Origin of the sequence: Leptospira venezuelensis, assembly GCF_002150035.1 — a bacterium.
Taxonomy (GTDB): Bacteria; Spirochaetota; Leptospiria; order Leptospirales; family Leptospiraceae; genus Leptospira_B; species Leptospira_B venezuelensis.
This window is the reverse complement of the sequence record NZ_NETS01000010.1, coordinates 1-115,343: the sequence shown is the minus strand read 5'-3', so window position 1 is coordinate 115,343 and position 115,343 is coordinate 1. Positions and strand designations below refer to the sequence as shown.

General features: G+C 38.5%; 100 protein-coding genes, 2 tRNA genes and 1 riboswitch (1 of these 103 running past the window's edge). Of the genes, 60 read left to right on the top strand and 42 right to left on the bottom strand.

The features are described 5' to 3' along the window. A protein-coding gene (locus B1C82_RS20810; RefSeq protein WP_411550313.1) for a transposase crosses the window boundary here: on the bottom strand, nt 1-608 show its 5' portion. 730 nt of this gene lie to the left of the window's left edge; 608 of the gene's 1,338 nt are visible here — the first part of the coding sequence; the start codon lies at nt 606-608; the stop codon falls past the left edge of the window. Between the two features lie 90 nt (nt 609-698). Between B1C82_RS20810 and B1C82_RS07660 the strand changes: the two genes are divergently transcribed. The 4 genes from B1C82_RS07660 to B1C82_RS07645 all read left to right on the top strand — a co-directional run bounded on the left by B1C82_RS07660 (nt 699) and on the right by B1C82_RS07645 (nt 5,092). Beyond that, nucleotides 699-1,262 (top strand): hypothetical protein, encoded by a 564-nt coding sequence (locus B1C82_RS07660; RefSeq protein ID WP_086447028.1) that lies wholly within the window; start codon nt 699-701, stop codon nt 1,260-1,262. Further along, the gene (locus B1C82_RS07655) at nt 1,210-2,109 is read left to right on the top strand and encodes a hypothetical protein (RefSeq protein ID WP_158666936.1); all 900 of its coding nucleotides are present in this window, start codon (nt 1,210-1,212) and stop codon (nt 2,107-2,109) included. The genes B1C82_RS07660 and B1C82_RS07655 overlap by 53 nt, the downstream gene beginning before the upstream one ends. 441 nt (nt 2,110-2,550) lie before the next feature. Then, nucleotides 2,551-4,134 (top strand): hypothetical protein, encoded by a 1,584-nt coding sequence (locus B1C82_RS07650; protein WP_086447026.1) that lies wholly within the window; start codon nt 2,551-2,553, stop codon nt 4,132-4,134. A 352-nt stretch (nt 4,135-4,486) separates the two neighbouring features. Beyond that, a complete protein-coding gene (locus B1C82_RS07645; protein ID WP_086447025.1) occupies nt 4,487-5,092 on the top strand; it encodes a hypothetical protein in 606 nt (201 codons plus the stop codon). Nucleotides 5,093-5,129: 37 nt separating this feature from the next. Here the strand turns inward: B1C82_RS07645 and B1C82_RS07640 are convergent, their stop codons facing one another. The 5 genes from B1C82_RS07640 to B1C82_RS07620 form a co-directional block, all read right to left on the bottom strand. Next, complete coding sequence (locus B1C82_RS07640; protein WP_086447024.1) at nt 5,130-5,756, bottom strand: hypothetical protein; 627 nt, start codon at nt 5,754-5,756, stop codon at nt 5,130-5,132. Between the two features lies 1 nt (nt 5,757). Then, entirely contained in the window at nt 5,758-6,381 is a 624-nt protein-coding gene (locus B1C82_RS07635; RefSeq protein ID WP_086447023.1) for a tetratricopeptide repeat protein, read from the bottom strand. Beyond that, on the bottom strand, nt 6,378-7,793 hold the full coding sequence (locus tag B1C82_RS07630) for a Kelch repeat-containing protein (RefSeq protein WP_086447022.1): 1,416 nt from the start codon (nt 7,791-7,793) through the stop codon (nt 6,378-6,380). Before B1C82_RS07630 ends, B1C82_RS07635 begins: the two co-directional genes overlap by 4 nt. After that, the gene (locus tag B1C82_RS20945; RefSeq protein WP_411550312.1) at nt 7,790-8,740 is read right to left on the bottom strand and encodes an LA_3334 family protein; all 951 of its coding nucleotides are present in this window, start codon (nt 8,738-8,740) and stop codon (nt 7,790-7,792) included. Before B1C82_RS20945 ends, B1C82_RS07630 begins: the two co-directional genes overlap by 4 nt. 114 nt (nt 8,741-8,854) lie before the next feature. Next, entirely contained in the window at nt 8,855-9,823 is a 969-nt protein-coding gene (locus tag B1C82_RS07620) for a hypothetical protein (protein ID WP_157894113.1), read from the bottom strand. Between the two features lie 74 nt (nt 9,824-9,897). Between B1C82_RS07620 and B1C82_RS07615 the strand changes: the two genes are divergently transcribed. The 9 genes from B1C82_RS07615 to B1C82_RS07575 all read left to right on the top strand — a co-directional run bounded on the left by B1C82_RS07615 (nt 9,898) and on the right by B1C82_RS07575 (nt 20,909). After that, nucleotides 9,898-10,341, top strand: a complete 444-nt coding sequence (locus B1C82_RS07615; protein WP_086447019.1) for a hypothetical protein — start codon at nt 9,898-9,900, stop codon at nt 10,339-10,341. A 19-nt stretch (nt 10,342-10,360) separates the two neighbouring features. Continuing rightward, nucleotides 10,361-16,471: an RHS repeat-associated core domain-containing protein gene (locus B1C82_RS20565; RefSeq protein ID WP_086447018.1), complete on the top strand. Its 6,111-nt coding sequence runs from the start codon at nt 10,361-10,363 to the stop codon at nt 16,469-16,471. 97 nt (nt 16,472-16,568) lie between these two features. Further along, nucleotides 16,569-17,087, top strand: a complete 519-nt coding sequence (locus tag B1C82_RS07605) for a hypothetical protein (RefSeq protein ID WP_157894112.1) — start codon at nt 16,569-16,571, stop codon at nt 17,085-17,087. Between the two features lie 152 nt (nt 17,088-17,239). Further along, nucleotides 17,240-17,824 carry a hypothetical protein gene (locus B1C82_RS07600; RefSeq protein WP_086447016.1) on the top strand — a complete coding sequence of 195 codons (585 nt, stop codon included), beginning with the start codon at nt 17,240-17,242 and terminating at the stop codon, nt 17,822-17,824. Nucleotides 17,825-17,878: 54 nt separating this feature from the next. Beyond that, entirely contained in the window at nt 17,879-18,493 is a 615-nt protein-coding gene (locus B1C82_RS07595; protein ID WP_086447015.1) for a hypothetical protein, read from the top strand. A 58-nt stretch (nt 18,494-18,551) separates the two neighbouring features. Beyond that, complete coding sequence (locus B1C82_RS07590) at nt 18,552-19,139, top strand: hypothetical protein (RefSeq protein WP_086447014.1); 588 nt, start codon at nt 18,552-18,554, stop codon at nt 19,137-19,139. A 288-nt stretch (nt 19,140-19,427) separates the two neighbouring features. Continuing rightward, nucleotides 19,428-19,874 carry a hypothetical protein gene (locus tag B1C82_RS07585; RefSeq protein WP_086447013.1) on the top strand — a complete coding sequence of 149 codons (447 nt, stop codon included), beginning with the start codon at nt 19,428-19,430 and terminating at the stop codon, nt 19,872-19,874. After that, complete coding sequence (locus B1C82_RS07580) at nt 19,875-20,435, top strand: hypothetical protein (protein WP_086447012.1); 561 nt, start codon at nt 19,875-19,877, stop codon at nt 20,433-20,435. Nucleotides 20,436-20,459: 24 nt separating this feature from the next. Then, the gene (locus tag B1C82_RS07575; RefSeq protein WP_086447011.1) at nt 20,460-20,909 is read left to right on the top strand and encodes a hypothetical protein; all 450 of its coding nucleotides are present in this window, start codon (nt 20,460-20,462) and stop codon (nt 20,907-20,909) included. Here the strand turns inward: B1C82_RS07575 and B1C82_RS07570 are convergent. The 5 genes from B1C82_RS07570 to B1C82_RS07550 form a co-directional block, all read right to left on the bottom strand. Further along, nucleotides 20,906-21,271 (bottom strand): hypothetical protein, encoded by a 366-nt coding sequence (locus B1C82_RS07570; protein WP_086447010.1) that lies wholly within the window; start codon nt 21,269-21,271, stop codon nt 20,906-20,908. The genes B1C82_RS07575 and B1C82_RS07570 overlap by 4 nt on opposite strands. Continuing rightward, nucleotides 21,261-21,887: a hypothetical protein gene (locus tag B1C82_RS07565; RefSeq protein WP_086447009.1), complete on the bottom strand. Its 627-nt coding sequence runs from the start codon at nt 21,885-21,887 to the stop codon at nt 21,261-21,263. The genes B1C82_RS07570 and B1C82_RS07565 overlap by 11 nt, the downstream gene beginning before the upstream one ends. A gap of 38 nt (nt 21,888-21,925) precedes the next feature. Beyond that, entirely contained in the window at nt 21,926-22,210 is a 285-nt protein-coding gene (locus B1C82_RS07560) for an HNH endonuclease (RefSeq protein WP_086447008.1), read from the bottom strand. Continuing rightward, the gene (locus tag B1C82_RS07555) at nt 22,200-23,603 is read right to left on the bottom strand and encodes a transposase (RefSeq protein WP_234008237.1); all 1,404 of its coding nucleotides are present in this window, start codon (nt 23,601-23,603) and stop codon (nt 22,200-22,202) included. The genes B1C82_RS07560 and B1C82_RS07555 overlap by 11 nt, the downstream gene beginning before the upstream one ends. Before the next feature lie 416 nt (nt 23,604-24,019). Beyond that, nucleotides 24,020-25,207 (bottom strand): SBBP repeat-containing protein, encoded by a 1,188-nt coding sequence (locus tag B1C82_RS07550; RefSeq protein WP_086447006.1) that lies wholly within the window; start codon nt 25,205-25,207, stop codon nt 24,020-24,022. 813 nt (nt 25,208-26,020) lie between these two features. Between B1C82_RS07550 and B1C82_RS07545 the strand changes: the two genes are divergently transcribed. The 4 genes from B1C82_RS07545 to B1C82_RS07530 all read left to right on the top strand — a co-directional run bounded on the left by B1C82_RS07545 (nt 26,021) and on the right by B1C82_RS07530 (nt 29,225). Continuing rightward, entirely contained in the window at nt 26,021-26,668 is a 648-nt protein-coding gene (locus tag B1C82_RS07545) for a TetR/AcrR family transcriptional regulator (RefSeq protein ID WP_086447005.1), read from the top strand. A gap of 329 nt (nt 26,669-26,997) precedes the next feature. Then, entirely contained in the window at nt 26,998-27,432 is a 435-nt protein-coding gene (locus B1C82_RS07540) for a hypothetical protein (protein WP_086447004.1), read from the top strand. Nucleotides 27,433-27,444: 12 nt separating this feature from the next. Beyond that, a complete protein-coding gene (locus tag B1C82_RS07535; protein WP_086447003.1) occupies nt 27,445-28,242 on the top strand; it encodes an SDR family NAD(P)-dependent oxidoreductase in 798 nt (265 codons plus the stop codon). Nucleotides 28,243-28,295: 53 nt separating this feature from the next. Beyond that, a complete protein-coding gene (locus B1C82_RS07530) occupies nt 28,296-29,225 on the top strand; it encodes an alpha/beta fold hydrolase (protein WP_086447002.1) in 930 nt (309 codons plus the stop codon). Between the two features lie 22 nt (nt 29,226-29,247). Here the strand turns inward: B1C82_RS07530 and B1C82_RS07525 are convergent, their stop codons facing one another. Beyond that, entirely contained in the window at nt 29,248-30,327 is a 1,080-nt protein-coding gene (locus tag B1C82_RS07525) for an MBL fold metallo-hydrolase (RefSeq protein WP_234008235.1), read from the bottom strand. Between the two features lie 540 nt (nt 30,328-30,867). On the opposite strand from B1C82_RS07525, the gene B1C82_RS20560 reads away from it, so the two are divergent. The 8 genes from B1C82_RS20560 to B1C82_RS07485 all read left to right on the top strand — a co-directional run bounded on the left by B1C82_RS20560 (nt 30,868) and on the right by B1C82_RS07485 (nt 35,861). Beyond that, nucleotides 30,868-31,125, top strand: coding sequence for a hypothetical protein (locus B1C82_RS20560; RefSeq protein WP_157894110.1), 258 nt, complete (start codon nt 30,868-30,870; stop codon nt 31,123-31,125). Nucleotides 31,126-31,199: 74 nt separating this feature from the next. Then, nucleotides 31,200-31,775 carry a hypothetical protein gene (locus B1C82_RS07515; protein WP_157894109.1) on the top strand — a complete coding sequence of 192 codons (576 nt, stop codon included), beginning with the start codon at nt 31,200-31,202 and terminating at the stop codon, nt 31,773-31,775. Between the two features lie 180 nt (nt 31,776-31,955). Beyond that, nucleotides 31,956-32,579 carry a hypothetical protein gene (locus B1C82_RS07510; protein WP_086446999.1) on the top strand — a complete coding sequence of 208 codons (624 nt, stop codon included), beginning with the start codon at nt 31,956-31,958 and terminating at the stop codon, nt 32,577-32,579. Beyond that, complete coding sequence (locus tag B1C82_RS07505; RefSeq protein WP_086446998.1) at nt 32,579-33,028, top strand: hypothetical protein; 450 nt, start codon at nt 32,579-32,581, stop codon at nt 33,026-33,028. Before B1C82_RS07510 ends, B1C82_RS07505 begins: the two co-directional genes overlap by 1 nt. Nucleotides 33,029-33,047: 19 nt before the next feature. Beyond that, nucleotides 33,048-33,827 (top strand): hypothetical protein, encoded by a 780-nt coding sequence (locus B1C82_RS07500; RefSeq protein ID WP_157894108.1) that lies wholly within the window; start codon nt 33,048-33,050, stop codon nt 33,825-33,827. A gap of 36 nt (nt 33,828-33,863) precedes the next feature. Beyond that, nucleotides 33,864-34,511: a hypothetical protein gene (locus tag B1C82_RS07495; protein ID WP_157894107.1), complete on the top strand. Its 648-nt coding sequence runs from the start codon at nt 33,864-33,866 to the stop codon at nt 34,509-34,511. A 98-nt stretch (nt 34,512-34,609) separates the two neighbouring features. Then, entirely contained in the window at nt 34,610-35,287 is a 678-nt protein-coding gene (locus tag B1C82_RS07490; RefSeq protein WP_086446995.1) for a hypothetical protein, read from the top strand. Nucleotides 35,288-35,492: 205 nt separating this feature from the next. Further along, entirely contained in the window at nt 35,493-35,861 is a 369-nt protein-coding gene (locus B1C82_RS07485; RefSeq protein WP_167373750.1) for an eRF1 domain 2, read from the top strand. 156 nt (nt 35,862-36,017) lie between these two features. Here the strand turns inward: B1C82_RS07485 and B1C82_RS07480 are convergent, their stop codons facing one another. Further along, a complete protein-coding gene (locus tag B1C82_RS07480; protein ID WP_199775738.1) occupies nt 36,018-36,440 on the bottom strand; it encodes a MamS/MamX family magnetosome protein in 423 nt (140 codons plus the stop codon). 321 nt (nt 36,441-36,761) lie between these two features. On the opposite strand from B1C82_RS07480, the gene B1C82_RS07475 reads away from it, so the two are divergent. The 4 genes from B1C82_RS07475 to B1C82_RS07460 all read left to right on the top strand — a co-directional run bounded on the left by B1C82_RS07475 (nt 36,762) and on the right by B1C82_RS07460 (nt 40,042). Further along, nucleotides 36,762-37,772 carry an SH3 domain-containing protein gene (locus B1C82_RS07475; RefSeq protein ID WP_157894106.1) on the top strand — a complete coding sequence of 337 codons (1,011 nt, stop codon included), beginning with the start codon at nt 36,762-36,764 and terminating at the stop codon, nt 37,770-37,772. A gap of 120 nt (nt 37,773-37,892) precedes the next feature. After that, complete coding sequence (locus B1C82_RS20940; protein WP_086446993.1) at nt 37,893-38,066, top strand: MerR family DNA-binding transcriptional regulator; 174 nt, start codon at nt 37,893-37,895, stop codon at nt 38,064-38,066. Then, on the top strand, nt 38,036-38,968 hold the full coding sequence (locus B1C82_RS07465; RefSeq protein WP_086446992.1) for a DMT family transporter: 933 nt from the start codon (nt 38,036-38,038) through the stop codon (nt 38,966-38,968). Before B1C82_RS20940 ends, B1C82_RS07465 begins: the two co-directional genes overlap by 31 nt. Before the next feature lie 252 nt (nt 38,969-39,220). Beyond that, nucleotides 39,221-40,042 (top strand): hypothetical protein, encoded by an 822-nt coding sequence (locus tag B1C82_RS07460; RefSeq protein WP_086446991.1) that lies wholly within the window; start codon nt 39,221-39,223, stop codon nt 40,040-40,042. 145 nt (nt 40,043-40,187) lie between these two features. Here the strand turns inward: B1C82_RS07460 and B1C82_RS07455 are convergent, their stop codons facing one another. After that, nucleotides 40,188-41,414, bottom strand: coding sequence for a DUF1577 domain-containing protein (locus B1C82_RS07455; protein WP_234008234.1), 1,227 nt, complete (start codon nt 41,412-41,414; stop codon nt 40,188-40,190). A gap of 376 nt (nt 41,415-41,790) precedes the next feature. Here B1C82_RS07455 and B1C82_RS07450 point away from each other — a divergent pair, with 376 nt between their 5' ends. Genes B1C82_RS07450 through B1C82_RS07420 form a run of 7 tightly spaced genes read left to right on the top strand, consistent with a single transcriptional unit; the run spans nt 41,791 to nt 49,998 of the window. Next, complete coding sequence (locus B1C82_RS07450) at nt 41,791-43,074, top strand: response regulator (protein ID WP_086446989.1); 1,284 nt, start codon at nt 41,791-41,793, stop codon at nt 43,072-43,074. Between the two features lie 12 nt (nt 43,075-43,086). Continuing rightward, a complete protein-coding gene (locus tag B1C82_RS07445) occupies nt 43,087-45,624 on the top strand; it encodes a chemotaxis protein CheW (protein ID WP_086446988.1) in 2,538 nt (845 codons plus the stop codon). Between the two features lie 3 nt (nt 45,625-45,627). After that, nucleotides 45,628-46,071: a chemotaxis protein CheW gene (locus B1C82_RS07440; protein ID WP_086446987.1), complete on the top strand. Its 444-nt coding sequence runs from the start codon at nt 45,628-45,630 to the stop codon at nt 46,069-46,071. 10 nt (nt 46,072-46,081) lie between these two features. Then, nucleotides 46,082-47,692, top strand: a complete 1,611-nt coding sequence (locus B1C82_RS07435; RefSeq protein ID WP_086446986.1) for a methyl-accepting chemotaxis protein — start codon at nt 46,082-46,084, stop codon at nt 47,690-47,692. A gap of 3 nt (nt 47,693-47,695) precedes the next feature. Beyond that, entirely contained in the window at nt 47,696-48,790 is a 1,095-nt protein-coding gene (locus tag B1C82_RS07430; protein WP_086446985.1) for a protein-glutamate methylesterase/protein-glutamine glutaminase, read from the top strand. Next, a complete protein-coding gene (locus tag B1C82_RS07425; protein WP_086446984.1) occupies nt 48,790-49,632 on the top strand; it encodes a CheR family methyltransferase in 843 nt (280 codons plus the stop codon). The genes B1C82_RS07430 and B1C82_RS07425 overlap by 1 nt, the downstream gene beginning before the upstream one ends. Nucleotides 49,633-49,635: 3 nt before the next feature. Further along, nucleotides 49,636-49,998, top strand: coding sequence for a response regulator (locus B1C82_RS07420; protein WP_086446983.1), 363 nt, complete (start codon nt 49,636-49,638; stop codon nt 49,996-49,998). Nucleotides 49,999-50,103: 105 nt separating this feature from the next. On the opposite strand, the gene B1C82_RS07415 is transcribed toward B1C82_RS07420, so the two are convergent. After that, nucleotides 50,104-50,943, bottom strand: a complete 840-nt coding sequence (locus tag B1C82_RS07415; RefSeq protein WP_086446982.1) for an SDR family NAD(P)-dependent oxidoreductase — start codon at nt 50,941-50,943, stop codon at nt 50,104-50,106. A 24-nt stretch (nt 50,944-50,967) separates the two neighbouring features. Next, nucleotides 50,968-52,419 carry a flavin-containing monooxygenase gene (locus B1C82_RS07410; RefSeq protein ID WP_086446981.1) on the bottom strand — a complete coding sequence of 484 codons (1,452 nt, stop codon included), beginning with the start codon at nt 52,417-52,419 and terminating at the stop codon, nt 50,968-50,970. Between the two features lie 230 nt (nt 52,420-52,649). Between B1C82_RS07410 and B1C82_RS07405 the strand changes: the two genes are divergently transcribed. Beyond that, nucleotides 52,650-52,970, top strand: coding sequence for a DUF1330 domain-containing protein (locus tag B1C82_RS07405; RefSeq protein WP_086446980.1), 321 nt, complete (start codon nt 52,650-52,652; stop codon nt 52,968-52,970). Between the two features lie 133 nt (nt 52,971-53,103). Beyond that, entirely contained in the window at nt 53,104-53,643 is a 540-nt protein-coding gene (locus B1C82_RS07400; protein ID WP_086446979.1) for a hypothetical protein, read from the top strand. Nucleotides 53,644-53,678: 35 nt separating this feature from the next. Here B1C82_RS07400 and B1C82_RS07395 read toward each other — a convergent pair whose 3' ends face one another. Then, complete coding sequence (locus B1C82_RS07395; RefSeq protein WP_086446978.1) at nt 53,679-54,767, bottom strand: helix-turn-helix transcriptional regulator; 1,089 nt, start codon at nt 54,765-54,767, stop codon at nt 53,679-53,681. 141 nt (nt 54,768-54,908) lie between these two features. Between B1C82_RS07395 and B1C82_RS07390 the strand changes: the two genes are divergently transcribed. Together B1C82_RS07390 and B1C82_RS07385 are read left to right on the top strand one after the other, a co-directional pair. Further along, on the top strand, nt 54,909-55,292 hold the full coding sequence (locus tag B1C82_RS07390; RefSeq protein WP_086446977.1) for a TfoX/Sxy family protein: 384 nt from the start codon (nt 54,909-54,911) through the stop codon (nt 55,290-55,292). 111 nt (nt 55,293-55,403) lie between these two features. Further along, entirely contained in the window at nt 55,404-56,099 is a 696-nt protein-coding gene (locus tag B1C82_RS07385; protein WP_086446976.1) for a FecR family protein, read from the top strand. Here B1C82_RS07385 and B1C82_RS07380 read toward each other — a convergent pair whose 3' ends face one another. Next, entirely contained in the window at nt 56,100-56,948 is an 849-nt protein-coding gene (locus tag B1C82_RS07380) for a tetratricopeptide repeat protein (protein WP_086446975.1), read from the bottom strand. 113 nt (nt 56,949-57,061) lie between these two features. Here B1C82_RS07380 and B1C82_RS07375 point away from each other — a divergent pair, with 113 nt between their 5' ends. After that, nucleotides 57,062-57,241 carry a hypothetical protein gene (locus tag B1C82_RS07375; protein ID WP_024864064.1) on the top strand — a complete coding sequence of 60 codons (180 nt, stop codon included), beginning with the start codon at nt 57,062-57,064 and terminating at the stop codon, nt 57,239-57,241. A 70-nt stretch (nt 57,242-57,311) separates the two neighbouring features. Here the strand turns inward: B1C82_RS07375 and B1C82_RS07370 are convergent, their stop codons facing one another. The 7 genes from B1C82_RS07370 to B1C82_RS07340 form a co-directional block, all read right to left on the bottom strand. Next, nucleotides 57,312-58,136: a crotonase/enoyl-CoA hydratase family protein gene (locus B1C82_RS07370; RefSeq protein ID WP_086446973.1), complete on the bottom strand. Its 825-nt coding sequence runs from the start codon at nt 58,134-58,136 to the stop codon at nt 57,312-57,314. Between the two features lie 43 nt (nt 58,137-58,179). Beyond that, nucleotides 58,180-59,556, bottom strand: coding sequence for a histidine kinase dimerization/phosphoacceptor domain -containing protein (locus B1C82_RS07365; protein ID WP_086446972.1), 1,377 nt, complete (start codon nt 59,554-59,556; stop codon nt 58,180-58,182). Between the two features lie 306 nt (nt 59,557-59,862). Continuing rightward, nucleotides 59,863-60,948, bottom strand: coding sequence for an alpha/beta hydrolase (locus B1C82_RS07360; protein ID WP_086446971.1), 1,086 nt, complete (start codon nt 60,946-60,948; stop codon nt 59,863-59,865). 9 nt (nt 60,949-60,957) lie between these two features. Continuing rightward, nucleotides 60,958-62,079 (bottom strand): peptidoglycan DD-metalloendopeptidase family protein, encoded by a 1,122-nt coding sequence (locus tag B1C82_RS07355; RefSeq protein ID WP_086446970.1) that lies wholly within the window; start codon nt 62,077-62,079, stop codon nt 60,958-60,960. Between the two features lie 92 nt (nt 62,080-62,171). After that, the gene (locus tag B1C82_RS07350) at nt 62,172-62,582 is read right to left on the bottom strand and encodes a bactofilin family protein (RefSeq protein WP_086446969.1); all 411 of its coding nucleotides are present in this window, start codon (nt 62,580-62,582) and stop codon (nt 62,172-62,174) included. Between the two features lie 460 nt (nt 62,583-63,042). Continuing rightward, nucleotides 63,043-65,517, bottom strand: a complete 2,475-nt coding sequence (locus tag B1C82_RS07345; RefSeq protein ID WP_086446968.1) for a penicillin-binding protein 1A — start codon at nt 65,515-65,517, stop codon at nt 63,043-63,045. Nucleotides 65,518-65,536: 19 nt separating this feature from the next. Continuing rightward, nucleotides 65,537-66,604: a zinc dependent phospholipase C family protein gene (locus B1C82_RS07340; protein ID WP_086446967.1), complete on the bottom strand. Its 1,068-nt coding sequence runs from the start codon at nt 66,602-66,604 to the stop codon at nt 65,537-65,539. A gap of 77 nt (nt 66,605-66,681) precedes the next feature. On the opposite strand from B1C82_RS07340, the gene B1C82_RS07335 reads away from it, so the two are divergent. From B1C82_RS07335 to B1C82_RS07325, 3 genes are all read left to right on the top strand, one after another. Then, nucleotides 66,682-67,953 (top strand): diaminopimelate decarboxylase, encoded by a 1,272-nt coding sequence (locus B1C82_RS07335; RefSeq protein ID WP_086446966.1) that lies wholly within the window; start codon nt 66,682-66,684, stop codon nt 67,951-67,953. Beyond that, nucleotides 67,928-68,638, top strand: a complete 711-nt coding sequence (locus B1C82_RS07330; protein ID WP_086446965.1) for an IspD/TarI family cytidylyltransferase — start codon at nt 67,928-67,930, stop codon at nt 68,636-68,638. Before B1C82_RS07335 ends, B1C82_RS07330 begins: the two co-directional genes overlap by 26 nt. Nucleotides 68,639-68,745: 107 nt before the next feature. Further along, a complete protein-coding gene (locus B1C82_RS07325) occupies nt 68,746-69,546 on the top strand; it encodes an SDR family NAD(P)-dependent oxidoreductase (RefSeq protein WP_086446964.1) in 801 nt (266 codons plus the stop codon). Nucleotides 69,547-69,580: 34 nt separating this feature from the next. Here B1C82_RS07325 and B1C82_RS07320 read toward each other — a convergent pair whose 3' ends face one another. From B1C82_RS07320 to coaE, 8 genes are all read right to left on the bottom strand, one after another. Then, nucleotides 69,581-69,997, bottom strand: a complete 417-nt coding sequence (locus B1C82_RS07320) for a winged helix-turn-helix transcriptional regulator (protein WP_086446963.1) — start codon at nt 69,995-69,997, stop codon at nt 69,581-69,583. A gap of 181 nt (nt 69,998-70,178) precedes the next feature. Next, a tRNA-Leu gene (locus B1C82_RS07315) sits at nt 70,179-70,260 on the bottom strand. An 80-nt stretch (nt 70,261-70,340) separates the two neighbouring features. Then, entirely contained in the window at nt 70,341-71,912 is a 1,572-nt protein-coding gene (locus B1C82_RS07310) for a methyl-accepting chemotaxis protein (protein WP_086446962.1), read from the bottom strand. Nucleotides 71,913-72,058: 146 nt separating this feature from the next. Then, on the bottom strand, nt 72,059-72,877 hold the full coding sequence (locus tag B1C82_RS07305) for a CPBP family intramembrane glutamic endopeptidase (protein WP_086446961.1): 819 nt from the start codon (nt 72,875-72,877) through the stop codon (nt 72,059-72,061). Between the two features lie 25 nt (nt 72,878-72,902). Beyond that, nucleotides 72,903-73,592, bottom strand: a complete 690-nt coding sequence (locus tag B1C82_RS07300) for a hypothetical protein (protein WP_086446960.1) — start codon at nt 73,590-73,592, stop codon at nt 72,903-72,905. Nucleotides 73,593-73,688: 96 nt separating this feature from the next. Beyond that, complete coding sequence (locus tag B1C82_RS07295) at nt 73,689-74,339, bottom strand: FFLEELY motif protein (RefSeq protein ID WP_086448515.1); 651 nt, start codon at nt 74,337-74,339, stop codon at nt 73,689-73,691. 88 nt (nt 74,340-74,427) lie between these two features. Beyond that, the gene (locus B1C82_RS07290; protein ID WP_086446959.1) at nt 74,428-75,093 is read right to left on the bottom strand and encodes an SPOR domain-containing protein; all 666 of its coding nucleotides are present in this window, start codon (nt 75,091-75,093) and stop codon (nt 74,428-74,430) included. Next, on the bottom strand, nt 75,090-75,716 hold the full coding sequence (gene coaE, locus B1C82_RS07285; RefSeq protein ID WP_086446958.1) for a dephospho-CoA kinase: 627 nt from the start codon (nt 75,714-75,716) through the stop codon (nt 75,090-75,092). The genes B1C82_RS07290 and coaE overlap by 4 nt, the downstream gene beginning before the upstream one ends. Nucleotides 75,717-76,332: 616 nt before the next feature. Between coaE and B1C82_RS07280 the strand changes: the two genes are divergently transcribed. From B1C82_RS07280 to B1C82_RS07260, 4 genes are all read left to right on the top strand, one after another. Further along, nucleotides 76,333-80,685, top strand: coding sequence for an LIC12048 family lipoprotein (locus B1C82_RS07280; RefSeq protein WP_086446957.1), 4,353 nt, complete (start codon nt 76,333-76,335; stop codon nt 80,683-80,685). A gap of 10 nt (nt 80,686-80,695) precedes the next feature. Then, on the top strand, nt 80,696-85,138 hold the full coding sequence (locus B1C82_RS07275) for an LIC12048 family lipoprotein (RefSeq protein WP_086446956.1): 4,443 nt from the start codon (nt 80,696-80,698) through the stop codon (nt 85,136-85,138). Nucleotides 85,139-85,229: 91 nt separating this feature from the next. Beyond that, complete coding sequence (locus B1C82_RS07270) at nt 85,230-92,810, top strand: SpvB/TcaC N-terminal domain-containing protein (RefSeq protein WP_086448514.1); 7,581 nt, start codon at nt 85,230-85,232, stop codon at nt 92,808-92,810. Nucleotides 92,811-93,251: 441 nt separating this feature from the next. Next, nucleotides 93,252-93,491, top strand: coding sequence for a hypothetical protein (locus tag B1C82_RS07260; protein WP_086446954.1), 240 nt, complete (start codon nt 93,252-93,254; stop codon nt 93,489-93,491). A gap of 8 nt (nt 93,492-93,499) precedes the next feature. Here B1C82_RS07260 and B1C82_RS07255 read toward each other — a convergent pair. Beyond that, nucleotides 93,500-93,572: transfer RNA gene (locus B1C82_RS07255), tRNA-Phe, on the bottom strand. Between the two features lie 39 nt (nt 93,573-93,611). Between B1C82_RS07255 and B1C82_RS07250 the strand changes: the two genes are divergently transcribed. Beyond that, nucleotides 93,612-94,316: a protein-L-isoaspartate O-methyltransferase family protein gene (locus B1C82_RS07250; RefSeq protein WP_086446953.1), complete on the top strand. Its 705-nt coding sequence runs from the start codon at nt 93,612-93,614 to the stop codon at nt 94,314-94,316. Between the two features lies 1 nt (nt 94,317). On the opposite strand, the gene B1C82_RS07245 is transcribed toward B1C82_RS07250, so the two are convergent. Both B1C82_RS07245 and B1C82_RS07240 read right to left on the bottom strand, forming a co-directional pair. Beyond that, complete coding sequence (locus B1C82_RS07245) at nt 94,318-95,211, bottom strand: porin OmpL1 (RefSeq protein ID WP_086446952.1); 894 nt, start codon at nt 95,209-95,211, stop codon at nt 94,318-94,320. A gap of 266 nt (nt 95,212-95,477) precedes the next feature. Next, on the bottom strand, nt 95,478-96,380 hold the full coding sequence (locus tag B1C82_RS07240) for a porin OmpL1 (protein ID WP_086446951.1): 903 nt from the start codon (nt 96,378-96,380) through the stop codon (nt 95,478-95,480). Nucleotides 96,381-96,648: 268 nt separating this feature from the next. Beyond that, nucleotides 96,649-96,741: riboswitch (TPP riboswitch) on the top strand. Between the two features lie 115 nt (nt 96,742-96,856). On the opposite strand from B1C82_RS07240, the gene thiC reads away from it, so the two are divergent. The 3 genes from thiC to B1C82_RS07225 all read left to right on the top strand — a co-directional run bounded on the left by thiC (nt 96,857) and on the right by B1C82_RS07225 (nt 100,557). Further along, complete coding sequence (thiC, locus tag B1C82_RS07235; RefSeq protein ID WP_086446950.1) at nt 96,857-98,446, top strand: phosphomethylpyrimidine synthase ThiC; 1,590 nt, start codon at nt 96,857-96,859, stop codon at nt 98,444-98,446. Nucleotides 98,447-98,497: 51 nt separating this feature from the next. Further along, nucleotides 98,498-99,232, top strand: a complete 735-nt coding sequence (locus tag B1C82_RS07230) for a hypothetical protein (protein ID WP_086446949.1) — start codon at nt 98,498-98,500, stop codon at nt 99,230-99,232. 407 nt (nt 99,233-99,639) lie between these two features. Then, the gene (locus tag B1C82_RS07225) at nt 99,640-100,557 is read left to right on the top strand and encodes a class 1 isoprenoid biosynthesis enzyme (RefSeq protein WP_199775737.1); all 918 of its coding nucleotides are present in this window, start codon (nt 99,640-99,642) and stop codon (nt 100,555-100,557) included. Between the two features lie 32 nt (nt 100,558-100,589). Here B1C82_RS07225 and B1C82_RS07220 read toward each other — a convergent pair whose 3' ends face one another. The 3 genes from B1C82_RS07220 to B1C82_RS07210 all read right to left on the bottom strand — a co-directional run bounded on the left by B1C82_RS07220 (nt 100,590) and on the right by B1C82_RS07210 (nt 104,856). Next, nucleotides 100,590-102,677: a PP2C family protein-serine/threonine phosphatase gene (locus B1C82_RS07220; protein ID WP_086446947.1), complete on the bottom strand. Its 2,088-nt coding sequence runs from the start codon at nt 102,675-102,677 to the stop codon at nt 100,590-100,592. A 63-nt stretch (nt 102,678-102,740) separates the two neighbouring features. Next, nucleotides 102,741-103,631, bottom strand: coding sequence for a formylglycine-generating enzyme family protein (locus B1C82_RS07215; RefSeq protein WP_086446946.1), 891 nt, complete (start codon nt 103,629-103,631; stop codon nt 102,741-102,743). A 64-nt stretch (nt 103,632-103,695) separates the two neighbouring features. Continuing rightward, on the bottom strand, nt 103,696-104,856 hold the full coding sequence (locus B1C82_RS07210) for a hypothetical protein (protein ID WP_086446945.1): 1,161 nt from the start codon (nt 104,854-104,856) through the stop codon (nt 103,696-103,698). Nucleotides 104,857-105,067: 211 nt separating this feature from the next. Here B1C82_RS07210 and B1C82_RS07205 point away from each other — a divergent pair, with 211 nt between their 5' ends. The 4 genes from B1C82_RS07205 to B1C82_RS07190 all read left to right on the top strand — a co-directional run bounded on the left by B1C82_RS07205 (nt 105,068) and on the right by B1C82_RS07190 (nt 108,605). Continuing rightward, the gene (locus B1C82_RS07205; protein WP_086446944.1) at nt 105,068-105,517 is read left to right on the top strand and encodes a DUF2147 domain-containing protein; all 450 of its coding nucleotides are present in this window, start codon (nt 105,068-105,070) and stop codon (nt 105,515-105,517) included. A gap of 59 nt (nt 105,518-105,576) precedes the next feature. Continuing rightward, nucleotides 105,577-106,026 (top strand): DUF2147 domain-containing protein, encoded by a 450-nt coding sequence (locus B1C82_RS07200; RefSeq protein ID WP_086446943.1) that lies wholly within the window; start codon nt 105,577-105,579, stop codon nt 106,024-106,026. A 140-nt stretch (nt 106,027-106,166) separates the two neighbouring features. After that, a complete protein-coding gene (locus tag B1C82_RS07195; protein ID WP_086446942.1) occupies nt 106,167-107,681 on the top strand; it encodes a M14 family zinc carboxypeptidase in 1,515 nt (504 codons plus the stop codon). Further along, entirely contained in the window at nt 107,682-108,605 is a 924-nt protein-coding gene (locus tag B1C82_RS07190) for a DMT family transporter (RefSeq protein ID WP_086446941.1), read from the top strand. A 3-nt stretch (nt 108,606-108,608) separates the two neighbouring features. Here the strand turns inward: B1C82_RS07190 and B1C82_RS07185 are convergent, their stop codons facing one another. Beyond that, nucleotides 108,609-109,508 carry a hypothetical protein gene (locus B1C82_RS07185; protein WP_234008232.1) on the bottom strand — a complete coding sequence of 300 codons (900 nt, stop codon included), beginning with the start codon at nt 109,506-109,508 and terminating at the stop codon, nt 108,609-108,611. A 94-nt stretch (nt 109,509-109,602) separates the two neighbouring features. Here B1C82_RS07185 and B1C82_RS07180 point away from each other — a divergent pair, with 94 nt between their 5' ends. Beyond that, nucleotides 109,603-110,724, top strand: a complete 1,122-nt coding sequence (locus B1C82_RS07180) for a hypothetical protein (protein ID WP_086446939.1) — start codon at nt 109,603-109,605, stop codon at nt 110,722-110,724. Between the two features lie 96 nt (nt 110,725-110,820). Then, on the top strand, nt 110,821-112,395 hold the full coding sequence (locus tag B1C82_RS07175; RefSeq protein ID WP_086446938.1) for a methyl-accepting chemotaxis protein: 1,575 nt from the start codon (nt 110,821-110,823) through the stop codon (nt 112,393-112,395). A gap of 91 nt (nt 112,396-112,486) precedes the next feature. Here B1C82_RS07175 and B1C82_RS07170 read toward each other — a convergent pair whose 3' ends face one another. After that, the gene (locus tag B1C82_RS07170) at nt 112,487-112,927 is read right to left on the bottom strand and encodes a carboxymuconolactone decarboxylase family protein (RefSeq protein ID WP_086446937.1); all 441 of its coding nucleotides are present in this window, start codon (nt 112,925-112,927) and stop codon (nt 112,487-112,489) included. 477 nt (nt 112,928-113,404) lie between these two features. Between B1C82_RS07170 and B1C82_RS07165 the strand changes: the two genes are divergently transcribed. Further along, the gene (locus tag B1C82_RS07165; protein ID WP_086446936.1) at nt 113,405-114,076 is read left to right on the top strand and encodes a hypothetical protein; all 672 of its coding nucleotides are present in this window, start codon (nt 113,405-113,407) and stop codon (nt 114,074-114,076) included. An 85-nt stretch (nt 114,077-114,161) separates the two neighbouring features. Continuing rightward, on the top strand, nt 114,162-114,872 hold the full coding sequence (locus B1C82_RS07160; protein ID WP_086446935.1) for a DNA-3-methyladenine glycosylase I: 711 nt from the start codon (nt 114,162-114,164) through the stop codon (nt 114,870-114,872). A 232-nt stretch (nt 114,873-115,104) separates the two neighbouring features. Here B1C82_RS07160 and B1C82_RS20730 read toward each other — a convergent pair. Continuing rightward, a partial coding sequence (locus B1C82_RS20730) for a hypothetical protein (protein ID WP_205871447.1) occupies nt 115,105-115,343 on the bottom strand: 239 nt, incomplete at its 5' end.

Sequence of the window (115,343 nt, the reverse complement as noted above, 5' to 3'; positions counted from 1 at the left end):
TTGAAGTTATCTTCTAAAGCATTGAACGTGAGTTGCTTATACTTTGGGTTTTGATCAGAGGCGAATAGTTGAAATCTTCTCTTGAGTAAGCTTGCTGCATTATATCCTATTCTCAATTTCTTACTTAGTTCTGTTGCTGTTACTACCTTTGGGTATTGGATTAATGATTCATAAAGGACGAATCCGAACATCCATATTGGTAGTTTGAAATGATGAAGGGGAGTGTAACTTAGTCTTGATGTTAGATATCTACATTGTGGGCATCTAATTAAGTCGGGCCGAGTTGATATCTCTTTGTCTAAGATTCTACTATTACACTCAGGAGTAGGACACTTCTTTGGGTAGAAGTCATTGAGGATTTTCTTAGTTATGTTTGTGAAGTAGGGTGTGTTGATTGCTGGGTTGTAATGTTTGGGTAAGGTTGATTTAAATGGGAAAGTTGTTATATTCTTATTTTTTGATACAGTGGGCGCGGTTCGGATTTGAGGGAAAGGAGGTCCTCGGTTTGGATTACGAGTATTAAATATTCCGAATTCGTTCCAAGGTCGAGTAGGAGTGAAGGATTGTTTAGGGTGGTCGATTTTGGTGTATTTTAAAGCAGTTTGCATGGTTTACGTTTTTGTTATTTTTAAGGAACTAAAACGTTAGACAGGATTAAAAGAAAAGTAAAAAATAGAATATAGCTAAGGAAAAGTTCTATGGATCTAACAAACGAATATTACCAAATAGAGACAGAAACCAGGGATTTAAAATTTTGGAAAAGAAGAGATGGTCTTTCTGAAGAAACAAAAAATATAATAAAAAATGCAAATTTAATGATTGTCCCTTGGGATTTTAAACGCGAATTAGCACAGTCCTCCTTTCCAGTAAAAACTGAAGAGATTTTTCAATTTTTTAAACAGAATGCAGAAGGCAATGTAGAGGTTGATATTAGCGAAAATGAATCAGACTATAGAGAATTGGCCCTTCATGGAGATATTGTCTGGCTAGGTACTTTCGTTGTTAGTAGCATTATAGTTCCAGTTTTTGTGAATATATTAAATAAATATTTAGAAAAAAGGATAATTAATAATACAAATCCTATAATTCAAATAAATGTTATTATTGATCCCGAGGGAAAAGCGGATCAGTTACCGAAGAAGTTTTCCTATAAAAAACCCTATATAGAATTAGAAAATTACAGAAAAGACTTAGTTTTATATTCGAAATATGGAAGCTTGGAGAAGAAGGCAGAGAAAGGCGGTTTCAATGAAATTGTCTGATATAGAAGAATTTTTGAAAACAGTTTCTTCAGGTTTATTTGAAAAATTAAAGGATAAAAAACATCTATTAGAACAATACTTAATTAAAGAGAAAAAAGCCGCTATCGAGTTGGGAAATGAGGAGCAATCGAATTATGTTTGGTGTATTGAAAGAGTCTTAGAAATATACAATACCTATTTAGAAGCTTTTCAGTTATTAAAAGAGGAAAAATTCTATGATGCATGGGTTTTGCTTGAGCAATTAGAATTAGAAATAGATTTTCTTACACCGCATTTTGGTTCTAAAATGACAGAATATAAAATTGAAAAAATATCAAGAATAGTAAAGCAATATCAATCCCTTTATCCATATAAAATATTTTTTAGTCCTGAAATATTGGAAATTCAGAAAAGATGTAATATTTGTAATGGGATTGTTTCTATTAGGACCCCATGTGGTCATGAAGTTGGCCAATTATATAATGGAGAAATGTGTATTAGAATAATTGAAGATGCAAAGATGCTTGGAATTTCCGTTGTTGAAGAACCTGTTCAGAAATATTCAGTTCCATTTTTAGTTGATCCGGACACAAATCAAAGAGTTGATCAGTATGACTATTCACTGGTAAAATGGGTAGTTGAGAGGTTACAATTTCCGTTCGACAATTGGCAAACTAAGTGGTCCAAAATAAGACATCCGCACACATTTTTCAAAGATAGAAAGTCTGGAGATGCTTGTCCATGCGGGTCTAAAAAGTCTTACTATTTATGCTGTCTTAGAAAGAAAGGTGTTTTGAGACCACATTGCGACTTCTTTTTCGAAAATCCCGATCCAGATAAACCGTTAAGCCTTGAATTTCATTATTGAGTAAGTGGAAAAAATAACGGAATAGATACGAAAGTTTCTTTTTTTTCTATAGAATCATCGATAATATTACTTCATAAAATCAAACAGCTTACTTGATCTAATTTTATTAAAATTCGTAGAAATCAGAAACTTTAATTCCAAGCCGAAAGGTTACTCAAATCAAAGTGTGGACGGCTGCATTGGAATTTCCTATATGCTCGTAGAGGTAAACATATAAATACCGTCTTCCAGGCCTTTATCTATTCGGATTTCTTTGAATCGCTTTCCTAATTTCTTTCGAAAATTCTTGGTACGCCATTCGAAATTTAACGGATTATTAATAATCTGAATCAATTTAACAGCATTATAATATATCGAAACATTTTAAAATGAATAATAAATTAATCCTCACTATATCTTATTGAGTTGCTTCAGTTTTAGGTTAGACAATACTCTTTTGAAATGAAAGAACAAGAATTTATTACGAGCATATATTTCAAATTTCTTCGCTCAATTGGGGTTAAAATAGAAAAGGAAAAATTAGATATAGTTAGAAATGTTATTCAGCCACAATCTGATATTCCATTATGCTTAACCGGAATTTGCTACGAAATAGCATTAGTTGAGCCAGGGAAATATTATAATCGAAACGTTGCTGATGAAATAAATACGAAATTTAAAACAATATATGATGCAGATAGCGATTTGTTTTTGAAAGGTATGGCGCCCTCCTTTTCGTATTTTTATAATGCTTTAAAGTCATATGATTACGTTTTAGAATTATATAATGAATTTACCGAATCTGCATTTGATAACTATTTTAAAACAAACGTTTATAGAATACCATCGTTTCTAAGAATTTCTGAAGATGTTTTGATGAATCTTTACAGATTTGTTAGAGAGATTTATCAGCAATACACCGTAAAGAATTATTCTTCTCAAGATACTCTAGGACAAATTATATCTGTTTTGGAGAGTATCGGGTATTCTGAATTTACTAACGTTGATACAGATTTTCGTAATGCTTTAAGTCACGGGAAAGCGTTTAATCATGGAAATAGTGTATCTTATAAATATAAGAAAGACGGTCAAGAATATCCGGAAAGTATAAATATATGGGACTTTGACCGAAAAATTAATGAATTACTTGATATTGCTTCTGCAGGAATCGTTGGTATTTTCCGATTCTTGTCTTCTCACGTTGAGTTACTTACAAATCTTTTATCAATTACTGATTACGAAGTTAAAGACATTCTCATTAAAATACAATTTAGAAGCTCAGACTTTAGGATTATGGATATTCAAAGGATCGGAGGTGATAAACAAATAAATGCTCTTTGTACTATAAAATCAAAAGATAGAACTAGTCTTCTTATCTCCATATATTATACTGCAATTATCCTATATTTAAATTACCCAGATTTTCATTCCTATTTTGTTTCTTATGATCATCCAAGGAGCCTCGGAGGATACATTCGATTTAAAAAAGACGAAATTTTAAAATTTGTCGAAGATGAACTTTCTGGAAATGTACCACAATTGACAAGTCAACATGAGATAAATGTATATGATCTAAAGGCGGAAGTTAAAAGTGAAAGAGAATACAAATATTTTCAATTTCCTAAAGTCGAAGGAATCGGTTGGTATTTGAAATACATCGAAGATATCAGTATTGAATCGCACAAAAGAATTAAGTCAATACTCATTGTCCGCGAAGGAAATTTCGAGAAAGGAATGGTAAGGTCAATTATTGTCGAGTGTATTGAAAAATTGAAACGAATATATACACCGGAGAATCCTAAGTTTGTTTGTCCCCACGGTGACACGGAAACAGATGCTATATTTATACATACTTTCAAAGAGTCACAAGTTAGAGAAACTTATAGTCTTTTTAATACAAATCCAAACTTCCTATGTATTGCTAATTATTATCGAAATGAATCTGTTTCGCGCTTGGTACATGGCGGAATTATGGAAAGTCTTTGGAAGGAGTATTCTCGGGAATTTATTGACTCAATAGAATTGGGTTGGAATTCTAATTTTTAATTGATAGAAGAATATTATCCTTTTGGAAACTCACTAAATATTGTTAAGAGGAAAAGCGATTCAGAAGCATTGAACTTACTGTCCGTATTTTTTCATGATTGATAAAGAATGATTATTTACTTAGACCAAAATAAATGGATAGATTTGGCGAGGGTTATGGTTGGTAACCCTAAAGGAAGTGAATTCCGGGAAGTTTATGAGAAAATAGAAGGAAAGGTTAAATCTGGAGATTGGAAATTTCCATTATCGAGTATTCATTATATGGAAATATTAGCAAATATTCAAGTTAGTTATTGTCTGGTCTGACAAACTTTTGATATATTTAATATTAATGATTATAGATTTAGAAAAAATGAAATCTTTCGGTATTTCCCTTTTAATTTTATTCGTGTTTGGATGTTCTTCGAATCAAATTGTATATCATGGCCAAAAGATTTTAGAAAAAGAAAATCTAGGGTTAATATCATTTAAGTTTGAGAATACCGGGAACATTCCTATCGATTACGTAGAACTTTCTCGAGTATGCCTTTCTCAGAAAAAGTACTTCCTAGAATTTGGTACGAATGTTTGTGAAACTTTGCAGTCAGACGGAACCGTTGCTATCGAAAAAGGTGAGTCGATTGAGCTTAAAGTTCCAGAGGGAGTCTATTCTGGGGTACTTTCTAGTTATGGTTCAAATTTTCCTCATTCTTTTCGGTTGGATGCTACTTTTACTAAGGACCAAGCTGCAAAAGATATAGCTAAGAGGTGCCTAGTTAAAACAGATCTTATCGAGAAATACAATTGCGAGAATATCTTAATAAAACGCGGAAAGAAAACTGAAATTAAGATTATTCTTACAAATGAAGTCGAAGAGCAGATGGGCGTAAGTATCTTTCTTGCTATTATTTCGTTCGGTAATTTATTATTGCCTCCAAGTGTGGTTAGAACAAGATTAGAGATATCTAATCCGATTTGAAAAATATTTTCACGTGAAACATTTAGGGCACTATCCACTATAGTATTTCTTTAATGATTAGATTTCGATTGTATCCCCAAAATCCAAATAAAGGTATTGGCAAGCCGAACTTAAACGTAGTATAGACGGGAAGAATAAGAATAGCAGAAGATATAAAAAATGAGAATTCATCTTTCTCTAAGTCTTCTACTAAGAACTTAAAAGAATTTCCTGAGAGCACCAGGTCCCGACAGATTAATTTCGAAAATTCTTTTTGTATACAAGGCCCATCGAATTTTCCTCCGGCTTCCTTATGTAATACTGAATCAAAGAGTATGGAGGCTTGTCCTTCGACAGCGTATTGGAAGAAACGATTTTCTCTGGATATTACGATAATTTCTCCACTGTAGGTTCCATTTTCGAGTTCTATGTTTGCTAATTGTTTTCGAAGAGTATCGTAATGATGAAAATCGATAATTCCGTTTACATGCTTTTCAATAACAGAACCGGTTTTATCAAATTTCTTTAATTTTACTCTGCCAGTATAATGACCGCTAGTGATTATAGCTTCGATGTTGATCGTCGAGGTGGATGAACTCGAATTATTAGGGTCAGTTTTTATTGATCCGTATCTGGTAATACAATTTACTATTAAAAATATGAGAAATAGGACAGAGTATCTCATTCTATCGCTTTCTAAAGAGTAAAACCGATAAAAGTAAATTAGTAAAAAGTGAAATTCCCAATAAGGCTAATGTCCATTTTTGAGGAACATTTAAGATCTCCACCCTCTCATCAGCTACAACAGTATTTTGTTCTAACTCGGTGATCCTAAATTTTAGCTTGTCTTTAAGTTGATTTGTTAATTCTAATATTTCTGGATCAGCTAAAACTATTAAGGTATTTTTAGTTTGTGATTCCAAAGATAACTTGCCTACTTTCGGTTGCGCTTCTACTTTAATTTGATCTACTAACTTTTTTCCTTTTAATTCCTCATAACGAGAGCGCAAAAGAGGATGACTAGGCCAAGCTTCAAATGCTTTTGAAAAATATGGGAAGGCACTTTTGTATTGCTTTTTCTGATAGAGATTCTCTCCAATTCCAATCCATATTTCGGTTTGAAAAAGACCTAAGGTTACATCAGTAGGATTATTTTCTAACAAGGGCTTTAGGATTTCTCCGGCTTCTTGGTATTTTCCGAAATTAATTAAGCTTCGTATTTGCGATTGAACACTGTCGTCTTCGGAAGAAAGTCCAGATACCATTAAAAGGGAAATACACAACAAAGCAGTTTTGAATGTGATTTTCATCTTAAGATGACCGCCTTATGACCGTAGCGTGCTCTCGGCATTTTTTGAGCAGAGAGAGTCCAAGGACCCGCAGTTGGATTTGATAATCCTATTGAGTAAACAAAATCGGTTGGAACATTAATTGTTGAAGCTCCACCAAAAACGTAAGCCTGATTTATATCGTAAGATATTTCCATCGCAGGAAAATACAAAGCCTGTAAAAGCGATGGTCCAGTCGCATAGGCATTGGTTGTAGTGGATATCGCATAAACTTCATAGTTTGATACAGGTGAAACGCTTGTAACAGGTTGAAAGAAATTCGAACCGCTTGATCCTCCAGCTATCAAAACATATTTTGAAGCTCCAGGACTCGGATCTCCTGTTTGTGGACGATAACAAGCTATAGCTGCTCCATGTCTTGCGGTAATCAAGGATGATTCAGTTATAGCAGAGGTTGCATTTAGAGAAGGAATATAACTATCTGATGTCGCTGATGCAGAACCATCATTGTACTGTCTACCTCCAGTGAAATAGAAGGTTCCATCAAATACACAACTAGACATATCTATCTTCGGGAATATAGATGTTTGGGAAGTAAAAGGACTCGCCCAAGTTCCAGTCAGACCTATTTCGGGGTAAAAGCGATATACTGTGTTCAGAAGAGTACCGGAAGTGGTATTTAAAGAAGTACTTCCAGCGATAGCATATATTTCATCTCCAGAACTTCCACCTATAGCCCCATGCAAAGTTGCAGGCATTGGAGAAAACGAGGTCCAAGTTTTAGTAAATGGATCAAAGGCTTCTACCTCATCTGTTACAGTCCAACTTCCCCCCGAAGCTCTCTTGGCTCCTCCCATCACAAAGATTTTTCCTTTATGATAGATAGTAAGAGCAAAACTTCTAGGAGTAGGAACGGAAGTGAAAGCTGGATACCATTTAGATTCTACGGGATCAAATAAATCTACTTCAGCTATTGGATATCCATTACCATCCACACCGCCTACCAAATAAATTCCTCTGGAAACTATTGGTTGGTCGCTTACCCAAGTAGTAAACGGAATACGAGTCGGATTCGAATCGGATATTTTACCACATCCAAAAACTAAAGTATAATTAGAATCCGGAGTTAAATCTTGGATAGGAAGATAATGTGCTTTTGCCTGCGATAAACTTATACTGATTTGAGAATTGGAAGAACCTACTGCATATGCGTATGCATCTGATTCGGCAGAACATTTTAAATTCACTGCTATTTTAGTAGAGCCTGGTTGAATCCAAAAAGAATCAACCTTAAGATCGTTATTATCTTCTCCCCATGCGAATGGAGAATCACAACCAATTATAGTAATGAATGAGATAAAAAGATATAACGGAATACCTTTAGGGAAAATTGAACTACTTAGACTAAAATTTTTAATAGATAATAATCTCATAGTCTTGCTCCAAAAGAAAATTCTAACCCCGCAGTACAAAATGGCGAGGAAGCATCAGCGAAGCATAAAACTTTCCCCCCAACTCTAAGAAAGCTGGTCTCCCATCTCCATCCTTGATAACCGATTTCTAAATGAGCACCAGGAACTACCCCAGCTTGAGTTTCTCCTCCTGATTTAGTTTGAACAGCAGCAGGTCCAATCCCGAAGGATAAATAAAAGTTTCTTTCTTCTGAAAAACCAAATCCTCTAAACAAATAAATTTCCGGCATCAAAACGGAGTATCTTGTATTTGTTCCACCGGAAGAACCGAGAGCATCAACTCTAATACCGAGTTGATTACGTTCTCCTAATTTAAAGTAAGCTGGTTCGATAAATAAAGAACCTGACAACCATAGTGGAGCGGAATTTGCGATAGATCCTAATCCCCCATAGGTAGAAAGGGACCCTCCCCATTTTGTTTCAGGTTGAGCTAATTTCTCACTTAAAAATTCTAAGGGAAGTTTTGCATCTTGGTCCTGAGGAATTTTTGTATTTTTGATTCGAGACTTATCTATATCTAAGTAACCTAAATCTGTTTTAACGGTATAAGATGATTCCTTTTCCTCTGCCAAAACTCCCCGAATTGATGTGCTATCTTTTAAGATAAAATGCGAAGTCCGATAAGAGGAATGAGGTCCTTTTCTGCTAGCATCTAATTTCAATACTTCGGATCTAGGTATAACATAGACTCGATTTTTCCAGGAAACGGTGACAGCTCGTTCGTCTTCGGAAATTAGATCTAGAATAAACCCATCTCCGTTTGAAAGGAGTAAATCAGCCGCAAGAATTGGAGATGATAGGCTTAATATAATACTAAATAATAGAAGCCGCCAATAGATTGACCGTGTAATTAAGTTACGCTCAATGCTTCTAATTGTTTTATAACTACTAATTATCTTATTTATCATGTTGGTGTCTTAATTGAAAATACACCTGCACAACTTTTCCTGTTTATCTTATCAGGTTGGAGAAATTTTAATTTGAGCATGGTTGATTACTATTATTTGTTTATTTCTTTTAATTTATGGGATTCCGATTGAATCAATTTGGATCCAATGAGTCTCTTCTAACGTACAATCGTCTTTTAAAAAGATGCTACGATCGGGAATTTCCGCTGAAGTTCCGCATGTAGCCGCTTGTTTAATTGCTTCACCTTTAGCGACTGCATACAAACTACCTTTGGTTCGTATCGCATTTATGCAGGTATCGACTGAGTCTTTTGTATAAGATTTTCCAGTATCAATTGATATGAGAGAATCAAAGATAGCTTGCGTGAGGTAAGTGTTTTCAGTTGTTACGGTATTTCCGGAACCTGAGCCACTAGAGGTCCCATAAATTTGATCTACGGTAATAGTAAAATTGTAAGTCTGACTTGCAGTTCCTTCACATTTTAGATACATATAATGTAATGGGCTGCCTGGACCAATGATAACTGAAGCTCCAGCACCTTGGGGAAATAAATCTCCAGGATCAGAAGTATGTGTAGCCGTAGAATTATTACTTTGATCATCCCCATTTGCATATAAATAGCAGCTTGCAGTTGATGAGGCATTAAATGTAGCCGTAATGCCCTTTCGGATTGTTGCGCTTGGAAACGAGAAAATATCCACATCGCTACCGCTAGAAATCTGTCCTGTCAAAGAAAAAAGATATCCAACTCCACCGCTTAGATTGATCGCGGATGCTCCAGCAAAAGTTTCGTTAGGTTCAGGGTCGTTTGCAGAGCCTGAACTTGATCCGCCTCCACCACCACAAGTTCCAGATGCTGAAGAATTTGAGAGAACGAGAATATTAGAAAGACTGACAGAACTGGAAATCGCAGAATCAATTTGTCTTTTTGCTTCTGATCCTTTAACAGATCCTACATTTGGGATATTTAGATATTGGCATTGGAAAAGAGACAGAAGCAAGAAACTAATAACGCGGAATCCGCTTTCCACTAACGTATTTTCCAACCCGAGTTTAGCAGGTTTAATTTTTTCAATTGACACTAATTTAAAGTCAAACCTGAGTTATGTGTGTCAATGGAAAACCTCCGGAATCCATTGATTTTTTGGAGTAAAATGTGAAAAAACCTAGTATTTGGAAGTTAAACTCTATTTCTAATCCATTTCCTTTTTCGTTCTTTTTTAGAAGACTGGGCCATATTGTAATTTTTATACTTATTTTTTCACAGATTTCCTTTGAGCCTTTAAGCTGGATACAATCGATTTTTTCCTCTTCCGATCCCATCTCTCAATCATTCCCAGTCATTCAAGTTGATTCCTCTGGGAAAGGAAACGCGAGCATCACTGTTGAATTACCTCCGGGTGCTGGCGGAATTGTTCCAAATCTTTCTATAGATCATACTACAGATGCAAGTAGAGGAATTGTAGGAGAATCTTGGGATTTATCTGGATGGGATTGGATTCAGAGAAGCCCTGGAGACAAAATCACTTTTTACTTCTTCAGATTCTTTTCAGAGTTCCCTTGGGGGAAATTTAGTATCAACAGGAAGTGGATCATATAGGACATATAACGAATCTTTTATGTTGTATACTTCCACTGGAGACTGTTCTGCTTCTTGTATTTGGACAGCAGTTGATCAAAGCGGATTGAAATACACATTCGGAGGAAACGCAAGTTCCATTCTCCTGACTGGAACCACTCCGAGGTTTTGGGCTTTGAGCAAAGTTGAAGACCCTTGGGGGAATTCCTATGAGATCCAATATCAAACAACAAATGGAGTATTATATCCTTGGAAATACTCTTATGGAAATCGAGAAATAGAATTTATTTATACATCACGTTCCGGTAGCTTGGGATCAGTATTTTCTTCTGGAGACCAAGAAACCTGGAATCAAGTGATCAGAAAGATAGAAATCCGAACTAACGGAAATCTAATTCGAGAATACCGTTTCAATTATGAAAACGGAACCTATGGTCGATCAAGACTTAGTTCTCTCGAACGGTCTGAGTATTCGTCTCAGTGGGGAGATGAGGACTATTTACCTTTATCTTTTACTTACTCGGATAGTTCATCTAATTCCTCATTTCAAAATTTAACAGATTATAATTTAGATTCAGTTACATTAAAGGCAAATGTTCGAGTTCCCTTATATGATAAATCGGCTTGTATTGAAGGAGCATATTGGTGTTTTGTTGCTGGGCAAGCTTGCCCTCCTATAGACTTGGGCGGGGCAGCCTGTATTGCAACCGTAAATGCGGCTATAATTAGTTGTAATGCATATACTTTGACTTGGTTTATACCTTGCAATGGTGGGCAAGCTGTTTCAACTTTTTTGGGGATGTGGTCGGATTTAAACTCAGATGGTAGGTTGGACATTCAATATTTATCTGGTGATATGGATTCCGGAATTTACCCTTCTTCCTATATAAAAGGGATAAACGGGTTTTCCCAGAATGTTTCTGACATTAATATAGTTAATTTTCAATACAATACCATGAATACATTGGCATTAGGAGATGTTAATGGAGATAACCGAGGAGATATACTAATCTCTACGTCATCTGCGTTAGTCGGTATTTCGTCCAATGGAACATTGAATAAATTTGTTACAACATACTCAAATGTTCCCGTATCAGCTCCTACGCCAACTCCTTTAACGGATAACCCGATTCCATACCAAAAATCATATAGCTTTGATCTGAATCGTGATGGTAGGTCAGACTACCTTTGGGTGATTGACGGATCTACGATTAATTATGCTTTATCACAAGGGGCTAGCTTTGCTGATCCCGTTTCAGTATCTTTAACCGGGGCAACCGCTTCAGATGGAACCTTTCTGGATTTAGAAGGAGATGGAATACCAGAGTTTGTTTATTTTAGTGGATCGGACTTAGTTATCCAATCATTCGATTCTACTTTATCGAGTATTACACAAACTACTCAGACCTTACCAGTTGTCGGACAAGATGCAGTTCCATATTCTGCCAACCCAGTATATGCTGGTCGTTGGTGGGGGGATGTAACAGGGGATCGTCTACCCGATCTGGTAACATACGATAGCGGATTTCTTTACGTTTATCGCAACGAATATGGAAAACTGACTACTTCCCCTCAAGCAGTTAATATCGGTACGATTAATCTTAACGTCCAATCAGGAAAAAATAAATACTTTGGAATTAGTGATCTCAATGGAGATGGGTTTGGGGATTTTGTTTGGGCAAATGGTTCCCGAGTAAATGTTTATTTTTCCTCCGGGTCTACTTTGTCCAGCTCTCCTTCTGCCGGTATTGATATAACCGGAGAAGTTCAACTTGTAGATGTAAACTCCGATAGAAAGACGGATCTAGTTGTAATGGATATTGCGGATAACGCGGTAGTAGGAAATTTGAGGGTCTATACACTTGGAACTGGACTTCCGGGAAATCTTCTTGCTTCTGTCTCAGATAACCAATTTAAAAGTTCAACAATTACATATACTTGGAAAACTGATCTAAATGGAGCGATTTCCACAAGTGCAGGTTCTTATCCGAATGTCCCGAATAATAACAATGAAGTAATTGTAAAACAGATCAATAATAACCTCGGCAATGGGGTTTCCGAGACTCTTTCATATACTTATACTAATTCAAGAATGAATTTAGGGACACTTTTGAATCGAGTTTCCTATGGATTTAGAACAGTTGCAGAAATAAATTCCAGGACATTAGAAAAAACAGAAATAGATTACTTCCAAACAAATCGTTTGTATGCAGGGTCGATGGAAGCTAGACGGAGTTATATCGGAACTGTATCTGGAACAAATACTATATATTCTTTAGTAAAAAATGAGACGCAGATCGTGGAAACTGGAACCTTTGCAGGAAGAAGTTACCCTCGGCTTCAATCTTCTACTCAAAAAGAATATATTGGAGGGGTATTAGTTGGGAATGTTTCTACTTCCTTGAGTTATGATTCTTGCGGAAATGTATCCTCAGCTACTGAAATTAACGAAACATATACTACAGTTACGACAGGGACATATATTTGTGATACAAATAGCTGGATACTGAATCGACAGACTGCTAAAACTGTAACGAGGAACGGGACAATTTTAGAGAAAACACAAATCGCCTATTCTGATTTTAAACCAGTATCTAAGACAGAGTTTTCAGGAACGTCGGCAGCCAAAACGCAGTCTTACGATTACGATGCTTTTGGAAACCAAGTTCTTGTTACAGATTCGAGAGGAAACCAAACTTCAATCGAATATGATCCGGTGGTTCATGCTTTTGCAATTTCAATAACCGATGCTTCTGGTTTAAATAAATTAAAAGAATACGATACTGATCGCGGACTCTTAACTCAAGAAACAGCTTCTAATGGAGGTATAACAAAGAAATATTATGATGAGTTCGGTCGTTTAATCCAAACTGACTTTCCAGGTGAATCAGATTGGAGTGAAAAACTTTCTTACGGTATTACCTCCGGCGAACAAACTTCTTATGTAGAAAGGCGAATCAGAGACGATGAGAATGGCGAAGTCGCTACGATCGAAACATATACTCCACAAGGCTGGTTAGTAAAACGTTCTGCGACGACTCTTTTGGATCGCTGGACAACATCCACAAAAACCTATTCAGCCGTGGGGAAATTATTAACTGAATCGAATGAATATGTGGAAGGTGTAATATCTCCTGTATTTACAACTTACGAATACGATGGTCCAGAAGGACAACTTTCTAAGATCAATTTTCCTGATGGAACAACTAAAAGCGTAGATTATTCTGGAAAGACTATAACGACCCAGATAAAGAGCGGGTCTACAATATTATTAGAAGAGTCCCTTACTAAGAATGAATTGGATCAAGATGTTACGAAGACGAGCAATGGCTCTACTATTCAGTATAGTTATGATAACGGCGGTCGTCTATGGAAAGTTATAGATCCACAAAATGGAATTACTATAATAACCTACGATGCGGCTGGAAGAAAAGCAAGCACCTCTGATCCGAATTCAGGGACAGTATCCTATTCTTATGATTCAGAGGGTAACTTGATTTCCCAAGTTGATGCTCGTGGTCAAAGTATTCAAAAGACGTATGACTCTTCAAATCGAATGGTTACTTCTACTCCTTCCGATGGAAGTCCGGCAACTGTAATTACATACGATGGTTCTATTTTAGGAAAAGGTAGACCTACTCAGATACAGGACGCGGCTGGTATATTAAATTTAACGTATGATATTCGGGGAAATATTTCGCAAAAGGTCCGGATTATAGACGACTTAACCCTGGTTTTTAAATACGCATATGATTCCATGGGTAGAGTAATTTCTACAACGTATCCGGACGGAAGTATTGCTCATAATATATATTCCAAAGGAAACCATCTCACGGGAGTACGAATGGATGTGCCGGATAAAGGAAGCTACGATCATCCTGTTGTTTCTTACGATGGACCGTTTCCTGGTACATCAGGTTCTTTCCAATTTACTAGAACGACAGGGAATGGAGTCGTATCATATATCGGGTATGATCCAATTTATGATCGACCAACAGGTTATCAGACCAATCTAAAAAATGGGACAGTTTCACAACAGGTTACGTTGGAGTTTGATGCTAAAGGAAATATCAAAAAGATAAATGATCTGCAAAATGCAACTAGAACCCAAACGTATACTTACGATGAGCAAAATCGTTTAGTCCAAGCAACTGGTAAATATGGAACGGAAATATATCAATACACCAATAGTGGAAATCTCCTTAAGAAAGGGGATTATACTTTTACTTATGGTAATTCTTCTCATGTTCACGCTGTAACTTCTGTAAATAGTACAAATACTGGAACGATAAATTATTCATATGACGCGGCAGGGAATATGGTTTCCCGGAACGGAGAAAGCCTCGTTTACGATTCATCAGGAAAATTGATCACACATATGCTCAATGGGGGAGACCAATTGAGTATGGTATATGATTTCGCTGGAAATCGTATTAAGAAAAGTAGGAGTACTGATCTTTCTGTAATTTATTCTCCTGATCCGCTCTACGAAATACTACGTCGCCCTGGTTACGCTGATCAGCATACTCTCTATATTCGAGGTGTTAAGGGAGAACTGGTTGCCCAATTCGCTAGAACAGATGCTACTCTCATTTCGGCAGCTTCTACAGGAACACAACAAGGAATCACAGAGACAGCATTTTGGAAAGAATGGAATGGAAAGATAAAATCTGGACTAATAAATTTCATTTTAGGTTATGTTTATAATTCTCACGGCAAATTCTCCGATGGCTTCTTAGCGTTTGCATGGTCCTTAGTGATTGTTCTTGGGTTAGCATTAGCATTTTCTAAGCAGAAAGAATCGCTATCGCCTGCCTGGACAAGACTAATGTCTGCACCGATGATTGTGCTTTTTTCATTTTCTTTTAGTGTAGGGTGCTTAGATGAGCTTATGAATAATGGGGGATCTGGGACTGCTCCTTGGGATCTATTACCTTTAGCAGTCGCAGGAAATACACCTTCCGTTGATTCTCCTCCGGGTGGCGGTGGAACGACGGATGGGGGCACAGTTTCTGGAACTCCTGTTCCAGGGATGGTTTTCTTTCATCCTGATCAAATGGGTTCGATTACAATGGCAACAAATGGAGAAGGAAACGCACTTTCCGGTGGAGATATGCCAGGAGCCTCTCATATTAGTTATAAACCATATGGAGAAATAGATCGAACAGATTCTTCTGGACCTGATGTGTTTAGGTATAAATACACAAACCAAATAGAAGATCGAGATTCCGGTTTATACTATTATAATGCTCGATATTACGATCCAACGATAGCTCGATTCTTACAAGCGGATACATCTATATTTCCTAATCGAACTCAGGGATTTAATCGTTACATGTATACTGAAGGAAATCCTGTACGCTATGGGGATGCTAGTGGAAATAATATCTCCACTCCTCTGGCATGGGCTATTGTTGGATATTATGCAGCTCCTCAATTCGGTCTAACTCCAGAACAAGGATTCCTACTCGGATATGGATATGGACGCGGTCTTGTAAAACATCGGAGTGATTTATGGAAATTCGGTAACTCTATTTCTGATGCTTACAAAGCAACTTGGGCAGGTCATCAAAGAGCATTCTATGTTCCAACTCCTGGAACCAGAGGTGGATGGAGAGAACTTGCTCATAATGCTGGAAACTCCGTGAGAGGACATTTTAGAAGAATTGATCATGGAGTTAGAGATCATTTCCGCAGAATTGATGAAGGCTTTAGAGATGTGATGCGCTCTGGAGATCATGGAGCAAGAACGATCGGTGAAATCTTTATGCAAGCATTGGGTATGCGGCACAGGGATTGGAATTACGATCCTTTTGAGTCTATATTTAGTACTGGTGGAATGCAGCTTGCAAAACTGAAATTTGGAGCTGATCCTGATTGGATTTTTTCAAGATTTTCTTGGACTTGGTTTGGTGTCAGCATTCTAGTAGATGTAGCAGCTTATGTTTATAAATCTTCCGGTGGATATCTGCCGTACGAGGAATTCTCAAATGAAGCCAAAATTATGGCTATACTCATATTTTTTCAATATCACTTGGACCAAAATCCGTTAGTTCAATATTTAATGTGGTGGTATGGAGTTCAACATGGAATGATATTACCACCTGGCCAGTGTAATGTTGGTGGTACAGTGTTTTATGATTGTGATTGAGATATGAAAAGGTATTTTGTATTTTGTATTTTTATTATTTGGGATCAGTTGTATATCTGATAATGTTTTAATAATGCCTCCACTTGGGAAATCTGGATTGAGCGACCCTAAAGTAGGAGCTATAAAATTTACGGTTAAGAATAACTCTGGAGTAAATTATAAAATACTAAATTTGGAAAGAATTTGTTTAGCACCAACCGTCGAGATTTTGAGTTCACTGGATTGCACAATCTCGAATTTTCAAAGCTATGAAATAGATATTTCTGGCAATTCAAAGAAAATTGAGATACCAGAAGGAGACTATGTTGGATTCATTCAGATTCGAGGCGGAGAGGATTTTGAAAATATCTATTCAAGAGTTAAATTCGATTCTAATGTCTCCGAAAATGCGAAATGTTCGCATGCTGAAAAAGCGGAAGGTTTGGAATTTTTAGATTTTGAAAATTGTGCGAAGCTCAAAATACGTAATGGGAAAACGTTAGAGATTGAGATTGAAATAACAAATAGATTTCAATCTTTCTTTGGCGAAGCGCTTTTTATCGGTATTATTAGTTTTGGCATGGCCTCCCCACAGATGAATATTCGCCATACGAAGGTAATTCTAAAAAATCAATAAATTATCCTGTTTATCTAACCAAAGCCAAGGAACTTTGATTACAATCTTTAATGTGGTGGTACGGTGTTACGCATGGATTCATATTACCGCCTGGTCAGTGCAATGTAGGTGGAACAGTATTTACTGATTGTTAATAAGGAATTTTTGTTTTAATGAAGAAGTTTGCTGTATTTATTCTATTTCTTCTTGGTTGTTCTGCGCCAGAAATAGCAGTTACTCCGAGCTTACCGCGCAATGCTCAAGTAGGAACACTTCGTATAATAGTCGAAGATAAATCGGGTCAGAAATATGATGAACTGAAAATTGGTAGATTCTCACTTGCGGTTGGGCATGCAAGTGAGGAAACCATTGGGATCGAATCACTTTCAAGTGTAAAAATACCAATAGGGAATAATGGTATTTCTTTGCGGATTCCGCAAGGAAATTATACAGGAAATATATTAATATGGGATGCCGATTCACTAGATAGGATATTTTTAAAAGTATTATTTAACAAAGATACAGTGAATCAATGTAAAATGAACTTTTTAGACGATGGATGGTTTTTGAATGATGAGTATACATGTGGACCTCTAAAAATTCCGGCAAATAAGGAAACCGTATTAAAAATAACAATTACAGATCGATATGATTCAAGGCTCGCGGGTAGTCTTGTTTTCGCACTATTTACCCTGGGAATAATTTATCCCCCAGCGGAAATTAGGCATGTAGATGCATCACTGATAAATCCTAAATAACCGGCGAAATGGTTATTATCAATTGGGTAAGAATTTTAATGAAGAAGAAGTTTAATGAAGAAGAAGTTTCTTCTATCAATATGTAAAATCTTTTTACTTATTGGATGTGCAACAGAAGAACTAATCTTACCAAATGTCGAAAGAAATCCTAATAAAGGCTATGGAATTTTAAGGATTAGTTTTGAAAATCGAACAACAGATGAATTTGATGATATTTCTATTCATACTTTATGCATTTCAGAAAAACAAAAAATCGAGTCTAACTTGGACTGCGATAAAAGCATTTGGCGAGTTAGTTCTAAAAAAATAAATAAGAAAGATATTTTTGAGATGGAATTACCATCAGGTGAGTATTATGCATTTTTGTCCGTTTTGGGATCTAAATATTTTGAAAGTTTTCGGCTTTCTGGTTCTTTCAAGAATTTAAAGAAAAATACAGTAATTAGTAAAGATTGTCATACAGAATTCGGATGGTTCGATGAATTTGAATGTAATCCGATGAGAATTGGAGCCAAAAAAACGACTGAAATGAAAATAGTAATCACAGACTTTCATGAGTATTTATGGGTTCCATCTATATTTATTGGATTTGTTACACTCGGTCTAGTAATTATTCCTCCTAGTGTTCGACATGTTGAAATACAAGTAAATTATCCAGTATCGAAATAACGTAGAATGATTTTATTTAAAGTTGGCGAAGGTCCAAAAAGTAATCAAGTTTGAATAAATGAAATTTAATACTATATTTGTAATCACATTCTTTATAGCAATTGGTTGTAAGACAAATGAGAATATAAAGTCGTCCTCTTTGGCAAAAGAAAAAGGGGACAATTATTTAACGATCCAACTAATAGATAATTCATCAGCAGATTATGATTCTCTTGACCTAACATATTTATGTATTAGCGAACAGAATGGAAATTCTTGCTTATTAGATTTTAAAGAAGGAACTATATACGTTGCTTCTGAAGGGGTGAAAATTTCTTTGCCTCCTGGAAAATTTGACGGCTCGCTAAGGTTGAGAGGGGGGATTTGGGAAAATATAAAAACAAATATCAGTTTTGATCTCTCCGGAATCAGTTTAACATCTGGAGTTGAATGCAAATCCGAAGAAGTTGCAGCAGGATATACCGTGTATCAGAATATAGTTTGTCCTCCGATAAGTATTTCTAAAAATAAGAATCCGATTTTAAAGATAGAAATCTCTCCTTTATATAAGTCTTATCTAGAAGCCTCGATTTTACTTTTTATATTCTTCCGAAATCCGGCACAAGCAAACCTAAGATTTTTAAAAGTATCTCTGATTCAAGGTTAATCTTAAAAAGTAGTTTAACGAGTAATCAGCTTTCATAAGTCTGTAAAAAATTTATTGGAGGAATAGGTGAAATTAATTTAAGGAACTCATATGTTTAATATTCGTAGAAGTATCTTTATTTGTGTAATCTCGATCCTGTGTTTGCTGACATCTAATTGTCTCTTGATAGGTAGATCTCCTGAATTGGTTCAGAGTTCCATTCCCTCAATCAAAAAAACTGAGATACAAATTAACTGTTTTTATATTCGATCATTTTATTCAAAAGGGCATGTCATTCAGAAAAACGAAATGGAGAAATACTATGTAATACCGAATCGAATCAGTGAAAGTATACATGAAATTTTTCATTTATCGGAATGTAAAAATGGTGAATTGCAGTCTGAAAATAGAATCGATATAGAAGGTGAGTCCCACTTTAATTTTGACTGCGATGTCACCAAAGAATGTTCAGTTTGGCCTAATATCGCGGCACAAACATTATATATTATTCCTTTCTTTGGAGAATCAACCGGACTTGTACGATTTACTATAATTCAAAATGATAAAGCAGTCTCAGTTTACGAATATCAGTCTAGACTTTTCATTGCGGCATGGTTTCTGTTTCTCCCGTTTACTTGGGTGAATCTATTTGGAGGTTCGTTTGAGAACCATTTTGCAACCTCAAATGTTAAAGCCGTAAATGAGTTTAAAAAGGAACTGGATGCAACCGGAATTCGATCGATTCGAGGGAATTGAATGAACTCCTTTCTTTTACTTCTAATTGTTTACATTTCATTCGTATCTTGTTTTACAACATTTAGCGGAAGACTATCTGAAGAAAGACTTACAGTAGATAAAAACATATTAAATGAATGTGAAGTAAATGTTTTCTTTCGATTTTCAGTGAAACCCGAAGATATCAAGAATTATGAAAAATTGTTTGGAGACTCACTTAAAAAATTAGGTTATAATAAAATCATATTTGGAGATAAGAAGGACATTGTTCCAAGTAATATTAACTGTAAAATTCATATTAAGATGTATCGAGTGAAGGGCAGTTTGTTTCCTGGAGAATTTTTTCTTATAGGCGTTCCTTATTATACCGGTGCTAAAATAGAAATGGATTTTAAGGTATTTGGCAAAAGAATGATTCCGTTGATAGAAAGAAGTTATGAAAATGAATATACTCACTATGTTTCCTTATGGCTTCTTCCGACTTTTTCTATATTTTGGAGTCCTTCAGCAGAAGATCGAGTTATAGAATCTGCCTTGCGTGAGTTTACCTATAATAATCAGGATATTCGATTCGGGCAGTAGCCTCTTGCCTTTGATTATAATTTCATGAAGTATATTTTCATTTCTATTCTATTCTTATTTTCCTTAAACTGTATCCTTGATCCCCTTTGGAAAGCCAGAGACGAATTAAGTGGTAAAAAGATTCCAAGAAGCCATGCACTTTCAGAATATAATAATGCAGTGATAGTAAAAGCTGTATCCTGTGGTCCGAAATACAGTAATGATATTCTAATGAAAGGGCAGACAACACTTTTACGAGATGAATGCCAATCTGATAGTCTTTATTCTAGTAATTACGATGAGTTTAGAGAACTTCGTAGTTGTAAGAATAGATATGCTTACGTTGAGGCTGATTCTTTAAAGACCTGCTTGTTAGAAGTCTATCTTTCTTCCTGTGCTGATGCTCAGATAACAAATGTGTTTTTCTTCCCGAGTTTTCCTTCTTGCGGTTCTCTGTTTAATATGACTTCGGATGTGAGCAAAAACGTGATTTAGTTTTCTTCTAGCGGACAAAAGAAGCTGATTAATCCATGCTCTTCAAAAATTGCTACAGTATTTGGATCAGAAATAACTTCAATTAATCCGATCTCACCTATCTCAAAAACATTCATTTCTCCATAAGTATCAAACAGTAGAATCTCGCCAAAGTCAAATGGAGTAGACACAATTTGTTTATCTTCAAGATCATCAGTTAAGAAAAACTTAAAAATTCCGACAGTAGATTCACCTTCCCAAGTCGTTACTTTTAGGATCTGCTTATCGAAACAAGAAAGAAATCTAATAATAATTTCCTTCCGATCCTGAAGAGCGTCTTCGATTTCTAACTTCAGTTTAGTAAAGTCAATCTTATCTAGCATTTTTTAATATAACCTTAAAAGCGCCTTCTACTTTAGCATAAGTTGATTCCCAAGGATTAAGTTTTAGATTGTCGAAGGACCTCCGATTCGCTAAGAAACATAGATCCCATTTTGAATACTCGTCAGCAGTGTGAGAGAACTTACCAGACCGCATTCTTAAGTAGTTTCTCTTAGCGCTTAGATACCATTTTGTAGGGCGATATACTCTTTCCTCATCACGGAGATCCCGAGCATAACAGTTTAATCTCGTCATCTTCAAGTGAGCAGCTTCCATGAAGATAGGGTTTAATTTTTCAAAAGAATCTTTTTGTTTAGCGAAATCATTGATAGATTTTTTGATATAGGTTTCACGAATAGAAGGTAAGGAATTTAGATAAACACTTTGTATGCAGTTCTTAACCTGGATGGATCTAAATTTCCAAGCAGGAGTAAATACAGCTTCAGTAACTGGATTCTCCTTTAATAAGCTTTCAAATCGATTCCTATTGAACTTCTGACAATCTTTCCAATCTATCCATTTAGGATTGGGAGTCTTTTCTCTCTTGAACGTTTCATACTTAAAGTTAATAATATCTGCGACTTTCTTAGCAAACCAGTAAGGTATTTTATTCTTCATTTTTGATCTCTCCTTACTTTTAATTTGATCGGAGCCTTCTAGCCGTACTTTGGTCCTTTCCAGAGAATAATCTCATAAGCTAAATGAACAATCTCTGCTTCAGTGTGGTAACGCTTAAGTTTCGCTAAAGGTTCTACAACGAAACAGATGTTTTTAAACTTATGTTCTCCACCTTTCCTAAGAGGCTGAATATGTTCTGCATTTGTATTCTCAGGCTCCAGAGTCCTTCCTGTGAGGAAACATTTCCATTCCTGGATTTCGAGTAACTTGTAGAAGTCCTTCGCTACAAATTTATAGTCATGCTTTTTAGGGTTACTTTTCATTTTTACTAACCCCGGAAGAAATCTTCTTCTTTTGCCGGAAATTAGTGTAGAGAACGTATGGGAGTTGATCTTTTATTACTTTAATGTAGAAATTGATCCTTCTATCATAGTAATTGTATCCAACCCGTCTTTTTACGATTAGCTTAAGTTTCAGCCATTTCCTTGAAATGGTCATAGCTGTATGTTTTGGTATTTTAAGTTCTTCGCAGATCCTTTCGACACTGTAGTCTGTTTCTGTGGAGTCTTTTAAGTGAATTTGGTTCCAGATCTTGAAAGCTATCTTCTGATACTCTAACTCTCGATCCCTTCGGAATCTTTTCGTAGTATCATTATTCCAAAATGAGTTATAGCTCTCTAGTTCCTTCTTAAGAGCCTTTCTTGCTTCTTCAATTTGAGAGGGAGAATTTAGTATTCCATAGCTTTTGTGACTGAGAATCTCTGAATTTTGATCTAAATTCTCGGGTTTAAAGCGATTCCCATTTAAGACTTGAGAAAGCCAATTTTTCTTACTTTGAGTGGATTCTTTATGGACATATCTTTTAGATCTAATCTTCACCGGCTCCTGTCGTAGCCAATTCCGATTAGATACTAAAAGTTCCCTACTCAAACCATCATCAACTAGTACATCTAAACCAAATACATTCGCATTCTTAATAAAACTAAATTCATTTAAATATAATGTACTGTATTCTGGTTTAATCCAACCATAAGAAGCAAAAGCTGTTTTGAGTAACCTATTGTTACCTTCTGCTACCTGAGAATGTATTCCATTTTTTGAATATCTATTCCTAGCCCATCTAAATCTGTTATCTTTTGATCTTGCAGAATGATTCACTGATCTATGGTTTCTATATACACCCCATAGCCATGAATAACCAAAATCAGTGAAGACGGCAGATGAAGTAGGTATATGATCTTTAATAATAGGTCCTAGTGTTTCAGCCTTTTGATTAGGCACAGAAGTAAAGAATACAGGACCATTCTTAATACCAATAGTTTGTACTAAGGTTCCTATTTGTTTTCCACCAAGCTTCGGGGAAAGGTATATAGAGGAGGTTTGTCCTTTACTACTGTATCTTTTTCTTCCTTTATTAGCTCTTTCACCTGCTGAGTATAAAACTGCTGTATCTACGCATACATAGGGTTTATTAGCCATTTTAGAAGAAATGTCTTTGTCTTCATTTGGAGGTAGTAGGAAGTCTTTAAACTGATGATTTAGAGCATTGTAGGTAAGGTCTTTATACTTCGGTAACTGATCGGAACAGAATAACTGGAATCTTCTTTTAAGTAAACTAGCTGCTTTATAACCAATTTTTAGTCTTTTACTTATCTCTGTAGAAGTTAATACCTTAGGAAATTGTATTAAAGATTCATGTAATACGTATCCAAACATCCAAAGAGGTAGTTTAAAGTGATGAAGGGGAGTATAAGATAGTCTAGACTGCTGAGAATGACATTTACTACAGCGAATGATTTCTGGTCTAGTAGAGATCTCTTTATCTAAGATTCTTTCTTCGCAAGAAGGGTTACTACATTTCTTTGGATAGAAATCATCTAAGAACTTTTTGGTAATTTTTTCATAGAAGTCTGTATCAATACCTGATTGAAGCCTTCTAGACAGTCTAATAAAGGAGAGATGTTTTCTTAAATTCTTAGGATTGCGCTCTGCCTTCTTATTCTCTTCTACCCTGCTCTCTTCAGTTATCAGAGTTAAATATTTTGAAGGTTTGTTAGGATTCGACCTGACAGATGAGTAGAGGAAATCTGAAAAAATTGACTAAGTCTGTAAGTTAGGCTCTCAATTGAGTATTACTCATTATTAAATCTACTTACGAAAAGGTCGTAAAATCCAATATCGGAGCCAGTAATTAAGCTTCCCATCACATTGCCTGTAGTATAAATATTTTCCGAAGCATCTAATGTGATTCCGTATGAATATGTTCTTTTTCCATATGCAGCTCGTAATTTTGTCCAGAGCCTATTCCCATCGCTATCGTATTTAACAACAAACATATTGATGTTATAGGTTAGTGACTGGCCATCCAGGTTTCCGTTTGTATATCCGGTTGTATAAACATTTCCAGTGGAGTCCGAAGTGATTGCCATTGCATTCGTATCGCTAACAGCTGCTCCGAGTAATCTTGTCCATTGTTTTTCCCCGTTGCTATTATATTTGATCACAAATAAATTTGCTTGGCCGACTTTCGGTTGTCCGTCTATTGTCTCGCCCGTTGTGCCAGTAACATAAACATTTCCAAATCTATCCGATGTAATTCCTTCGGTCATTGGAGCAGCTCCCGCTATTCGAATTTTCCATAACATTTCTCCTTCGCTGTTATATTTAGCGATACATTCTTTGCTGGTAGCATAAATGTTCCCAGCGTTATCGGAGATGATTGCTCGGCCATATCCACTGAGTAACCTTGTCCATTGTTTTTCCCCGTTGCTATTGTACTTAACAATAAATTGATTCATACCTTCGGAATGGGGTTGGCCATCTAAAGACCATTCAGTATAACCTGTAGTATAAACATTTCCTGATGGATCAATGGTTATGCCAGTTGCGTATGCATTTGCACCGTAGGTGCCAAGTAACCTTGTCCATTGCTTTTCTCCATTGCTATCATACTTAACAACAAACAGACAGAAGAATCCTGTTCCAGACTGGCCGTCCATATCACCTTTCGTAGTACCCGTAGTATAAATATTTCCAGACAGATCCGAGGTTATTCCTAATGCAAATGTGCTAACGTCAGTTGCACCGAGTAGCCTTGTCCATTGCTTTTCTCCAATGCTATTATACTTAACAACAAACAAATCAGGAAAGCCCACCAGAATTTGGCCATCCAAAGCAATTGATGTATACCCAGTTGCATAAATATTTCCTGACAAATCCGAAGTAATTCCAGATGCTCTCGATTCCATAGTCGATATACCTAAAAGACTGGTCCATTCATCGCTGCTATCGTCTGATAAACCGTCGAGGTTTAGTAGCATATTAGATTTCGATGTGCCGTGATTGCAACCGACTGATAGCAAACTCGCAATCAGCGAGAATATGATGACAAGAGACTTCTTATTTAATTTTTTCAATGTTTGGCCCCAACTTATACAACATTTTATAATGTTCTAAATTGCGAATATTTGATAGAAAAATATTTTTGATCTTATTTTTTAACACGGTCAAACAAATTACTATATTGAATCTAAACATACGTTAGGTTTTCATTGCCTCGATCATTATATAAGAGGAATTTCTTAAACCGATCGCTTACGGTGTATTACGTTTGGGATATCCAATAGAACTATAAAATTAGTTCGAAGTTATATTTCCTAAGCTTGATAGTTATTCTTTTTTACTATTTCGCTATTTGAATATTTTTCCATTCGCAAATGAGAAATACCGAAACCGTTCGTTCTGCTCTTCAAGAATATGCAGATCTTGGAATACGATTATATCGAAAGGTTCTATGAGGCGGCGTGTTTCTATGTTTAAATGAAAAGCAGGTCAGTCTCCAAATACATCTCCGGGTTGGCCCAGTAATTCCACTTGCGCAGACTGCTCCTTTTAACAGTCTCCATTCCCCATTATCTAATTCGACGAGTAGCCCGGATTCGACTTACTCGGCTGATGTTCTATGGATCTGGATTATCCGTGAATTGTTTTTTAAAGAGGGTTTGTCTTGTCATGAGGCGTCTCTTTTTTAAAATGAACATTGATCACATAATTGATTCAGTACGTTGCTCAAATAAAAAATCCATCCCAATTAAAAAGTAGTCCTTCGAGGATTTAAGTATTATTTGTCTCATATGAAAAAAGAATTTCGAGCCCCTGTGCAATCTCGAAGCAAGGAGAGAGTCGAACTCATATTAAATATTGCCAAAAAGCTGATTGGAGAAAGAGGGATTGATTCAGTCAGCATGAGAGAAATCGCGAATTTGGCGGAAGTGCAAATCGGCTCTCTGTATCAATATTTCGGAGGAAAGGAAGCCGTTTTATTGGCTATCATGCGGCAATATTATGATTTGCTTTACGAGCAAACGAAAGCTATTTTAGAACCGGTTCGTAATATTAAGGAACTCGAAATTGCTGCTGAAAAAGCTATGGGTCAATACGTAGAACTGTTCCGAAATGAGACAGCGCTTTCTAATTTATGGGCTGGAGCACAAGCAATGCCAGAATTGATTGCGGAAGATAATAAAGATAGTTTTCGTAATGCAGACCTAATTGTGAAGACGACAATGCGATGTTTGCCTGGTTTAAAGGAAAGCGATGTCAAACCATTTGCTTTATATTTCAGTCATACCTTGGGAACGATAGTACGGTTCTCTATGGAGATAGATGAAAAATATGCTAATTTTGTCTTAAACGAATGTAAAAATATTCTGAAACTAAGATTGAAAAGCTTTCAAGAGATATCCTTGAAAAAGGAAAAACAAAAAAGCCACAAAGTTTAAATTTATATAAAATATGTAGGCTAAGCTCTTTCATCAACCAAGCATCACGCTGAACAAGGGATATACAACAACTATGTTCAGTTCTTCGATTACTCTTTAACGGATATCTAAATGCCAGCTCTTTCTCAAGGTTTGGAAACTATTTCCTGAAATATGATCAATGATCATAAAAATTGCTTTACACTTCTGAAGTTTGAGTTCTAGTTCAATCTAGGAAAAAGCAAGATTCCTATATATTCAAGGTCTGCTGAATTAACAAGACAGGGCTTGGGTTTCATCGTTAGCTGTTTCTTTTAGCGTGGTGATTTGTATATAGGTTAGGAGTAGCGATGTCGAATGCAGTCTTGATTGCAATATTATGTTGCGGTGGGTTTTTCACTGTGGGGCTGGTAACAGGAATCTGGAAATACTGCAAGATGGTTAGCTCGCCCAAAGGGAAGGCACCCGTCTACGTAGATATCTGCCATCGCAGCGCGCTAATGTATTCTTTCGCTTGCCTCGTTCTTGCCAAGTTCGCCGAATTGAGTGCCTGGTCGTCTGTTGTCAACATGGTGAGTGTAATTGCGGCCATCACCTTCTTCACTACCGCCGTGCTTATTTACGCGGTCCATGGTTGGCTCAACCAAACAGAGAATATGCTGGAACGACCGCCTGGAGTTGCTCATAGCGCGGGTATTCACGGCTATGTCACGCTTGTTGTCCTCGGGGAGCTTGGAGGCTTTCTTGTTCTGTTTTCCGGATTCATCAAATCCCTCTTGGCATAGGTATTCAAAACAATGTTCCGATCAAGTCATATAGTAATCACTGGTGGGGCAACTGGTCTCGGTTACGCCATTGCTGAGGCACTTGCTAACGAGGGAGCTCGCCTAACACTTCTTTCGCGTAAAGTGGAGAAACTAGAATTTGCTGCGCAAGAACTTCGTCGGTTGCATCCGAATGTTGATGTCGCGGTTCGGTCCCTCAACGTCGACGATCCAATCGCTGCCCGCAAGGTCATTGAGGAAATTGCTCGGCGCCATGGTGGCATCGACGTTTTGTTTAATAATGCAGGCGTGATGTTAGAAGGAAGGTTCGACGATCTTACGCCAGACGATTTTACTGCGGTGATCAAAACCAATTTTCTCGGCGCGGTCAACGTTGCTCGTGCTGTCTTGCCTCATCTTCGCGCCAGCCGAGGACGATTGGTTAATATCGCCTCGGTTGCAGGGCTGACGGGTACCTTTGGCTTCACAGCTTACGGTTCTGCAAAACACGCGCTTGTAGGTTTTACCGATTGTCTTTATTACGAAATGCTGGACGAGGGTGTCAAGGTCCACCTCGTTTGCCCGGCCGAATTTGAAACGCCAATGGTGGCAGAGTTGGATGCCTACCGGACACCTGAGAACTTGCGGCATACGAACGCCATACCGAGAACCGCCATCGACACGGTCGTAGCAGACACTCTGAAAGGTCTTCGCAAGGAAAAATATCTCATCATTCCAGGTTCGCACACTCGGTTTGTGGTTCGGGCCTTACGACTTTTTCCCACCACCATGCGGCGAATTGGTGCGCATCTAGTGACGAAGCGAAAGTAGGCTTGCGGCTGCTTGCGCACTGACCCCAGATTTTTATAGTTAGGAGATACATAATGAAGAAAAAACTCATCGCACTGGCAGTATCAATTCTGCTTCTTTTGGTACTACTCTGGTATGCTACTCCCATGATCTTTCTTGGCGCGTTGCTCAAACTAAACCGTTCACTCTCAGGTCTCAAGGAAAAGCAAATCATTGCAGCAAATCATACGATTCATTTTCTCGAAGGCGGCGAGGGAGATACAATTGTTTTGTTGCATGGCATCTTTGCCGAAAAAGACCACTGGGTAGATTTTGCGCGTTCGCTGACTGGCAAATACCACGTTATAATTCCTGACCTGCCCGCATTTGGCGAAAGCGATCGCAAAGCCGACGAGGTTTACGACTATGCCCACCAGACTGAGCGTCTTAAGAAATTGCTCGATGCCCTGAGACTGGAGCGAGTACATTTGGCCGGAAGTTCGATGGGTGGTACGATCGCTGCATTATTTGCAATTGGTAACCCTGAACAAGTTTTGAGCGTAGCTTTTATCGGGGCTCCGCACGGCATTCAAACAACAAAGTTGAGTCAAATGGATAGCCTTATCGCAGAGGGTAAAGCTCTACTCGTCGTCTCAACCTCTTCTGAATTTGAGGCAATGATGAAATTGCTTTTTGCCCAAAAACCCTTCCTGCCTTACCCAGTAATTTATGCTGCCGAACAAGGCGCTTTACGCAATTCAGAATCAAACATGCGCATCTGGCAAGAACAGCTACGTGACCGCTTTCTACTAGATAAGAAAATCAGCATGTTACAGCAACCATCGCTGGTACTCTGGGGAGAAAAAGACAGCATCTTCGATGTTTCGGGTGTTGAAACGCTACGCCAGAAAATGCCGCATGCACAGCTTACGATATTGGATGACCTGGGCCATCTACCAATGATGGAATCACCAGGAAAGGTGAGCGAATTATACACCAGATTCCTTTCGTCAGTGCCACAATAACTTTTAAATTGATTTAGAAAATTTAATAAATCTGTCCTATCCCTTCTTTTTGAACTATGAAATTACTTAAATCCAATCCGGCTTTAAGTAATTCCTTTTTTAATTCTTCAACAGGTGAGTTTAATGCCTCTTCTGTTTGTTGAAATGTTCCAAAATGTATTCCAATTGAAAGTTTAGAGCCTAAATCTAGATGAGCTTGAATTGCGTCCAAAGGATTCATGTGAACTAACCTCATAAACCATCTAGGCTCATAAGCTCCGATCGGTAAAAGAGAAACATCAGGCTCTCCTAAGCGTCTTTTGATTTCTTTATAGTGCAAAGAATACGCAGCATCCCCGCCAAAATATACTCGTCTATTCCCTATTCTGATCATATAGCTACCCCATAAACTTCGATTCCAATCGAATATACCTCTTGCAGAAAGATGTTGTGTAGGAGCGAACGTTACTTCTGCTTTCTTTTCTATATTGATTGTTTGCCACCAGTCCATCTCATCTATATTAGAAATTCCTTTGGATTGTAGTAGTTCCTTGTCTCCCAACGGAACAAGAAACTTGGGAGAGAATTTTTCATTAAGTGTTTTTAAAGTTTCCAAGTCTAGATGATCATAATGGTTATGACTGATAACGACCAGATCTATCGGAGGGAGGTCCTCTATCTGAATGCCTGGTTCTCTCACTCTTTTTGTTCCTGCCCAACTCACCGGGCTGATCCTCTCGGACCAAACCGGATCGGTAAGGATGTTTATTTCACGCGATTGGATTAATACTGTCGCATGATTAATGAAAGTTATCCCGATCTGATTTTTATATAATGGATTTTTAATTAGATTTGTTTTTTCATTTTGAACCTTTTCCGGCCATTCTTCAAAATTAATCGTGGATAGAAGCTTTAAAGTTCTCCATATTCCGTTTTTTTCCACTTGGGTTGGATTATGAAAACGTTTCCCGTTGAAATGATCCGAGTTCGGGTATTTAGTAGACACGCAACATCCAAATAAGAGAGAGAAAAGAAAATATACATACGGAAGAATAATTATGTTTTTCGATTCTATTGTCGCGGTGCCGGTTCCATGATTATTCTTTTTAGAAAATCGATCCACTTCGATCCTCCTGCAATAGGCAATTTATATATTGGATTATAAAGGATTTAGAAGGCGAGGTAAAGATTCGATACTACCATATCATTGCCTAATCCTACCTTGGGGGATTTGAAAGCAAAACCTGGAATAAGGGGAGCGGTTGGTAATCGATAGGAGGGACGTCCTCGGTTTGGATTCAGTGCATTAAATGAGTCGGGGTATTCAAAATAACGAGGATATTAACAAATATTCACGCTAGTCATTGTCTTAGTCTGGCAAACTATTGATATATTCAATATTAGTGATCATCAATGGAGAGGATATGCTCACAGCGTGGATCATCAGTGGAGAAGCTATGCCCACAGTGCAGATCATGAATGGGAAAACATAGCTCGTGGTATTGATGGGGAAGTTAGAGAAATACTAAGCGGAGGAACGTATTCAAGAAATCATGGTACAAGGATGTGGGGTGGGACTCATAGCGATTTGGCGAAGATGTATAATAGGAATGCAGATTGGATTGATTCCGCATTTTCACTAGGGGGGTTAGTATTTTTTTTAATGGGCGTATATGTTCCTACATCCATTGCAGTATTAACGTCAATTGGGGCAACCCTCGATCTTGCCTTGGGACTCAATACATTTTTCTTGAGTGGGGTCGGAGTTTTAGAAGTGGCTTTGCCTGTAATCGGCGCAATAGGCATTGCATTACTCTCAGTGCTTGAAATTTGCAAGTCAACTGGTTGGGCAGGTTGGTCGTCTGGTGGTATGTTCGGGGGTACTACTGGCGGAGGAATGGGGCCGAGTAGTGGAGGTTAATAAGCTTGTCTATGCGTAAGAATAACTTCTATTTACTTATAATAGTGAACATTATATTTTCCACTCAGTGTTTAATGTTTATAAAAGAACCGAGATTAAGTAACATTGAGAAATCCAAAGATGGTAAAGGAGATTTGTTCGCCATCGAATGCTATTTTGTTGAATCGTTCTATAATGATTCGTATATGCTTGACTTAAAACAGATGGAAGCCTACAGACCTGTTTTAGAAAAAGTCGATGAAGAGTTTAAAAATCAAATGGGGATTAGACAATGCCCTTCTAAAAATAAGATTTCGCAGAATAGAGTTGAACTTTCGATAAATGCGTATTACGATCGGCGCACAATTTGCCAAGGTAGGATTTCTCTCGGGCACACCTTTTGGTGTGAGGCTTCTTTTTGGACAGCTGGTATAGTGCCTTATTGGGCCGAGAATCCTGGGAAGGTTAATTATAAGGTTATAATAAAAGACAAAGTAATTTTTAAGTCAGAATATAAATCAAATTTAATAATAATAATTTCTTTCTTTACTTTACCATTCGGTCTCTTTGATGTAATTAGCGGATCGTATGAAGAATATTTTGCGTTGGCTATTTCAAGAACAGTAAATAGGCTGAAACAAGATTTGGGGAGAGATAAAAATAATATTTGATTTTCTTAATGTCATTATCTACTCCTTGTCGAAAATGCTTCGAGAACCAATTTGGCATAGTCACTATTTTTGAGTTTGAATTAATTAGAATTCAGAAGTAATTTACTTTAAGTAAAATAGTTTAAAAAGATCGCTCCAAGTTCGCAGCAATTAAGAGTAAAAAAATAATATGAGAATAAAATGAAGAGTTTTAAGAAATTCTGGATCATACCATTTTTTACTTTCTGGTTTTGTAATAGAGATCCTTATATAAAACAAATCCCCGTGATAATTCCTGGCAAGGAAGTCGTTTTAGAAATAGCTTTAGATAATTCTTTGATGCCAAAATACGAAGAAATGATACTTACGAAATTCTGTTTAGGTAGGAGTGAGCAGAATTTGGAAGAAAATTGTGAAGTTGATCCGGTGGTTCGTTATTATACGATTAAGCCTAATGAGCCGATGCGTTTGATTCTTCCAGAAGGAAGCTATCCCTATGGCAAAATGATTTTCTGGGCAAAAGGACCTTCTCACGATCGAAGTTCTATGGCAGTTGCTTATTTTTCCAATGAATATAATAAAACATTAGGTAAAGAAAATTGTAAGCTAAAGGGCGTTTCATTGGAAGGGAGTATTACACCAATTCGCTATAACTGTAAGGGATTCGTTTTTCGTAGCAGAGAAGTTCATCGGATAGTATTTCGAGTTTTAGATGATTCCTATATTGATGGGTTAGCTGTAATAACAGCCTTAACTCCATTTCCGGTAGGAGGAGATTATCAAGCAGCAGAGGTTAAATACAGTGTATCTCCTTCAAAGAATTAATGAAGCATATTTTCATTTCTATTTCATTCTTATTTTCCTTAAATTGTCTCCTTGATCCACTTTGGGAAGTCAGAGACGAACTAAGCGCTCATAAAGTTCCAAGAAGCCAAGCCCTTTCGGAATATAACAATGCGGTTTTAGTAAAAGCTGTATCCTGTGGTCCGAAATTCAGTAATGATATTCTAATGAAAGGGCTAACAACACTTATGCGAGATGAGTGCGAATCTGATGATCTCTATTCCAGTAATTATGATGAGTTCAGAGAGCTTCGGAGTTGTAAAAATAAATACGCTTATGTTGACTCAGATTCTTTAGGGACTTGCCTACTTGAAGTCTATTTATCTCCTTGCGGGGATGCTCAAATAACGAATGTGTTTTTCTTCCCGAGTTTTCCTTCCTGCGGCTCCCTGTTTAATATGACCTCAGACGTTAGTAAAAATGTGATTTAAGGAAAAATGAATATTCTAGATGATTATTAACCCGATGAAAAAGATAAAAGAGTATTTTTCTTTAATCTGCCTCCTTCTTGTCTTATCAAATTGTAATTTCATTTCTATTACGGAAAAGCCAGTGGCTCTTCGAAATGAAGAGAATAAATATAAATCTATTAATCTTCAAAATATAAACATAACTGTATCTTACCCGCAGATAGAAAAGATTATTACAGAGGCCCAAAAAGAGATACTTAAGAAGAAATACACATCAATTGGAAATGAAATAAAAAGCAATTTGCAATGGGAGTTTCTGGAAAGTAAAAACAGTTCTATGAAAGTTCAGATAGATCTTTCCTATGAAAGTCACGGGAAATTCTTATTGGGAATGAAAGACATAGAGCTATATGAACTAAATGGCTCGAAAATAGAAATACTAAATACTCTGACTCTCGGTGTATTGCCTTCTTGGACCACTTTAAATCTATGTGCAACTGTAACCATTGAAAAGAGTTCAGAGAAAATTTGTGGAAGAAAATTGCAAGTGTTCCATACTCCTCGGGCAATCTACATGCTATCCTTCTTTATTTTAGTACCTTTGGATATGCTTTTTGCTGTTACCGTTATTCCATATGAAAAAGAGAAACCGTTATCGATGAGATTATTGTATTACGATTCTGATTTTCCAGGATGGATAGGTCCAGACTCAAATCCACAAAATGATCTATCAATCCCACATGAAAATCTTTTGAATGAAATTTCTTTAGAAATTGCCAAATCAATTAAAAGACTTCAAGTTGAGAGTCGGTTGAATTGATCTTAAACATTTTTTAGTAGGAGAAAATTAAGAAAAATGCTCAGATTTATTTCATTTGTTTTCATAATATTACTTCTACAATGCTCATCCGCTACCGGAGGCTATGATTTAATATCTTACGGAGTAAATACTCAATACCAATTGCGATATGCTTCGGAAACTAATTATTTTGAATCTTTGCGTGACATGGGATTGGATTACCAATCTAGAGCTTTCTTTGTTGAATTCGAAAACCTTAAAACGATACTTTCCGATCCGAATAATAAGAATTTGAATTTCTATCAGGACCCTTTTGCTCTGACGGAGAAAGAAAACTATTTGTTATGGGAATTTTGCGGATCTTCTAAAGAATTCGCTGATCATGATTTTGCTTTTTTCCTGAACGATACTCAAATTGAATTATTGGCTTCGGTCGATTTCGATTTTCCATTTTTTAAACTTGGGCTAGGTAAAAGAACCTTCTTCCCGCGCAAGCCTGCTGAAGAATACGTTAAGTCTGGTTCAGCGAATGGGGTTCTGAAGTGTCGTAGATATCTTTTAATTTCGGGAAAAGATATCTTTAGGACCGGTAAGAACATTTTCACGATCAAGTTTCAGCCGGATAGAATGGTTAATTTTAAGTTTTTCTATAATAAGGATTTTGTAAAACGCTACAAACCTTTTTTTATTGATCTTGGAGAGTAGGGTTTAGATATTTCTCATATGCTTTTATAAAGACTCGGTTTTTTAAAAAAAGTAGTTAAACTGAAACTTTAATTCCGATTAGAAATATCTAACGAAGTGTGTCCAAGTTATTAACTGCAAATACCGATCATTTATGCAGAAAAAATACATTCTTGAAATATTTGATTATTTTCCTAACTTCGTTTGCACATTTCTCATGTATTACAATATACAAGTCTGGTGAGCCAACTTCGAAAGAGCTGAAATCCATAAAGGCGACTTCATTAAATTGCAGTTATCTTATCTCTGCAAAAGTAGAATACTATTACCGAAATAAGGGTATTGATTTTAGGAATGAAGATAAGCCAAAAGAATATGAACAGAAGTTAGAGTTAATAGAAGATTTTAAAGCGGATCTCATTTCTATCCACAAGATTTCGGAAAATCGTATTTTCATTACATACGAAGACTTTGAAAAAGTCAAAGGCTGTAAAATCGATGTATTCATTCAGAAGCGGATTGTAGACTCTTATTTAGAACGTGGAGTCAGGAGTCCATTACCGGAAGGATATACAATCGAATTTAATACGAATGCTATGCTTGAAAGTTCAATTCCAAAGTGCTCAATAGAGTTTTCGAGTGAAACTAAGTTTTTGAATTTGTATCACCTTTTAACATTGTTTACTTTCTTTTTATTCCAGGATCTTAACTATCAAGAGAAGATTATCTCCTATCATGATAAATTAATGCACAGAGATTTGGAAAACAGGATGAAGAAAGCTTGTAATTCCGATTAAATTTTGTTTCTGGCTATTGAAAAGTAGAAAGGTCAAACTGCACTTTTGTGAAATGAGTGCATATTTGATAATTATCATATGCTTCTTAGAATAAGTCACAACCAAGGACTTGACCGCAATCAAAATTGATGACAAAATACGAGGACGCTGAAGCCGAACTCAATTAGAGAGTAGATGAGTTTTTAGACTTCGAAGTGAGGGAAGAATGTCTTACAGTATTTTATCAATCGATAAGTCGATGGCAAAGGAATTTGTTTTTGCAGAAGATCACTCTAATAGCTCGGTCATTTTACATCACGCAAAACCGGAGAAACATGACACACATTTAGATCGGATCGATGGTATTAAATCGGAGGATTTAAAACATTTTTTTGAAGAGGTAGCTTCCAAGTTAACCAAAGTCGATAATATACTATTAACCGGGCCAGGTATGGCGAAAACACAATTTAAAAATCATTTGGAAGTTCACCATTCTGATTTAGCCAAAAAAATAATAGGCGAAATCGCTACAGATCATCCAACCGATGCGGAACTTATCGCCCTAGGAAAAAATATTTTCAAACTCACAAAGTAAAACATTAAGAGTGCGGTTCCATTGGAATTGGAAGCCACACTTTTCGTTAAGAAGTGGTTATATCCATCTCAAGACGAACGGAGGTCTTTATCGAGTTTGAAATTAAACATGCCTTCTCCGATTTTACATCTACTTGATAGAAGTGAACTTCTTCCATTAACGTTTCCCTCTTCCTCCGCGTCCGCCTCCTCGACTCCATAGAGGCGCTCCAGTCTCGCTTCGAAGTAAGAGCTTTTGCCCGTCTTTTGTAACTTCTCGTGCGAGTAGCATATTCCCCATCTTGGAACCGATGATTGTGATTGTATCATCCTTTCCAATCTTTACTGCTTGTGTGTCTAGATAGAAAGAAGGTCCAAGCATTACTGTTAGCGTTTCATTCGCGGATTGAAAAGTAAGATGGATTCCTTCTCTATTATTGTCGTGAGGTATCCTAGTAACTTCCGTGACTTTACCGTTCAGGGTTACTTCTTTGGATAGGTCATATTTCATTCCCATCCCTTGACCCATTCCTCCGCCTCCTTGGGCTTGGATCACAGAAGCGACTAGCAAACTGCAAATTATCATTAATATTCTATTCATATTCATCTCCCTATTTTCATACGAAGAATACCTAACGCAAAGGACCGTTTCAAGCAAGATAAAGGAGAATTAATATGATTTTAATCACGGTACTTCTTAAGGCAGACGCTTTAGAGTTGACCTATAGTTGGTTTCCAGTTTGGATCTGTATATTAAATGAGTAGAGTTACCCAAATAGTATTCTGCTAAAACAAGCGAGATATGAAAATATTTTTTACAGCAACTTGCATTATAGTATCACTCTTCTCTTGCGAATTTATTCAGCAGAACCCAAAGACTGAAATAGAAAAGCCGAGTCTTTTTGCTATATCTGGAGATCAGGTGAGACTTCGGGTCGGTCCATCCTTAAAAAGTGAAGTTATTGAAAATTTATCCAAAGGAGATGAATTTGATATTCTTTCATTCGATAAACATAATACACTTACGATTAAGCAAGACCAAGAAGTCGAGTTGAAAGGTATTTGGGTAAAAATCAAAAAGAGAAAGGATGGTAAAGAAGGGTATATCTTCAGCTCATATATAGGTTTTAGACTAAGCTCTGTTGGTTATCTAGTTTATCCCAGAAAAGGAGATGTATATGAGATAATCGGAGTTTCTACTGCTGGAGTTTTAGAAAACCATACCGAATATTCTTCGAGAAGCGTGGTAAAATTAAAACAGATTCCTAAAAAGGTGATCATTCTACTCAATCCGGACGGAACTAAATTCGGAAGTGTAGGAGATGTAGTCTCCTCTTCAACGAAATTGCCTGACTGTGAGTATATAATAAAATGTGTAACGGGCAAACTATATAAGTCTTTGCCCGAAAGTAAAAAATATCGAGCATCGATTGGAGGAACCTTTTCGAGTAATTTGGCCTTGGGCAAAATGAATATTTCTGAATCAATAGATAAGAAATTTCAGGAAATTATTCTTAAAGATAGTTTGATTCGATTGAAATCGACTCCAGATTTGCCCGCTAAATTTCTCGCCCCAAATTGTCAGAGGCATTGCAAATTTTTTCAATTCAAAGCGCAAAATGGAAACGTAAGTTATATCATTAGTGAACATTCACGCTTCGTCGGTGCTGGGGTTAAAGAAGAGAAGATCGCTCCATACTTCTATCGGATAGATAAAGTGAATGGTAATGAGATAGAAAATTTGGAATTTTATTCAACCTTTAGTGATCAGAATGATATAGCCTCTACTATTGGAATCACTGACATAAATGATGATGGTTTACCGGAAATTTGGAGATTGTGGCATGGGTACGAATGGTGGTCTTTCAGTATCACCATCTTGAAAGATGATTGGGCTATACCTGTATATGCGGGTGGCGGTGGCGGAGTGTAGAAGTTTCAATTGCCCGGAAATCAATTTAGATCCTAAACTAGTATTCTCACAAAACTAAAATTTTCTATAATTACCAAATAAATTTACACTTAGAGCTAACTCTAAGTGAGTCCGATCTATATGAGTAAATTTCTTAGCATTTCAGAAATTTCAGAGATCACAGATTTTAGCCCTTATACTCTTCGCTACTATGAAAAAATAGGGATCCTTCGCAAACCAGAAAGAATACGATACTCTTTTAAAAACAAATTAGGAAATCCAGAATGTCATCTATCAAACCTTACCTTTCTCTAATATTCTTTTGCCTCGTAACCGGAACAACATTCCATGTAGCGAAGGAAGCTCTTTCTCATTTCTCCCCTAGTTTGGCAGGAGCACTTCGTTTTTTATTGGCAACCTTCTTCTTATTTTTGTTTGTCTTTGTTTCCAATAGAAAATTGTTAAAGGTGGATAGAAGGACTTTGACTGTGTTTATTTCGCTTGGTATTATTGGAGTATTTGGATTTAATTTTTTCTTTTTTATTGGAATGAAAAAAGCTTCTCCAATGAATGCAGCAATCGTGATTGCTGCAAGCCCTGCAATTGCTATTTTTCTCTCTTACTTTATGTTAAACTCAAAGATCAAGCTTCAACATTATCTAGGGACTTTGATCTCTTTCCTGGGTGTTGTACTTGTTATTTCTGATGGAAGTATTACTGCTCTTTTGAATGCATTTCATGGGGAGGGCATACTGTTTATTCTCATTGCAGCTACTTGCTGGAGTTTTTACTCCGTAGGAATGAAAAAATACATTCCTGGTGTTTCTACGATCCAAACAACCGCATTTACGGCTTTATTCGGAACAGTTGCTTTAATAATTTTAACTTTTATTAATGGAGATTGGAATACCGAATTTAAGGAGATTCCTAACTCGGCTTGGCTGGCAATCCTCTATATGGCCGGATTAAGTACCTTCTTGGGATATCTATGTTGGAATTACGGAATCCAGGCTGTAGGTCCAGATAAAGCGGTTATTTTCGGAAACCTGATACCTGTAGTCGCAATGTTGACTTCTTGGGTGTTAGGGGAAGCACCTAATGCATATGATCTTGGTGGGGCATTTCTTGTTATCTTCGGTATATTCGTAGTAAATGCAAAGTTGAAACGGATAAGGAAAGAAAAGGCTATAGGATCAGAGATTCAGTTACAAGAATAAGATATTGCCGATAAACGATTATCATTCGAAGAGTTAAAAATCGAAATATTGTCCACATGGAATTATTGAAAACAGATCTTCTGCCATTACTATTTGCAGTAATGTTTAAAAGTAATGAAAATCATTTACCGATTGGATTTCTTCGTTCGTTTAATTGATTTTTTACGGGACTTAATCTATCCGGGAACCAATTCATTTTCAAAGAAGGTCGTATAATTCTAATACGTTAGCGACTTTTGGAGGAGCAAAAAGATGAAAAGGTCTATTCTGCTAATTCCGTTCATTCTTGTGTTTCCTAAATTATTAATGGGTGAAATGGCTCCTCGAAAAGATTTTTCGATGTATGGGGAAGAAACAAATTCTAAAATAGGATTCTCTAAAGATTATTTTTCGTTTTTATTCTTTGGTGGCGGATCGCTCGGGCCACCTAATGGTTCATTCATAGACGCAGAAAAAGATTATGATAAAAATCTTTTGAATCGAATTCAAATTGGTGAGGTGAAAAGAAACATAGTAGGATTGCCTGCTGTTTCTACTTACGATCGTCCGGTTTATCAAAGCACTGGTCTGTATGGAATTGAGTTAGAATCCGGATGGACAGATTATATAGGTTACGGATTTACTTTTCAGGGTCAAGCTGTTCATGCCGTTAGACAAAAAGTTCAGAAACAGATTCATTTTGCGTTGAATGAGGACGTAACAACTTTGCCTAGGGAAGTTCAGGTATATTCTGATATATCGGCGTTAACATTTCTTTCCGCTCACTTTTTACCTAAAGAAAAGTTCGATCCCTATATCAAGGTTAAAGCAGGGGTAAGTTTTCCAGTAAGTGACAGCGTGCATGCAAGTTCTCGCGACGACTATTATGCTCGTAGCTCAGCAATGACGAATGGGCGAGGATATTCATGGGGAGTAGGGATTGGCGCAAATTATCATCCAAGTCCTAAGTATTTCTATACGGCAGAATTTTATAGGCAAAGTACCCGAATTTACTCAGATCAATTTACTGGAAGAATATTAAATACTTTTTATCTACAGCTTGGAGTGGGAATTAGGTTGGGACTGAATAATTGATTTTAAATCGACTTACAAAGCAGTTAACTTTGTGTTCAGGATTATCACTCAATTTACATATTCGATTTTTTGGTTACAGATTTTAAAACGGAAAAGAAGAAAAATCGTAAATGCGATTTCCATAGAAATCTTTGCTAAGTTTAGGTTAAAATTTCCTTTTTTTAGGTCGCAGGCTTCGGTAAATTTTAAAAACCGAAACATCTCCTCTGCCGGAGTTCATACGATTACGTAAGGATTGGAGATTATATTCTAATTTTCTTAAACTTGCGAGCTGCTCTTGGTTATAAATGAATTGTAGTCCTAAGAAAAGTTTCCCACTTCTGTCCACCGAACGCCAGCAGATCTTTGCATTCATATGAATGGGAGGTCTGCCCTTGAAGACTAGGTCAAACTTAAGACTTTCTTTTCCGTAAAGATTGTATAATAACTCCTTTTGGTGTATCCTTATCTTTGCGCCGGACTCGGAAATATTCAATACATCAAACCGGTCCGTTGCTTTGATCGAATCTGAATTCTGGATCGAGTTAATAATCCTTTCTGATAAGGTATAGAGTTCGGAAAGATCTTCTGCTAGGATAGGCTCTTGAGCGCTCCTCACCCAAAGATAAGCTTTAGGATACGAGTCTTTATCATTTTTATCATATAAAATCGGAAGTATAAGTTCGGATATAATCGATTCATTTTTATAACTTCTAATCGCAGAAAGAATATTTTTACCGAAGTAAGTGCTGTATTGCACAAATTGAGGCAGGACTTCAGTGTAAGAGCTAGGTTTGCTCGTATTTTGAATGTAGAAGATCTTCTTCGTTTTTCTAACAATTTCAAATTTAGATTCCTGGCCGGATTGAAAGAGTCCTATCTTGATCTCTCCGAACTTAGGATGTTTTAATTCCTCTTTAAAGATTTCTAAAGCTTCGCGAATGACGTTTAAAGAAATATGGCGGTTTAATTCGAATCGTTCAGGATGATAAACTATGTTCGTTGCAAATACGGAATCATTCTTAACTCGAAGTCTTTCTTCCTTTCGATTTGTTTTAGCGATAGAAATCGATTCGGCTTGCATTAAAAATTCGAAGTCGTTAAGGCGTCTGACTGTTCTACAGTTTAGTTCTATATGATGTTTCAGGGTCCTTTGTAGGACAATCTTTTCGCCCAAAGAGATAGGAGATCCCTTCTGAAAGCGCACAGAAATCTGTCCGGAATCTCCGAAAGTTTTTGTGATCATTACTTTAGTATCTGAAGACCATCCTTTCACCGTAAGCTCTTCCATATACAGGAAAGAATCCGCAATTCGTGCAATTGTGGAAGGATCAGAGAGGATATCGCAAAATCTTTGATCAGTTTCCTGACTGCCTATTGTCTTTTCCAACATTTGACCCTCTTTCTTCTCTATCATTTTTTGACGAAAAAAGCCAAACGTCTCCACTGTGCTCTTGGGATTGCGGAAATGTATTTTAAATGATCTGAAAAAAACTTTTAGCTGCTCTTATATTTTTTACACGTTGAAAAAATTGACATTTGTCAATTATTTACCGTTTCTTTGGTGTCAGAGTGCATAACGTTTGTGCTTGGGGTGATATTCTGACATAGTTAATCCCGGTGAAGCAGCGTTAATTATCTTTCTCATATTCAAAAGTAATAGTTCCGCGTAATAATTTCGATCTATCTCAAGTCTCAAAAAATTGTTCGATGGTGATCCTTGATCTTCATTCAAGTGAGCACGACGGAGAACAGGGGAAGAGAAATATATGGGTCAGGAGTTAGATCAAGTCGTAGATATGCAGGTTCTTTCCGGAGAATCCGGAATGGGAAAAATTCTGATATTAGAGGATTCACCGGAGATCGCATTAGTCTACGATCATTTTTGCAGAAAGATGAATTGGGATTTCGATATTGCTTCCAATGGTAAGGAGGGAATGAAGAAGATCCTTTCTGCTTCAAAACCTTATGCGTTGTACATTGTAGATTTGGTAATGCCTGAACTGGATGGGCCATCCTTTATATGTGAGCTAAAGAAGAAGGATCCAAATGCAATTATAGTAGTACAATCTTCTCTAGATGAGCCGGACAAGATAATCGAAGTGATGAAGCTAGGTGTTTTTGATTATCTTGTTAAACCTGTTACGAAGGAATCCTTTGATAGAACCATCACCTTGGCTTTTCAATATAGCAACTTGCGAGAATTTCAAGCGGGTGTAGAAAGATCGAATCGTGACGTGTTGAAAGAGCAACTTGATTGGTTAACTTATAAAGAATCCATTCGAAAGTCCGATGAAAATTCATTATCTCTTTCTACTATAAAATCTTTGAATACTTCTTTTTCTCAGGGATCCGGGATTGGAGCTATCCTATCTCTTCTGGATCTACTTAAAATGGGTCACCAGACTACTGAGAATGGCGCATTGGTAAGTAACGAAATATTAAATCTTCTTTATGCAAGCCAAGACGTTTTGAGAAAACAATTGGGAAGTTTATCCACTATACTTGCTTTGGCTGGAGAACAAGGAAAGATGGAAACAATTTCCGTCGACGATTTGGTGAATACTTTAACTAACAAAACTGCGACATTCGTTCCTTTTTTGGATAAGAAGGATTTAAAGATACGATTTTCGTCCAGCAAATTGAAAGGATCACTTAAGGCGCAATTGGATTGGATAGGTATCGTATTTGATGAGCTCATCTTGAACGCGATGAAATACTCTAAGAAATCTACTTTCATCGATGTTTATTTCGGTAAGATAGATGGATATTTCTGCATAGCTATAAAGAACGTAGTTACTTCCCCTCAAGATCTGGTGGATGCGGAAAATAAAGAAGTTTTAGTAACTCGTCCTTTCTTTCGTTTGCTTCCCCCTGTTGAGGAATTTTCCGAGTTGGAAAGGTTCGGAATGGGACTCGGTTTGACTGCCGTCGATATGATAGTGAACAAACATCGTGGAATATTTAATATTCATAATGTTTCCGATCATACTTCTACTGTGGTTGAACCTTGTGTAATGTCAGAAGTTTTCTTTCCTGTGGTATCTGCTTAAGGCGCTGAATATATGGAAGTCGATTACGAAAACCTATTAAAAGATTATCTGGTAGAGGCTAGAGAACTGCTGGATATGGCTGAAGAGTCTATTCTCGAATTGGAGAAGGATTACCAACCTGAGCAAATCAATACTCTTTTTAGAGTGATCCATACTATAAAGGGTAACTCAGCCATTTTTGATTTTCCATTGATCACTGGATTAGCTCATTCATTTGAAAGTCTACTGAATCAATTCCGCAAAAAGGAATCCAAACCTGCAGATAAGGAAATCGGTCTTTTTTTGGATTGTATCGACGCTCTTAAAGAGATGAACGAGCGAAGAGATAGTGTCCCTGAATCGAAAGTTTCAGAATTGGTGTCAAGGATCAATGAAAGTCTGAAGTCGGAAGACCAAGGATCTGGAGAGGACGAAAAACCTAGATTTGGATTATTTACTCCTCCTAAAAAGGATAAACCAATCATACCTGCTCCGAGTAAGGAAGTGGATGGGATTTTGTTCAAAGATGGGAAAGTGTTAATTCCTAAAAGTTATATCGCAAAGGCGGAGCAGGAAGGTTCTTCTCTTTTTCTTATCAAGTTTCAGCAGAAGGATCCGCAAGATAAAAATTGTTCGGATGCAATAGAGAAGTTCTCCGGTATCGGCATGGTTTTGGGCCACGGGGATTTTAACGGAAAGAGTGGATCTTATTCGAACGGTTCCCAGACTAAAATACATTATGCTGTAGTAATGTATTCTGCGGATAAGGAAAGTTTTTTGAAACTTTCTCCTGTTTCTTTACTTTCGGCTTCCACAATTTTTAAGCCGGACTTAAAAGAAAGCTCGCAAGTATCTCAGCCAATTGAGAACAAATCTACTAAGTCGGCAGCCGATTCAGAGAGTCAGGTAAAATCAAAAGAGGTCTCTGCGGAGCATTATCTTAAGATTCCTCTTCAGTTATTGGATCATATGATCAATCTTGCAGGTGAGACGATCATCGTAAGAAACCAGCTACTGCAAAAGATCGAGAATTATGACGATCCTTCTTTACTATCTATAGTCCGTAATCTAAGCCAGTTGATCACATCCTCGCAAGAAAGCGTTATGCGAACTAGGCTTCAAAAGTTGGAATCATTATATAAAAGGATTCCAAGATTGATCCATGATCTAGAAAAAACCACCGGAAAGCAGGTGGAGTTGGTTTTAGAAGGAGGAGAAGTCGAACTTGATAAAAATATAATCGATTCGATCTCGGATCCGATTACGCATATGATCAGGAACTCCGTCGATCATGGAATCGAATCTCCTGAAGAACGTGTTTTGGCAGGGAAACCTAAAAAAGGGAAAATCCATTTATCCGCCTCTCTTAGAGGAGGGAACGTTATCCTTAAGGTCGAAGATGACGGTAGAGGATTGAATATCGATCGTATCAAGAGTAAGGCTATCGAAAGAGGACTTATAACAGAAGAAGAAGCAAATCGAAAATCTCCGGAAGAATTATCCGAATTTATTTTTTCTCCAGGTTTCAGCACTGCTCATTCGGTTTCCTCCACCTCTGGTCGTGGCGTAGGCATGGATGTGGTAAAGATGAATTTTCAGAAAGCAGGTGGTACGGTTTCTGTTTTGTCTAAACAAGATGCAGGGACTTCGATTATCGCTTCTCTACCTCAGACTCTTTCTATCATAAATTGCCAAATGGTTCAGACATCGGGAATGCTCTTCGCAATACCTCAACAAAATATTTCGGAGCTTATTTTACTAGATCGAAAATCCGTATCGTACTTGGAGAAAAAGATGGTGTATCAACTAAGAGGTCACCTTCTTCCTTTAATTGATAGTGGGGAAATACTCGGATTATCTTCTGATCGTTCGGGGAACGAAAGCAACAAATACATTGTGGTCGTTCATACTGAAAAACATAAATTCGGAATGTTGATAGAAGAGATCGAAAATCCGGAAGAGATCGTTGTTAAACCTCTTTCGAAGGATCTTGCTAAGATCAATCTTTACACAGGTGCAGCGATCTTAGGAGACGGAAATGTCGCGTTGATCTTAGACATTTCAGGAATCAGCAAATTCTTAAAGTTACATACGAACGTAAAAGAGGAGCTTCGCTCTAAAACTGTTCGCGAGATCGGGGAAAAGGAGCATTATCTACTGTTCTCCGTATATAAGCAAATGTTTGGATTGGATTCGAGATCCGTAATTCGGATCGAACAAGTTGATCCGAAATGTTTTGAAAGGATCATGGATAGAGAGGTTATCCAATACCGTGGAGAAGTCGTAGAACTCTGTAGACTAGATCGTTATTTCAATCTGAAAGACGAAGGAAAGGATACTGAGAAAACTATGATACTCATTCAGACTTCTTTAGGGAAGAAAGGAATTCTTGTACAAGAAATTCATAATGTTGTGGGAGAAATAGGTTCTTTCTCTAAGAACGAGGATCAATCTTCCGGCGTAATAGGTAACGGGATTGTATTTGGACAGACGGTCATCGTCATCGATCCTATCGTTGTTCTGAAAAAGATCGGAAAAGATATGATTCGTCAGGAAATTATTTCGGAGTGATGTATGGCGGATCAAGAAGATAAGAAACAATATTTGTCGTTCTTCCTTGGAACAGAGATCTACGGACTTCCTTTAGAAGGATGTAAAGAAGTGGATCACAACAAAAGAATATTAAAAGTTCCTCATTCTCCTGATTACATAGAAGGGATCGTGAACTTACGAGGGGACCTTGTTACTATACTTAACTTAAGATCTCTCTTCGGAAAAGATGATATAAGCCGAGAAGGAAAACATTCCCTCATTCGGTTAAAAGGAAAGAAAGAAACTTTCGCCATTCTTTCAGATTCGGTTTCGGATATCGTAGAGGTGCCGAATAAGGATTTGGAGAGTTGTCCTTCTCATTTAAACGAGAGAGAAGCGAGATTCATACGAAACGTAACGATTTTAAAAGATAAAACAATGATAATATTAAATAGGGAAGAGCTACTACGTCTCGAAGACGAGTGAGGAGTATTATATGCTAGGTTTTGTATCTCAAGGTAAAGAAAAGGAAACAGAGAGAAAACAAATGTCCGTAACGTTGACGGACAATGAACGTTTTGTTAAAGAAGGGAGCACTCTTGTTTCGATGACCGATCTGAAAGGTCGGGTTATCTATGCAAACAAAGAGTTTTTGGAGATAGCGGGTCTAACAGATGATGAGTTAGTTGGTAAACCTCATAATGTAGTTCGACACCCAGATATTCCTAGGAGTGTATTCAAGGATTTTTGGGATACAATCCAAAGTGGTAAACCTTGGAGAGGGATCGTCAAAAATAGATCCAAAAACGGGGACTTTTACTGGGTGGATGCGAATGTAGCACCTAGAGTTGAGGGCGGGAATATTGTGGGCTTTATGTCGGTCAGAAGAACTCCGGCAAGGCAACAAGTCGAAGCCGCTTCCAAATTGTATGATGATATACTTTCGGGAAAACGGAAATTAGAACCTACTCAGAAAAGAAAGATTTCCATTAGAACAAAGTTATTCTCGTTTATCTTTTTAAGCGTATTAGGTCTCGGGAGTTTAGCAGTTTCGGAATATATCGGTTTAGCTTCACAAGTGACTATGGGGATTGCTGGATTTTTTGCGGCTGTCCAAATCTTATTAGGTGGTTATCTAACTTCTTATATTCTGAAACCTCTAAAAGAAGCCACTGATATTGCAAACAAAATAGCAACAGGTGACCTTTCCGCAGATATCGCTCACAATCGTAACGACGAATTGGGTGAATTAGGAAAAGCGATCTTGAACATGCTGATCAATACTGCGGCATTGATCTCTCGATTGAAAGAGAACGGAGATATACTCTTTTCTTCTGCTCAAGACTTATCAGGAGCAAGTTTGAACTTGTCCTCAGGCATCGAGGAGATGTCACAACAATCCCAAACAATTGCGGCTGCTGCAACTCAGATGAATCAGAATTTGAATGTGGTATCGAGTTCAATCGAAGAGATGTCCGTTTCTGTTGGAGAAGTAGCTAAAAAGGCTGCTGACTCTGCTAAGATAGCGAGAGAAGCAAATTCTACTGCGATCGAAACAAGCAGAGTTGTAAAAGAACTCGGAGAGAATGCGAATGAAATTGGTAACGTAATCGAAAGTATATCCAATATTGCCGCTCAAACCAAACTTCTTGCATTAAATGCAGCTATTGAAGCCGCAGGAGCAGGAGACGCTGGGAAAGGGTTTGCTGTAGTCGCATCTGAAGTTAAAGAACTCGCTCGTCAATCCGCGGAATCTTCCGAAGAAATCAAAAATAAGATCTCTGCCATTCAGAAAAGTACAGAGAAGGTAATCGAATCCATCGGTAAAATTACGAGTGTAATAGCCGAAGTGAATGAGATCAGTGGAAGTATCGCTTCTGCAGTCGAGGAACAGTCTATCACGACCAAGGAGATCGCAGCTAACGTTAGTCAAACCTCTCTTACTTCGAACGATGTTACCAAAAATATCAATGGGATATCTACTGCTTCTCTAGATGGAGCTAAAGATTCGAGTAGCGTTTCTAAACTTTCCCAATCTCTTCAAGATCTTGCCGCAGGTATGACGATGTTGGTGAATCAATTCAAAATTTCGAATTCGGCTAAGTAAAAGGTGAGCGCCTTGGAATTACCTGTAGAAAAAAATAAGGCGTCGCGGAAGACCTCCGTCTTCGTCGTGGACGATTCTTTGGTCTATCGGAACCTTCTTCGGAATACTTTTTCTCAAGATGGTGAGATCGAATTTTTAGGAGCGGCGATAGATGGTAAGTTCGCCCTTCCTAAGATCGCTCAACTGAAACCTGACTTCGTGATCTTGGATGTAGAAATGCCCCAGATGAACGGGATCCAAACATTGGAGGAAATTAAATCTAAATTTTCGGACACAAAAGTGATTATGCTGAGTTCACTCACTCAAGAAGGAGCTAAGATCACATTAAAAGCGTTGGACATGGGGGCGATCGATTTCGTACCGAAACCAAATGGGGGTCAAGAAGGAGCGTTAAGCGAAACCTTGGAGTTATTGACTTCTAAGATCAAAGCCCTTAGTCCGATTAAGCCGATCATACAGAGTCCGGTAGAAAAGAAGAATATTCCTGTTAATGTGATCCAAACCAAAAGGGAGAAGGACTGTGCAATATGTGCGATAGGTATATCTACCGGAGGACCAATTGTTTTGCGCCAATTATTCCAAAAATTGCCGCCAAATCTTAATGGAAGTATTGTAATAGCGCAACATATGCCGCCTTTGTTCACCAACTATCTAGCAGAAAGTCTTTCGCAAGCTGCGAATATGCTGATCAAAGAAGCGGAGGACGGCGAAGTATTACAGAAAGGAGTAGCTTATATAGCTCCCGGAGGAAAACAACTCGAAATAGTTAACGGTCCTTCCGGTCCTTCTACAAGAGTGTTTAATGGTCCCGAAGAGGAATTATGTAAACCTTCAGTAAATATTCTATTTAAATCTTTGGCTGAAAATTTCCCGAAAGAAACAACAGCGATCATTATGACTGGAATGGGAGAAGACGGTTATCTTGGAATGAAAGAACTAAAGAACAAGGGAGCATACTTACTCGCTCAAAATCGAGAATCGTGTACCGTTTTCGGAATGCCTAATCGACCGGTACAAGAAGGACTCGTCGATGAAGTGTTGGATGTTGACCATATTGCCGAGAGGATCTCTAACCTATTACAAAGGAACTCAATATAATGTTAGATGCCACTTTCGAATTAATGGAAGCGATAAAACAGGCGACGGGAGTATCTCTAACCGAAGAGAAGATCTACCTTTTGGAAAGCCGTCTCTCAGATATATTATCAGATTATAATTTATCTGATTTCGGGCAATTGTCGAAAAAATTCAAAGAAAGTTCTGATCTTGAATTTAGGGAAAAAGTAATAGAAAGGGTAACAACCCACGAAACTAGATTTTTTAGGGATGAAAGTATTTTTGGAGCGATTTTAGAAAGGATCATCCCCGAAATATTGGAAAGAAAACAACAAAAGGATGCTAAGATTAAAATATGGTCAGCTGCATGTTCCACCGGACAAGAGCCTTACTCCGTTGCTATTTCCATTCACGAAAAATATCCTCAATTATTTAAGAATATCAGCATAACCGCAACGGATATAGCAAAGGATACGATAGAAAAAGCGAAGGGCGGAATTTTTTCGGCTTTCGAGATAGGAAGAGGGTTGTCGGATGCTCATCTCGCAAAGTATTTCGATCCCGTCTCCAAAGGTTTGTACCAGGTAAATGATGAGATAAGATCTATTATAGAATTTAAACAGCATAATCTGATCTATGATCCTTATCCATCCAACTGCGATTTAATACTTTGTAGGAATGTGTCTTATTATTTCGATCAGCAGGAAAGAAAAAGTTTGTTTAACAAAATAGAGAAGGCTTTGAATCAAGACAGCTTTCTTATTCTAGGTTCTGCGGAATCGATATCGGAATATTCCAAAAATTTCATCATTCGTGAGTTTGGTACATGCCGATTTTACGAATTGAATCCTTCCAACTTTACGTTATTTATTAAAGGAGCTTAATATATGGGAAACTTAAGAATACTAGCAGTAGATGATTCGGCTACTATGAGGAGTTTGGTCCAACAGACATTAGGGATAGGTGGCTATGACGTCACTCTTGCATCTGATGGAAAAGAGGGCATAGATAAATTCACCGATGCTGAATATGATCTGGTTATAACGGATATAAATATGCCTGTGATGGACGGACTTGCTTTTATACGAGAAGTAAGAAAAAGGAATACGGATGTCCCTATTCTAACCTTAACTACTGAGTCAGAAGAAAATATAAAGCAGAAGGGTGCAGAAGCAGGAGCAAACGGATGGGTGATTAAGCCGTTTCGCCCAGCACAATTCCTAGATATAATAAAACAAGTAATGCAGTGAGATCACTACTTTCCTAAAACAATTTTTTAGATTTGTTGGATAGGGCTTATTACAAACAGATTTTGTTTACGGAAAGCCAATCGATTGGCTCTCCGTAAATTGAATCTATCTCATTTGTTTGAGTAGGAGTTTCCCGATTATTACTTGGTAAGAAGTAGGGAGTAATCTCTGCATCAGATCCACAAATACCGCATCCGGCCCGATAAGAACTCTTCGGGAATTCTTTTTTACTCCTTTGAGGATCACTTTTGCAGCACGTTCTGCCGTTGTGATAAATTGAGCCGACATTTTTTCTCCTGCAGTATTTGGATCCAAGCCAAGTGCTCTCACGCTATCATTGGTCTTAGAACTTTTTGCAATTGCAGTTTTGATACCGCCTGGATGGACGCTGGTTGCTGAGACTTTGGCTTTTGTAAGATCTAATTCTTGTCTTAAGGTCTCTGTGAATCCTCTGACCGCAAATTTGGAAGCATTGTATGCGGAGGTTCCAGGAACGGCGATGATCCCGAATACACTCGAGGTATTGATGATATGACCTTCTCCACTTTCTTTTAAGTAAGGTAGGAAAGCTTGGGTTCCGTGAACAACTCCACCGAAGTTGATATCCATTACTCTTTGAAAATCTTTTGATTCGAATCCTTCTATAGTAGAGCCGAAAGCGATCCCTGCATTATTGAATATTAAATTTACCTTATTGTGATCTTTAGCAACTTTTGAAGCCCAATCAAAAACTGCAGATCGGTCTGATACATCTAATTTTTGGCTTGTGACCGAAACATTCGGATTCTTCTTCTTTACTAATTGGACTGTTTCCGCAAGACCTGCTTCGTTTATATCAGATAGTGCAAGATTACAATGTTGTTCTGCGAGTTGAATGGCAAGCTCCCTTCCCATTCCTGATCCGGCCCCAGTAATAGCGGCGACTTTATTTTTGAAACTTTTCATTTGGTTCTTCTTCCTATTTTGTGTTTATCCGAACGATAAATTTGAATCGTTTACGTTCGCGAAATTTATATCGAACAAATCCATTAGATAATTCTGATGGAACCTCCAAGGTCGATTTGCGCCCCTTTGAGGAAATTGGTCTATTGCTCTTTTGATGTATCCTGAGTTTAGATCGAGGATTGGTTCCTTTTCCATTTTTGCAGGATCACAAATGGGCACGCATTGTTTGTAACCTTTTGCTTCCATATGGTTCAGAAGTCTTGCAACATAGGTAGAAGTTAGATCGGCTCTCAATGTCCAAGAAGCATTTGTATAACCCACGCAGAATGCAAAATTAGGAACTCCGCTTAGCATTAATCCTTTAAAAGTAAAATGTTTAGAAATATCTATTTCTTCGCCATCTACTTTCAATTGGATCCCACCGATCGCGAGTAATTCCAACCCTGTTGCAGTTACTATGATATCTGCCTCCAATTCTTTTCCGGATTTTAATTTAATTCCATTGGATGTGAAAGTCTCGATATGATCTGTGACTATAGATGCTTTACCTTTAGAGATTGATTTGAAAAGATCTGAGTCAGGAACCAAACATACTCTTTGGTCCCAAGGTTGGTAATTCGGTTTGAAATGTGTATCTATATCATAACCTTTAGGGAGGGAAACTTTTAATCTTAATCTGATCAACCATTTTGCAAAGTTAGGAAATCTTTTGCAGACTTGGTAAAACCAAATTTGAATTAAAATGTTTTTGATCCGAGTGATATGATGAGCAAGTTTTGCAGGCAGAATGAATCTTAAAAAATCTGCAACGATGTCCTTGGATGGAAGACTTGTGATATAGGTCGGTGATCTTTGTAGCATAGTAACGTGAGAAGCATCGTCTGCCATGGATGGAACTAGAGTAACTGCGGTTGCACCACTTCCGATAACTACGACCTTTTTGCCCTTATAATCTAAATTCTCCGGCCAATGTTGAGGATGGATGATCTGGCCCTTAAAGTTTTTTACTCCAGGAAAATTCGGAGTGAATCCTTTATCATAATTATAATAACCACTGCAGATATACAGAAAATCAGCGGTGTAAGTCCGCTTCTCTTTTTTAGGACCCACTTCTACATTCAAAGTCCAAAAATTTTCTTTACTGGACCAAAAGGTTGATGTTACTCGATGTTCGAATCTGATATTACGATCAATTCCAAATTCAGATGCCGTGTCTCTCACATAGTTTAGGATAGAAGGTCCGTCTGCGATTGCCTTCGCTTCTTTCCAAGGCCGGAATGAATAACCCAAGGTGAACATATCTGAATCTGAACGAATTCCCGGATAACGAAATAAACTCCATGTTCCGCCGATATCCGCTCTACTTTCCAAGATTGTGTATTTTTTTCCCGGGCAAAGTTTTTGCAGATGATAACCAGCACTTATTCCTGATAAACCAGCTCCTACGGTGATCACATCAAAATGTTCTTTTTGCATTATTTCCTCAGTGGATTTATTCTATCGACCCTGCTGAGAGAATCGATTATATCCCGCTTGTCTTGAGTTGGATTTTGCACCAAAACCGAGTAAGATTCGACTGATCTTATAATATCACCCTCAAAAATTCGTTCGAGATGATAAGAATGACGCGATTTTCAGTAGTTTACAGCTCAAAGTAATCTCTAAAAGACTTGCTTAGATTTTTAAATCTAAGAATCGAGAAGGTCATGAAGTATTACTCTGTTGCAGAATTGAATATCACCAGCGCTCGCTGGATCCCAGCATACGTTCGTAATGTAACCAAAATGGTGGAAAAATTCGGGGGAAGATATCTTTCCAGAACTACCAATATGGAGAGAATGGAAGGGGAAAGAAAACTTCCTCAGTTATTCTTAATCATCGAATGGCCGTCCAAAGAAGCGGTCCAAAACTTCTATAATTCGGAAGAATACAAACCATTTCTGGAAAGTAGACTCAAAGGTTCCGACGGTGAATTTATTTTGGTTCCTGGAGAAGATGTGAATCAGCTTGCGAATGTCCCAGAGTAATAAAATTCTCATTCGAATGAATATCCGGAAACATTACATATGTAACAGTCCAGATCTAAATTCGTTACAAGTGGGAAATTGACCAATTCATTCTGAAAAGTGTATCCTTTCTCCTATATTTGATGGAGAAAATATGTTTAAAATATTTAAGATTCACTTTTCACTTCTGCTTATTTTCACTTTTGCTTTGATAAGTTGTGGAGAAGAAAAGAAGAATGATCAATCTTTATTGTCTATCGCGCTTTTACAATCAGACTCTGGTGTTATAATTGAAGGGCTCGCAGAGCCTAATTTAGGCACAGCTGTTTTAGTATTGAACTCAGATAGTTTCGATCTACTAAATCAAGAAGAATGTACGGATGGCGGTATTGGTATCATCATCAGCCGAAATGCTGGACCTATTACTCCGATCTTAAATATTCACGAAGTGGATATGTCTAAAAACTTTGGAATATTTTTAGAAGCCGGAGCACTCACAACTGGGTCTCATATGGATTTGGATCATAGCGATGGAAAAACATACGGAATAGTAAATGATTGTCCTGCTTACGTAATGGAAAACACTCCTACGATCTATGATCTTCAGGTACTAAATTGTCAAATAGCAGATCAATTTGGAGCGGGAGCGAATAAGAAGATGATGTCCTTCCGAGCTCGTTGCACTAAATCATAAAAAAGAAACCTTCGTTCTAATTCTGTGAGCGAAGGTTACTTCTTATCTATCTTTCTTTTAGCTAAAATAACAGTCAATCTTTGGAGTTGGTCCTTGGAGCTGGACTTCGATTCAGGGAGCACTTTTGCATAAATATTTTTCAAATGATTTCTCAGAGTTCCATTCGATACATTTAGGACAAGTTGAATAAAAGATCTACTATGTCCTTCGTTCAATAGTTCGCAGATACGGATCTCTTGTTTAGATAGACCATATTCTTCTAAATTGAATTCGGCTTTTGGAATTACATTTGCAGTCCTATATAAATGAAAGACTAAGAAGGACAAGAAACTACAAGCTGTTAAGGCAGAAATTGCAGTGATATACACTTCTCGAAATGGTAAAGATTTGAAAACTGGCCAGAATAACATTCCGATTAAGATCCCAACCGCAATGGAGATCAGGATGTTTGCCGCGATCCTAAATAATCCAGGACTTCCTTGGTTGTATCGATTTAGATAAACTGATAATGTTACTGAAAGGGCTGCATCTGCGACCGGATGAAGAGGTGGCAATTCTATTCCATATAAAGGCAAAAAGTTAGAGAATAAAGCCATCCACCAAAGTAAGAAAATTATAATGAAGAATTTTTTATCAAAGAATACATTCCATTTTACAGGTTTTAAGAAGAAGTAGATACAAACGCACATTCCAAGTACATGTACGCCCGCTCCGATCATACCTCCGAATAAAGAAAGTTGAGGACCATGACCGAAAGAAAAATGATTAAAACCAACCACAAAGTAATGAGGTATAGAAGAACATAAAAAGTCTGCGAGGATCGCAGCAACTAGTACAAATACTGTAAGCGGATTTAAGATTCTTCTGCCCGTACAAAAACCAGCCATGCCTGCAAGTATAGGTGCCAGACTAAAAAAGGAATGGCATTGGAAAATCCACCAAGCAAGCCCCAATTCGTTAGAAGAAGTGAGGCACATAGCGGCAGTTGCTCCATTTTGGATCCCTACAGCTAGATAGAATACAGTCATGAGCCTATGGAAAGGATGATCTCTTCCTATATTCTCAATCAAACAGCTAAGGTTGGCAAGTGATGCCACCATTGGTACTATGAAAAAAATTTCCAAATAAGTTCGGTCGCTATATAGTTTTAGTAGAATTTACTTTTTGATCCAAGGACTAAATTACACCTTCTTTTTATACGTTTAATAAATTTTTTCTTTATTAGATGAATCAAAGCAGAATATTCAGATCTTCTTAGGAAGTATATGGCAATTAACGAAAAAACAGCCGAACGCGTTCGAAAAACTCTTACTAAACAGAAAGAGGTTGAGGAGAAAAAAATGTTCGGCGGCCTCTGGTTCATGGTAAACGGAAAGATGTGCGTTTGCGTCAGGGACGAGGAACTTATGTTTAGAATAGATCCCAAAGATTACGAATTCGTTTTAGAAAAGAAAAAGGCAAGACCGATGATCCATAATGGAAATCTGATGAAAGGTTTTGTATTCGTAAATATAGAAGAAGTAAGATCTGAGAAAGAGTTTGGATACTGGATGGGGCTTGCACAGGATTATAATAAAACTGCCAAAGCTACTAATAAAAAGACAAAACGGAAAGTCCCTGCTCCCAAGAAAACTTCTAAGAAAAAATAAGTCCCATAGGGTTTTTATGCAGCTTCCTCTTCGTTTAGAATAGTTATAACTCTTTCTTCTTTCCTAAAAATCGATTTACTTCCTTTAAAGGAACCTTCAAAATCGACGGCTATGAAAATCTTATCAGCTCTATTTTTTCTAAGTTTAACATGTGTTTTGTTTTCTTGCGGTAAAAAGGAAACGAATATAGGTAAAGGAGTGATTACATTCGTTGTAGGGGATGTGACCCTTGAAAGAGGTTCCGAAAAATCCAAGGCAGAAGTGAACAAAGAAATCCAAAACGGAGACGTATTGGTTACGGACGAAGGTTCCACCGCAATGATTGCATTTGGAGAAAATGCTTCTTTGTTGGAGATTCAATCAGATTCAAAATTTCGCTTTGACGACATCAAATCGGACAAAAAATTTTTCCAAGAAAAAGGAAGATCTTGGCTTCTCTCTAATAAACTTGTAAAAGGGGAAGGATTAAGTTTAGGAACTCCAACAACTACTGCGGGAGTAAGAGGAACTAAATTTTATACTACTGTAATAGATGATATGACGCTTATCTGCCATTGCCAAGGTAAAGTGGAGTTAGAAAATTCTTCGGACCATTCTAAAATGATCCCTACGTCTGATTATCTTACAGTTACAAAAGGAACAAAAACAATTGTGATCGATAAGGATGATTTATTGAAGATTGGAATTCCTTATTCTCATAACCATAGTGAAGTGAATAATTCACCGGTTGGAGAAAAGAACAATCTTAAGTTGGAGGACTTCCTGAAGATCCAAAATCTTGCTAAGAAAAAATTAGCTGGGAAGTGATCAGGCCTCGTCTATTTCAACATTCTCTAATGTATCAAAAAAACCGGTCTGCAAAAGTGGACCGAAATCCACCATATCCTCTGCGGAAAGTTTAAGACCATTTTCCATAGAATAAGCCTGTAGTAGAGATGCGCAGGCTAAGTGGCTTTCTTGTAATTGGGCGTGGGCTCTTGCTTTCACAACGAGTATATCAGCGTCCGATTCTCCAAAATATTTGATGTATAAATCTATAAATTTAAGCGCGTTCTTATGATCTGAAACTTTTAGATAACACTGAGCGATCATATCATAATGCAGGAAAGTCTCTTCTTCATCCATTCTCATGGCAGTTTTTAAAGAAGCCAATGCTGAGTTATAATCACCCCTTTGATAATACAAATATCCAAGCTCGGACCAAATATCTTTTCGTTTGATCCCTCTTCCCCTAGAAAGTTTTTCCTGAGATAAAGCCTGTTTTAATACTTGGATTGCTTCATTCGATCTATCAGTATCTTTTAATAAGCTTGCAAGAGTTAGGTATAATTCCAATTGGTCCGGAAATAGTTCAATGGCCGATGTAAGTATCTTTTTAGCAGATTTAAAATTGTGAACCTTGATGAGGTAATTCGCATAATACAGTCTGCTTTCCGGATGTGTGGAAAAACGATCCTGCAATTCCTGGAAAAGATTCAGAGTTTCTCTGGTATTCCCAATATAGTATTGGCACCAAGCTTGGCGATTTTTCACCTTCACGACGGTTTTGGGATTTTGGGTAAAATTCAGGGATTCCTTGTATAGGTTGAACGCCTTAGTAAATTCTCTCTGCCTTTCCCTATGGATGGCGCTTATGATCAGTTCCCGAAAACCCACGACTGGGACAGGCTAAAAAAATTCCTAAAATAATCAAGTTTTCCACAGATCAACCGATGATTGAAACGGGGGCAAAGGAAAGAAAAAATCCCCAATCCAGCGAGGTAAAGAAAATGGAAATCGGTAGCCAAACCAGCCAATCTCTCATGATCGAAAGAATCGCCAATCTGCCTAGAGAAATATTCCAAGCTCAGTCAGATATGAATTCTAAACTTTTGAAGCTAAACGTAGAGGCTCAAGTGCAAGCCCAGGCTTCTGAGGGTAGATCCAGACTTTTGGATCTGTACGTTTAATTAGGATGTAGGAATTCCACAAAATGAAATTATCTCGTTTGTAGGAGTTCCGACATCCACAATCGTTCGGTTAGTTCTTATTATATTCCGGCCTTTTTCTATCTTTAAAGGCTTTCATCGCTTCTCTAAAATCTCTCGAATCCATAAAGCTGGAATTCCAAACTGCGACATAGTTCAAACCAACTGCCAGAGGTTTTCCTTCGGAGTAGTTCATTACTTCTTTAGTACCTTCTACCACTATCCTTGGATTTGCAGCGATTTCGGACGCTGTTGCGATTGCACCTTCCAAAAGTTGGTCTTGGTCTTTGAACAATTTGGAAACAAGCCCCATTCTAAGAGCTTCTTCTCCGTCGATGTCCTTACCTGTATAGGCGAGTTCTCTTGTGTTTCCTTGGCCAATGATAGAAGGAAGCCTATTGATAGAGCCCATATCCGCAACAATTGCTACCTTTGCTTCTCTTAAGGAAATACTTGCGTCGTACGTCGCATAACGAATATCGCAAGCGGAGATCAGATCCAGTCCACCACCAATACAATGTTTTTGGACTGCGGCGATAGAAGGTTTAGGAGAATCGTAAACTGCGTTGATACCTTTCTGCATTCTTAGGATGAGTTCGTAGAATTTTTTACGATCGTCACCGTATGTGCCTTGTACTACTGATCCAAATTCTTGGAAGAATGAGTCCAGGTCCAAACCTGTGGAGAATGATTTGCCTCTTGCAGCGACTACGAAGGATCTGATTTTTTGATTGGAGTTAATTTCGTGTACTGCATCTGGAAGATCTCTCCAGAAACTCCAGTTCATCGCATTTCTTTTGTCGGGACGGTTTAGGAAGACGATGGCTACTCCGTCTTCTCTCTCGACGATTTCAAAGAATTCAAAGTTTGTCTTCATCGGGATCAGAGTTATCCGATTCAGCCGACGAGTAAAACGTTTTTTAGGTCTCGTGTTTTGCCGGGAAGCTTAAGGTGACCTTGCAGCCGTTTTCGTTTTCTAAGCTTAGTTTTCCTCTTAGAAGTTTTACGAAAGAATCTACCAAGGAAAGTCCCAAAGAGCCTGAATTGCGTGTTTGGGTTATTGTATCATCAGATAATCCAATACCGTCATCTTTGACTTCCAAGAAATATTGTTCGTCATTCAAACTAAAACGGATCAATATAGAACCGTTCTCTCTACCTTTGAACCCATGTTTGAATGAATTAGTTAGAAGTTCGTTTATGATTAATGCACAGTTCATTCCCATCTCGCTTGGGATCTTGGGAGTTTGAATATCCAACACTAGTTTGAACTTAGAACGATCCACTTTATATACTTCGAATAAAAGATCGGTAAGTTTTCGCACGTATAGATCGAAACTGATAGAAGATAGATCATGGTTTTCATAAAGCACTTCGTGCAGAAGTGCTACTGCTTGTATTCTATGCTGACTGTCCTTGAAAATATCCAAGGTTTCTTGGTCCTTCAGGTTAGAAGCATTCATACTTAGCAAAGAGGAAATAACAGTAAGATTGTTTTTGATCCTATGATGGATCTCTTTCAGATAGGATTGGTTTGTATTGTCTGATTCTCCCAAACGGAGAACAGTAATACTGCCGCTGGATTTTCCTTCTGTGTTTAAGATAGGAGAGATCTGAACGGATACCGCAGTTTTAGTTCCGATCGCATCAATTGCGAATATTCCATTTTTCTCAATCGTTTGGTGAGAAATTAATACATCTGAAAGAGGGAGAGTATAAGAGGAAAAATTTGAGTCTTCTAATCTTAAAATCTTTGTTAAGGAAAGTCCTATGGATTCAGCATAACTTAATCCAGCGATCTTTTCTGCTACCGGATTACAGAATAATACTAAGCCGTTTTCATCAGTGGTGATGATCCCCGATTCCATTTGGTTTAAAGTAGATTTTAAAGACTCTTCGTTTTTGCGGTTTCTATGTTCTAACTCATTTTTATACAAAGCTACTTCGATCGAAGAGCGGAGTTGGTCAGATTCGAAAGGTTTAACTATATAACCTAAAGGCTGGGTTCTTTTGGCTCTATTGAGGGTGTTTTCGTCCGCGTATGCTGTAAGATAAATAACAGGGGTTTGGAATCGGTTTCGTAGGAGTTCCGCAGTTTGGATCCCGTCCAGATTCCCTTCTATATTAATATCCATTAGGACCAGGTCAGGATGATTTTCCTCTGCCTTTTGGATGGCTTCCTCACCGGAGGATGTGATGCCCACAAGATCGTAACCTAATTTTTTAAGTTTCTGACCCAAGTTAACTGCGACTATGATCTCATCTTCTACAACTAGGATCTTAGGTTTTGTGAGCATACTTCTAATCTACGAATAAAACCGATTGTTTCAACCATATAAATGAAAAATGATAAGTGAAAATATCAACGGAAATATGGGGCAAAAAATAATAGAGATCTTTGCAAGTAAAATCGAATATAAGTGAGATTTTTGTGAGTAATGGTAATGCCTTGTAATCTTTTTTGAAACAACCATTCGTATATAAAAATTTCCCTAATCCTTTCGGACTAAAATCTGAAATTTTTTGATATATCGTCTAACGTGCATTGTGGTGAGGTTGTCCGTCCCAGAGGCAGGGTGGATCGATTCTGGGTTTAGAAGGATTTAATTTCGGAGAATATAGTTTTCGTTTCCATAGGACTTACGGATGAATAGTCTCTTCTCCGCTCCTAAACCCAAAAACAGTTGGTAGAGATCGGTTAGGATCGGGCGAGAAGAATAATATCCGTGACCTAATGACAATAAAGAGGCGTCTATTGGGTTCACATTGACCACATCCACACCAGGAAATTTGGAGCATGCACCGAGTCTTCCTGTCTGGTGGATTTGGGCGGATGCGAATAATGCAGAGTCTCCCGGAGAACAGTATAATGTGATCCTTTCCGAAGATTTTAATAAACTGTCCAAGATGAGTATAAACTCACCTGTATCGTAATCGGGTGCATTCAATACCAATTCCTTTAGAAAAGGTCTATTTCCCAATTCTTTAGAAAGTTCAGAAACTGAATTTAGGACGACTTGATGTCCCATTGAGTGAACTAATAGATGGATCTTTTTATTGGTAGAGATCATTCTTTTCAGGAAGTTTTTGAAAGAATCTCTGCTGCTTCTCGCAGACATTAAATTTTTTTCATAAGTGTTTTTCAGGAAGAAGGTCCCAAGCATAGAACCATCTCCTCCTGCTGGCCAAGTATATAGAGCTACCTTGCCAGGAAATTTCAGATCATATTTGAGTTGAGCAGCTCTTAAAACAGCTTCTTCGAAGTTTACATTAAATCCATGAACGAATACGATTACTTCTTCGAACGGATCTTCTTCGATTTTTTTCCACCAGAGTTTCTCTTGATCTTCTTTGGTTTTACCTTGGATCGAAACTCTATGCTCTAAGAATTGAAATGATCTCTCTTTATTTCCTAGGCCGAAGGGTAGGGAGCCAATTTCTCTATCCGCCGGAACATTTATTAAACAGGAACCTGATTGAGTTTCCATATTCCCGAAATTCAGAAAATAAGAATTAGAACATGCGACTTGTGTTCCAGGATTGAATGCTCTAGAAGTATTAAAAAATACCTCAATTCCCTGCGTTGAAGAATATTGGGAATTAGTTCTTTTATTCAAATATTCTGAAATAGAAGGTCCACAACCTAAATATAGAACAAAATTCAGTAGAAGAAAGAAAGATCGAAACATCATAAAATTTTAATGGTTCGGTTTAGAGCCTCTTTTATAACTGAGGCCCTTTAGATATTTTCCAGGGTTAACCGATTTTCCCTTATGGATTACTTCGAAATGTAAGTGAGGACCGAAACAATATCCAGTACATCCTGAGGTTGAGATCTTTTTACCCGCGACCACATAGTCCCCTCGTTTCACATTTAATCTGGAATTATGAGCGTATAGTGTTTTGAAATCGTCGTTATGTTCGATTACGATCGCGTTTCCGTAACCACCCATCCATCCTGCGAATACAACCTTACCGTTACGAGCCGCCATCACTGCTTCGTAGTTTGCTTTTAAATCCAGCGCCTCGTGGAATTTATGTTGGGGAAAAGTTCTCCAGCCATAATTAGAAGTGACCACATGAGAAGTAACGGGGACAACCCATTTAGGAGCTGGGTCTGGAATCACAGCACCAGGAAGGAAAACTTTTTGGCCCGGACGAAGAATGTCCAGATCATCCAGTTTATTCTCTTCTAAAATTTCATCCAAGTTTACTTTATAGAGAGAAGCTACTTTGGCGACTGTATCTCCCGCCTTGAATTTATATAATAGACCTTGTTTATTCGGGATCTGTAATATCTGTCCTGGATATAATGTATCTTCTAAATTGATACTGGAAGAACCCGCAATAGATTCCATGGAAACTTTATAACGGGTTGCAATCTCCGAAAGTGTTTCGTTTCTTTTTACTTTATAGGTAACTACTTTAAGTTGTTTCTTTTTATCAGAAGCACTTTTGATCTCATTCGCCATCAAGATGGTGAGTTTTGCTTTTTCAGATTCTTCTAAGAACTTCTCGTCACCTTTTTTAGCCTTTAAGTCTTCTGAATCATTCTCTGTTACTTCTGTAGAAGCAGATTCCATTGAAGCATTAGAAGGACTCATCCAAATTCCTAAAAATAGGACCATAAAAATGACTGAGGCTACAAGAGGAATAACGCGGAATTTACGTCTTCTGAAATCCAGATTTCCGTGATAAAGGTTTCCTCTGAAATAAAAGGAATAATGAAAATGGAAAGCGCCCAGGTAGATCAGGGTGAAATTATCTGTCCGGAGGATTTCCTTTCCTGCGGTCAATTGCCTGGGCTTCTTGAAGATCATACTTTGAATATCGGTCGATCGGGCGGAGAACCACCCGAGTTTTTGATTCGAACAAATCTAGGAGGTGGGAAAAAGAACTCGGTTCTTAAGAGTTATTCTTCCTTTCCGTTGTCCAGGGTCCTTGTGCCGCCAAAAGATTCTTCTACGATCTTTTTAACGTCTTTCTTTTGGCCTCCAGTTACGGTGATATTTCCTTTAGCTACCACACCTTTTGCCAGGGAAAGAGCGGGAGCGATAATATCCCCTAAGAGACGTCCAGTTTCTTCCAAGCGGACTTCTGATTCCGCTTTAATGTTTCCGATCAAGGTTCCAGCTACAATCACTTCTCTTGCGGAAATGTTCGTGCGGACCTTACCAGTTTCTCCAATAAATAATGCGTCGTCGGTTTTAATTTCCCCTTCGAATTTTCCGTCGATACGTAGGGAACCAGCGATATAGAATTTGCCCTCAAATATGGAACCTGGGCCGATTACGCTGTTATTATTATCCTTACCGATGGCCATCTGTTACTCCTGACTGCTGATTCATCTATTTGGTGGGCGGTTCCGAAATCGACAACTCTTTTTGTAAAAGGTGGATAAGAGAAGATATAAGGGGGAGGGGTCCCCCTCGCTTCAGCCGCTTCGCGTCTTCCGCTCCCCCCTCTCCGGGAATCTTATTTCTTCGGACCCCGGACCGACTTGGTTGTAAGAAAATAAATTTAAGTCTCACGCAGAGCCGCGAAGTGTAGAAGAGCCTCTTAAGTTTTTCGGCACACAGAGTCAAGGAGGCATAGAGTGTAGATTTTGGATGTAGGAATTCCTACATCATAAAATCCTCCGCGTCTTTGCGCCTCTGCGTGAGATTAAAATTATAAAAATTGGCACGCAGAGCCGCGAAGCCGCAGAGAGAAATTAGGGGTTTCAATATTATCGAATTGCGTCTTCGCCGCAGCCTTAACATCGCGAACACTGCATTTACAATCTACCGAATTACATCCTCGTCACCCTCGAAGAGGTTCGGTTTTTTCTTTTTCGTCGTTCCTGGGTCCGTGGTATGGGTAGGAGTCGGATCTGGTTCTGTCATTCCTCTATGGTCGTCGCAGACTTCTTTAGGAACTGTATCTTTATCAAAAACTTCTTCTTCTGTTTGGTAACAATGGTTACCAGGAAGTTTTCCGGAGATGGAACAAATGGTCCTGCGCACAATTTTTGCGTCTCCAAAATCAAATGATTTGGATTTTTCTTTAACGAGTGCGTTTGCCATAAATCTTCCCCAGATGGGAGCAGCTACAACTGCGCCTGACATTCCTCGTCCTAGCGAAAGTGTTCCCGTATCATATCCAACCCAAACGACTGCTACAAGTTCAGGAGTGTAACCTGCGAACCATGCATCTCTAAAATTATTTGTGGTTCCTGTTTTTCCTGCAGCGGGACGAGTGAGTCCGTAAGATCTGGCTCCTGTCCCCGTTCCTTTTTTGATCACGTCTTCCATCATGGAAGTGATAACATAACTCGTTTCAGGAGAGAGTAATCTTTTTCTTTCCTTAGATTCGAATTCTTTTCTAAAATCTTTAATCAGATTTCCTTGTTCATCTTCTACATATAAAACGCTGAGTGGGAAAACTTGTTTTCCTCCAGAAGCAAACACTGCGTAAGATCTTGCGAGTTCGTAAGGAGAAACTTCAAAACTTCCTAATGCTATTGAAAAGTCTCTAGGCAGATTTCTATTCTCTACTTGTAAAAGTTTTTCGAGTCTTGGTAGAAGATTATTCAGACCTGTATGCTCAAGCAGTCGTACTGCAACACTATTTCTGGAAAGTTCGAGAGCTTCTCTTAAACGAATGAATCCGGAATATTCTCCTGAATAATTGCTTGGGTTCCATTCATCTCCATCTTCCAGAACATACTGCAGTGGAGAATCATCAAATAGAGAAGCAGCGGTAACATTCTTTTTATCATCTGGATGTTCATGATAATATTCCATCGCGGAAGCATATACTAACGGTTTGAATGCGGAGCCAGGTTGTCTATATGCTTGGAATGCGCGAATCTGTTGGTTGTCGGATCTAAATCCGGAACCTCCCACCATTGCGGTGATATGGCCCGTATCCGGACGAATGGAAATTAAGGCACCTTCTACTGGTAGTAAATGGTCTTCAGTGGCTTGGGTTCTATAATTCCAATCGATTGCTTCTCCCAACATCTCCGTGCCTGAGATCAAATTTAAGAAGGCTAAATCGTCTCTGAATTCTTCCTGCCAAGCCCTGTTGAATGTTCTGTAAGAACGAGAGATCTTAAATTTGAATTCAGGGAGATCATGGAGTTCTGCTAAAAGTTTATAGGTAGAACCGTAAGAATCTTCGAAGGAATCAATCTTAGTAAATGCTCTTTGGTTAGATAATTGGGTTTGTTGTTTCAAACCAGCGGCCAATGCTTTTTCGGCTTGGGTCTGGTGCTGGATGTTCAGGGTGGTATAGATCTTTAGACCGCCCTCATAGATCTGTTGAGAAGGTATATAACGAGCGAGGTTTTTACGTACATATTCCGTAAAGTAAGGGAATTTGTTGAGACGATCTGAGAATGCAGAATCATTCGGAGAACGATTTAAGGTTATATAATATTCGGAGAATGCTTCGAATTCTCTCTCAGCGGTTTCCACATCTAAGATCCCGTTTTCCACCAGCTTTTTGAAAACTACCCTTACTTTAGAGGCGGATGTGTTTGGATTTACTAAAGGAGAAAATTCCTTAGGTCTGGTGGTCAAACTGGCGAGAAGTGCTGCTTCTCCCCAGCTTAAGTCCTTAATATCTTTTCTAAAATAGAATTTTGCTGCAGCGCCTACACCTATGGTCCCGTGGCCGAGAGGGATTTCGTTTAGGTAGATTCCTATTAAGGTTTTCTTATCGAATACTAATTCAAGAAGAAGTGCGAGCCATGCTTCTCTTGCTTTACGCAAAAAGGACCTTTCTGTGTTTAAGAATTTTAATCTGGCAACCTGTTGAGTGATTGTGGATGCGCCTTCTTTTACTCTTCCTGCAAGAAGGTTGACCATGGTTGCTCTGAAAATTCCTCGAAGATCTAATCCTTTATGGGATCTAAAATTATTATCTTCTGTGGAAACGAAACAACGGATGACCTTATTTTCTTCCCAGCCTCCAGGAAGATCTTCGTCGGTGATTACTACCCTGGAAAATCTATAAAACTCAGCGATCGGTTCGTATTTTCCTTCTGTATTAAGACCGAAAAGTAGAGAAGGTTTTTCGTAACGATCGGCCTTAGGGACCTGCCAAATATCTTTGATAGAGAATACAAATAAAAATCCGTTTAAGAAGATCAGTCCTAAAACAAGATACAAAAGTTTTCGAACAGGATCGGAAGAATCCAAACGAGATTGGATCCTGTCTCTAAAAAGTACTACAAAATATCTTGTGAAAAAATCTACGGGTTCGTGTTTCATTTGGTTTTATTTCTAATTATTATAAAGGCGAAAATTGGCGCATCTTATCAATGCCATGGAACCTAAGTCCTGTATCCAAATTATATCCTTGGTATTCTTTGATCATAGAAGAACGAGAAGTTTTGTCGTGAACATAACCCCAAGCATTTGTAACCGCGTCTTTTGCAGCGTCACAAGCTTTGTTGATCAATTCTACGAAAGAATCATTTCGGATCAAGTTCGGATCTGCTGGATAAGACCATTCTCTTTTTTCTTCGTTCATGATTCTTTTATCTATATGCTCCTTTAACGGAAGCATTAGAACAGAAGAATTAACTTTATGCAAAGTGATCTTATCTAAAAAGCTAAGTGCTGCTCTTATGATCTTACTTCTGGAATCCAAGTATCTATGAAAATACAAATAACCTAAGAAAGATTCGTTCAGAATATCTCCAGGAATGATCTTTTCTTCGGAACCTATATACTTTTCTTTAAATTCTTTTGGGAAGGTTGCCTTTAAACCTTTTAGCCAAAAGTTCCAAAGCATTGGGTCCATCTTTTTCTTCCCATCTTTACCTTTGAAGATTAAGTCCACGTGCTGAACAAAATCATACGCTTTAGGAGTCATTCCCCATCTAAAATCTAAAAGCCAGGAATCCAAAGCGAACTCTACTCTCATATGATTGTATTGCGCCTTGGAGCTGATCTGTTTGTCCGGACTATAATAATCTCCGGAAATAAAAAATATATAGGGATGGGTGACGATGTCCACAGCGCAGTGGATGATATAACCTAAAGTGAATGCTAAAAAACGATCTCTATAAATCCCTTCCTCAACTGTGAGAACTCCATCCAAAAAGTTCAGAATCAGTTCCAAAACATTTTCGTGATGGCTTAAATCTCCCCATGGCAGGGCTTTTTTGGTCCGCACAGGAGAAAGAACATGATAAAAGTAAAAAATGTCGGGAGCGATCGCGCCTATATTGGCAAACTTACGGGTACCTTCTTCTCTTAAAAGTTTTGCGATCTTTCTTTGTTCTGCAGTTCCGTGATCCAGATGTTTGCAGACTTGGGAAAGAGCTTCGAGATGAGTGATTTTGCCTGCCATATCGGAATTTTGCCTTTGAAAAAACCCGGACCGCTCTAAAAGATGGCCTAGAACTATCTAGAAAACCCTCTAACCCTATGCAATCAATAGAAAATCTTAAATTTTTGACTCCCGAAGAAGCTATAAATATCGCAACAAATTTCGGTACCCCAGTTTTTGTGTACTCTCGCAAAGGAATTGAAAAAAGTTGCGATGACACACTTGCCTTTCCTAACGCTTTCGGTCTGACCGTTCGATTTGCAATGAAAGCCAATCCAGGACGTACGGTTCTGGAAATATTAAAGAAGAAGGGCATACATATTGATGCATCTTCTGAACACGAAGTGAAACGTGCGTTACTTGCCGGATTCAAACCTTCTGATATTTTACTCACTTCCCAGCAATTGGCGAGATCCCTAAAGGAATTGATCCCACAAGGAGTTCAATTCAACGCATGTTCTCTTAGGCAATTGGAAGAATTTGGAAAAAACTTCCCAGGAAAAGAAGTAAGCGTTCGTTTTAATCCTGGTTTAGGTTCAGGAGCTACTAAGAAAACAGATGTAGGAGGGAAAACATCTTCCTTTGGCATCTGGCACGAAGAGATCGGAAAAGTAAAAGAGATCGTTTCCAAATACGGACTTAAGCTAGTTCGAGTTCATACTCATATAGGTTCCGGTTCAGATCCAGAAGTTTGGAAGGCTGTGGCTCAGTATACCTTAGAGATCGCAGCTCAATTCCCTGACTGCAGGAATGTGAATTTGGGCGGAGGTTTCAAAGTAGGAAGAATGATCGGTGAAAAGACAACCGATCCTCAGACCATTGGAAAACCGGTCAAAGAGCTCTTTGAAAATTATGCCAAAGAGAAAGGAATCCAACTCAAAATGGAAATAGAGCCAGGCTCCTTCTTAATGGTGAATAACGGAGCAATCCTCACTCAGGTAGATGATATCGTCTATACTGGAGATGGGGGATACACTTTCGTAAAACTGGATATGGGAATGGATGTGAATACAAGGCCTGCCTTATATGCTGCAAAACATCCTCTGATAGTCATTCCTCAAAAAGAAAACTCCGAACAAAAGACTGGAGAATTTGTTTATGTGGGACATTGCTGTGAGAGCGGCGACTTGATTACTCAGGAAGAAGGAGGTGGGCCGCAACTTAGGACCACACATATTCCTGAGATTGGAGACTTAGTGGTGATGGAAGGAACAGGAGCTTATTGTTCTTCTATGTCCGTGAAAAATTATAATTCTTATCCGGAAACACCGGAAGTTATGATCGATCTGGATGGGTCCGTAAAGTTAGTCCGTAAAAAACAAACCTTGGAACAAGTCCTTCAGAATGAAGTCCTGGTTTCCCTCGGGTAATATTTATCTACTACTTCTTTCGGGAGGAACAGGCTCCCGGATGAAGTCGGATATTCCGAAACAATTTTTAGAATTAAACGGAAAACCTATCTTACTTCATAGCTTAGAAGCATTTCTGGACTGGGGAAAAACCAAAAGTATAGTTTTAGTATCTCATAAAGATTATATTTTAAAATCAGAAACACTCTGTTCTGCATTACTTAGAGAAAGAGATAGAATTGTAGAAGGCGGGGACACTAGACACGGATCCACATTAGCCGGAATATCAGGTATTCAATTTTCGGCAAATGATCTCATCTTGATCCACGATGCGGCTAGACCATTCGTTTCTTCGGATGATCTGGATAGATTATCCAGTGCAACGGAAGAATTCGGAGTAGCCACTCTTGCTTCTAAAAATCACGAAACTGTTCTGGAAGAAGAAAAGGATAATCTGAAATTCCTAAACCGTGAGAAGATCTGGTTCATGAAAACTCCACAAGGAATTAGAGGAGATATCTTGAAGAAGGTCCTGGAAAAACCATACTCAATAGAGCCCACGGATCTATGTTCATGGGCACAAGCTCAGGGTATTGGCTCAAAGCTAGTGGAATCCAATCCCTATAATCTGAAAATCACCGAAAAGTCGGATCTAACCTTAGCAGAAGCGATTTTACCTCTTTTCCAAAGTTGGAAGACGGAGTAGTTAACCTTTTTTTATCCCCGAAAATGATTTTTAAAAATTACTTGCTTTTTGCAAGTTAATTTAAGTCATATTACTTGTTAAATGCAAGTAATATTTTGGACAAAAAAATGAAACAAACAATTTTAGTGACCGGAGCTTCTTCCGGGATCGGATTATTGATCGCAAAAACACTTTATGAAAACGGTCATAATGTGATCGGAACAAGCCGTAATCCCAAAAAGTATCAGTCGGATATTCCCTTCAAGTTGTTACCTTTGGATATCGCAGATGATAATTCCATTGCTTCCTTTGGTAAGTTATTGTTCGATGAAATAGATAAATTGGATGTGCTGATCAATAACGCAGGTTACTTAGTAAAAGGATTAGCTGAAGAGACTTCAATCGAATTAGGAAAACAACAATTAGAAACGAACTTTTGGGGAACTGTTAAGTTTACGAATGAATTGTTACCTTACTTCAGACAACAAAGGTCGGGAAAAATAATTACTATCGGTTCTTTTTTAGGCCTGATCAGCCTTCCGAATGTTTCCTATTATTCAGCTTCAAAACATGCGTTAGAAGGTTATTTTAAATCCTTAAGATTCGAGCTAAACGAATTTAATATCAAGGTTAGCGTAGTAGAGCCTATGGCTTTCAAAACGAATATAGGTGGGAATGCGGTTTCAGCTAAAGGAAATATTAAAGAATACGATTCACTTCGTCAGAAGATTGTAGAATTTACAAAAAGAGAATTTGATAATGCACCAGGACCTGAGCCGGTAGTAAAAACGATATCGAAAATTGTGAATGAAAAAACTCCAAAGTTCAGTTATCCAGTTGGAAAAGGTGCCTCCCTTTTTCTAACATTGCAAAGATTTGCTTATAATACTTTTGAAGGAGCAATCCTGAAAAAAGTAAATCAAGTGTGAAACTAAAGGATTCGCTGGGATATCGATTCTCGGATCAAGTAAGGACCTTTTCCAATTCTTTGGTCATTGTCTTAATAAATCCCAGCTTATCCTTTTTTATTTCTTTTAACATTGCTTTCTTATCGGCGGGTATGGTTGAATATTTTTCAGCCCATAAATGTATTTCGACTAGTATGGGAAGCATATCTATCCCCTTACGAGTAAGCTTATATAATACTTTTGCTTTGCTATCCGGATGATCATGTTTTTGGATGATCTTATTTTCTTCCAGCACCTGTAGTCTTGAGGCTAAAATATTGGTCGCGATTCCTTCTTTCGATTTTAGGAAATCGCCATAGGTGCATTCTTTTGCGAACATCAGGTCTCTTATGATTAATAAGGACCATTTATCCCCCCAAATATCAAGAGAGCAGCTTATTGGACAATCCGACCTTTTTTTACCGTTAGTCATACACTTCTCCTCAACAACTCGCTTTATACAAATTATTTTAAGGACTATGGATTGATCTACCACTTGCATATTGCAAGAAGATATAAAAATGGAAAATATACGGAGTAGGAAAGGACTCGCCGTTTGAGTTTCTTGGGCTTACTTTATTGGAATGTTTGATTGTTTTAAAGAGGAAAGTTTTTGCGAGTGGAGGGACTCGAACCCCCACACATTACTGCACCAGAACCTAAATCTGGCGTGTCTACCAATTTCACCACACTCGCGACGGGTTACGAAAGTCAGTTTTTCAACCAATGCCGGGAAGTCAAGAATATTGAGCTTCTAAAAACCTCCCGATAAGACCTTACTGAACTACCAATCTCTTGGACTGTTCTGAAAGTTCTTCTAAGCTGGCTCTCATTCTATTCGAACCTTCGGAGATAATATTCGAAGACTGTTCGATGGAAGAAAGAGCCTGGACCACTTCTTTGGTTCCGTTTTTCTGTTCGCTCGCGATTGACTCGATTTGTCTGGATAGATCAAATAGTTCTCGGAAAGATTTTAAGAAGGACTCATGGATTTTTCCTTGGTTCTCAACTCTGGATCTCAATTGGTTTAGGTTCTCCACCACTGAAGTAAATCCAGATTCTTGGACGGAAACTTTTCTTTTTGTTTCTTCTGCTGCAGTGTTTCCGTTTGTGATCAGTTTTGCTGCTTCTCCGATAATTTTAGAAATTGTAGCTGCGTTTTCGGAGGCGCTATCTGCGAGTTTTGCTACTTCTTGGGCAACTACTGCGAATCCTTTTCCATGTTCTCCAGCTCTTGCTGCCTCGATGGAAGCGTTTAGTGCCAGTAAATTAGTTCTGTCCGCGATCTCTCTCATGATATCGTTTACATCTTGGACCTTTTGGAAGGATTTACTTACTTCTCCGAAATTATTTCCCAATACTTCCATTGCTCCGGAAACATCTTTACTATAACCTTTGGATTCTTCCGTCGTTTTAGATAATGAGTCGGTTGAGATACGAACATCTTTTAGGATAGAATTTAAAGTATCACTTTCTTTGTTTAATTCTTCTATCTTTCCGAACTGAGCTTTTACAAATTTCGCGGCACTGTCTGTGGATGCAGCTAATTCTTCCAAAGAAGCGCTGATTTGTTCCATACTGGAAACCTGGCTTTGGATCTCAGAGTTCAGAGTATCCATTTCGGTTTTCATCTCAGAAGTATTTTTGTTCAGAGTAGAAGCTTCGCTAGTAATTCTATCCTTGGCCTTCTCAGCTTCTTCACTTTTTGCTTCTGCCTCAACAGTGGATTTAATTGCCACATCAGAAACTGAAACTAAAAATTTCACTACGGAAGTTAAGATATGAATTCCTAAAACGAAAAATACAAATCGGATGATCTCAAAAAATACGGAGATCTCAGTGGACTTATCAGTATTGTATTTGAACTCAACTCCATTCAACCATGCGAAGTAATCCATGGAGAATGTTCCGATCAAGGCCAGATATCCAACCATCAAAGTAGTTTTTGGGGAAAGAAGAAGTCCGGAATAGATCATCACGAAAAAGTATAACATGATGAAGAATGGCATCTTTAATGTTCCTACCATCGCCTCTGCATTTGCAGCAAAAACCGTTACTGTGATGAAGATGAGAGAATACATTAAAATATCCAAGAACACGCAGAGAGTTACAAAAGAACTCTTAAGCTTTCCTTTTTTGAGTAAAAAGATCTGCGCTACACCATAACCAAAAATGGTGAGCTCTATTAAAAAGTTAATGAATGTGCTAGTTTGGGAACTGGAACCTTGAGAGAATAAAGCCAGAACATTCACAAAAAGCATCACTATGGAAAATCCGATTCGGATTCTGTTGATGCTGATCGCCCCTTTTTCTGAAAAATTTGTAGTTTGGACGGAGTTTGCCACCATTGTTATTTTGCCTTTTTCTAATTCTAACGGAGTGACCCGAATATACGAATGGCCGAAAGGTTTCGGCCAATATTGTTCGACTTCTAAAAATGAAAAAACTACACAGCTCTGACCCGAATAGAAAAAAGGACCTTCGGATTGTTAGCTTATGCAGTTTTTTCGTTCCTTCTTCTGAACAAAAAGAAAGTAAAAGATAATCCAAAACAAGTAATCAGTAAACCCAAAAGGTCTAGCCAGAGAGGTTGTAGGACTTGAATTTTACCTGCAATCGGCGCTGAAAAACCTGGGATCTCAAGTTTGAGCCCATTTAAAACAATAAGCGGGATTCCGTTAAACACTGCATGAATTATAATCGAATTCCAGATCGAATCCGTTTTATAAACTACCCAAGCCATATAGATGCCTAGTATGCTGGATCCGATAAATTGCCAAGGATTCAGATGGATCAGCCCGAATAACAATGAAGAAAGTAGGAAAGAAGATATAACCGAATAATGTTTTAAGAATCTATCTAATATCACTCCTCTAAACATGAGTTCTTCTGTGAGTGGAGCTACAACAGAAAGTAAGATCGCTGATAGGAATATATTCTCTCCATCGAATAATCCTTGGAATAAGTTTATAATGAAGTCCGGCTTAGGAACTAACATCGAAAACAAATTATCAACTTCGGAAAGAAGAAAAGAAAAGCCAATCGCAGTGATCGCAAAACTAATTGTTTCAAGAGGCCTCAATGGATTGAGGCGCAGAACTTCAGAATATTCTTTTTTAGAAATTTTAAGTCCGACCCAGATTGCTAATCCGAATGAGGCTGAGTTTCCTATTGCTGTGATAACTTTCGGATCTAAATCCAATTTTGTAACCGATTGAAGGATCGCAAACACGATCCCTATTCCGAAACCTGCAATTAGAACTAAGAAACAAAGCCCGAGCGCCCCTAAGAATGGATAATTTTTATTTTGCACGAATTAAAAAGTACCTAGTAAGATTTCAAGACTCTGCTGGCAATCTTTTGCCGTCCAACCAGCCGGCTACCCAAGCAAGAAGGATATAACCTACAATAGCCTGGATAGAAAATTCAGGAATGGTAAGTGGAGGAGGGAAGAATGGAGTGGCAATCGCTAAGACCAAAAGTATTCCACCAAAAATTTGCATTCCATATTTTCCGCCGAATGTTGGACCAGGCTTGGTCGCCCTGAAGTATAAGATCAGCCCGATCAAAGTAAGAGTTACTTCGGTTGCGATTGAAAGAGTTCTATTATGCCAAAGGCCGAAACCGATCTTGGGACCTGAATCAAATAGAATAGGTAGATCTTTCGTATGCATAGGAAGATCTAAAAAATAATGAGAAAGAACGGTTAAGCCGATGAGTCCAGAAATTTTATTCTTTAAGGAATCTGAATATGGTTTGGATCTTAAAAATACAAATTTGAAGATTAGAAAACATAAGATCGACCAGCCGATTCCACCCACTAAGCTGTGAGTGATTGGCATATAATAAAGATCGAAATTATTTACTTCAGTAAAACCAGGAACGAATCGAATACCTTCGATCCCGAATAAAATAAAGATCATAAACAGAATGTCTACGAACTGAACTCCTACAAAACTCGCCCAAAGAGGAGTTTTCGGTTCCGCTTTTTTAGAAGCGAAAGAAACGCTATAATGTCCTATAAACATGAATTTGCCCCAAGGCCAAAGATCCGGCCGGAGCAAAGGATCTAGGAAATCTGAAAAAAGGCAAGAGGGAATCCGAAAAGGAACTCTTTGGAAAAATTAAAATTGGATCGGCTCGTGTTTGTCGCCGTTAATCAGTTTGCCTAAAAGTCGGTTTTCTCTATCTATAAATGAATCAATGAAAGGCTGCAAATCTTTGATCTTTGAAGATAGATTATAACCTGCTTCCATAGTATCAACTAGAGAAGTAGCTCCTACCATGGATGCTGCAACTTTGATAGGCGCCATGATAAGTTTAACCATAGGAAGTTTGGAAAGAGAGAAGAAGAACTTTAGAGTATCGCCAACCATGCTGATCTGAGCTCTTCTATCTTCGAATCTGCCGGTTGCGCCTAATGCCGCGTAAAGATTTTCTTGAGGGATCCCACCGTTTTCCATGAGATTATTTTCGATCACCACTCTTGCGGTATCAAAATCCAAAGAGTCAGTGAGTCTATTTAGTTGAATAATCTGATGGATATTGTCTGTCATAGACTTGCCAGCGACAGTTTTCAATTTTTCATACAAACTTTCGAGTGCATTGTCTCTTTCTTCTTTGTTGCTGGGAGCATAGAGATTGTTTTCGAAAAAGGAGGGAATCCCATCGTATCCCTTAATCGAAGTTAAAAGATCCGAATACGTGTGACGCAATCTTTCGATTGTGGATCTGACAACGGCAAGACGAACTGGTTCGAGTTCTTTCAGATCCATTTCTGTTAACAACGAACTTGAGGTTTCACGGTTACTAGGTCAATTGAAAAAATATGAAAGATCGGCCGACTGAATATTTAAAAAAAAGTTATTCCTTAGAGACCAAAGCGTTTTCTTTTAAATTGCCCGGAAGTTTCTTCATGGATTTCTCAGCGTCTTCTTTGGACGGAAAATTTCCCATACGGACAGTAAAATAACCATTTTTGGTTTTTTTCACATAGGACTTCCCACCTAAAGACGACTTGAGTTCATCTGCCTTCTCTTTGGTCTTGAAAGCCGCTACTTGAACAAAAAAATCGTTATCAGCCTTATGGACAGCCACCTTACGAGTCGAAGTGTGGACTGATTTTTTGGATTCCTTTTCTTTCCGAACTAATTTTTTTTCAGGATGAGAAGAAGATGGAGCTTCTACTTCTATCTTAGATGGTTCTTCTTTTTTTGCGGGAGAAACTTCGGATCTTAAATCCACAACTTCTGCACCAGGAGGAAGATTTTTAAATTTAACTTCTTCTTCCTTTTTAATATTAGAAGAAACAGAAGATTCTTCCATTGCTTGGTTCACAGTAGAGGAAGATAAGGATTCTATATTATCTCTGTTGGAGTTCAGAGCCAGGTCGTCTTGCACTTGGCCTCTTTTTCTACCTACAGAAACCCCTAAGAAGAAGAATGAAAAAAGAAGACCTACTAAAAATAGAGAGAGTAGGGAGATCCTTTTATTATCCAGATTGATGACGTAGAAAACTTTTTCCTTCATTTCATTCTTCCTTTTAACTCAGCGTACAAAAATTCGCATTCTTTACGAAGGTCCAACAAATCCCCTGTGTTCTTAATAGAATAGTCGGCCTTCTTCGCTTTTTCCTGAAGCGAAAGCTGGCTTTTAGCCCTGGCTTCCGCTTCTTCTCTACTAATCCCGTCCCTTTTTACTGTCCTTTGTATGGAAACTTCGGGATCTGAGATCACACAGACAGTTGCATCACAAAGTGTATAAGAGTCCGTTTCGAATAGAAGTGGGACTTCCCACAAAACCAAGCTGCCTTTTTCTAAACTGCCCAGGACTTCCAAAAACTCCTTACGTATCCTTGGATGGGTCAAAGAGTTTAGGATCTTTAGTTTTTCGGGATTACCGAATACTAACTTTGCGATCCTTTTGCGATCTATCTGACCGGACTCATCTAAAATTTCAGTGCCCAAGGAATCTATTAATTCCTTAGAGATCGGACTGTTTGGATCCGTGTATTTGCGGGCTATCTCATCAGCGCTAATCCTGACTCCGCCCAACTCTTCTAAGATCCGAGTCGCAGTGGATTTACCTCCGCCGATCATCCCAGTGATCCCGACAAGAAAAGCCCCGTCAGTTCTAAGAGAAGAACGCGTCATTGGGAAAGATTATAGGAAAAGGCTTTTTAGTACAAGCTTTTTAATAGTATCTATTCTGCTCATGTCCGAGTCATCCAAGAACCTGCAGGATTAGATCAAGAAAAGTAGGATTGATATATGCTTTGTTTTTCAAACTATCTATGCTCGAAGATGCTGTTTTGGAAATAATTAATTTCTTAAATTTTGAATTTTTACATTATGGAAATTTAAAATACTCTCTTTTTTGTGAAATTTTCTTAAAGAAATATGATATATTATGATAATTGAATATATCCGTTAGGGGATATATATTCATCGCAGCGCATTATCCCATTTGGTACAAAAAAGTTCCCAAAATTTTTCCGTTAACTCGATTTCATCATTATAACTGCCTGTTTTATAAGCTTTTCTGAAATTTTTTTTAAGTTAGCCACAAAAAATTAGACAAAAAATGGAACTTTTTTCAGAAGTCCACTCAGGTACGCAAGTTGTGTTTCGATTCATAGATGAATCTGACAAAACTGTGAGTAAAAATTTGAACTCAGTCAAAAAAGTCGACTCAAGTCGAAAAATTTGTCCGGCCTATTTTGTATTTTGAATTTGGTCCTTTAAGTGATAGGGGCTGGAGGTTCGTTCGATGTTCGATTTGATCGTTAAGATTACTGTTAGAAAAGTTATTATAACTTCTGTTGTATTTTTCTTTGCAAGCTGTTTGAGCGACTGGGGTTTTGGAGGGAATCGAGATGTGGATCTCTCTAAGGCAACTTGGTTAACGATCGAAAAAGTTCCCCTTATTATAGATAAAGGAGGGCAGCCTGGTAGTCCGGTACTTCCAGTTATCCCAGTAGATAATCTTTTCAGTCTTCCTCCGGGAACTAAGGTTAATGTAAAAGCTTTAGGCGGAGCGATAGATCCTACCGGAACAAATATCCTGAACGATTTTGATGGAGATGGGATTCAAAACGCAAATGAAACAACAACTAACGTTTGGGTCGCCGATTATCCAATGATTGATACCATCATTGCTCCTCCAGTGACGATGAAGATAGCAATCGAAATAAGTTCAAGTCAAGACTCCGACGAAATTATAAGCGAAATCGGATCCCAAGATTTTGCCTCCACACGAAATGAAGGATCAGAAAAAATCCATCAGAACGAATTGAACTTAAAGACTGTTCAGTTCCAAGATACCTACTCGGATTCTATATCATTAAATTTTGCAGGTTCGTCCTCTGAGAGTTATGGTGCGAAATGGCAAGGAACAGGGGCTAACTATGGAACTAGCTCATCTAAAAACTGGGGAGTTACTGCATCAACTACGAAGACATTAACAAAGTGGGCTGATAAACCATTTGTTAATAATTTAGACAGAGAAGCTTGGAGTGTGAAAGCGAATTCCTCCAGCGATAAAGCTATGAAATATCGTAGAGATAAGGCTGCTAAGGTTAATTCAACTTCTAAGATTAATCCGAACGCAGGTTATGTTAGAGCCGCTTTATATATTGAAAACCAAACGGTAAACATGCCGGTAAAAATTAAGAACATCCTTTGTTCCTTAATGTTTGAAACAGGAGAAGGAGATCTTATCCCAATTCAAAGTTTCAGACTTTTGAATTCTGATTTTAGTCCTTTCGAAGTGTCTGTGTATGGTGGGACTAAGTTTGGACCGTACGTAATCGAGTTGAATCAGTTAAATACAGCTGAGGTCGAAAGGGCGATTGCATCCGGCTATACCCCTAAAATTTTCATTGTAGATTATGATATGACGCATGTTCCTGATTCGAATTATCGCTCTTCTCTTTTGAATTTTACAGGAGATAACTTAAAGATCGTTGAGGAGAATTCCAAAGCAAGAACTGCATTGGTAAAAATTTTTGGACCAGGCTTTAGGGAAATGTATAGAGTGGCAGCGTTTGATGCTGCAGTAGATGACGCAGATTTGTGTAATACTACTTCTGTTTCCACAAATTTAGCTCCAGGGATTACTTTGCGAAATGCTTTAAAAAGAATCGAATGCTCTGGATTGGAGATAAAGTACGGAAATGTCGCCGTCGATATGCAAGAAGTCGCTCCAAAATTAAGTGCATCGAGAATATTTGCTAGTTCGATTCTTTCGATTGGAGGAATTAAGAACACGGTTCCTTGTGCTCCCGGCGATTTAGAATACACCGGATCGGATGGAGTAAAGAGAAAAGCTTGTATTCAGAAGCCAATTAGTGAATGGACTGAAGATGAAAAAAATAACGCAGGTTTCTGGGTAGTATTCTCAAAAGGAAAGTATTACAATTTTACGGAATACGTATTATTTGGAAGTAATAAAGAAACAGCAATTTTCGATCCAGAAAGTCCTCGACCAGCTTCCGTTCTCAAAGGAATTGATTCTACAATCTGGGCGGGAGATACAATTGAAATCGTGTATATCTCTATGCGCGATTATGGTGCAAAGCTTAGAGATTTCGGAACAAATCCTTTAGTAACGAATCTTCCATTTAAAGTCAATACTGCCTGGGATCTTACTTCCATAGGTGCACACACTTATTATCCAAATACTAATTCAGTTTATTTAGGAGCAGTTGGATTTGGTGAACAGATCGAACTTACCATTAAGTTAGATAAAACCCAATATTTGAATCCGAGTTTCGGAACTCCAACTCCAGGCGGAACTACCCTCCAATACTTTACGGAATTTTCTTATAATAAGATAATTTCTCCACTTCTCTTTGAAAGAACCGAGATGGCAGATTTCGAGATCAGTATGGGTTTCGGAGCACAAAGAACGGATTGGATGCATATTGAGAAGGATTTAGGAACTTCTGATCCTTATAAACTTCAGTCTTGTGGTGTAACTTTTAGTCATGCAACCCAAACACTGAAACTTTGTGTTAAACTTCCTACTCAACACGATGTCTTGGATGTAGAAACATCTGTTGTAGAATTGTATATTCGTCCTGCCTTGAATAACGCGTATCGAAGAACAATTTGGCCATTACATTATTCAAAAGTAGGAAAAATGCGTGGAACCTTGGCGGATGCAATCGTTGGTACTAATAACTCGCTAACGATTCGGGTATTGAAGCCGTATGGATTGATAGAGAAGAATGATATATTACTGATAGGTAATAATCCTCAGACATTTACTATAGTTAATTTTGATCCAGTCCCAGATACGGACGGTGGAATTACGATCCAGCTTGATCAGCCGGTTACCTTCTCCGTTGATAAAACTACCACTGTTATTACACAAAGCAGTCTTACACAATCGGATGTCAAGATTACACAAGATACTGGCTTTATTGCTAAGTGGAATCAGGAAGCAACTGCTGCCTTCCAGCCACTTGCCTTTACGACTCCGCAATTTTTACCATTTAGAAGTAATTCATCAGTGAGTTGTGCATCGGAAGCTAAACATCCTCTTGGTTGTTTAGGGTTCTATCCGGATTTCAATGCGATCAATTGGTTGGGTAATTATAACCAAGGAGTTGCTCTCTGGAGCTCATGGGCTGATGGAGGAAACTTTGAAGGATTTTTATCGAACGGTTTATTTGGCCTTAGTACTAGTAATAGTTTAGTTTATCGATTAGAACCTGGAGGTGCAGACTACCCTGTAGGAGAGCATATTGGCTCTAATCCATTGAGTAATCCGCAAACTGTAACGTATGCTGATTTTACCTTAGTTGTTTGGAAGAAGGATGGAGATATTTGGGGAAGATTCTACAAGACATCCACCCAGCAACCTTTAGCTGCTCAATTTGATATGAATTCAGCGAGTATGAATATTGCCGGAAAGTTCGTAGTGAAGGCGAATGAAACTGGTACGGCGATCCTAGTTTGGGAAAATGGAAACGATATTTTCGTTAATTTCTGGAATATGAGCAATCAGACAAAGATCGGTGCGGACTCAAAAGTGGTAACTCGACCGTACGATGTGAATGGATTATTTATAGATGCTGCAATTGGAACAAATCGAGCTGTTGTTGTTTATAACCAAAACTATGTAACTCAATCGATAGAGTATGTTGGAATTTGGACGAAGCATGACGCTGTTGCTCGGATTTATGATGCGACCACTGGTAATCCGGTAACTGCAACTTTCATTTATGCTTCCAGAGAAGACGTATTTGGTAGAGGAAAAATGGTTATCTCGGCGAGTGCTACCGGCAATTACGCTTTGTTATCAAGTTATGCTACATTTGATGCCTATGGAATCGTATACAATCAGGCTTATAATCTTTCGACCGCGGCATATATAGGCAGTCAGACGACTGTGAACGATGTCGGTGGCTATACAGATTCGATTCGGTCTGTTGCATATACCGTTGGCGGCACTCCTTATGGTATGACTTTTTGGAGAACCAATAGTGGTTTCTTGAACGGTATAGGTGTTAATCTAACAACGGGAGGGTCGGTAAAGCCTGCATTCCGAGTAGATCCGAATACTGTCACAAACTCATGGAATATGTCTGCAAATCAGAATTTTGGATTGGTTCTCTATTCCACGATTTCGGATAACGCAATGCGTATGAAGGCCCTCTCTTTGTCAGACGGACAAATGGCTTATAACACTTCTCTTGTTTTAAATTCAAATTCTTCAGCAACAGGACGAAATGCAGGTTCAGCTATTTTGAATGGTAAGAATGTGCTATCCACTTGGGAACATGTTGAAGGAGCTAAGTCTACCATAAGAGGAAGAGTGGCAATCCTTGATCCGGCGGCGGCTGTGGACGATAATAAGTTTTTCCTGAGGGGAAGTGGTGAGTTCTTCTTAAGCACTCTTAACCAGGGACCTCAAACCGGAGCAGTTGTTTCTACTTTACAAGATTCGAATTATGCAATGGCATTCTGGCTCTCTCAGGATGCTCTTCAGCCAAGGATTCGCGGTTTTAATATCAATCTTCTGAATCCAGGAACTTTGCAGTATGGGTTGAATAACTTCTTTGTTTCACCTCTAATCGAGCGTGATTATTCGATCATATCGAGAATCAAATTCTAAGGAACGGGATATGAGAAAGATTATATTAGGTAAAATGCATATGAATATCAGATCACTTTTCTTAGGTTTCAATTCTTGGACACGCGGATCTTTTTTGATTACGACTTTGTCTTTTTCACTATTTGGGTCCTGTATGTTTTTTGCGGAAGATGGGGGTGATGTGGACCTTTCAACTGCAATCAAGCTGACCGTAGAGAAGGTTCCATTAGTAAAAGAGCCAAAATTGCCAGCACCAAATCATCTCTTTGATTTTGCTCCAGGGACAGAGGTCAATGCTGCTGCTTTAGGCGGAGCAATTGATCCAACGGGAACAAATATAATAAACGATTTTGACGGGGACGGAATTTTAAATGTGAATGAAACGACAACTAACGTTTGGGTTGCCGATTATCCGCAAGTAAATACGATTGTTGCTCCTCCTGTCACTATGAAGGTCGAGATCCTTTATAGTGCCCAGCATAAGAGTGATGAGATCATCAGTGAAATCAGTTCTCAGGATTTCGAATCCACTCGGAACCAAGGATCTGAAAATATTCACCAAAATGAAGTAAGTCTTCGAACCGTTCAATACGAGGATACGTATGGAAGCTCCTTAACTGTTGGGATTGGGGGCGGTTCAGGAGTTGATGGAGGAGTGACTGCTGGTGATCCCGTAAGTAACGCTGTAACTTCTACGGGCAGTAAAAACGAAGGTACTGGTATTAATTATAGTAATAACTCCAGCAAAAGTTGGGGAGGGACCTACTCTACAAACAAGACGGTGACTAAATGGGCTGATAAACCATTTAAGAATAATCTGGATCGAGAAGGATGGAGTGTAAAAGCAAATTCCAGTTCGGATAAAGCTAGAAAATTCCGCAGAGAAAAATCTCAAAAGATCGACGAAAGCTCTAAGGTTGATCCAAATGCAGGGTACGTAAGAGCCGCTCTATATATTGAAAACCAATCGGTAAATATGCCTGTGAAACTGAAGAACATTTTATGTTCTTTGATGTTCGAATCAGCGCAAGGTGATTTGATCCCAATCCAAAGTTTCAGATTACGTAATGCAGATTATAGTTTATTCGAGGTATCCGTTTACGGTGGAACCAAGTTCGGACCATATGTTATCGAACTTGATGGATTGAATACTGCCGAGGTCGAAAGAGCAATCGCTTCCGGTTATACTCCCAAGATTTATATCGTAGATTATGAAATGGCACATGTTCCGGATTCGAATTATAAATCCATACTTGTCAATTTTAGCGGTGATAATCTTAAAATTGTAGAGGAAAACGCAAAAGCTAGAACTGCATTAATTAGAATTTTCGGACCTGGCTTTAGAGAAATGTATAGAGTTGCTGCCTTCGATGCAGTTGGAGCGGATAGCGATCCATGTAAGGCTAAGACTGCTACAAAATTGGTCCCGGGGATCAGCCTCAGAAAAGCTCTCGATCGGATTACCTGTTCCGGTATCGCTATTGAATACGAAGATACAATTGTAAATTTTGAAGAAATAGCTCCTAAAATTGATAAAGCAAGAATTTTTAGCAGCGGAATTAAAAGTATCGGTGGAACAGCTAGAACTGTTCCTTGCACTCCGAGGACCAATATCGTCGGTTCCGATGGTAATACTCGCTCTGCTTGTGAACAAGATCCGCTAAATGCTTGGGACGAAAAAAATCCGGCCGCTAAGGAGAATGCTGGCTTCTGGGTGGTATTTTCAAAGGGTAAATACTATAACTTTACGGAATATGTAATGCAAGGCCAGGATCCGAATAAGGTTGTAGTGACCTTTGATCCTGGCTCTCCAAAGCCAGCCCAGGTTTTAAAAGGAATCGATTCTACTCTTTGGGCAGGGGATCAGATAGATATAGTTTATATTTCCTTAAAGGACTCCGGGGCGAAGATCAAAGATTTTGGAACGAGCCCACTTGTCACAAATCTTCCTTTTGCAATGAATACTGTTTGGGATAAATTCCAATTGGGAGATACTCCATATTATCCGACAAAGAATTCTAAATATTTAGGGGCAGTCGGATTCGGAGAGAGAGTAAATATCCAAATTAAACTAGATCAAACTCGTTATTTGAATCCGAATTTTGGAAGCCCGGAAATTGGCGGATCTTTTCAATATTTTACGAATTTCTCTTATGATATGAAACGCTCGCCGACTAATGATCTGTATGAATACAGTCAGATAGCAGATTTTGAAATCAGTATGGGATTTGGCGGACAAAGAACTGATTGGTTGCATATTGAAAAGGATATTAATACAACCGGAGATCCGTACAAACTCCAATCCTGTGGAGTAAACTTTGTTTTAGTTACTCAAACTTTAACCTTATGCCTTCAGCTTCCTAGTCAACATCTGTATGTAGATCCAGATACTAGTGTAATCGAACTCTATCTCAGACCGGCATACAATAATGCATATCGTCAAAGTGTATGGCCTTTACATTATTCTCAAGTATCCAAAATGAGAGGTCAATTAGCCACCAGTATTGACGTTGGGCAAAATACGATTCAGATATACAATTCAGGAGGCAGAATCGACTCAGGAGATCTTTTATCCATCGGGGATAAGGCAGATATATTTACCGTCTCAACAACTCCTGAGCCACCTGATTCGAGCGGCATTACTACAATCGCGCTTAGTAATCCTACTACGTTTAAAGCGGATAAAACAACCTTAGTTTCAACGAAAGGAAGTTTAATAGCGGCTGACGTTAAGATCATGCAAGATACTGGATTCGCTTCTCAATGGAATACCGATTATCTAGCTAGTTTCGTGCCGACCGCCTTTATGACGGCACAAAATTTGGACTTCTTAACTTCAGGTTCATTGGTGGATTGTGTTGCAAAACCTAAACATCCTGCGAACTGTCTAGGAATCCGTTCGGACTATAACGCTATCAATTGGATCGGTAATTATAATGGAGGAGTGGCTGCTTGGAGCTCTTGGGCAGACGGAGGAGATTTTAGCAATTTCTTAGCGAACGGCTTAGTATCCTTGAACAATAGTTTAGGTAAATTGTATCAATTATTACCTGGATCTTCGGATGCCCCAGTTAGCCAGCACGCTTCCGGTACCTCTCCTTTGACAGGTCTCGTGACTGTTTCCAGTGGAGACTTTGCTCTCGCTATCTGGAAAAGGGATACAGGTCTTTACGGTAGATTTTATAAGCTTTCCGCTCAGACTGAACAAGGGTTCATGGGAACTGGAACTCCTAATGGAACTTTAGGATCACAACTGAATACTACTCCTATAACTGGGGAATTTACAGCCAAAGTAAATGAAAATGGTAAAGTGATTATTTGCTGGGAAAACGGTAATGAGATTTGGGTCAATTTTTATGACTTGGGTACTCAAACTAGGTTATATGCCGATGCCAAGGCTATGACAAGACATGGTTTAGCTACAAATTTCAGTGCTGCAATCGGAACAAATTATGCGATTGTCACCTGGGATAACGTAGTTGCGAACAATCTTGTGTATGATGATTACGTAGATACTAGAATATACAATCTCAGTACTGGTGCTGGTGTGAATCTCTTTGGAATTGCACATTATATACCGAATTGGCTCATAACGAATCGATTGCCATACTACGTTGCTGTCTCGGCTTCCGGGAATAAGGCCTTCCTTGTATATTTACAGCATGCAAGTGTTCAGGGTGAGGCTGCATGGTCGATGTATGCAAATATCGATGGTGTAGTTATTGATATGGCAACTGCAACGAAAGTAGGATCTAATTTTGCATTAGCTAGGCATAACTTGAATATGAAAGGTCTTAGTTCAGGTTTTAAAGTGGGTATGTTCGGAAACCGCGGGATACTCACTTATAGAATGCCGAATTCAAATATTTATGCTCGTGGAGTAAATTTGGATACTCCGGCTGCACTAGGGACAGGACCATTTTTAGTGGATTCCAATGTTTCTCTTTCTTCTCCGTTCCAACTTACCGTCTCGCAAAATCCTGGTTTGATTTCATACAGTTCAGCAACGAATGAAGCACGTTTGAGAGCATTAGCTTTAACAACCGGAGAGTTATTATATAACAGACATTTGGTACTGAATAATCCATTGCCTGCAACTGCTCGAAATGTTTCGAGTCCAGTGATCGCGAACGGTAATATCATATTCACTGCTTGGGAACATGCAGAAGGAACGGGTAGAACGATTCGGGGGAGATTAGCTTCCTTAAGTTCTTTTTCAAACATAGGGAATGGAGAATTCTTCTTAAGTACGAAAAATGCAGGAATCCAAACGACACCTTCTGTCGAGGTCGGTGGCTCTACTGTTAACGGAGTGGCCTTCTGGACTGCTCCAAATGAAACTCCTTTACCTATGATCCGAAGATACGCAGTTAACCTACAGAATCCTGGTGCATTACAGTATGGTTTGAATAATTTCTTCGTCGCTCCATTGATTGAAAGAGATTATACGATCACTACTCAGATCAAATATTAATCGGAAAGGTTTGAATATGCTTCATCTACTCAGAGAGAAGCATATTCAAATCTGCAAAAAACCTAGAAGGAATCTAATGCAGAAGAGTGATATGTCAAAAATCGAAAAAGAGAATATTCCATTGAGAATAAATCTTTTACGGGTTTTTCTCACGTCTTGCTGCATCTTCTTTCTTTCTTCCTGTTATGGAGGAAACGGAGTAAATAATTTACTTTCCCGAGTTCTTAATTTCTCGATTGGAGGATTGGTGCAAGGGACTTCCTTTCCTTCTCCAGGTTCTGCTCCTTCTCCGGAAGGCAGTGATTTATATTCGATCTCTACAAATTATAGCGCAGCAATCGATGACCCTGAGAGTAAGGCAAATCCACTTGCGGGCGCGATTTTTATTTCTCCGCCTGAGCCTAATAATTTCGGAGCGGTTTCCTTAAATTATCCGATCGAAATAACTCCCGGAAGAGCGGGAATGCAACCAAGTCTTGGTTTAACATACTCTTCTTCAGGAGGAGACGGCTGGTTGGGAATAGGTTGGAATCTAGGTATGGGAAGTATCGTTCGAACTCCGGAATATGGTGCTTTGTATTACGATGCAAGAGATAGCTTTTCTTGGAATGGAAAGAAACTGATCAAAGTATCGGGTGATTCTTCGAGTGAGAATGGAACCTATCGTCCTGAAGTTGTAGCGGAAGATTTTACAATTCTACGACTTACGAATATCGAGAACGGTGGAATTTGGGAAGTAAGAGATTCCTCCGGTAAAAAATCCATATATGGTCAGACATCTTCCAGTAGAATTTACGATCCAAATAAAATTACCAGAACATATAGTTGGAATTTATCGCAAGTAGAAGATACAAACGGGAATTTTATTGATATAGAATATGATACTTCCGAGTATTCAGAAAATCGTGCTCTTTACTTAAAGGAAATTAGATATACAGGTAATTCACGTAGCGGTGTAAGTGCAAAACAATACGTTCGATTCATTACGAAAAGCAGAGACGATTCTTATGTGAGTAAGATACCAGGTTACGTCATGAAAATGAACAAGCTTCTGGATAAGATCCAAGTAGGATATAACGGAAGCAAACTTTGGGAATACCGGATGATTTACGAGATTTCCGCCGATTCTGGTCGCCCGAAACTTATAAGCGTAGACTCGGATCGAAATACTACCAAGCCCACATTCGAATATCAAACCGCATCCCGTACCTTGCTCTGGCAGAATGTCGCTAACGCCTTCTCTTCCGAGCCTGAAGATGTACCAGGAGATTCTCAATTATTCGAAGGAGATTTTAACGGAGATGGAATTTCCGATATTGTCTTTTTCAATTCTAAGACTGGAAATTGGAAGGCTGCAGAAGGAAAACCGGGTGGTGGATATTCATTTAAGACTTATGCGAATCGTTATCAAGGTTACGATAATGTGGATAAAATTCGTTTCTTTAAGGGAAATGTAAGCGGTGATTATAATGGGGATGGTAGGGCAGATATAGCTTTTTACCTTCCTCAAACACGTGACTTTATAGTAGCGGAGCATAATGGGAGTATCTTCCAATTTAAAAATTACGGCAGGCTGATGACCGGTATTCCAGATATTTTCAGAATGGAATGGTTTCCTGGTGACTATGATGGAAATGGACTTTCTGATGCAGTCTTATTCGACGAGCCAACAGGTCAATGGACTCTCATGCTCAATAAAGGCGGCCAATTTGAATTCTTAAAGTTCTCTAGTAAGTTTAAGAATTTGTATCGAGGAGATTACAATCCTGACGGTAATATGGATAGCCAATCCACTACGGATATTTCCACACAAGGAAAAGGTAGAATTAACGTTAACTTTCTTGTGGGAGATTATAACGGAGACGGAAGAACTGATATTTCTCTCTATGATGCACGTTCCGGAAAGTGGATCGTAGGAGAAAATAATAGGAACCCAGATACATCTAGTCCTATCTATTTCAAATTTGATTGGTACATATATAAGGTATTTACAGCTCCTGAGCAACGTTTGTTTACACAGGATCGTTTTTCTGGGGATTTCGACGGAGATGGTTTTTCAGACTTTCTAGTATTCGATAGATCCAGCGGTGATTGGATTTTAGGACAAACAGGAGATCGTACGATCAATTTCAGGGTTTGGTCCAAGGTTCCTCAATTCAAAGAGATCACCAAATGGTTGCAAGGCGACTTTAATGGAGATGGAAACACAGATATCGGTTTTTACTCCGCAAGTGATGGCAAGTTTTGGATAGGTGAGGCGACCGGAAATGGTTTCCGTTACCGCATTTATAGTGATATGAATTATGGGCCATCCGCAGAGAGAGTAATGAAATCTCCTCTACCTTTGGATGAAGTGAAGATCAGCAAAGATTATGCAGTTATTCAGACAGCTTCGGATACCAAGACAATTTTATTAGACTATGCGTATGACGGTAATGAATATCCGAACAGAGGGGAATTTGTATTTCCAGGTTGTTTTACGGTAAACGATTGTTCTACTTCTCCTGAACTTTTAATTTATAATAGAAAAACTGCAAAATTTGATATTAGGATCGGTGCTTCAACTACGACGGGGGTATTCTCCGACTTTAATCCGGAAGCTTCTGGATTAAGGATTGCTAATAATGGAAAAACGGACCGATTCACAAGAAATACAAAAGACGAAGTTTTGTTTTATCAAGAATCAGGAATTAGCAACTCCTTCTCGGCTCTTCGAAATGCTTCTTCTACTTCCTTTGAGAAAGTAAGTTTCGCTTCTTTCTCCGATTCAGAAGTCGGAAATTTTTATTACGACGAAACAACCTATCTCATAGATAATTTTTCCAGTTCGAGTGTGAAGTCCGTTCTGATCTTTGATGATCAACCGATAGCTGGCGCAGGCACAGGTAAGCTCTTATTAAGTGGGCCAACGGGAAATCGGATTCTTATTCCTATGGGAGCTCTCACCCAAACAAATTTAACAAACTTTTTCAGATTAGGAACAAGTGGCCAGAATCGATTAAGAAGAAAAGATTTCAGTCTTTTCTCGGGAAATTTCCTAGGAGCGAGTGACGGAACTTCTCAATTAATTATAGTAGATCGTTCAACTTCTACTCATACTTGGTATGTCGGTGTTGTAGATGCTCTAAATTCTAAAATAACTTTTACTAAACTAGGATTAATCGGAACACCGAATCTTCCTCTTACAGCTTCTGAATTCGATTCTAAAATTCCTGCTGGAATTACATATGGGTTGTATCCAGAATCTTCGGGTAAATCTATTTTACTCGGAAAATCGATCGGAGATAATTCTACTTTCTATAAATTCAAAATTTCCGGTGGAACTGTAACCTCATCTTCTTATTCCGCCATTTCTGCCGTCTTTAGTGGAGAATTTGATAATAGCGGAAATCCTCTCGTCGTTCAGTTTGATACAAAAAAGATTTTCGATATTACAAAAGTTGCATCTGTCCCTTTACCTGGTTCAGATTTGATAAAAGAAGTAGATCGTTCGGATTTATTTTCCAAGATCTATCCTTTCGAATGGATCCAAGGAGATTATAATGGGGACGGAATTACTGATATAGGAATCATTCATTTAGGTGAACCTACATGGTATTATGCCATGTCCACCGGTTCTGTTCCTGATATTATCAATCGTATCAAAAATGGGATTGGCGGTATTTATGATTTGGAATACGATAATTCGACTAAATTTGATAATACGGGCGGAGACGGAATCCCGGATTTGCCTGCTTCTTATAGAGTTTGCACCAAAATTATCGCGGATGATGGGTTTGGGAATCGGATCCAGAAATCTTACCAGTACAGTGGCGGAGTTGCCTTCTCTGCATTTATAAACGGCAAAAAAGAGACTGACTATTTTGGCTTCACGAACTTTTCGATGAAGGACAGTCTTGGTGCGAGCACCGTTCACACTTTTCATAGTATGCCATATTCTGATTTCTTAATGAATCGTGCCTTGGCGGGTGCAGAAAAAGAAATGCATATCCTCGGATCTGATAATCAGGATTATGGAAAGACACTGACTTCCTATGATGTTAAAAAAATGGAGGTTTCTCCCGGAGTTGCAACGTATGTTGCCTATTCTACTAAGAAGGAAAGTTTCCTATCCGGAGCAAGAACAACTACAAGCACTAACCTTCTAACTATAGACAATTATAGTATTACTAAGAAAGTAGAAAGCGCAACTGACCATTATGAAGACGCTTCTCATCCTTCCGAAACAATCGTAAATTCTTTCGATTTCGAGACAGATACGAATAGTAATGAGCGTAGAATTAAGAAGTCCGTTTCTTTTCAAGGGAGTAATACCGAAAAAACTTCCCTAATGACTTACGACTCACAAGGAAATCTAACAAAAACAGTAACATCCTATACTGGAAGTGGCTTACCTGCGACTAAGACTTCCATTTTAGAATATGCATATGATACTCTTGGTAATAAGGTCTTAGAAAAAGATTCTAGTTCTTCTCCCGCTAGAGGAAAGGAAATTGTTTATGACGACGATCTTAGACAATTCGTGAAAGAATCGACTGCATTCGGAGGAGGAATTCGTTTCAAGACCATATATGAGATCGATTACGGGAATTCTTTCGGAAACCCTACCCGAGTAACTGATCCTAACGGTAATAAGACGGAGTATGAATATGATTCATACGGCAGGATTACTGAAACAAGTGCCGATACAGATTCCGGAACTAAAACACTCGCTACTTATAATTATAACTCTAATTTTCCTTTCAGTGCTTTGACTAGCATGGGCACCGGAACTGGGGATCCGGACTTTTCTATTCGCAAATATTCGGATGGGTTGGGAAGAGCCGTCTACCAGGTTAAAACTGCTTCCGATGGGAAATTCGTCCGTTCGGGAAGGATCGTTTATGATTCAGTCGGAAGGGTAATTCGTATTGGACAACCTGATTGGGCAGACGGTTCTGAGATGGATAGTTTTGCTCTTCATTTGGAAGAGAAGAATCCAACTTATTTCGAATACGATGCAATCGGAAGACAAACTAAAACTGTTCTGCCGCAAGCGGCAGGGGAGACAACTGCTAGTTTTACAACTACAACTTATAATGGCGCTTTCGAAGTCCTTGTAGAAACAAGCGGAGGAACGAGAAAGAAAACAATACAGAATGCACGTGGAAAGAGTCTGTTTATCGAAGATTCCGGAACCGATGGGACGAGCGCCCAAATTGGTTTCTGTTATGATATTTCCGAGAATCTAGTCAAAAAATCTGACCTAAACGGAGTGAATCTAAATTGCGGAGATATCGCCACCGGGATCAACCAAAAAGATCTATCTGGAAAAAACCAAACATATTGGCAATACGATGCTTTCGGCCAGTTGGTTAAACAAAGCGATCCTGATTTAGGAATTACTGTAAATGTGTATAATGCTTTTGGGGATCTAACCAAGACCACCGATGCCAGAGGCTATATCACTCAAATCACTTACGACTCTTTCGGTCGGATGATTCTTAAAGAATTGCATGATGGCGATGTCCACTACTCCTATGATTCCGGATACGGAAGTGAGAACGCTTTAGGGAAACTCGTCTCAGTTGATAGTTCTTCTCAATTTAAAACTTTCAGTTATGATAAATTAGGAAGACCGAAAAAAGAAACTAGGACCATCAAAGGAATTCCTTTGCAAGATGCAGGTGGTCCATATGAAACGAATTATGCTTACGATCTATTAGGAAGAGTAACGACAATCGACTATCCGGAACATCCGGTCAGCCATACTAGAATGAAAGCCTGCTACGTTTATGGTAGTGCAGGATATATCGCAGGGATTTCTGTACAAGTAAATACTAACGGAATTTTACCGGGCTTCTGCAGCAAAACAATTGTAGAGGGGATTACTTACAATGAATTCGGCCAAACTGCCGGTTTCAATTTAGGAAACGGAGTTCAAACCGATTATACATATGATACAAAACAGAGATTAATAAAAATTCACTCTTCTGGAGATGTGGACGGAACTACTAAGGTTCTACAAGATGCAGTCTACGCATTTAACGAGAATAATAATATTATAGGTATTACAAATACTGCTTCCGAGTATAATACCAATTACACCTACGATTACGACGGATTGAATAGGCTTGTAAATGCAAGCGGGACTTATACAGAATCTGCGGACAATTATACTAAAAACTTCCGCCAATCTTTTGATTATGCCCAAAACGGAAATTTACTAAAGAAAAGACGTCATGATTTTGCAGGCGGTCAAGTTCTCGATGAATGGGCTTATCAATACCAAAATCACCAAGTTCTGAAAATTGATTCTACTCTAACCGGACTAAGTTCCATGCAAATGGGATACGATGCAGTCGGGAACATGATTACCCAGGATGATAACTCCAAGGATCTCAAAAAGCAGATCCATTTCGATTCTGAAAATCGGATTAACTTCGTAGAGGATAAGGATGGAGCTGAGGTAGGAAGATACTGGTATGACGAGGGTGGCTTCCGGGTTCGTAAAACTGCTCTTGTTCCTAAAGGCGCCGTAATCAAACAGCAGGAAATTTTTTATCCAAGCAAGTTCTACGGTCTCGAATACGTAGAAGAAGATAATACTCTCCAAAGTATCAATAATATTTATCTAAACGGAGTCCGGATCGCTGCATTAAACGAGGAAGGTGTAGCTGCTTACTTCTTAACAGACCAAGTAGATTCCGTTGGTCAGATCCTGGACGAAAATGCGCATACAATTAGCCATATGCAATATGAGCCATATGGAGAAACGTTCGTTCAAAGAGGAAACCAAGATTTCAGTCCTAAATACAATTCTCAGGAACTGGATAAGGAAACAAATTTCTATTTTTATAATGCAAGATATTATGATCCGCAGATTGCAAGATTCGCGAGTGCGGATAGTGTAATTGATGGAGCGAGGAGCACTCAGGGTTGGAATAGGTTCTCGTATGTGGCAGGGAATCCGATTTTATATAAGGATCCAACTGGGCATGAGGGGCTTTCCCCAGGACAGTTACACTATTTTGGAACTGGATTTCGCGGTCTACGTAAGGAAATTTACGTCCCGACCGTTCGGAAAATGGAGGCAGAAGATAAAGGTGAATATAGGTGGTTCGCCGGGCCTGGTACATTGGCGCCTTATGCAATATATGCTAGCGCAGATCTCCTCGAAGGTGACTATACTAAATTTGCTACACGCACCGCTGTTGATGTTCCTTTTGCTATTACTAGCTTGGCTCTTTTAGAAGCTGGACCAGCATATTCAGTCGTTACTTCAGGAACGAATGCTACTGTCGTAAACGGAACTCGTTTGGTTTTGACCTCACCAGGGGTTAAAGGATTCTTGAAGCAAAGTATCGGAAATTTACTAAAAGCTTTCGGTTCTGCTCCTCCAGAAGCCAAAAAGCAAATTGCAAATAAAGTTGCTGAACGCTTAATATATGGTAATATTGGGAGAGATTTGACAAATTTTGCAACGGGTGCAGGAGTTACTAGAGGATTTTATGACTTCTTTATAGATGGGCCGTTTAGTCCAAATCCACCGGAATCTCCATGGTCGACTGCTGGATTAGGTGCAAGTGAAACAGTAAAGGATATGTTGGATAAATACGACCAGTGGAAAGAAGCTTCGAAGAATAAGGTAACCCCAAATGCAACGAAATCGAATAAGAAAAGAATTAAGTAGGTTTCTTTATACTTTTGTATTTTATTATATCATCGTCTTATTCTTTTCTATCTTCATGACAAAGATGGGATGTAAAGCAAAAATGTTTGTTCCAGATGGGAGTGGAAGTTCATGGCAGGAAATTGCAGATTTCTTACCGATAATGGCTATCTTTTCCATAATTGTTACAGCTATTCTTATGGTTATACTCCGGTATTTAGATTCGATTTGAAGAAATATTCATAAGTGCTAAATTAATTTAAGTAGCTAATAAGTTTCATGTGAATATACCTTTTTTGTTCTCTTAAGATCTTGCTTAGATTTTTTAATAACAATGAGAAGCAGATTAGTTCAATTGCTATTTGTTTCACTTTTACAACCCTAAAAAAATACGGTGCATTTAAGCACGAACCGTAATAAAATAATTGGCCATGTGAATAAGGTCGAAAAAGTAAAAAAATCATGAAATACTTAGAAACTTCTCAAATCATCCCTGCTAAAGGGATGTCCTACACAATGTACGAGATAGAAGGGGAGGATCAGATCTTACGGATGCTTACTTACATACCGGATACTGACGAGATACATGTATATCCAAAACCGCCGGTAAAAAAATTATATAAGCCCGAACTTTGCAAACAAGTGGAAGATCTGGTATTTACCGAATTATGGAAATTGGGAGAGGAAAGGAAAAACGGATAATCGGGTTTTGGCTTCGGGCAGAATCGAACTGCCGACACAAGGATTTTCAGTCCTCTGCTCTACCGACTGAGCTACAAAGCCGAACCCATAACCAAATTACTGAGCCAGGCCTATACGTCAATGGAAAATCCTGATTTAGGCTTTGTCTCCAGGTTTGATGATGCCGAGACAGTTCTCTTAAGAGAGAGGATGGTCCGAACCCAAATTTCCGAAAGAGGGATCAAGGATCCGAACTTACTTTCCGCTTTTCTAAAAGTTCCCAGGCATATCTTCCTCCCTGAAAAATTTAGAGAATATTCTTACGCAGACAAAGCAGTTCCGATCGGGGAAGAACAAACAATTTCCCAGCCGTATATAGTCGCATACATTGCCGATCAACTGAAGGTAAGATCTGGAGATATAATTTTAGAAATAGGCACAGGTTCCGGATATTTGGCCGCTATTCTGGATTTGTTAGGAGCAAAACTTTTATCCTTGGAAATTGTGCCTGAATTGTATCAAAGAGCGCTGGGAGTTTTGGAAGATTGGTCTCCCGGATTTACAAAAAGAAATAAGATCTTATTAGGAGACGCGTTACTTATCCTTTCGCGAACAAAAGGAAAATTTTCCAAATTTGTATCCTCTGCTTGTTTTCCAAAAATCCCAGGACCAAGAAGTTTCCTGTTCGAATCTCTTCCGGAAGAAGGACTTGCGGTGCTTCCGGTAGAATGGAAAGAAGATACTCAACTACTCCTCACTCTTAGAAAAAGACAAAATCGATTTGAGGAAACAAACAGGTTGCCTGTGAAGTTCGTACCACTATTAGGAAGAACGGACTTGGTTTAATTCAGATCTCATGTTTATAGCCGAATCTATATTGGGTTCCACCTAAAACTTGAGGATAGGCGACGCTTGGCGCCAAGCCTACAGCTCCTCCTTCGGATCTCGGATGGGCAATTCCATACTGAAAGGAAAACAAAGTTTCCATTTCCATGTATATATGACCTTTATCTGATATTCTTGCTTGTGCACCTATTAACCAATTCGGTGCAATACCAGAGACATTAAATTTAGTGTTTTCCCAATTCGCAGAAGGGGCCGTTCCATCTTCAACTAAGCCTAGAACGGTGGTATCTGTAATACCGGCATTGACTAAGGTCTCATGCAAATCATTCAAGCGGTTATTACCAGCTAAACTCCATCCACCTTTGAAGTAATGAACTCCTGCACCGATATAAATGGCAGCGTCTTCTGAAACCGAAAGTTTGATCCCCACATTGACAGGGATTTGGATAGCATTATAGTCCCAGGTCATATGATAGAAAGATTGGCTTGCAAATTTTGCACTTGTATCTCCCCCCATAATCTTTCGAGTATAATGTGCGTTTATCCTCCAGAAGAAAACCTTTCCAAAATCTTGTTCGTATCCTAAAGATAGAGTAAGGCCGGTCATACCTCCGTTTGTTTTAGCGCTGATGAGTCCGTTGGAAGAATGTTGTAATGTGAGTAGGCGATTTTCTGCGATGACTGCTCGACGCGGAAGAACTCCTGTAGTTCCATCTGTAGCAGTAGCTTTGTAGTTGGTCGAAGAATCCAAACCATCAGTGGAGATTGTGCTTCCCAACTCTCCTAGATCGAATTGTAATCCAGCACTTCCCATAACGTATGACTTTGCTTCTAGATAAATTCCTGGTAAAAGCAGAAGAAGTGTTGCAATCGTTCTTTTGGCAATTTGTTTCATGATAGGTCTCTCCATTAACTAATCTTAAACAATCTCATTGGAAGCAAGGATGCAAAATACCCGCGACTTTTTTTTAGGTCCGTAGTTATTTATATTTGTCATGTGATAAAAGGAGGTTAGAGGGCGATTAGCCCATTCGGTTTAGACGGACTTATATTTCGCTTATTAATTGCAGGAGAGAACTAACGTTTTAAGGGGAAGAAGCAAAAATAAAAAAGGCCCTCCTTGCGGAGAGCCTTTGCATAATCCAAACAAAAATCTAAGAATTAGATTTCGTGTTTGTATCCAAATCTGTACTGGTTTCCACCAAGAACTTGAGGATAAGCAACAGAAGGCGCTAAACCTGATGCACCACCTTCTGATCTTGGGTGACCGATACCATATTTGAAGGAGAATAGAGTCTCAACTTCCATATATAGAGAACCTTTATCGGAAATTTTAGTTTGAGCACCGATCAACCAGTTTGGAGCGAATCCGGAAACTTGGAAGGTAGTTTTTTCATAGTTTGCAGGAGGACTAGTTCCATCAGCTACAAGTCCTAATAATGTATCTCTACCCAGTGTAGAAGCTGGTAAAGTCGACAATGCATCGTGAACAGAACTCAAACGATTGTTTCCTTGTAGTAACCATCCACCATTGAAGTAGTGAACCCCAGCTCCAATATAGAAAGATGTATCTTCAGTAACAGACATTTTGATACCTACGTTCACTGGAACTTGAAGTGCATGGTAATCCCAATTGATATCGTAGAAGGTTTGTCCTGCGAATTTTGCGTTAGTATCTCCACCCATAACCTTACGAGTGTAGTGTGCATTTACTCTCCAGAAGAAAGCTTTTCCGAAATCGTGCTCATATCCTAAGGAAAGAGTAAGACCAGTCATTGCACCGCTAGTTTTAGCGCTGATCAATCCCATTGTGGTATGCTGTAAGCTTAACAAACGGTTTTCAGGAATGATTGCGCGACGAGGAAGAACTCCTGTAGTTCCATCTGTAGCAGTAGCTTTGTAGCTGCTAGATGCATCCAAACCATCAGTTGCAATTGTATCGCCCAATGATCCAAGGTCAAATTGGAGACCGAGGCCTCCAGTTACATAAGACTTTGCGCTTAAGCCGAACGAAGAACAAAGTACGGCAAAAACTAGCAAAGCTTTCGTGATGTTACGAACCATTTAAATAGCTCCTTAAACTTTTCGTATAGTAGAGTGGTTTTTCACCTGGACCATTTATGTCTATAGCTGGGCCCAAGTATTGGACAGGACAATATCGACGCGGACCTGGGTGTCAAACAGATATTCTGGATAAAATAAAAAAGTCCGTTATATAGGATTTTATTTTGAACATTTGTTGTATAAAATAAATATCCACTTCCTCCTTATTGTGAATCGGACTGTTTCGGAAAAACTCCTTGCAAGACTAGAATTTCGGAATCCAATGGAGAAGAACCGTTGGGGGTGGGACCAAAAGTCTCTGAGAGAGTCCCCGGAACCTGATCAGGATAATGCCTGCGAAGGGAAACGGAAAAAAACAAACGTCCGAGATCTAGGTCCGCGAAAGATTATAAATTTCGTATGGACTTCTTTCCACGTCCTTTTTCTTTTCCTCTGTTTTCAGATTCCGGAATTTCCCCCGACATGGGAGAAACATTATGGAATCCAATCAAACTATTACTCCATTCGAAATTCCTCGAAAAGAGATACGCTTAAGCAACGGATCCGTTTATAGCGCTTACACTACTGAAGGTCCTTGGAAAGACGGATGGAATCCTTCCGATTGGAAGGCGGGGATCCCTAAACTTAGGGCAGAATGGATCCAGAAGAGAAATTCAGGTCCTTCTCCAGTCCAAAATCATTCTCAAATGTATTTCGCAAAACAAGGATTGATAACCGAAGAAATGAAATATGTTGCGCTTCGAGAAGGTATGGATCCTGAATTTGTAAGAAGTGAGATCGCCAGGGGAAGAGCGATCATTCCTTCCAATAAAAACCATCCTGAATTAGAGCCTATGATCATCGGCAAAAACTTCTTGGTGAAAATAAATGCAAATATCGGCAACTCCGCTCTTTCTTCTTCCATCGAAGAAGAAGTGGAGAAGTTACGCTGGTCCATCAAATGGGGAGCTGATACTGTGATGGATCTTTCCACAGGAAAAAATATCCATGAAACTAGAGAATGGATTATTCGTAATTCTCCTGTCCCAATTGGTACAGTTCCGATCTATCAGGCTCTGGAAAAAGTAAAAGGTAAGGCGGAGAATTTAAATCTTTCTGTGTTTTTGGAAACTTTGGAAGAGCAAGCGGAACAGGGGGTGGATTATTTTACAATTCACTCTGGAGTTCTTCTTAGATATATTCCAATGACTTCTAAAAGAGTGACAGGTATTGTTTCTAGAGGTGGTTCCATCATTGCAAAATGGTGTCTGGCACATCACGAGGAAAATTTCCTTTACACAGGTTTTGAAGAGATCTGTAAAGTAATGAAGAAATATGGAGTTTCCTTTTCTTTGGGTGACGGATTACGTCCGGGAAGTATTGCAGATGCAAATGACGAGGCTCAATTCTCTGAATTGAGAACATTGGGAGAACTTACTCAGATCGCTTGGAAAGAAGACATCCAGGTTATGATTGAAGGTCCGGGCCATGTTCCATTGGATAAGATCAAAGAGAATGTGGATTTGCAGATGGAAATCTGTAAGGAAGCTCCATTCTATACATTAGGGCCACTAGTGACTGATATTGCACCAGGCTATGATCATATCACTTCTGCAATTGGTGCGGCGATGATCGGTTGGCATGGAACTGCAATGCTTTGTTATGTAACTCCAAAAGAACATTTAGGTCTTCCTGATAAAGAAGATGTTAAACAAGGAGTGATCGCTTATAAGATTGCTGCTCATGCGGCCGATCTTGCAAAGGGACATCCAGGCGCAAAAGAAAGAGATGATCTTTTGAGTAAGGCAAGGTTTGAGTTCAGATGGGATGATCAGTTTGCACTTTCCTTGGATCCAGACACTGCTCAGTCATTTCATGATGAGACACTTCCTCAAGATAGAATGAAAACTGCACATTTTTGTTCTATGTGCGGGCCTCATTTTTGTTCCATGCATTTGACCCAGGAGCTTAGAAAATACGCGGAAGAGAAAGGAATTTCGGACGAGAAAGCTATGGAAGAAGGATTCAAAGAAAAATCAGAAGAATTTTTGAATAAAGGTGGAACTGTCTACGTCTCCTCCGAGTAGCTTGACCTTTCCAAAGAAATTTGGAATCTTGGATCGGCCGGACGGATTCGTATGAAACAAAACCTCGTTCAAAAACTAATTTTCGTATCCTTCTTATTGATTGCTCCTGCGGTTTTCGCGGAGGGAAACAAAGATCTTGCTCCTGTTCCTGGAGAACTCGAGCAAGAAGGAAGAAGAAGTTCTAGAAAATTTTTTATCGGAGGTTTTACTGCAAACGGTCTGAGTTGGTTCGGTTCAGGGATCCAATTTTCTTCTAAATTGGCCGCTTCTTTACAATGGCAGGAGCAAAGAGTCATCCAAAGATTTGATTTGGATGTAAATGGTGCTCAACCAGATCTTTCAGGAGTATTCACTCTTACAAATTCAGAAAAGATCCAAAGACAATTGGCTCTCCAAATGGAATGGTTTCCTTTTTCAGGTCCTTATTATTTTGCAGCAGGGGCTGGATTAGAAACTTACTCCGAAAAACAAAGAAAGACGGAGAGCTATGTTCCGAATGGAAATTATAGAGATTATGCTTGGAATATTTCCCAACAAAAACTTTTTCTTTCTGCGGGCGCTGGCTTTCGATATATTTTCACTTCCGGTTTTTTTATTCATATAGGAGGAAATGTCCTATTCTATCCTGAAAGAGGGACTCATGAGCAAAGAGGTTCTTACGGTACCAATACAACCTGGGATTATAGACAATTACAAAAGGATTGGCAAGAACCGGAGAAAGAAGCTCGATCGCACCAGAATCCATATGGAGCTCAGCTTCAGATTTTATTTGGTATAGCTATTTAAAGTCGGTCCGCCCTTTAAAAAAGGGACCTCTGCAATGATTCATTATAGAATTTTAATATGTAGTAGAAGTAGCCGATCCTTCTTTTTGCACGCAAGTAGAATATTAAGTTAACTGCGGAATCTGTATTCCGATTTTATAATCCTTTAAATCTTGGATTGCAGCTAACAAGAGGTATAACGTATGTTTTTTGAAAACTTCTTGCAAAAGTAGGGGACATAATAAAATTTAAAATTCAATATTCGGGATATTGTTTGCTTGGATTGGGATAAATCGTTATTAAAATCTAAAATACTAAAATGGAATATTGTTTCCGAAAAGAATCTTCAAAAAACCTTATTTATCACAAAAATTTCTTAGAAGAAAGTAAATAAATGGTAAAAAAAAGAAATTTCTCCAAAATGTGGCCATGCAAAGGCTTGATTTTGGTCTTTCGGATAACCACGGAGAGGTGGAGGAATTCTGTAAGTTACTGAATCGTTCCGCTTTAAGTATTTGTTATGGATTGCCAATTTCTCTTAGGACAGAGGCGGTCTTATTTTTATATAAATATTCGCAAAATACCGTATCGGAAGGGTTTAATTTTTTAAGAAAGTATTATAGCCCAAGTTATTCTATCTTGTATTGGATTAACGAATCCGCCCATGGTTTGCCTTGGGAAAATCCTTGGCTTACCTTACTGCTTGAATCTCATTCTTCTGCGTTATTACTTCATTCTTTAGATGATCATTTGACTGACGGCTCATTGAGAGCGAATCATATTATTCTGCAACTTCGGACTGAGGCTTGGACCAGATATGCACAATCCAGCAAATTATTTGGTAGAGAAGTGCATGACGGTGTTTTGATCGCAGAAGAATTCATCGATAGATATTTTAAATCCATTGTGGATTTAGGAATTGCAGAAAGTTTAGAAGCTCATCTTTCCAGATTTCGTTCTCAAATGGGAATTTGGTCTCTCCAACCTTACTTGCTTGCTAGATCTTTCTTTTCTAAAGACCAGGCTGAACTTGTTAAAAGAATGTATGAGTTTTTTGGAGTGGCTTGGAGACTTTTGGATGATTATCAGGATTTAAAAGAAGATTTGGAGAATGAAGACATTTCTTCCATGATTTACTTTCTTCCCGAAGATAAGAGGCGAGACTGGAAAAGAGATAATCAGCAGGAAATTTTGGGAATTTTAAAAGAGAATCAACTAGAAAGACAGATCTCTGATCTAATAAACTCTTATTTAAATGAAGCCTCAAAACTCGCAGAAGAATTACATTTATCTCAATATTCAAATTCTTTACTTTCTCTGAAAATTACAGAACCAAGCCGTGCCTGAACCAATTAGCAAGAATATCGGTTTTAACTGAGTTATCCTAAATATTCCACAACTAGCAAAGCCATATCATCTTGGTTTTGGAATTCCCCCTGGAAAGCTTGTACTCCGTGAATGACAGAATCGCAAAGATCTTCAGGGAGTTGATTGGAGTTTTTTCTAAGTAATTCGGACAGACGATCTTCTCCGAAAAATTCTCCTTCAGCATTTCTGGAATCAGGAATTCCATCCGTATATAAAACTACCTTGTCTCCAGGTTGTAAATCCACTGATTCTGTTTGATAAGTGGTTGGGATTGCCTCGTAGATCGCGACTCCTTTCGGTCTATAGAATTCTACAACTCCACCTTTTCTCAAAATAAGGCATTCGGGATGTCCAGCATTTGCGATCAGTGTTTTGCCCGATCTTAAATCCACAGTAACTAAGGTCGCAGTGATAAAATGGCCGTCCAGTTTTCCTTCGAATTGATTACGAATATGTAATAGAAGAGAAGAAGGATCTTGCAGAAGGATTGACCAATCTCCCAAGGTCATTTTTAACATGGACGCTAAAAGTGCGGCAGAAACCCCGTGACCGGTCACATCTCCGATGAACATTCCTAAGGAACTTGTAGAAGGATCGTAAATCACATCCAGTAGGTCCCCGCCAATTTCCATCATCGGTTTGTATCTATAAGAGATCCTTGCATTCGGTATAACGGGAAGCTCTCTGGGCAGAAGTGCATTTTGGATTTTTCCTGCGATCGAAAGATCTTTCGCTAAAATTCTTCCTTTTTGTACAAGTTCAGCTTTTTGGAGCTCGATAATTTTAGTCCTTTCTTCTACCTTTGTTTCTAAGGATTCGTTTAAAGATTTGAGTTTGCCTTCGGATTTTTCCAAAGCCCTAAAAACTTCTGCATATCTTTTGGCAAGAGCTAAGCTGAATAATAGTGTTAACCCTAGGAAACTTTCGTTCACCCAAGGTTGAGCCTGACCAAAACCTGCGAAACTCAACACAGTATAAAAAGAAGATACTGCTACCAAAATTAAACCAGTAACTACCCATCGAAAGGACAGGATACTGCTCCATCTATATCTGAAAAATATATATAAAGTATTCATATAAAAGAATACTAATATAACTAAAAATATATGGAATGCGATCCTTCCGAAATATTGATGCCCTCCAGTAATGGCATACTCCAGCGAAGGCCATATGGTCAGAAGAATAAAAAGAAATTGTAATATTCTTCCGGGAATATTTCTGGGTGCTTGGAAAATTCCGATTGTAAATTCGTAAAATAAAATAGGAAGAAATGCTCCTAATGAATACCCGAAAATTACCCAGGTCCAAGGAGAATCTACTATGTATTGGAACCAACCTTCATAAGCAGGATACCAAATAGCTAAGGATAAGTTTAAAAGTGCAAATGAGAGATTAAATTTATCCTGGGGTCTTCTGATATATATAAATGCAAAAAAGAAGAAGGAAAAAAACTCCAAAGAGCTAAATAATAATACTCTAAGTGCCTTTACCAGATAGACAGTTTGTATTTCTGAAAAACTACCTACCACAGGGTTTTCCATCATGTTTCTTGGCCCATTAAAAGGGAATAGTTGTAGGGCCAGTGTAACCTCTTCGTTTTGGAATGGAATGACTACAATCCTAGGTTTGGAGGAATCTTCAGATTCTCCAGGGACGATGATTTGTTCTTTGCCTTCTGATTTTACTCCTAAATAACATCCTGATGGACAAAATGGTATATAAGCAGAAATTAATATATCTAGATCGTTCTTGCTTCTTTTGACCGAATGAAAGAATACAAAAGATGAATCCTTTCCTTTGGGATTATAATTCGAGATATTAGAAGGTGCGGCTGAAAAAGATTCTATTTTAGATGAATCTTGACCGGAAAGATTTTCGGAATTTTGTCCCGGCAGAATAGGGAAATGCCCATGAAAAAAATTTCCAGAAGGGATTTCGGAAAATGCCCAATTTGAAATTATATATGGGCTTTTATCTTGTTCCCAATTTGTAGATGGTGTCTCCGTTCCTGAAATTGGAGTAAGCTCTGAAGATCCGCATCCTAGTAGGAGGACCAACAAGAGAGAAACGATAGGTTTCTTTAGATTTTTTGTTTTCATTTCGCATAACCATTTTTGGCTTCTTACGTTTGTTTATAAGAGCGCCGTCCGTTGTATAGCTTTTTAACCTGCGTCCTTTGCACAACGGAACCCAAAATGATGATATTCAGGGTAATTTTGAGGTACATGCGCTCTTCTTTTGGAACCTCTTGCATAACTTGAGGGCCACCACCAGGATCCGCCTTTTAAGGTTTTTTTATCAAAACCAGGACAGTTATCTTCTCCGTCGCAAGGCCCTTTTGGATCTTTTCCATTACAGGCCTCCCCGCATACTTTGTAATTTTCGGAATACCAGTCTTGGACCCATTCCCAGGAATTTCCGGCCATATCAAAAAGTCCGTAAACTCCTGCAGGTCTACTTCCTACGGGAGCAGTGGGCATTAAATTCGGAGGATTGATCTTTTTATATACACAACCCTTTCTTTCATCTTCCTCAATGACAGCTAACTTACAGTTGGCGGGTTTGTTTCCCCAAGGAAATAAGTTTCCTTTTGGACCTCTCGCAGCCTTTTCCCATTCTGCTTCTGTTGGGAGCCTTTTACCTACCCATTCACAATATTCTTTTGCAGTATACCAACTTACTCCTAGAACAGGCTGTTTTGGTTTTAAATATAGATCACCATAAGCAGGACCAATATAATCGCAAGTGCCGTTATAGAGACAATCTTTGCAGGAGCCTTCTTCTATACATTTGCTGAAATCCTCATTTGTGACTTCGTATAAATCTATGAAGAAGTCGCTGAGATAAATTTTTTGTTCGGGAGCCTCGTCGGGATCGTGGGTATTACTTCCCCGGATGAAATATCCTTCAGGAATACATTGCATTCCTTTGATTTTTTTTCCATAACATGGCTTGCTCGGATCAGGAGATCCGAGTATATGTGGAGCTGCCAAAAAGATTAAAGATAAAAATAGAATGATAAAATGGATCGGACGAAAGGAATATGAGTTCATCAAACCTGGAAGAATCCTTTCCCAAGAGGATTCGACCTGGTGCGTTCTTATGCAAGAGAAATTTTTAGAGAATAAAAAGTGGGACGCTACAAGAGGAGAAGTCCAAATTGCCCTGCTCTGTAGAATTGTTTCCGTCGGAATCAGTCATAGTGTAAACATAATAACCGGAGCCATCGGAAAAGGAAACAGTCCCGGTCCCGGTTAGATTTCCGCTCAAAGTGAAGGATACTTTTCCTGACCTTGGAAGACAATCAATGTATTTCCATTTCACTGGTTCGTCCACAGAAACATTTAAAGTGAAATTTTTCTCTACATGTACTACTTGTAATGAGCCCGCACTCCAGAGACGGTACCAGGATAAAGGATTAGAGTCGCTTCTATCCGCACCGTACTGCAATGCACTTAAGGAAGAAACTTGGTGAGAGAAGATGAGATCCGATCCGGAATATCCTTCTCTCAAAACGGAAACATCTTGTGAGTAAGAAGAAATTCCAGGGGAAGCTCCCGTCAGAATATTATTCCAAGTTAAAGAATATGCCTGGTTGGTTGTTGGAGTTCCTGCTCCGTAAGAAAGAGGCGCACCTGTTCCGCTTACTTTTACTGAAATTCCTTGGGATGGATTTTGGATTGTACGGTTCACTCCAATTTTCAAATTTGTTCCATTCTGAACAAAAGGAGAAGAAGCGGAAAGATTACTCCAGATATTTTCAGTCAGTCCATCGATCACCCAATTGCTGAAAGGTAAAAATCTACAATTTCCAAATTCTTTAGAGACTAGGAAAGAAGAAGAAGGATCGTTCCCATTCAAAATATAATCTAAGAAGTCATAAGCATTTGTCTCAGTGGAAAAAACTTGTCTGGAATAATTCCCGCCGCCCCAACAACTGAACGAAAAATTGTAAGCTTCCAATTCACCGAAATCAGGTCCCTTATTCCAAATTCGGTGGCCTAAAGAACTGATCCTTTCCTGCCAAGTGATACGATTTCCTCGGAGAGCAACTGAGGTACCTTCTCCGCTTAAACCTTCCATCGAACCCGAGACTGGGTCCATTGCAGATGTCAATGCCTCAGCAACTTGGTCTCTGTTTGCATTAAGCAAAGATAACGCGATCAAATCGTTTGATTTCGAGCTTTTATCTTCTGGAGAACAGTAAAATAGAAAAGATACCGAGATAATGATAGAAAGGATTACTCGCAAATAGGGGAGAAAACGTTTCGAAAACATAAATAATACTCTAAGAAAACAGGTAAAAAACCGGGGTTCTCTTCTAAATTAACCTATAAGACTACATGTTTTTGCGTAAAACCCTATTTCTTTCCTGCAAAATTCGGATTTTTGAGCAAAAAAAATGGTTCAAAGAATAGTTTGCTTGCTAGGTTCAAAAGAAGACTAAATATAACCGATTTCAATAGAAACGTTAAGGGGTTCATCAAAAATGAAAAAATCACTCGTTTTGTTTGCCGTTTTGGCGGCGTTTTTAGTTGGCGAATCTGTATTTGCTGACGCGCTTCCAGTAGTCGGAAAATGGAAAACCATTGATGACGAAGATGGTAAAGAAAAGTCCGTAGTTGAGCTTTACGAACAAGGTGGCAAAATTTACGGAAAGATCGCTAGCTTAAGAGATCCTTTGGATAAAGACGGTAAGCCGAAAGTTTGCACCAAATGTGAAGGTGCTGATAAAGACAAACCGGTTATTGGTCTTGTTATCATCAAAGGTCTTAGCTTAGACGACGATGAATATACCGGCGGAACCATCATGGATCCGAACAACGGTAAAACATATAAATGCAAACTAAAAGCCACTGAAGGTGGTGCTAAATTGAACGTTAGAGGGTTCATCGGTTTTTCTTTGATCGGTAGAACTCAAACTTGGCTTAAAAAATAAAATTCCAAGTGGCGGGGAGGATTCTCCCCGTTTTATTTCTATTTTAATGAGGTGATTTGATGAAGAGGACGGGCGCAATTTTCTTATTCGCATTATTCTTTGTGGGAGCATTCAGCCTTTCCGCAGATCCGGCTCCAGTTACAGGAGTATGGAGAACATTCAACGATGCAGGAACCAAAGAAGAATCTACTGTCGAGATTTATGAGAAGGACGGGAAAATTTTCGGAAAAATCCTGAGCCTGATCGAGCCAAACGATAAAGATGGAAAACCTTCGCGTTGTACTGAGTGCGATGGACCTGAAAAAGATAAGCCAATCTTAGGAATGGTCATTATCAAAGGACTGGGAGCCGACGGAGACAAATGGACCGGCGGACGTATCTTAGATCCAAACGATGGAACTTGGTACAAATGTAGCCTGAAAGCAACTGAGGGTGGAAAGAAATTAGAAGTCCGAGGTTATATAGGATTCTCCTTGATCGGTCGTTCCCAATTCTGGCAGAAAAAATAATCCAATAATCATGTTTGATTCGGGGAAGGTGGTTTACCTTCTCCCGACTCAGATACTTCCTTTCTTAGTAAGTTATAAATATTCCTTTTCATAACTGAATTCTTTCTTTTCTTTCCGATTCGCTTTCCGAAATTTAAACTGTGACGGGCTTCTTTCGAGTCTTTCTACTCGGCTTTTACTTTTATTATTCTGCAGTTTCCTGTTCTATACTTAGGGAAACCATTCCTTCTAGACCATTAAACGACGGATCTATTTCTGTCCTTCTCAAAATAGATAAAAAAGCGAGAGAAGAATTTGAAAAGATCACTTCTTGGGAAGTCCCTTATACTTTTATAGAGAAGGATCATAGTTATGCAGTGATCCAAAGGGAAAAACTAAAAAGTTATGGTTTCCCTAAAGAAGGTATCAATATCGCAAAGGGAATGCCTTTTAAATATTATTCTGGAAATTATCAGGATTCATTATCAGAATCCATTTTTGCTTTAGCGGATATAAAGAAGGGTTACAAGGATAATATATTAAATTCTCATTATCTGTTTTGGGTACACAAACTTTTCCCAAAACATTCCCAGTATAAAATAATCGGAAAGTCGGCGAGGGGTCGAGAAATCCCTGCGATCTTACTCACTGATACGAATATTCCGGATGAAGACAAAATATCAGTTTTATTCAATTGTGCTCATCATTCTAACGAGGTTGTTTCCGTAGAACATTGTTATGATGTGATTTATGAACTTTTAGCTCATAAAAAAAAGTATTCTGAAATTCTTGCGAAGTTAAAAATCTGGGTGGTCCCAATCGTAAATCCAGATGGTTCTCGTGTGTTTTGGCATGAGAATATATCCATGGGCAGAAAAAACGGATATCCTGGTTGGGGGCAGGCTAATGAAAAAGATAATCCGGGAGTGGATATTAATCGGAACTATCCTTTCTTTTGGGGAAAAACAAAATCGAACCAAACTTCTTCCGTATCCAACAGTGTATTTTTCAGGGGTCCTTATGCAGGCTCTGAGCCTGAGACACAAGCGATGATGAATTTAGCGGAGAAGGAGAGGTTTGCCGCTTCTATTAGTTATCATGCATTCGCAAATTGTATTTTAGTTCCATACACAATAGACGGAACTTCTAACCCGGAACCCGATCTGGTTTGGAGTTTGGGAAAAAGAATCGCTTCATCCGTAGAAAGTAAAAATCCGAATCATACTTTTAGCGCTAAAAAAAATATCTATGGAGTGGATGGAGTAGACCAAGATTATTATTTCTTTAAATACGGAACTCTTGCTTATTTAATCGAATCTTCCCATTTGAATCCACCTTATTCAGATGTCCCTAAAATTATAGAATCTTTGCGACCTGCTTGGACAATGCTTTTGGAAGAAATCGCGGACGGAAGTAAACTATACTTCAAGATCAAAGATGAGCATGGAAATCCGGTGGCAGCTAATATCAAATACGATAAGCTTCTTTTTTATCATGGAGAAGTTCGAACTTCACGTAAAGAAGATGGAATGTTCTTTCAATCCTTCCCGGGTATTCGTGGTATTAAGTTAAAAGTTGAAAAAGAAGGATACGAAACTGCCAACTGGGAGGGGACAACTTGGAGATCCTGGAGAGCAGTGGATATAGTTTTAAGGAAAAAAGCTCCGGCTCAATAAATGAACAGATATAAAAACGAGGCCGCCTTAATCTTTTGCACTTTGATCTGGGGCGGAACCTTCTCCGCTACAAAACTAAGTTTAGTTTCCATTTCTTCTTGTTTGTTTATTGGGATCCGATTTGCGATCGCAACATTTGTTTTTGTAATTTATATTCTTCTTAAAAATAGAAAGAATCCGGTATCTTATCCGAATTGGAGAACGAATAAATACTTATACTTCTTAGCATTCTTATTGGGCTTCTGGATGTTCCTGGGATTTGCTTTCGAGACTGTTGGTTTAAAATATACAACGGCTACTAAGTCCGGTTTTTTAACTGGGACCTTGGTTGTCATTACTCCTATTTTGCAGACTTTATTTTTAAAACGTATGCCTAGTTCAGGAAACCTGATCGGGGTAATCGTAGTAATGTTAGGACTATTCTTTCTTTCGGCGGAGTCAGTTGGAGAAGATCATAAATTAGTAATATCTTATCATTTGGGAGATGTTCTTACTTTAGGGGGAGCATTTTTCTTTTCCTTATACATAATCTATGTGGATAAGGCGAGTAAGTCTTGTCCTTTGGACATTTTGCTTTTATCCCAAACATTGGTAACCAGTGTATTTGCTTTTCTTTTAGCATTCATCTTACATTGGACGGAATTTGAACCATTGTTTATCAAAATGGATTCCAGAGTAATGCCTGCTTTATTTTATAATGGTTTGATCTCTTCTGTGGGGACCACGTTCTTACAAACAAAATACCAACAGGGAATTTCTCCCACAAGAGCTGGGTTGATCTTTTCTTTGGAGCCAGTCTTCTCCGCGATTCTTGCCTATTTCACTTTGGAGGAAAGATTGGATGCAACCGGATTGGTCGGATGTAGTTTGGTACTCACAGGTGTTCTGTTAGCCGAATTATTAGGTAAAGAAAAGAAGTTTTAGAGCTTAATTTTGTCGGATTGGATTCTCCGAACTAAGATCCTGAGAAGGGATTGGAATTTTTGCTTTAATAGCTGCTTCTCTGGTTTTAGTATCTAATCTAAAAAGTTTTTTGATAGCAATGTCCTGCCAGTAGCGAGATCTATTTTCTTTGATAAACCTTTTTAAAAAATGGATTTCTGCTCCTCTTGCACTTACTTCTTCATTGCCATAAAATCTATTTTTGAGATCGGACGAAAGATTCGGATTATTCTGAAGATAAGTATCCAGATTTGTTAGAACATAAGTACCCGCATAAGGACCGCCTAATGATGGATTTAGGCCTTTCGGGTGAGCAATAAAATTTCCTATAAATTTAATCTCTAAGCCTCCAGGGTTAGAAAAGGAAAATTTAGATTTTTCTAATGTATCGTACTCTATTGGAATGGAGTTAGCGTGAAGAACTGTATACGTATGTGTTTGCACATGTCCGTATTTGTTTACGGTTGTATAAGTATGAGTGGTTGTATAAGTATAAGAAGCGCTGTCAAGGACTAAGGTCTGATTTTGAGGAAGTCTAGTAACTACGAAATATTTGGCAGTTCCTTTTTCCGATTTACCTAACTGTAATTTTTGAACCCATAAAAATCTGTAATTTCCATCTCCTTCCATTTCTTTACCTGGATCTTCTAAATTGATGCGCCAGGTATTTCCTGCAACAGAAGAGAGATGCGTTTCTTTCGGAATGGATTCTTCAATACTTATGAATACCCCATTTGAGATACCACCTTTAGCAACAATAAGTCCGAAAGCTACTAATCCTTCTTCCCCTGGCTTCGGCTCTTCCAATACTGGAAATGTTTTTAGGCAACCGAAGCTAAGTAAGGATATATTTAGTATAAGTAATGATCTAAATCTCCAATCCATCCGCTCCATCCTAAATGATAGCATTACTTATTCAATCCGTTTTGTTAGTTGACTCAGATTAGATCGAAAGGAGCAATATTCTTCTTATATATACATGAAGCGAAACATTCAGGCAAAATTTTATTTTTTACTTTTATTCTGTATTTTATTTACGATCCCCAATTTCGCTTCACCGGTAAAAACAGATTTAGATGAGGATGTTTTAAAAGAGATCCGAGATCACTACGATTCCTCTCAAAAAGCAAATAAGTTTGATCGGGACTTGGGTGTTCCTAAGACTCCTAAGGCAAAATTTTTCTCCATACAGCCTGGCGGAAGTTATGATTTTATTTCAGATTTAGATCTCAGCGGAAGGGGAAGATCTGCGGCCATGACGACAGAATCTCAAAAGCCGAATTTCTTTTTTGATATCAGAAGTAAGGATTATAAGATCAACGAGGCGTTCGGAGTACAACTTTTGTTTCACTCTGCCAGAAAGGAATTCGATAAACAAAGTTACTCTGTGCCTGCTCCTGATACGGGCTCTTCTTCCGATTCAAGTTCCTCATCTTCCAGTAGTAATAGTAGCACTGGCAAGAATGACAAAAATTCAGTCACTGCCGATCTAGGTACAAACGTAAGAGTAGATTATAATTATATAATACCCACATTCTATTGGGGAAATCCAGAAGTAGATGGATTTCGTATGGGATTTGGTTTCGGTTTAGCAGACATGAGAATGAGAGGGAACGTAGACTTTAGAGATCCGGGAGAAACGATCGGTAAAATGTATGGAGCAATGGGGGATAGGACAACGTTTCTAAATACATTGAGCTTTTTACAATTGAGTTCCGGTTTGGTGGATCTAAGAAGGGGAGATCCAATATTCAATTATCTTTTATTAAATTTAAGCCAAGGAAACAATCTAGAAACGATGGGAGCTTATCTCGCGAGCCAAGGCACTCATTTTTCTACGGATATAGTATCACTTTTAGTTTATGCAAATTTGCAGGATAAATATAGTCCTCTAGAATTATTAGCTTTGAGTGCATTGTCTAGAACTAGCATCAATGCTAAGGACAAACAAGTCTTCGCTTATATGATCTATGTAGAAACACCTAAATTCGGGTTTATAAAAGCTAGGCTTAGTTGGCATGGACCGTTGTTCAAAGATTCGGGATATACGATCCATATGAGTACTCTTGAACTTGCTTTGATGGTTCCAATCGACTTTTAATTCTTCTAATTTAGATCTGCGTAATATCCCTGCTTGACACTCGGTCGATTTGGGGCGATTTTGGGCCAAAAACTAAAACCGCCTAACCGAGGAATAATGAATAGAAATTTGGAATTGGAACGCCAAGGAGAAGTCGCCGCAAACTATCTACGGATTTTTTTAACCCTAGTTTTTATTTTCGGAACTGCATTTGGGTTGATTTGGAAAAGCGGGATCCAGGCCGTTTTAGGTTATTATATAGGCGGCATCATCGCATATTCCTTCATAATCTTCTTTTCAATTTTTGTAATGAAGTTTTTCGGCTATAAACCTTGGCTGAAATATGCCACAGTGTTCATGGAATTTATTGGTTATGCAATTGTGCAGGCAGGATATTTCGGAACAGAAGATCAGTGGAAACCAAATGGTATATTGAGCCCTGCTAATTATGGGATCTATTTTTTAATCTTAGCCGGGACTATTTTTAGGTTTAATCCCAGATTTACATTTATCACTTCTACCGTTTTAGCAGTGCAATTTACCGCGATGTCGCTGGCACTTACTATTCTGAACCCACAACTTCTTACCATGGGTTATGAAGGAATGATCCGTTTGAGATCTCCTTTGGTAATTTTGATGGGAGTATTTATTTTCGCATTTGGAGTTACTATATCCTATGCGACTAAGTTTGTAAGAAGATTGGTAGAAGAGGCACAAAACGCAGAAGAAAGAGCCATCCGAAATTATACTTCTGCGAAAGAGATCCTACAAAGTTCTGAAACAGTAGCGGAAGAACTTCGCAAATCCTTAATAGATGTAGAAGATGTTGCGAAAGCAAATGAGGATAGTAGTCGCGATCTTGCAAGTATGGTAGAAGAAACGTCCGCTACCCTGGAAGAGATGGGCGCAAGTATTGAATCCATCGCGAAGATGGCGGAACAACAGGATGAATTCGGGGATGATACTTCTACTTCTATAGACAAATGGAAAGACCAAATGGTCCGAGTGTTTGAGGCAGTCTCTTTTGCGAGAAGTTTGGGAGAAGGATCTGCGGCTACCGCGATAGAAGGAGAGGGCACAGTCCGAGTTGCATTAGATGTGTTCTCTCAATTTAAGGGTACTGTCCAAGAAGTGAGTAAGATTTTAGGAGTAATCCAGGATCTTGCAGGAAAAACAAATTTACTTTCATTGAATGCAGCCATCGAAGCCGCTAGGGCTGGTGAGGCTGGAAAAGGATTTTCAGTAGTTGCAGAAGAAGTAAGTAAACTTGCTGATTCTTCTTCTCGAAATGCAAAAGAAATCGTAAAACAGATCGGCGCCTTGGGAGAAGCTTCCGATACAAGTTCCGAAAAATTCGGAGAGTTGGTCCAGGCATTCCGTGAATTGACTTCAGGAATAGGTTCTATCGGAGAAGCACTTGCTCAAGTCGGGGATTCCGTGGACAAACAAAAAAGTCTTTCTACCGAAGTGGAGGACAAGAACAAACATATCCGAGATCTTTCAAAGGAGATGAAAAATTCTACATTAGAACAATCGAATGGAGCAAAACAGATCCTGAGTGGAATAGAATATCTAAGTAGAAGATCCATGGAGATGTCTGAAATCACAGAAAAGCTCAGAACTAGTTTAGAAAGACTGAAAGGTACTTCCCAATCTTTAACAAAAACTTTAGAAGCTACTAAGTTAGAATAGCAATCGCGTGAGACCGAAATGAATTTCATACGTCCTTTGATCGAAAATCAATCAAAAGGCACGTATGAATATTTTTAGCAAATCTGCGTTTTTAGTTAGGAGCAGTCATCCCAGTGGAGATTGCGATCCGATTCCAGGAATTGATCGTGTTAATTACAACTATCAGGGCTATAAATTCCTTTTCTTCAAACTGAGCTCTAACTCTTGCATACAGATCATCAGAAACTCCATGCTCCGAAATTTTAGTCACGTACTCTGTTAATTCCAAAGCAGCTCTTTCTTTTTCAGAATAATAAGGAGCCTCTCTCCATGCGTTCAAAAGATAGATTCTTCTTTCCTCTTCTCCTGATTTTCTTGCGTCTACAGTGTGCATGTTAATACAGAAAGCGCAGCCATTGATTTGAGAAGCTCTGATCTTAATTAGCTCGTAAAGTTTAGTTTCGATCCCTGAATTTTTTGCAAAGTTTTCCATCTCCATCATTTTTTCCAAAACTTGGGGATATACTTTGGCGTAATTGAATCTTGTGTTCATTTTTTCCTCTTTTAAAGGAAAGACGCTCGAAGCGACGAGTTGTGACAGTGAGCGGGGAAATTTTTAAGACGCGCCCCACCCTCATTGGGTGGGGGCCGGTCGGTGGTACCCCATAGAAAAGTTTTCGATCGGATCGAATCGTTTTGATTTCATTTTTAATCTCGTTTGACCTTTCGGTCACCGACTCAGCAGAGCTGGTCGTCTTCTCGCTCTTGCGATCGCTGCGAAGGGGGGCCGGTCGGTGATACCCGCGAGCACAAAAAATCTCCTATCACACTTTTCGTATTCTCGCAACCAAGTTTTTCCTGCTGCCCTCATGTTGGAATTCCAACAAGCAAACACTGTAAACCCACGTATTACTACTTAAAAACGAAAAATTCCTAGTACTTACCGATCTTGTCTCCGACTTTCCGTCATGGTAACATTCCGCTCGAAACAAACGAAAAAACTTTTTAATCGAAATGTTTGGAGAACACAATGAAAACTAAAGCGCTCTCATTATTCTTATGCCTTCTTTCAGTTTCTATATTATGGAATTGTGAAGGAAATTCGAGTGGAGATACACCTGCGATACTCGCAGCTCTTCTGAGTAAAAAATGCATCAGCGTTCCGAAGAAAATATCTGTAATCGATTTCAATACTAGCAATGTAGTGATTGAATATGACTGTTCCGTATCTGGAAAAGAATACTTATGCGAATCCGCGAATGATACTCAAAGTAGAGTATATTCGTCTATCGAAGGTGCACAACTTGGATTGATCAATGCACCAGGGGGAGGGGCAATTTTTTGTTTTCTCCCGTCCCAGCGAGGTTTAGGGAAGAGTCGCGGTTACCAAACATCCAATCCAAGTAATATCTTTTACGATTGTAGCTATGAGTATGATGCCGCTCATCGTTTACTGAAGGTTACTGATCAAGAAAATTCGGCGGAAAGAATATACAGCGATTATAATTCGCAAGGATTTCCATTGGATTTGGGCGGAGACTTTGCGGATTATTCTTTCGGACCTAATTCCAAACTTCCGATCGGGATCCAAGCTTTATCTACCAATATCGGTTATAATAATAAAGGTTGGGCTGTTTCACTTGAAGAAGGTCCGGATTCTTACGTTTTTGATAACCAAGGGTCATTGCAAATTTGCGATTAAAGATCAAACGCGGATATTGATTGCGAATTGATCTGTAAATAAGAGGTCCGCTTAGATTTTTCCTTTACTAAGACGGATCTCTTATATGCTCAGATCCTGTATGATCTCTTTTGAAAAGATCCGAAAACGAGCTGCTAAAAGAAAAGGTGGAGAGAAAATATTACAAACTCTCCTACCTAAAGTACCTCCTAAAAGTAAACTGAGTCGAATTACCGATGATCGTATCCTCAGTGAGATGACAAAGCGTGTCTTCTCCGCGGGATTCGTATGGAAAGTCGTCGAAAACAAATGGCCCGGATTTGAAGAAGCGTTTTTAGGATTTGATCCGGCAAAACTATTGAAGCAGCCGAATCGGTTTTGGGAGGACTTAAGTTCCGACGAAAGGATCATTCGTAACGCGCAAAAAATTTCTTCTGTAAGAAAGAACGCACAGTTCGTTATAGATGTTGCGATAGAACACGGAAGTTTCGGAAAATTTTTGGCAGATTGGCCAATCCAGGATCAAATCGGCTTATTGGATTATCTTTCTAAAGGAGGATCAAGGTTGGGCGAGATGACCGGGCAATATTTTTTACGCTTTATCGGAAGAGATTCCTTTATACTATCTTCGGACGTAATATTATGTTTACGTGATACAGGTCTTCCGATCTCCAAATCCGGAAAATCCAAAAAGGATCTAACCCTTATTCAAAATCAATTGAATACCTGGGTCGAAGAAACAGGCCTATCATATACACATTTATCCCGGATCTGTGCATTTTCGATCGGCGAAAATTATCACATAGAAGAAGAGTAGAATAAACCGGAAATAATACGAAAGTTTTGGGCGATCCTCCCGCTTCGCGGGAGTCGCGCTGCTACGTGTTCGCGCATTCGCGCTCATCCGGGCAATGCCCGGACTAAAGCACTTCGCATCGCTATCGCGGGAAACTTTTTGGAAATATTTTATAGATTTCTAATGCACTTTCCGTTCGGCTTTTTAGGAGCAGAAGCGGAGTGTTTTTTCCGGAAAATTCTCTTTCTTTTTCCTAAAAAAATAGAAGAGATAACTCACGTTTTTCCTTGACCGGCCAGCTCAATTCTCTACATTGGTTTTTACGGCCTTTTCCGTATGGGAAATCGCCGGCAAGGCCAAACGAGTTAAAAAGACGGAAGTCCTCTTCCCTCAAAAAGAAAAACTCGCTGAGGCAAATAATCAGTTCTTTTACAACGAATATAACTGCGAATGAGAAATTAAATTTTTTTATTAGCTGAGATTGTTCCATGG

What these genes read in the sequence shown, in the direction of transcription:
- B1C82_RS07655 (WP_158666936.1), top strand. Translation starts at nt 1,210, where the DNA reads ATGGAAGCTTGGAGAAGAAGGCAGAGAAAGGCGGTTTCAATGAAATTG.
- B1C82_RS07180 (WP_086446939.1), top strand. Translation starts at nt 109,603, where the DNA reads ATGAAGCGAAACATTCAGGCAAAATTTTATTTTTTACTTTTATTCTGT.
- B1C82_RS07505 (WP_086446998.1), top strand. Translation starts at nt 32,579, where the DNA reads ATGAAGCATATTTTCATTTCTATTTCATTCTTATTTTCCTTAAATTGT.
- B1C82_RS20560 (WP_157894110.1), top strand. Translation starts at nt 30,868, where the DNA reads ATGGGCGTATATGTTCCTACATCCATTGCAGTATTAACGTCAATTGGG.
- B1C82_RS07350 (WP_086446969.1), bottom strand. Translation starts at nt 62,582, where the DNA reads ATGGCCATCGGTAAGGATAATAATAACAGCGTAATCGGCCCAGGTTCC.
- B1C82_RS07290 (WP_086446959.1), bottom strand. Translation starts at nt 75,093, where the DNA reads ATGAAGGAAAAAGTTTTCTACGTCATCAATCTGGATAATAAAAGGATC.
- B1C82_RS07295 (WP_086448515.1), bottom strand. Translation starts at nt 74,339, where the DNA reads ATGGATCTGAAAGAACTCGAACCAGTTCGTCTTGCCGTTGTCAGATCC.
- B1C82_RS07550 (WP_086447006.1), bottom strand. Translation starts at nt 25,207, where the DNA reads ATGCTACTAAACCTCGACGGTTTATCAGACGATAGCAGCGATGAATGG.
- B1C82_RS07595 (WP_086447015.1), top strand. Translation starts at nt 17,879, where the DNA reads ATGAAGAAGAAGTTTCTTCTATCAATATGTAAAATCTTTTTACTTATT.
- B1C82_RS07455 (WP_234008234.1), bottom strand. Translation starts at nt 41,414, where the DNA reads ATGTTGGAAAAGACAATAGGCAGTCAGGAAACTGATCAAAGATTTTGC.
- B1C82_RS07345 (WP_086446968.1), bottom strand. Translation starts at nt 65,517, where the DNA reads ATGAAACACGAACCCGTAGATTTTTTCACAAGATATTTTGTAGTACTT.
- B1C82_RS07565 (WP_086447009.1), bottom strand. Translation starts at nt 21,887, where the DNA reads ATGAAGAATAAAATACCTTACTGGTTTGCTAAGAAAGTCGCAGATATT.
- B1C82_RS07630 (WP_086447022.1), bottom strand. Translation starts at nt 7,793, where the DNA reads ATGAGATTATTATCTATTAAAAATTTTAGTCTAAGTAGTTCAATTTTC.
- B1C82_RS07170 (WP_086446937.1), bottom strand. Translation starts at nt 112,927, where the DNA reads ATGAACACAAGATTCAATTACGCCAAAGTATATCCCCAAGTTTTGGAA.
- B1C82_RS07635 (WP_086447023.1), bottom strand. Translation starts at nt 6,381, where the DNA reads ATGAAAATCACATTCAAAACTGCTTTGTTGTGTATTTCCCTTTTAATG.
- B1C82_RS07390 (WP_086446977.1), top strand. Translation starts at nt 54,909, where the DNA reads ATGGCAATTAACGAAAAAACAGCCGAACGCGTTCGAAAAACTCTTACT.
- B1C82_RS07310 (WP_086446962.1), bottom strand. Translation starts at nt 71,912, where the DNA reads ATGGTGGCAAACTCCGTCCAAACTACAAATTTTTCAGAAAAAGGGGCG.
- B1C82_RS07650 (WP_086447026.1), top strand. Translation starts at nt 2,551, where the DNA reads ATGAAAGAACAAGAATTTATTACGAGCATATATTTCAAATTTCTTCGC.
- coaE (WP_086446958.1), bottom strand. Translation starts at nt 75,716, where the DNA reads ATGACGCGTTCTTCTCTTAGAACTGACGGGGCTTTTCTTGTCGGGATC.
- B1C82_RS07415 (WP_086446982.1), bottom strand. Translation starts at nt 50,943, where the DNA reads ATGAAAAGTTTCAAAAATAAAGTCGCCGCTATTACTGGGGCCGGATCA.
- B1C82_RS07260 (WP_086446954.1), top strand. Translation starts at nt 93,252, where the DNA reads ATGAAATACTTAGAAACTTCTCAAATCATCCCTGCTAAAGGGATGTCC.
- B1C82_RS07410 (WP_086446981.1), bottom strand. Translation starts at nt 52,419, where the DNA reads ATGCAAAAAGAACATTTTGATGTGATCACCGTAGGAGCTGGTTTATCA.
- B1C82_RS07245 (WP_086446952.1), bottom strand. Translation starts at nt 95,211, where the DNA reads ATGAAACAAATTGCCAAAAGAACGATTGCAACACTTCTTCTGCTTTTA.
- B1C82_RS07555 (WP_234008237.1), bottom strand. Translation starts at nt 23,603, where the DNA reads ATGTTTGGATACGTATTACATGAATCTTTAATACAATTTCCTAAGGTA.
- B1C82_RS07250 (WP_086446953.1), top strand. Translation starts at nt 93,612, where the DNA reads ATGGAAAATCCTGATTTAGGCTTTGTCTCCAGGTTTGATGATGCCGAG.
- B1C82_RS07220 (WP_086446947.1), bottom strand. Translation starts at nt 102,677, where the DNA reads ATGAAAACAAAAAATCTAAAGAAACCTATCGTTTCTCTCTTGTTGGTC.
- B1C82_RS07590 (WP_086447014.1), top strand. Translation starts at nt 18,552, where the DNA reads ATGAAATTTAATACTATATTTGTAATCACATTCTTTATAGCAATTGGT.
- B1C82_RS07440 (WP_086446987.1), top strand. Translation starts at nt 45,628, where the DNA reads ATGGCGGATCAAGAAGATAAGAAACAATATTTGTCGTTCTTCCTTGGA.
- B1C82_RS07320 (WP_086446963.1), bottom strand. Translation starts at nt 69,997, where the DNA reads ATGACTAACGGTAAAAAAAGGTCGGATTGTCCAATAAGCTGCTCTCTT.
- B1C82_RS07375 (WP_024864064.1), top strand. Translation starts at nt 57,062, where the DNA reads ATGGAAATCGGTAGCCAAACCAGCCAATCTCTCATGATCGAAAGAATC.
- B1C82_RS07660 (WP_086447028.1), top strand. Translation starts at nt 699, where the DNA reads ATGGATCTAACAAACGAATATTACCAAATAGAGACAGAAACCAGGGAT.
- B1C82_RS07640 (WP_086447024.1), bottom strand. Translation starts at nt 5,756, where the DNA reads ATGAGATACTCTGTCCTATTTCTCATATTTTTAATAGTAAATTGTATT.
- B1C82_RS07335 (WP_086446966.1), top strand. Translation starts at nt 66,682, where the DNA reads ATGCAATCAATAGAAAATCTTAAATTTTTGACTCCCGAAGAAGCTATA.
- thiC (WP_086446950.1), top strand. Translation starts at nt 96,857, where the DNA reads ATGGAATCCAATCAAACTATTACTCCATTCGAAATTCCTCGAAAAGAG.
- B1C82_RS07425 (WP_086446984.1), top strand. Translation starts at nt 48,790, where the DNA reads ATGTTAGATGCCACTTTCGAATTAATGGAAGCGATAAAACAGGCGACG.
- B1C82_RS07585 (WP_086447013.1), top strand. Translation starts at nt 19,428, where the DNA reads ATGGAGAAATACTATGTAATACCGAATCGAATCAGTGAAAGTATACAT.
- B1C82_RS07355 (WP_086446970.1), bottom strand. Translation starts at nt 62,079, where the DNA reads ATGATCTTCAAGAAGCCCAGGCAATTGACCGCAGGAAAGGAAATCCTC.
- B1C82_RS07535 (WP_086447003.1), top strand. Translation starts at nt 27,445, where the DNA reads ATGTTCCGATCAAGTCATATAGTAATCACTGGTGGGGCAACTGGTCTC.
- B1C82_RS07445 (WP_086446988.1), top strand. Translation starts at nt 43,087, where the DNA reads ATGGAAGTCGATTACGAAAACCTATTAAAAGATTATCTGGTAGAGGCT.
- B1C82_RS07530 (WP_086447002.1), top strand. Translation starts at nt 28,296, where the DNA reads ATGAAGAAAAAACTCATCGCACTGGCAGTATCAATTCTGCTTCTTTTG.
- B1C82_RS07405 (WP_086446980.1), top strand. Translation starts at nt 52,650, where the DNA reads ATGAAGTATTACTCTGTTGCAGAATTGAATATCACCAGCGCTCGCTGG.
- B1C82_RS20565 (WP_086447018.1), top strand. Translation starts at nt 10,361, where the DNA reads ATGTTGTATACTTCCACTGGAGACTGTTCTGCTTCTTGTATTTGGACA.
- B1C82_RS07495 (WP_157894107.1), top strand. Translation starts at nt 33,864, where the DNA reads ATGCTCAGATTTATTTCATTTGTTTTCATAATATTACTTCTACAATGC.
- B1C82_RS07210 (WP_086446945.1), bottom strand. Translation starts at nt 104,856, where the DNA reads ATGTTTTCGAAACGTTTTCTCCCCTATTTGCGAGTAATCCTTTCTATC.
- B1C82_RS07510 (WP_086446999.1), top strand. Translation starts at nt 31,956, where the DNA reads ATGAAGAGTTTTAAGAAATTCTGGATCATACCATTTTTTACTTTCTGG.
- B1C82_RS07450 (WP_086446989.1), top strand. Translation starts at nt 41,791, where the DNA reads ATGGGTCAGGAGTTAGATCAAGTCGTAGATATGCAGGTTCTTTCCGGA.
- B1C82_RS07340 (WP_086446967.1), bottom strand. Translation starts at nt 66,604, where the DNA reads ATGGCAGGCAAAATCACTCATCTCGAAGCTCTTTCCCAAGTCTGCAAA.
- B1C82_RS07230 (WP_086446949.1), top strand. Translation starts at nt 98,498, where the DNA reads ATGAAACAAAACCTCGTTCAAAAACTAATTTTCGTATCCTTCTTATTG.
- B1C82_RS07175 (WP_086446938.1), top strand. Translation starts at nt 110,821, where the DNA reads ATGAATAGAAATTTGGAATTGGAACGCCAAGGAGAAGTCGCCGCAAAC.
- B1C82_RS07225 (WP_199775737.1), top strand. Translation starts at nt 99,640, where the DNA reads ATGCAAAGGCTTGATTTTGGTCTTTCGGATAACCACGGAGAGGTGGAG.
- B1C82_RS07580 (WP_086447012.1), top strand. Translation starts at nt 19,875, where the DNA reads ATGAACTCCTTTCTTTTACTTCTAATTGTTTACATTTCATTCGTATCT.
- B1C82_RS07275 (WP_086446956.1), top strand. Translation starts at nt 80,696, where the DNA reads ATGAGAAAGATTATATTAGGTAAAATGCATATGAATATCAGATCACTT.
- B1C82_RS07270 (WP_086448514.1), top strand. Translation starts at nt 85,230, where the DNA reads ATGTCAAAAATCGAAAAAGAGAATATTCCATTGAGAATAAATCTTTTA.
- B1C82_RS07165 (WP_086446936.1), top strand. Translation starts at nt 113,405, where the DNA reads ATGAAAACTAAAGCGCTCTCATTATTCTTATGCCTTCTTTCAGTTTCT.
- B1C82_RS07540 (WP_086447004.1), top strand. Translation starts at nt 26,998, where the DNA reads ATGTCGAATGCAGTCTTGATTGCAATATTATGTTGCGGTGGGTTTTTC.
- B1C82_RS07300 (WP_086446960.1), bottom strand. Translation starts at nt 73,592, where the DNA reads ATGTTTATAGGACATTATAGCGTTTCTTTCGCTTCTAAAAAAGCGGAA.
- B1C82_RS07365 (WP_086446972.1), bottom strand. Translation starts at nt 59,556, where the DNA reads ATGCTCACAAAACCTAAGATCCTAGTTGTAGAAGATGAGATCATAGTC.
- B1C82_RS07420 (WP_086446983.1), top strand. Translation starts at nt 49,636, where the DNA reads ATGGGAAACTTAAGAATACTAGCAGTAGATGATTCGGCTACTATGAGG.
- B1C82_RS07280 (WP_086446957.1), top strand. Translation starts at nt 76,333, where the DNA reads ATGTTCGATTTGATCGTTAAGATTACTGTTAGAAAAGTTATTATAACT.
- B1C82_RS07465 (WP_086446992.1), top strand. Translation starts at nt 38,036, where the DNA reads ATGTCATCTATCAAACCTTACCTTTCTCTAATATTCTTTTGCCTCGTA.
- B1C82_RS07485 (WP_167373750.1), top strand. Translation starts at nt 35,493, where the DNA reads ATGTCTTACAGTATTTTATCAATCGATAAGTCGATGGCAAAGGAATTT.
- B1C82_RS07215 (WP_086446946.1), bottom strand. Translation starts at nt 103,631, where the DNA reads ATGAACTCATATTCCTTTCGTCCGATCCATTTTATCATTCTATTTTTA.
- B1C82_RS20940 (WP_086446993.1), top strand. Translation starts at nt 37,893, where the DNA reads ATGAGTAAATTTCTTAGCATTTCAGAAATTTCAGAGATCACAGATTTT.
- B1C82_RS07360 (WP_086446971.1), bottom strand. Translation starts at nt 60,948, where the DNA reads ATGTTTCGATCTTTCTTTCTTCTACTGAATTTTGTTCTATATTTAGGT.
- B1C82_RS20945 (WP_411550312.1), bottom strand. Translation starts at nt 8,740, where the DNA reads ATGATAAATAAGATAATTAGTAGTTATAAAACAATTAGAAGCATTGAG.
- B1C82_RS07370 (WP_086446973.1), bottom strand. Translation starts at nt 58,136, where the DNA reads ATGAAGACAAACTTTGAATTCTTTGAAATCGTCGAGAGAGAAGACGGA.
- B1C82_RS07560 (WP_086447008.1), bottom strand. Translation starts at nt 22,210, where the DNA reads ATGAAAAGTAACCCTAAAAAGCATGACTATAAATTTGTAGCGAAGGAC.
- B1C82_RS07600 (WP_086447016.1), top strand. Translation starts at nt 17,240, where the DNA reads ATGAAGAAGTTTGCTGTATTTATTCTATTTCTTCTTGGTTGTTCTGCG.
- B1C82_RS07190 (WP_086446941.1), top strand. Translation starts at nt 107,682, where the DNA reads ATGAACAGATATAAAAACGAGGCCGCCTTAATCTTTTGCACTTTGATC.
- B1C82_RS07480 (WP_199775738.1), bottom strand. Translation starts at nt 36,440, where the DNA reads ATGAATAGAATATTAATGATAATTTGCAGTTTGCTAGTCGCTTCTGTG.
- B1C82_RS07205 (WP_086446944.1), top strand. Translation starts at nt 105,068, where the DNA reads ATGAAAAAATCACTCGTTTTGTTTGCCGTTTTGGCGGCGTTTTTAGTT.
- B1C82_RS07385 (WP_086446976.1), top strand. Translation starts at nt 55,404, where the DNA reads ATGAAAATCTTATCAGCTCTATTTTTTCTAAGTTTAACATGTGTTTTG.
- B1C82_RS07500 (WP_157894108.1), top strand. Translation starts at nt 33,048, where the DNA reads ATGATTATTAACCCGATGAAAAAGATAAAAGAGTATTTTTCTTTAATC.
- B1C82_RS07240 (WP_086446951.1), bottom strand. Translation starts at nt 96,380, where the DNA reads ATGGTTCGTAACATCACGAAAGCTTTGCTAGTTTTTGCCGTACTTTGT.
- B1C82_RS07435 (WP_086446986.1), top strand. Translation starts at nt 46,082, where the DNA reads ATGCTAGGTTTTGTATCTCAAGGTAAAGAAAAGGAAACAGAGAGAAAA.
- B1C82_RS07330 (WP_086446965.1), top strand. Translation starts at nt 67,928, where the DNA reads ATGAAGTCCTGGTTTCCCTCGGGTAATATTTATCTACTACTTCTTTCG.
- B1C82_RS07545 (WP_086447005.1), top strand. Translation starts at nt 26,021, where the DNA reads ATGAAAAAAGAATTTCGAGCCCCTGTGCAATCTCGAAGCAAGGAGAGA.
- B1C82_RS07570 (WP_086447010.1), bottom strand. Translation starts at nt 21,271, where the DNA reads ATGCTAGATAAGATTGACTTTACTAAACTGAAGTTAGAAATCGAAGAC.
- B1C82_RS07400 (WP_086446979.1), top strand. Translation starts at nt 53,104, where the DNA reads ATGTTTAAAATATTTAAGATTCACTTTTCACTTCTGCTTATTTTCACT.
- B1C82_RS07645 (WP_086447025.1), top strand. Translation starts at nt 4,487, where the DNA reads ATGAAATCTTTCGGTATTTCCCTTTTAATTTTATTCGTGTTTGGATGT.
- B1C82_RS07515 (WP_157894109.1), top strand. Translation starts at nt 31,200, where the DNA reads ATGTTTATAAAAGAACCGAGATTAAGTAACATTGAGAAATCCAAAGAT.
- B1C82_RS07575 (WP_086447011.1), top strand. Translation starts at nt 20,460, where the DNA reads ATGAAGTATATTTTCATTTCTATTCTATTCTTATTTTCCTTAAACTGT.
- B1C82_RS07460 (WP_086446991.1), top strand. Translation starts at nt 39,221, where the DNA reads ATGAAAAGGTCTATTCTGCTAATTCCGTTCATTCTTGTGTTTCCTAAA.
- B1C82_RS07325 (WP_086446964.1), top strand. Translation starts at nt 68,746, where the DNA reads ATGAAACAAACAATTTTAGTGACCGGAGCTTCTTCCGGGATCGGATTA.
- B1C82_RS07160 (WP_086446935.1), top strand. Translation starts at nt 114,162, where the DNA reads ATGCTCAGATCCTGTATGATCTCTTTTGAAAAGATCCGAAAACGAGCT.
- B1C82_RS07185 (WP_234008232.1), bottom strand. Translation starts at nt 109,508, where the DNA reads ATGGATTGGAGATTTAGATCATTACTTATACTAAATATATCCTTACTT.
- B1C82_RS07200 (WP_086446943.1), top strand. Translation starts at nt 105,577, where the DNA reads ATGAAGAGGACGGGCGCAATTTTCTTATTCGCATTATTCTTTGTGGGA.